At 64.8% G+C, this 113,686-nt stretch carries 103 protein-coding genes, 2 tRNA genes and 2 pseudogenes (1 of these 107 only partly in view); 66 read left to right on the top strand and 41 right to left on the bottom strand.

Features of this window, described 5'->3' with window-relative positions; genetic code table 11:
- Window positions 1-88: 88 nt before the first annotated feature.
- The gene (locus tag MOE34_RS17485) at window positions 89-1,273 is read left to right on the top strand and encodes an MFS transporter (protein WP_242218775.1); all 1,185 of its coding nucleotides are present in this window, start codon (window positions 89-91) and stop codon (window positions 1,271-1,273) included.
- Window positions 1,274-1,351: 78 nt separating this feature from the next.
- Here MOE34_RS17485 and cueR read toward each other — a convergent pair whose 3' ends face one another.
- Window positions 1,352-1,801 (bottom strand): Cu(I)-responsive transcriptional regulator, encoded by a 450-nt coding sequence (gene cueR, locus MOE34_RS17480; RefSeq protein ID WP_003500188.1) that lies wholly within the window; start codon window positions 1,799-1,801, stop codon window positions 1,352-1,354.
- Between the two features lie 61 nt (window positions 1,802-1,862).
- The gene (locus tag MOE34_RS17475; protein ID WP_024899654.1) at window positions 1,863-4,370 is read right to left on the bottom strand and encodes a heavy metal translocating P-type ATPase; all 2,508 of its coding nucleotides are present in this window, start codon (window positions 4,368-4,370) and stop codon (window positions 1,863-1,865) included.
- Window positions 4,371-4,530: 160 nt separating this feature from the next.
- Between MOE34_RS17475 and MOE34_RS17470 the strand changes: the two genes are divergently transcribed.
- From MOE34_RS17470 to MOE34_RS17455, 4 genes are all read left to right on the top strand, one after another.
- Window positions 4,531-4,725 (top strand): heavy-metal-associated domain-containing protein, encoded by a 195-nt coding sequence (locus MOE34_RS17470; RefSeq protein ID WP_003500190.1) that lies wholly within the window; start codon window positions 4,531-4,533, stop codon window positions 4,723-4,725.
- A 14-nt stretch (window positions 4,726-4,739) separates the two neighbouring features.
- Complete coding sequence (gene copM, locus MOE34_RS17465) at window positions 4,740-5,135, top strand: CopM family metallochaperone (protein WP_003500191.1); 396 nt, start codon at window positions 4,740-4,742, stop codon at window positions 5,133-5,135.
- 122 nt (window positions 5,136-5,257) lie between these two features.
- A complete protein-coding gene (locus MOE34_RS17460) occupies window positions 5,258-5,653 on the top strand; it encodes a hypothetical protein (protein WP_242218773.1) in 396 nt (131 codons plus the stop codon).
- Between the two features lie 52 nt (window positions 5,654-5,705).
- The gene (locus MOE34_RS17455; RefSeq protein WP_003500192.1) at window positions 5,706-7,157 is read left to right on the top strand and encodes a multicopper oxidase family protein; all 1,452 of its coding nucleotides are present in this window, start codon (window positions 5,706-5,708) and stop codon (window positions 7,155-7,157) included.
- Between the two features lie 322 nt (window positions 7,158-7,479).
- Here the strand turns inward: MOE34_RS17455 and MOE34_RS17450 are convergent, their stop codons facing one another.
- Both MOE34_RS17450 and MOE34_RS17445 read right to left on the bottom strand, forming a co-directional pair.
- The gene (locus MOE34_RS17450; protein WP_003500193.1) at window positions 7,480-8,496 is read right to left on the bottom strand and encodes a 2Fe-2S iron-sulfur cluster-binding protein; all 1,017 of its coding nucleotides are present in this window, start codon (window positions 8,494-8,496) and stop codon (window positions 7,480-7,482) included.
- A gap of 10 nt (window positions 8,497-8,506) precedes the next feature.
- Window positions 8,507-8,773: a glutaredoxin family protein gene (locus MOE34_RS17445; RefSeq protein WP_003500194.1), complete on the bottom strand. Its 267-nt coding sequence runs from the start codon at window positions 8,771-8,773 to the stop codon at window positions 8,507-8,509.
- Window positions 8,774-9,095: 322 nt separating this feature from the next.
- On the opposite strand from MOE34_RS17445, the gene MOE34_RS17440 reads away from it, so the two are divergent.
- The 7 genes from MOE34_RS17440 to MOE34_RS25520 all read left to right on the top strand — a co-directional run bounded on the left by MOE34_RS17440 (window position 9,096) and on the right by MOE34_RS25520 (window position 19,206).
- Window positions 9,096-9,485 carry an ArsR/SmtB family transcription factor gene (locus MOE34_RS17440; RefSeq protein WP_428839562.1) on the top strand — a complete coding sequence of 130 codons (390 nt, stop codon included), beginning with the start codon at window positions 9,096-9,098 and terminating at the stop codon, window positions 9,483-9,485.
- A 132-nt stretch (window positions 9,486-9,617) separates the two neighbouring features.
- Entirely contained in the window at window positions 9,618-12,362 is a 2,745-nt protein-coding gene (locus tag MOE34_RS17435) for a heavy metal translocating P-type ATPase (protein ID WP_080600488.1), read from the top strand.
- 300 nt (window positions 12,363-12,662) lie between these two features.
- Window positions 12,663-13,922: an efflux RND transporter periplasmic adaptor subunit gene (locus MOE34_RS17430; protein ID WP_003500202.1), complete on the top strand. Its 1,260-nt coding sequence runs from the start codon at window positions 12,663-12,665 to the stop codon at window positions 13,920-13,922.
- The gene (locus MOE34_RS17425; protein ID WP_242218772.1) at window positions 13,919-17,089 is read left to right on the top strand and encodes an efflux RND transporter permease subunit; all 3,171 of its coding nucleotides are present in this window, start codon (window positions 13,919-13,921) and stop codon (window positions 17,087-17,089) included. The genes MOE34_RS17430 and MOE34_RS17425 overlap by 4 nt, the downstream gene beginning before the upstream one ends.
- 136 nt (window positions 17,090-17,225) lie before the next feature.
- Window positions 17,226-17,675 (top strand): MerR family transcriptional regulator, encoded by a 450-nt coding sequence (locus tag MOE34_RS17420; protein ID WP_003500212.1) that lies wholly within the window; start codon window positions 17,226-17,228, stop codon window positions 17,673-17,675.
- A 92-nt stretch (window positions 17,676-17,767) separates the two neighbouring features.
- Complete coding sequence (locus tag MOE34_RS17415) at window positions 17,768-18,961, top strand: FAD-dependent oxidoreductase (protein ID WP_080692126.1); 1,194 nt, start codon at window positions 17,768-17,770, stop codon at window positions 18,959-18,961.
- An 89-nt stretch (window positions 18,962-19,050) separates the two neighbouring features.
- Window positions 19,051-19,206, top strand: a complete 156-nt coding sequence (locus tag MOE34_RS25520) for a 2-dehydro-3-deoxyphosphooctonate aldolase (protein WP_080600489.1) — start codon at window positions 19,051-19,053, stop codon at window positions 19,204-19,206.
- A gap of 48 nt (window positions 19,207-19,254) precedes the next feature.
- Here the strand turns inward: MOE34_RS25520 and MOE34_RS17410 are convergent.
- Window positions 19,255-19,341 (bottom strand) — tRNA-Leu (locus MOE34_RS17410).
- A gap of 359 nt (window positions 19,342-19,700) precedes the next feature.
- On the opposite strand from MOE34_RS17410, the gene MOE34_RS17405 reads away from it, so the two are divergent.
- Window positions 19,701-20,213 (top strand): disulfide bond formation protein B, encoded by a 513-nt coding sequence (locus tag MOE34_RS17405; protein ID WP_242218770.1) that lies wholly within the window; start codon window positions 19,701-19,703, stop codon window positions 20,211-20,213.
- A 64-nt stretch (window positions 20,214-20,277) separates the two neighbouring features.
- Here MOE34_RS17405 and MOE34_RS17400 read toward each other — a convergent pair whose 3' ends face one another.
- Window positions 20,278-20,835, bottom strand: a complete 558-nt coding sequence (locus tag MOE34_RS17400) for an HNH endonuclease (RefSeq protein ID WP_242218769.1) — start codon at window positions 20,833-20,835, stop codon at window positions 20,278-20,280.
- A gap of 104 nt (window positions 20,836-20,939) precedes the next feature.
- Entirely contained in the window at window positions 20,940-21,590 is a 651-nt protein-coding gene (locus MOE34_RS17395; RefSeq protein WP_242224123.1) for a DNA-3-methyladenine glycosylase family protein, read from the bottom strand.
- Window positions 21,591-21,675: 85 nt separating this feature from the next.
- Here MOE34_RS17395 and gluQRS point away from each other — a divergent pair, with 85 nt between their 5' ends.
- Window positions 21,676-22,599: a tRNA glutamyl-Q(34) synthetase GluQRS gene (gene gluQRS, locus MOE34_RS17390; RefSeq protein ID WP_431522393.1), complete on the top strand. Its 924-nt coding sequence runs from the start codon at window positions 21,676-21,678 to the stop codon at window positions 22,597-22,599.
- On the opposite strand, the gene MOE34_RS17385 is transcribed toward gluQRS, so the two are convergent.
- Entirely contained in the window at window positions 22,546-23,487 is a 942-nt protein-coding gene (locus MOE34_RS17385; protein WP_242224121.1) for a YihY/virulence factor BrkB family protein, read from the bottom strand. The genes gluQRS and MOE34_RS17385 overlap by 54 nt on opposite strands.
- A gap of 113 nt (window positions 23,488-23,600) precedes the next feature.
- On the opposite strand from MOE34_RS17385, the gene MOE34_RS17380 reads away from it, so the two are divergent.
- From MOE34_RS17380 to MOE34_RS17330, 11 genes and pseudogenes are all read left to right on the top strand, one after another.
- Window positions 23,601-24,434 (top strand): SDR family oxidoreductase, encoded by an 834-nt coding sequence (locus tag MOE34_RS17380; RefSeq protein WP_242224119.1) that lies wholly within the window; start codon window positions 23,601-23,603, stop codon window positions 24,432-24,434.
- Between the two features lie 100 nt (window positions 24,435-24,534).
- Window positions 24,535-24,735, top strand: a complete 201-nt coding sequence (locus MOE34_RS17375; protein WP_242218766.1) for a twin transmembrane helix small protein — start codon at window positions 24,535-24,537, stop codon at window positions 24,733-24,735.
- A complete protein-coding gene (locus tag MOE34_RS17370; protein ID WP_242218765.1) occupies window positions 24,735-25,313 on the top strand; it encodes a cob(I)yrinic acid a,c-diamide adenosyltransferase in 579 nt (192 codons plus the stop codon). The genes MOE34_RS17375 and MOE34_RS17370 overlap by 1 nt, the downstream gene beginning before the upstream one ends.
- Window positions 25,314-25,346: 33 nt before the next feature.
- Entirely contained in the window at window positions 25,347-26,132 is a 786-nt protein-coding gene (locus MOE34_RS17365) for a rhomboid family intramembrane serine protease (protein ID WP_242218763.1), read from the top strand.
- Between the two features lie 183 nt (window positions 26,133-26,315).
- A complete protein-coding gene (locus tag MOE34_RS17360) occupies window positions 26,316-27,065 on the top strand; it encodes an electron transfer flavoprotein subunit beta/FixA family protein (protein WP_242218761.1) in 750 nt (249 codons plus the stop codon).
- 22 nt (window positions 27,066-27,087) lie between these two features.
- Window positions 27,088-28,017: an electron transfer flavoprotein subunit alpha/FixB family protein gene (locus MOE34_RS17355; RefSeq protein ID WP_242218759.1), complete on the top strand. Its 930-nt coding sequence runs from the start codon at window positions 27,088-27,090 to the stop codon at window positions 28,015-28,017.
- A 146-nt stretch (window positions 28,018-28,163) separates the two neighbouring features.
- Window positions 28,164-29,036 (top strand): 3-hydroxybutyryl-CoA dehydrogenase, encoded by an 873-nt coding sequence (locus tag MOE34_RS17350; protein ID WP_242218758.1) that lies wholly within the window; start codon window positions 28,164-28,166, stop codon window positions 29,034-29,036.
- Window positions 29,037-29,174: 138 nt separating this feature from the next.
- Window positions 29,175-30,158: pseudogene (gene cysP, locus MOE34_RS17345) on the top strand (thiosulfate ABC transporter substrate-binding protein CysP).
- Window positions 30,159-30,225: 67 nt separating this feature from the next.
- Window positions 30,226-31,047 carry a sulfate ABC transporter permease subunit CysT gene (gene cysT, locus MOE34_RS17340; RefSeq protein ID WP_242224118.1) on the top strand — a complete coding sequence of 274 codons (822 nt, stop codon included), beginning with the start codon at window positions 30,226-30,228 and terminating at the stop codon, window positions 31,045-31,047.
- A gap of 2 nt (window positions 31,048-31,049) precedes the next feature.
- On the top strand, window positions 31,050-31,946 hold the full coding sequence (gene cysW, locus MOE34_RS17335; RefSeq protein ID WP_242218757.1) for a sulfate ABC transporter permease subunit CysW: 897 nt from the start codon (window positions 31,050-31,052) through the stop codon (window positions 31,944-31,946).
- Window positions 31,943-32,965: a sulfate/molybdate ABC transporter ATP-binding protein gene (locus MOE34_RS17330; protein ID WP_242218756.1), complete on the top strand. Its 1,023-nt coding sequence runs from the start codon at window positions 31,943-31,945 to the stop codon at window positions 32,963-32,965. Before cysW ends, MOE34_RS17330 begins: the two co-directional genes overlap by 4 nt.
- 4 nt (window positions 32,966-32,969) lie before the next feature.
- Here the strand turns inward: MOE34_RS17330 and tlpA are convergent, their stop codons facing one another.
- Window positions 32,970-33,644, bottom strand: coding sequence for a thiol:disulfide interchange protein TlpA (gene tlpA / locus MOE34_RS17325; RefSeq protein ID WP_242218755.1), 675 nt, complete (start codon window positions 33,642-33,644; stop codon window positions 32,970-32,972).
- Between the two features lie 35 nt (window positions 33,645-33,679).
- Here tlpA and argH point away from each other — a divergent pair, with 35 nt between their 5' ends.
- The 4 genes from argH to MOE34_RS17305 all read left to right on the top strand — a co-directional run bounded on the left by argH (window position 33,680) and on the right by MOE34_RS17305 (window position 39,353).
- Window positions 33,680-35,083 (top strand): argininosuccinate lyase, encoded by a 1,404-nt coding sequence (gene argH, locus MOE34_RS17320; protein ID WP_242218753.1) that lies wholly within the window; start codon window positions 33,680-33,682, stop codon window positions 35,081-35,083.
- Between the two features lie 106 nt (window positions 35,084-35,189).
- Window positions 35,190-35,372, top strand: a complete 183-nt coding sequence (lptM, locus tag MOE34_RS17315; protein ID WP_160787418.1) for an LPS translocon maturation chaperone LptM — start codon at window positions 35,190-35,192, stop codon at window positions 35,370-35,372.
- 13 nt (window positions 35,373-35,385) lie between these two features.
- Complete coding sequence (lysA, locus tag MOE34_RS17310) at window positions 35,386-36,654, top strand: diaminopimelate decarboxylase (RefSeq protein ID WP_242218751.1); 1,269 nt, start codon at window positions 35,386-35,388, stop codon at window positions 36,652-36,654.
- A gap of 107 nt (window positions 36,655-36,761) precedes the next feature.
- Window positions 36,762-39,353: a TIGR02302 family protein gene (locus MOE34_RS17305; RefSeq protein WP_242218750.1), complete on the top strand. Its 2,592-nt coding sequence runs from the start codon at window positions 36,762-36,764 to the stop codon at window positions 39,351-39,353.
- A gap of 43 nt (window positions 39,354-39,396) precedes the next feature.
- Here MOE34_RS17305 and MOE34_RS17300 read toward each other — a convergent pair whose 3' ends face one another.
- The 3 genes from MOE34_RS17300 to MOE34_RS17290 form a co-directional block, all read right to left on the bottom strand.
- Complete coding sequence (locus MOE34_RS17300) at window positions 39,397-39,756, bottom strand: response regulator (protein WP_160787415.1); 360 nt, start codon at window positions 39,754-39,756, stop codon at window positions 39,397-39,399.
- Window positions 39,757-39,844: 88 nt separating this feature from the next.
- Window positions 39,845-40,390 (bottom strand): hypoxanthine phosphoribosyltransferase, encoded by a 546-nt coding sequence (gene hpt, locus MOE34_RS17295; protein ID WP_242218748.1) that lies wholly within the window; start codon window positions 40,388-40,390, stop codon window positions 39,845-39,847.
- A 46-nt stretch (window positions 40,391-40,436) separates the two neighbouring features.
- Window positions 40,437-41,114, bottom strand: coding sequence for a hypothetical protein (locus MOE34_RS17290; RefSeq protein ID WP_242218746.1), 678 nt, complete (start codon window positions 41,112-41,114; stop codon window positions 40,437-40,439).
- 238 nt (window positions 41,115-41,352) lie between these two features.
- Here MOE34_RS17290 and ftsE point away from each other — a divergent pair, with 238 nt between their 5' ends.
- The 4 genes from ftsE to MOE34_RS17270 all read left to right on the top strand — a co-directional run bounded on the left by ftsE (window position 41,353) and on the right by MOE34_RS17270 (window position 44,651).
- Window positions 41,353-42,012 (top strand): cell division ATP-binding protein FtsE, encoded by a 660-nt coding sequence (ftsE, locus tag MOE34_RS17285; RefSeq protein WP_160787412.1) that lies wholly within the window; start codon window positions 41,353-41,355, stop codon window positions 42,010-42,012.
- Window positions 42,005-43,012, top strand: coding sequence for a cell division protein FtsX (locus MOE34_RS17280; RefSeq protein ID WP_242218743.1), 1,008 nt, complete (start codon window positions 42,005-42,007; stop codon window positions 43,010-43,012). The genes ftsE and MOE34_RS17280 overlap by 8 nt, the downstream gene beginning before the upstream one ends.
- A 70-nt stretch (window positions 43,013-43,082) precedes the next feature.
- The gene (locus MOE34_RS17275) at window positions 43,083-43,787 is read left to right on the top strand and encodes a YdcF family protein (RefSeq protein WP_242218740.1); all 705 of its coding nucleotides are present in this window, start codon (window positions 43,083-43,085) and stop codon (window positions 43,785-43,787) included.
- Window positions 43,788-43,862: 75 nt separating this feature from the next.
- Window positions 43,863-44,651: a lysophospholipid acyltransferase family protein gene (locus MOE34_RS17270; protein WP_242218738.1), complete on the top strand. Its 789-nt coding sequence runs from the start codon at window positions 43,863-43,865 to the stop codon at window positions 44,649-44,651.
- On the opposite strand, the gene MOE34_RS17265 is transcribed toward MOE34_RS17270, so the two are convergent.
- Complete coding sequence (locus tag MOE34_RS17265; RefSeq protein WP_242218736.1) at window positions 44,652-45,203, bottom strand: gamma-glutamylcyclotransferase; 552 nt, start codon at window positions 45,201-45,203, stop codon at window positions 44,652-44,654.
- Between the two features lie 84 nt (window positions 45,204-45,287).
- Here MOE34_RS17265 and MOE34_RS17260 point away from each other — a divergent pair, with 84 nt between their 5' ends.
- On the top strand, window positions 45,288-46,295 hold the full coding sequence (locus tag MOE34_RS17260) for a DUF2125 domain-containing protein (RefSeq protein ID WP_242218734.1): 1,008 nt from the start codon (window positions 45,288-45,290) through the stop codon (window positions 46,293-46,295).
- On the opposite strand, the gene MOE34_RS17255 is transcribed toward MOE34_RS17260, so the two are convergent.
- Both MOE34_RS17255 and MOE34_RS17250 read right to left on the bottom strand, forming a co-directional pair.
- The gene (locus MOE34_RS17255) at window positions 46,296-47,225 is read right to left on the bottom strand and encodes a prephenate/arogenate dehydrogenase family protein (protein WP_242218732.1); all 930 of its coding nucleotides are present in this window, start codon (window positions 47,223-47,225) and stop codon (window positions 46,296-46,298) included.
- Window positions 47,226-47,284: 59 nt separating this feature from the next.
- Window positions 47,285-48,034 (bottom strand): class I SAM-dependent methyltransferase, encoded by a 750-nt coding sequence (locus tag MOE34_RS17250; RefSeq protein WP_160787405.1) that lies wholly within the window; start codon window positions 48,032-48,034, stop codon window positions 47,285-47,287.
- A 91-nt stretch (window positions 48,035-48,125) separates the two neighbouring features.
- Here MOE34_RS17250 and gloB point away from each other — a divergent pair, with 91 nt between their 5' ends.
- Window positions 48,126-48,890, top strand: a complete 765-nt coding sequence (gene gloB, locus MOE34_RS17245) for a hydroxyacylglutathione hydrolase (protein ID WP_242218730.1) — start codon at window positions 48,126-48,128, stop codon at window positions 48,888-48,890.
- Window positions 48,891-48,893: 3 nt separating this feature from the next.
- Here gloB and yddG read toward each other — a convergent pair whose 3' ends face one another.
- Both yddG and MOE34_RS17235 read right to left on the bottom strand, forming a co-directional pair.
- Window positions 48,894-49,775 carry an aromatic amino acid exporter YddG gene (gene yddG, locus MOE34_RS17240; RefSeq protein ID WP_160787403.1) on the bottom strand — a complete coding sequence of 294 codons (882 nt, stop codon included), beginning with the start codon at window positions 49,773-49,775 and terminating at the stop codon, window positions 48,894-48,896.
- Window positions 49,776-49,811: 36 nt separating this feature from the next.
- A complete protein-coding gene (locus MOE34_RS17235) occupies window positions 49,812-50,555 on the bottom strand; it encodes a DUF3108 domain-containing protein (protein WP_242224115.1) in 744 nt (247 codons plus the stop codon).
- A 291-nt stretch (window positions 50,556-50,846) separates the two neighbouring features.
- Between MOE34_RS17235 and rpmB the strand changes: the two genes are divergently transcribed.
- Both rpmB and MOE34_RS17225 read left to right on the top strand, forming a co-directional pair.
- Complete coding sequence (rpmB, locus tag MOE34_RS17230) at window positions 50,847-51,137, top strand: 50S ribosomal protein L28 (protein WP_064331573.1); 291 nt, start codon at window positions 50,847-50,849, stop codon at window positions 51,135-51,137.
- Between the two features lie 110 nt (window positions 51,138-51,247).
- Window positions 51,248-51,886 carry a VUT family protein gene (locus MOE34_RS17225; protein WP_242218728.1) on the top strand — a complete coding sequence of 213 codons (639 nt, stop codon included), beginning with the start codon at window positions 51,248-51,250 and terminating at the stop codon, window positions 51,884-51,886.
- 38 nt (window positions 51,887-51,924) lie between these two features.
- Here the strand turns inward: MOE34_RS17225 and MOE34_RS17220 are convergent, their stop codons facing one another.
- Genes MOE34_RS17220 through MOE34_RS17205 form a run of 4 tightly spaced genes read right to left on the bottom strand, consistent with a single transcriptional unit; the run spans window position 51,925 to window position 56,550 of the window.
- Window positions 51,925-52,953: an esterase-like activity of phytase family protein gene (locus MOE34_RS17220; protein WP_242218726.1), complete on the bottom strand. Its 1,029-nt coding sequence runs from the start codon at window positions 52,951-52,953 to the stop codon at window positions 51,925-51,927.
- Complete coding sequence (cobT, locus tag MOE34_RS17215; RefSeq protein ID WP_242218724.1) at window positions 52,943-54,844, bottom strand: cobaltochelatase subunit CobT; 1,902 nt, start codon at window positions 54,842-54,844, stop codon at window positions 52,943-52,945. Before cobT ends, MOE34_RS17220 begins: the two co-directional genes overlap by 11 nt.
- Window positions 54,845-54,860: 16 nt before the next feature.
- A complete protein-coding gene (gene cobS / locus MOE34_RS17210; RefSeq protein ID WP_160787399.1) occupies window positions 54,861-55,859 on the bottom strand; it encodes a cobaltochelatase subunit CobS in 999 nt (332 codons plus the stop codon).
- Between the two features lie 58 nt (window positions 55,860-55,917).
- Window positions 55,918-56,550, bottom strand: coding sequence for a J domain-containing protein (locus MOE34_RS17205; RefSeq protein ID WP_160787398.1), 633 nt, complete (start codon window positions 56,548-56,550; stop codon window positions 55,918-55,920).
- Between the two features lie 125 nt (window positions 56,551-56,675).
- On the opposite strand from MOE34_RS17205, the gene MOE34_RS17200 reads away from it, so the two are divergent.
- A complete protein-coding gene (locus tag MOE34_RS17200; protein WP_242218722.1) occupies window positions 56,676-56,957 on the top strand; it encodes a BolA family protein in 282 nt (93 codons plus the stop codon).
- Here the strand turns inward: MOE34_RS17200 and MOE34_RS17195 are convergent, their stop codons facing one another.
- Genes MOE34_RS17195 through MOE34_RS17185 form a run of 3 tightly spaced genes read right to left on the bottom strand, consistent with a single transcriptional unit; the run spans window position 56,958 to window position 59,568 of the window.
- Window positions 56,958-57,851: a transporter associated domain-containing protein gene (locus MOE34_RS17195; RefSeq protein ID WP_242218720.1), complete on the bottom strand. Its 894-nt coding sequence runs from the start codon at window positions 57,849-57,851 to the stop codon at window positions 56,958-56,960.
- Window positions 57,848-58,975 (bottom strand): 3-dehydroquinate synthase, encoded by a 1,128-nt coding sequence (gene aroB, locus MOE34_RS17190; protein WP_242218718.1) that lies wholly within the window; start codon window positions 58,973-58,975, stop codon window positions 57,848-57,850. The genes MOE34_RS17195 and aroB overlap by 4 nt, the downstream gene beginning before the upstream one ends.
- Before the next feature lie 2 nt (window positions 58,976-58,977).
- Window positions 58,978-59,568: a shikimate kinase gene (locus tag MOE34_RS17185; RefSeq protein WP_160787394.1), complete on the bottom strand. Its 591-nt coding sequence runs from the start codon at window positions 59,566-59,568 to the stop codon at window positions 58,978-58,980.
- 130 nt (window positions 59,569-59,698) lie between these two features.
- Here MOE34_RS17185 and MOE34_RS17180 point away from each other — a divergent pair, with 130 nt between their 5' ends.
- The 5 genes from MOE34_RS17180 (at window position 59,699) to MOE34_RS17160 (ending at window position 63,776) form a co-directional block, all read left to right on the top strand.
- Window positions 59,699-59,848: a hypothetical protein gene (locus MOE34_RS17180; RefSeq protein WP_242218717.1), complete on the top strand. Its 150-nt coding sequence runs from the start codon at window positions 59,699-59,701 to the stop codon at window positions 59,846-59,848.
- Window positions 59,845-60,792 carry a site-specific tyrosine recombinase XerD gene (xerD, locus tag MOE34_RS17175; RefSeq protein ID WP_242218715.1) on the top strand — a complete coding sequence of 316 codons (948 nt, stop codon included), beginning with the start codon at window positions 59,845-59,847 and terminating at the stop codon, window positions 60,790-60,792. Before MOE34_RS17180 ends, xerD begins: the two co-directional genes overlap by 4 nt.
- Window positions 60,793-60,868: 76 nt before the next feature.
- Window positions 60,869-61,822, top strand: a complete 954-nt coding sequence (locus MOE34_RS17170) for an acetyl-CoA carboxylase carboxyltransferase subunit alpha (RefSeq protein ID WP_160787392.1) — start codon at window positions 60,869-60,871, stop codon at window positions 61,820-61,822.
- 206 nt (window positions 61,823-62,028) lie between these two features.
- Complete coding sequence (locus MOE34_RS17165; RefSeq protein WP_242218713.1) at window positions 62,029-63,531, top strand: L,D-transpeptidase family protein; 1,503 nt, start codon at window positions 62,029-62,031, stop codon at window positions 63,529-63,531.
- Entirely contained in the window at window positions 63,528-63,776 is a 249-nt protein-coding gene (locus MOE34_RS17160; RefSeq protein ID WP_242218711.1) for a sulfurtransferase TusA family protein, read from the top strand. The genes MOE34_RS17165 and MOE34_RS17160 overlap by 4 nt, the downstream gene beginning before the upstream one ends.
- Here MOE34_RS17160 and MOE34_RS17155 read toward each other — a convergent pair whose 3' ends face one another.
- Together MOE34_RS17155 and MOE34_RS17150 are read right to left on the bottom strand one after the other, a co-directional pair.
- Window positions 63,777-64,922, bottom strand: coding sequence for a CobW family GTP-binding protein (locus MOE34_RS17155; RefSeq protein ID WP_242218710.1), 1,146 nt, complete (start codon window positions 64,920-64,922; stop codon window positions 63,777-63,779).
- Between the two features lie 11 nt (window positions 64,923-64,933).
- Entirely contained in the window at window positions 64,934-66,040 is a 1,107-nt protein-coding gene (locus MOE34_RS17150) for a D-alanyl-D-alanine carboxypeptidase family protein (RefSeq protein ID WP_347342765.1), read from the bottom strand.
- Between the two features lie 132 nt (window positions 66,041-66,172).
- Here MOE34_RS17150 and MOE34_RS17145 point away from each other — a divergent pair, with 132 nt between their 5' ends.
- A complete protein-coding gene (locus MOE34_RS17145; RefSeq protein WP_242218708.1) occupies window positions 66,173-67,333 on the top strand; it encodes a M20 aminoacylase family protein in 1,161 nt (386 codons plus the stop codon).
- 64 nt (window positions 67,334-67,397) lie between these two features.
- Here the strand turns inward: MOE34_RS17145 and MOE34_RS17140 are convergent, their stop codons facing one another.
- Window positions 67,398-67,661: a hypothetical protein gene (locus MOE34_RS17140; RefSeq protein ID WP_160787387.1), complete on the bottom strand. Its 264-nt coding sequence runs from the start codon at window positions 67,659-67,661 to the stop codon at window positions 67,398-67,400.
- Between the two features lie 160 nt (window positions 67,662-67,821).
- Here MOE34_RS17140 and MOE34_RS17135 point away from each other — a divergent pair.
- Window positions 67,822-67,898, top strand: a tRNA-Arg gene (locus tag MOE34_RS17135).
- Between the two features lie 380 nt (window positions 67,899-68,278).
- Here the strand turns inward: MOE34_RS17135 and MOE34_RS17130 are convergent.
- On the bottom strand, window positions 68,279-68,662 hold the full coding sequence (locus MOE34_RS17130) for a CAP-Gly domain protein (protein ID WP_242218706.1): 384 nt from the start codon (window positions 68,660-68,662) through the stop codon (window positions 68,279-68,281).
- Between the two features lie 35 nt (window positions 68,663-68,697).
- Window positions 68,698-69,414 carry an META domain-containing protein gene (locus tag MOE34_RS17125; RefSeq protein ID WP_242218704.1) on the bottom strand — a complete coding sequence of 239 codons (717 nt, stop codon included), beginning with the start codon at window positions 69,412-69,414 and terminating at the stop codon, window positions 68,698-68,700.
- 190 nt (window positions 69,415-69,604) lie between these two features.
- Between MOE34_RS17125 and dxr the strand changes: the two genes are divergently transcribed.
- Window positions 69,605-70,780 carry a 1-deoxy-D-xylulose-5-phosphate reductoisomerase gene (gene dxr, locus MOE34_RS17120; protein WP_242224111.1) on the top strand — a complete coding sequence of 392 codons (1,176 nt, stop codon included), beginning with the start codon at window positions 69,605-69,607 and terminating at the stop codon, window positions 70,778-70,780.
- Window positions 70,781-70,798: 18 nt separating this feature from the next.
- On the opposite strand, the gene hemA is transcribed toward dxr, so the two are convergent.
- From hemA to MOE34_RS17100, 4 genes are all read right to left on the bottom strand, one after another.
- Window positions 70,799-72,013, bottom strand: a complete 1,215-nt coding sequence (hemA, locus tag MOE34_RS17115) for a 5-aminolevulinate synthase (protein WP_242218702.1) — start codon at window positions 72,011-72,013, stop codon at window positions 70,799-70,801.
- 242 nt (window positions 72,014-72,255) lie between these two features.
- Window positions 72,256-73,053 (bottom strand): FAD binding domain-containing protein, encoded by a 798-nt coding sequence (locus MOE34_RS17110; RefSeq protein WP_242218700.1) that lies wholly within the window; start codon window positions 73,051-73,053, stop codon window positions 72,256-72,258.
- A gap of 12 nt (window positions 73,054-73,065) precedes the next feature.
- Entirely contained in the window at window positions 73,066-75,414 is a 2,349-nt protein-coding gene (locus MOE34_RS17105) for a xanthine dehydrogenase family protein molybdopterin-binding subunit (RefSeq protein ID WP_242218699.1), read from the bottom strand.
- A gap of 102 nt (window positions 75,415-75,516) precedes the next feature.
- Window positions 75,517-76,008: a (2Fe-2S)-binding protein gene (locus MOE34_RS17100; RefSeq protein WP_242218697.1), complete on the bottom strand. Its 492-nt coding sequence runs from the start codon at window positions 76,006-76,008 to the stop codon at window positions 75,517-75,519.
- 454 nt (window positions 76,009-76,462) lie between these two features.
- Between MOE34_RS17100 and MOE34_RS17095 the strand changes: the two genes are divergently transcribed.
- From MOE34_RS17095 to MOE34_RS17075, 5 genes and pseudogenes are all read left to right on the top strand, one after another.
- The gene (locus MOE34_RS17095) at window positions 76,463-76,729 is read left to right on the top strand and encodes a YMGG-like glycine zipper-containing protein (RefSeq protein WP_160787378.1); all 267 of its coding nucleotides are present in this window, start codon (window positions 76,463-76,465) and stop codon (window positions 76,727-76,729) included.
- 265 nt (window positions 76,730-76,994) lie between these two features.
- Complete coding sequence (locus MOE34_RS17090; RefSeq protein ID WP_242218695.1) at window positions 76,995-78,914, top strand: autotransporter assembly complex protein TamA; 1,920 nt, start codon at window positions 76,995-76,997, stop codon at window positions 78,912-78,914.
- 3,188 nt (window positions 78,915-82,102) lie between these two features.
- A pseudogene (locus tag MOE34_RS25605) lies at window positions 82,103-83,188 on the top strand (translocation/assembly module TamB domain-containing protein); the annotation flags it as partial.
- A 106-nt stretch (window positions 83,189-83,294) separates the two neighbouring features.
- A complete protein-coding gene (locus tag MOE34_RS17080) occupies window positions 83,295-83,771 on the top strand; it encodes a chemotaxis protein CheW (RefSeq protein WP_160787375.1) in 477 nt (158 codons plus the stop codon).
- 387 nt (window positions 83,772-84,158) lie between these two features.
- On the top strand, window positions 84,159-85,931 hold the full coding sequence (locus tag MOE34_RS17075) for a methyl-accepting chemotaxis protein (protein ID WP_242218693.1): 1,773 nt from the start codon (window positions 84,159-84,161) through the stop codon (window positions 85,929-85,931).
- 69 nt (window positions 85,932-86,000) lie between these two features.
- On the opposite strand, the gene MOE34_RS17070 is transcribed toward MOE34_RS17075, so the two are convergent.
- From MOE34_RS17070 to MOE34_RS17045, 6 genes are all read right to left on the bottom strand, one after another.
- A complete protein-coding gene (locus MOE34_RS17070; protein ID WP_242218692.1) occupies window positions 86,001-86,249 on the bottom strand; it encodes a formate dehydrogenase subunit delta in 249 nt (82 codons plus the stop codon).
- Window positions 86,250-86,258: 9 nt separating this feature from the next.
- On the bottom strand, window positions 86,259-87,092 hold the full coding sequence (gene fdhD / locus MOE34_RS17065; protein WP_242218691.1) for a formate dehydrogenase accessory sulfurtransferase FdhD: 834 nt from the start codon (window positions 87,090-87,092) through the stop codon (window positions 86,259-86,261).
- Between the two features lie 9 nt (window positions 87,093-87,101).
- Window positions 87,102-89,981 (bottom strand): formate dehydrogenase subunit alpha, encoded by a 2,880-nt coding sequence (gene fdhF / locus MOE34_RS17060; RefSeq protein WP_242218690.1) that lies wholly within the window; start codon window positions 89,979-89,981, stop codon window positions 87,102-87,104.
- A 4-nt stretch (window positions 89,982-89,985) separates the two neighbouring features.
- Entirely contained in the window at window positions 89,986-91,542 is a 1,557-nt protein-coding gene (locus MOE34_RS17055) for a formate dehydrogenase beta subunit (protein WP_242218688.1), read from the bottom strand.
- Window positions 91,539-92,018 carry a formate dehydrogenase subunit gamma gene (locus MOE34_RS17050; protein ID WP_242218686.1) on the bottom strand — a complete coding sequence of 160 codons (480 nt, stop codon included), beginning with the start codon at window positions 92,016-92,018 and terminating at the stop codon, window positions 91,539-91,541. Before MOE34_RS17050 ends, MOE34_RS17055 begins: the two co-directional genes overlap by 4 nt.
- 182 nt (window positions 92,019-92,200) lie before the next feature.
- Window positions 92,201-93,094, bottom strand: coding sequence for a LysR family transcriptional regulator (locus tag MOE34_RS17045; protein WP_242218684.1), 894 nt, complete (start codon window positions 93,092-93,094; stop codon window positions 92,201-92,203).
- 95 nt (window positions 93,095-93,189) lie between these two features.
- Here MOE34_RS17045 and MOE34_RS17040 point away from each other — a divergent pair, with 95 nt between their 5' ends.
- Entirely contained in the window at window positions 93,190-94,185 is a 996-nt protein-coding gene (locus MOE34_RS17040; protein WP_242218682.1) for an MDR family oxidoreductase, read from the top strand.
- Window positions 94,186-94,198: 13 nt separating this feature from the next.
- On the opposite strand, the gene MOE34_RS17035 is transcribed toward MOE34_RS17040, so the two are convergent.
- Complete coding sequence (locus tag MOE34_RS17035; protein ID WP_242218679.1) at window positions 94,199-94,969, bottom strand: SDR family NAD(P)-dependent oxidoreductase; 771 nt, start codon at window positions 94,967-94,969, stop codon at window positions 94,199-94,201.
- Between the two features lie 135 nt (window positions 94,970-95,104).
- On the opposite strand from MOE34_RS17035, the gene MOE34_RS17030 reads away from it, so the two are divergent.
- The 14 genes from MOE34_RS17030 to clpB all read left to right on the top strand — a co-directional run bounded on the left by MOE34_RS17030 (window position 95,105) and on the right by clpB (window position 113,339).
- Window positions 95,105-95,869, top strand: a complete 765-nt coding sequence (locus MOE34_RS17030; RefSeq protein ID WP_242218675.1) for a DeoR/GlpR family DNA-binding transcription regulator — start codon at window positions 95,105-95,107, stop codon at window positions 95,867-95,869.
- A 120-nt stretch (window positions 95,870-95,989) separates the two neighbouring features.
- On the top strand, window positions 95,990-97,507 hold the full coding sequence (gene glpD / locus MOE34_RS17025) for a glycerol-3-phosphate dehydrogenase (protein ID WP_242218673.1): 1,518 nt from the start codon (window positions 95,990-95,992) through the stop codon (window positions 97,505-97,507).
- A gap of 42 nt (window positions 97,508-97,549) precedes the next feature.
- The gene (locus MOE34_RS17020; RefSeq protein WP_242218671.1) at window positions 97,550-98,632 is read left to right on the top strand and encodes an ABC transporter ATP-binding protein; all 1,083 of its coding nucleotides are present in this window, start codon (window positions 97,550-97,552) and stop codon (window positions 98,630-98,632) included.
- Window positions 98,633-98,642: 10 nt separating this feature from the next.
- Window positions 98,643-99,713, top strand: coding sequence for an ABC transporter ATP-binding protein (locus MOE34_RS17015; RefSeq protein ID WP_242218669.1), 1,071 nt, complete (start codon window positions 98,643-98,645; stop codon window positions 99,711-99,713).
- Between the two features lie 2 nt (window positions 99,714-99,715).
- Window positions 99,716-100,582 carry a carbohydrate ABC transporter permease gene (locus MOE34_RS17010; protein ID WP_242218667.1) on the top strand — a complete coding sequence of 289 codons (867 nt, stop codon included), beginning with the start codon at window positions 99,716-99,718 and terminating at the stop codon, window positions 100,580-100,582.
- Window positions 100,583-100,593: 11 nt separating this feature from the next.
- Complete coding sequence (locus MOE34_RS17005; RefSeq protein WP_242218665.1) at window positions 100,594-101,466, top strand: carbohydrate ABC transporter permease; 873 nt, start codon at window positions 100,594-100,596, stop codon at window positions 101,464-101,466.
- The gene (locus MOE34_RS17000) at window positions 101,466-101,885 is read left to right on the top strand and encodes a DUF2160 domain-containing protein (RefSeq protein ID WP_242218663.1); all 420 of its coding nucleotides are present in this window, start codon (window positions 101,466-101,468) and stop codon (window positions 101,883-101,885) included. Before MOE34_RS17005 ends, MOE34_RS17000 begins: the two co-directional genes overlap by 1 nt.
- 77 nt (window positions 101,886-101,962) lie before the next feature.
- Window positions 101,963-103,684 (top strand): ABC transporter substrate-binding protein, encoded by a 1,722-nt coding sequence (locus tag MOE34_RS16995; RefSeq protein ID WP_242218661.1) that lies wholly within the window; start codon window positions 101,963-101,965, stop codon window positions 103,682-103,684.
- A gap of 219 nt (window positions 103,685-103,903) precedes the next feature.
- Window positions 103,904-105,178 (top strand): aspartate kinase, encoded by a 1,275-nt coding sequence (locus tag MOE34_RS16990; RefSeq protein ID WP_242218659.1) that lies wholly within the window; start codon window positions 103,904-103,906, stop codon window positions 105,176-105,178.
- 85 nt (window positions 105,179-105,263) lie between these two features.
- A complete protein-coding gene (gene ptsP / locus MOE34_RS16985; RefSeq protein ID WP_242218657.1) occupies window positions 105,264-107,531 on the top strand; it encodes a phosphoenolpyruvate--protein phosphotransferase in 2,268 nt (755 codons plus the stop codon).
- A gap of 21 nt (window positions 107,532-107,552) precedes the next feature.
- A complete protein-coding gene (prfA, locus tag MOE34_RS16980) occupies window positions 107,553-108,635 on the top strand; it encodes a peptide chain release factor 1 (protein WP_242218655.1) in 1,083 nt (360 codons plus the stop codon).
- The gene (prmC, locus tag MOE34_RS16975) at window positions 108,632-109,501 is read left to right on the top strand and encodes a peptide chain release factor N(5)-glutamine methyltransferase (RefSeq protein WP_242218653.1); all 870 of its coding nucleotides are present in this window, start codon (window positions 108,632-108,634) and stop codon (window positions 109,499-109,501) included. Before prfA ends, prmC begins: the two co-directional genes overlap by 4 nt.
- A 331-nt stretch (window positions 109,502-109,832) precedes the next feature.
- The gene (locus MOE34_RS16970) at window positions 109,833-110,477 is read left to right on the top strand and encodes a DUF4167 domain-containing protein (RefSeq protein ID WP_242218651.1); all 645 of its coding nucleotides are present in this window, start codon (window positions 109,833-109,835) and stop codon (window positions 110,475-110,477) included.
- A gap of 255 nt (window positions 110,478-110,732) precedes the next feature.
- The gene (gene clpB, locus MOE34_RS16965; protein WP_242224107.1) at window positions 110,733-113,339 is read left to right on the top strand and encodes an ATP-dependent chaperone ClpB; all 2,607 of its coding nucleotides are present in this window, start codon (window positions 110,733-110,735) and stop codon (window positions 113,337-113,339) included.
- Window positions 113,340-113,408: 69 nt separating this feature from the next.
- On the opposite strand, the gene MOE34_RS16960 is transcribed toward clpB, so the two are convergent.
- On the bottom strand, window positions 113,409-113,686 hold the final stretch of the coding sequence (locus tag MOE34_RS16960; protein WP_242218650.1) for a M23 family metallopeptidase. 1,675 nt of this gene lie beyond the right edge of the window; 278 of the gene's 1,953 nt are visible here — the last part of the coding sequence; its start codon lies off the right edge, out of view; it ends in the stop codon at window positions 113,409-113,411.

The following is a 113,686-nucleotide window of genomic DNA, read 5'->3' as shown; positions in this document are numbered from 1 at the left end:
TATACGTTTCAGGAAAGGTTTCGTTCCCGCAAAACCCAAAAGTTTTGCCGGCATGTCAACGTCGAAGCAAATAATTGTGGGAGTTCCCATGGACGATACTGCAACTGTCCGGCGCAACATCACCGTGCTGACCGCCGCTCAGGCGCTCGGCGGATCGAGCGCGCCAATCGTCATGTCGCTCGGCGGCCTGGTCGGCCAGCAGCTCGCCGACAACCCCGCATGGGTGACGCTGCCGGTCAGCCTGTTCGGCGTCGGCCTGGCGATCGGCACGCTGCCCGCCGCGTTCGTCATGCGCGCTTGGGGACGCCGGAGCGGTTACTTGTTCGGCGCCTTCTTCGGCCTCGCGGCGGGTCTCATCGCAGCACTTGGTATCTTTGTGGCATCGTTTCTGCTGTTCTGCGTTGGCTGCTTTACCGCCGGTCTCTACGGCTCCTACGTTCAAAGCTATCGCTTCGCCGCCGCCGACGCTGCCGAAGGCGCGTTGAAGGCACGCGCAATCTCCTGGGTGATGGTCGGCGGACTGATCGCGGCTGTCATCGGTCCCCAGCTCGTCATCTGGACACGCGATTCCTTCCCCGGCACGCCCTATGTCGGCAGCTTTCTCAGCCAGGCGGCGCTTCCGCTGTTGTCCATCCCGATTCTGTTGATGCTACGCACGCCGCAATCTGGTTCGCAATCCGAGTCCGAAAGCTCCGGCCGTTCCCTGATTCAGATCCTGATGATGCCCCGCTACATGCTCGCCGTCGCAGCCGGCGTCGTCTCCTACGGCCTCATGGCTTTCGTCATGACGGCGGCTCCGATCGCGATGGTCAACACCGGCCATTCGGTCAACAGTGCAGCACTCGGAATCCAGTGGCATCTACTGGCGATGTTCGCGCCAAGTTTCGTCACCGGCCGTCTCATGACACGCTTCGGCAAGGAGCGGGTCACCGCTGCGGGGATGCTGCTCATCGCCGTCTCGGCCGTGGTCGCACTGGCCGGGCTTGAGCTGATCAATTTCTGGGGATCTCTCGCCATCATGGGGCTCGGCTGGAATTTCAGCTTCATCGGCGCGACGGCTATGGTCACGGACTGCCATACGCCGGGCGAGCGCGCCAAGGCGCAGGGCGCGAACGACTTCATGGTCTTCGGCACGACCGCCGCCGTATCGTTTCTGGCTGGCAGCGTCCTGCACAACTCGGGCTGGGCGGCGATCAACTGGCTGTTGTTTCCGCCGGTCGCCTTGATCCTCGTGCCGCTGCTCTGGCAGGCGGCGCGCAAACCCCAAGCCTGAAACGACAAGTCCCCGCCATATCTGGCAGGGACGAAAACATCAGGCCGCTTCGGTTAGGCGAACGGGCCGAGTGTTACTCTACTGCACGGAACGAGTAATCGCACCGCTGCGCGGCTGGACCGTGAGGTCCTCATCGTCCTGATCGGTTTCCAGACGCTGGAGGATCGGGCAATGCGGGCGATGGTCGCCCGTGCAGGCTTTCACCAGCATCGTGAGCGTGTGCGCCATGTCCTGCAAGTCCGCGATCTTCTTCTCCAGCGCGTCGATGTGGCCCTGCGCCAGACGCTTGACCTCCGCGCTCTGCCGCGACTCGTCGCGCCAGAGGCCGAGGAGATCGCCGATCTCGGCCACCGAGAAGCCGAGATCACGCGCGCGCCGGATGAAGCGCAGCATGTGAACGTCCGTGTCCGAATAGTCGCGATAGCCGGAAGACGTCCGATCGGCGGCCGGAATGAGGCCGGTATGTTCGTAGTAGCGGATCATCTTGGCCGAGACGCCGGACGCTTTCGAAGCTTGTCCGATATTCATGCGTTTTCTCCCGTAAGGTACGACAGCCGACCCCGAATATAGGGTCGGCTGCTTCGGTTCATTAGGTTGGGACCTTGAAGGTCTTGAGCCGCAACGCATTGCCGAGCACGAAGACGCTCGACAGGGCCATGGCGCCGGCGGCGAAGACCGGCGACAGCAGGATGCCGTAGGCCGGATAGAGCGCGCCGGCGGCGACCGGGATCAGGGCCGTGTTGTAGGCGAAGGCCCAGAACAGGTTCTGCCGGATGTTTCCAATCGTCGCCTTCGACAGTGCGATGGCGTTCGGCACCCCGGTCAGGCTGCCCGACATCAGCACCACGTCCGCCGCCTCGATGGCGATATCCGTGCCGGTGCCGATGGCGAGGCCCACATCCGCCTCGGCGAGCGCCGGAGCGTCGTTGATGCCGTCGCCGACGAAGGCGACCTTACCGTGCTCGGCCTTGAGGCGACGGATCGCCTCGACCTTGCCGTCCGGCAGCACTTCCGCCACCACCTCGTCGATGCCGAGACGCGCGGCGATGGCCTTGGCCGTCCGCCGGTTGTCGCCGGTGATCATCGCGACTTTCAGCCCGAGATCGTGCAGCGCCTTGATCGCGGCCGGCGTCGTCGCCTTGATCGGGTCGGCCACGGCAATGATCGTCGCGAGCCTGCCCTCGATCGCGGCATAGAGCGGCGACTTGCCCTCGTTGCCGAGCCGTTCGGCCACGACGGCGAAGCCCGCCACGTCATGGCCAAGCTCGACCATGTAGCGGTCCGCGCCGATCTCGATACGCTTGCCGTCGACCACGGCCTTCACGCCGAAGCCGGTTACCGATTCGAAACCAGACACGGCGGGAAGCGCGATGCCTTCCGCCTCGGCCGCTTCCACGATGGCGCGGGCGATCGGGTGTTCTGACTTGGCTTCGACGGCCGCGATTAGACCCAGCACGGTCGCACGGTCAAAGCCGGCGGCCAGTTCGAGGTCGGTCAGGGCGGGCTTGCCCTCGGTCAGCGTGCCGGTCTTGTCGACGGCCACGACCCTGGCGTCCTTCAGCAGTTGCAGCGCTTCACCCTTGCGGAAGAGTACGCCCAGCTCCGCGCCCCGGCCGGTGCCGACCATGATCGAGGTCGGCGTAGCCAGACCCATGGCGCAGGGGCAGGCGATGATCAGCACGGCGACCGCATTGACCAGCGCGAAGGTGAGCGCCGGCGACGGCCCGAAATAGAGCCATGCCGCGAAGGTCAGAGCCGCGACGGCGAAGACAGCCGGCACGAAATACATCGTCACCTTGTCGACCAGCGCTTGGATCGGCAGCTTCGAGCCTTGTGCTTCCTCAACCATGCGGATGATCTGCGACAGCACGGTGTTGCCGCCGACCGCCGTGGCGCGGATCGCGAAGGCGCCCTTCTGGTTCACGGTGCCGGCGACGACCTCGCTACGATTCGTCTTGGAAACCGGGATCGGTTCGCCGGTGATCATGGATTCATCGACATAGCTTTCGCCCTCGATGACCTCGCCATCGACCGGGATACGGTCGCCGGGACGGACCTCCACGATGTCACCCGACAGCACGGAGTCGATCGGAAGATCGACCGTCTTGCCGTCACGGCGGACGCGCGCCGTCTTGGCCTGAAGGCCGACCAGACGCTTGATCGCTTCCGAGGTACGCCCCTTGGCGCGGGCTTCGAGCAGCCGGCCGAGCAGGATCAGCGTGACGATGACCGCGGCGGCTTCATAATAGACGTTGATCGTCCCTGCGGGCAGGAAGCCCGGCGCGAAGGTCGCGACCAGCGAATAGCCGTAAGCCGCGAGCGAGCCGACTGCCACCAGCGAGTTCATGTCCGGCGCCAGACGCCAGAGGGCGGGAAGCCCCTTGTCATAGAAGCGGATGCCCGGCACGAACAGCACCAGCGTCGTCAGCACGAACTGGAGATACCAACTGTTCGTCATGCCGATGGTGGATTCGATCACGCCATGCACGCCCGGAATGAGGTGCGAGCCCATTTCCAAAAGGAAGACCGGAGCGGTCAGCACCGCCGCGATGGTGAAGTCGCGGGTCAGCTCGCGGCGTTCGGCTTCCTTCTTCTCTGCGCGGTCATTCGTCTCGGCCTGGCTCGATCCGGTTGCCGCCGAGATGACCTTGGCGTCGTAGCCCGCATTCTCGATGGCCGCAATCACGGCTGCCGTGTCTGCGGTTCCCTGGATCGTGGCCTTCTCGGTCGCGAGGTTGACGACGGCGCTGGTGACGCCCGGCACGGCCTTCAGGGCCTTCTCGACACGACCCACGCAGGAGGCGCAGGTCATGCCCTCGATCGCGACTTCAAGCGAGGCGGCCGCTTGTGCGGCAGGGCTCTCCGAAACCTCATAGCCGACATCCTCGATGGCCTTGACGAGCGTAGCGCGATCGACGGGAGCATTCGTCGTGATGCTTGCCTTTTCGGTCGCCAGGTTGACGACCGCATCGGCAACGCCGGGGACGGCCTTGAGGGCTCGTTCGACACGACCGACGCAGGAGGCGCAGGTCATGCCTTCTATTGACAGGGAAATTGCCGCGTTCCTGGTGTCCGCAGCTCGAACGGGGGCATTCATAGCCGCCTCCTTTTCTCGTTCCGAAATTCACGTTCGGACGGAAAATGAGGCTTCCAACCATGGGAAGGTCAATAGCGCATTTTCTTTTTTTGGCCCTTGACCTTACCACGGTTGGAAGCACCACCTTGGGCGACATGAGATCAAAACAAGGAGAAGTCTCATGGACCTCAAAATTGAAAACATGACCTGCGGCGGTTGCGCCAAGTCCGTCACCAAGGCGATCCAGTCGGTGGACTCCGCAGCCAAGATCGAGACGAATCCCGCCGCGCGCGCCGTCAAGGTCGAGACGACCGCCACGCCGTCCGCGATCTTGCAGGTTCTGGAAGAAGCCGGCTATCCGGCGACCTCAAACTGAACGGGAGCGAGACCATGAACAAGCTCACTCCGATCTTCATCGCAGGGGCCATCGCTATCGCCGGCGGCCTGGCATTCGCTCAAACCCAAATGAAAACGGACAACAACACGATGCAAGGTCACGACATGTCAGGCATGCAGACGCCAGGATCGGACACGCCGTCGACGAAGGCATACGAGACCGCCATGGATGCCATGATGAAGGACATGATGGTGCCCTATACCGGCGACGCCGACGTGGACTTTATGCGCGGTATGATCCCGCACCATCAGGGCGCGATCGACATGGCGAAGGTCGTGCTCCAGTACGGCAAGGACCCCGAGGTCCGCAAACTCGCCGAAGAGGTGGTCAAGGCCCAGGAGGGCGAGATCGCCATGATGAAGAAGTGGCTCGCCGACCGAGGCAAGTAACCAGTGTCGCCTGGAACCGCCGTGGTGTGTCACCAAAAAAGACGCTCGGCGGCGGACGCGGCGAGCGGGTGGGAGCGGACCACCCTGGATGAACGCAAGCCGAGGGTGCGGATGATGTTGTCTTGCACGGCGTTTTGACGGCGATGCAACGGCTGTTCATCGCTCTGCTCATGCTCCTTTCCTTCGCCAGCGTGGCGTTGACCGTTCCGGCGCTCGGTGCTCGCATGGCCAGTAACTCCCACGTAATGATTTCGGAACACGGATCGCAGCATCCGGCCGCGGATACCGCTGCCGTGCCGTGCCAGGAACATCGAATCTGCAACGGAAACAATGCCTTCTGTTATGCCCTATGCTCAGGCATGACGCACTGGCTTGCGCCTAAGTCGCCGACAAATGCCACCGCTCCTACCGCAGCGATCTGGAGCATTACCGAGATGCCGGACCTCGCCGGCATCGGCCCCGCACGCAACGAACGCCCTCCCAACGACGGTCTTGCTGAACGCAAGTGGCCTGCCTAGTCGCACGCCGATCTGAATTCAGAGGGAGCATAGTCCTCCCAGGAGACCGAAAATGAAGCTTATCTCACGCCGCAGCTTTCTCGCCGCAGGCGCTGCCACGCTATCCGCAGCAGCTCTACCGCGCTTCGCCAACGCCCAAAGCGCGATGGCCCTCAGCGCTGCAACGCGCGTGCTGGACGTCGACGGGCGCGCCGCCACAGTCTTCGGCCTTGAAGGGTCGAGCGGGCAAGGATTGGTTCTCGACCCCGGACAACGCTTTCGCGTCGACCTGGCCAATCGTCTCGATGTGCCGACCCTGATCCATTGGCACGGCCAGATCCCGCCCAACGAGCAGGACGGCGTTCCGGACGTGCCGCGCCCGATGCTGCAACCCGGAGAAACGCGCTCCTATGACTATGAGCCGCTTCCCGGCACCTACTGGATGCACGCGCATATCCCGCTTCAAGAAATGAACCTTCTCGCCGCGGCCTTGATCGTGCGCAGCGCCGAAGACGTGAAGGCCGACCGCCAGGAGGTCGTGATGTTCCTTCATGATTTCTCGTTCAAGACGCCCGAAGAGGTCATGCAGGAGATCACCGGCGGACATGGTGGCGGCCATGATATGAGCGCGATGGGAGGCCAATCCGATCCCGGCGCGTCGATGGACCATTCCGGCATGAAGATGGATATGTCCTCGATGCAGGGCATGGCCGTGGACCTGAACGACTACGATTGGGACGCCTACCTCACCAACGACCGCACCTTGTCCGATCCGCAGATCGTCAGGGTCGAGAAGGGCGGACGGATAAAGCTTCGGGTGATCAACGGCGCTTCGGCCACCGTCTTCTGGATCGATACCGGCGAGCTTTCGGCGCGCCTCGTAGCTGTCGACGGCCATGCCGTGCAACCGCTTGAGGGCAAACGGTTCGGCGTCGCCATGGGCCAGCGTCTCGATCTTGAGCTGGAGCTTGCCGGAGATGGAGCCTGGCCTGTGCTGGCGTTGCGCGAGGGCGCAAAGGAGCGCACCGGGCTGATCCTCGCAACGCCGGGCGCGACTATTCAGAAGGTTCCCGCACTCGGCGACGCGGATACGCCTGCATTCGACATCGAGCTTTCGCAAGAGCAGAGGCTGCGGGCGACGGACAATCTGCCGCCGCGTGCCGCGCAACGCACCCAGATGGTCATGCTAGGCGGCTCAATGCAGCCCTACCTCTGGACCATCGACGGCAAGGTCTGGGGAGAGCACAAGCCGATTGTCGCAACGACTGGCGAGCGCGTCGAGATCATGTTCCACAATATGTCGATGATGGGCCATCCGATGCACCTGCACGGCCACGTTTTTCAGGTCGTGGAGATCAACGGCAAGCGGTTCGAAGGCGCGCGGCGCGACACCGTCTATGTTCCTCCGATGGGCATGGTGACGGTGGCGCTCGATGCTGGCGAGGCGGCGCGCTGGATGCTGCATTGCCACCACATGCCGCACCTTCAAACTGGCATGATGACCGAGTTCAGCGTATCAGCGTGATAGGGCGCCTGCGCCGCGAGGGATCGCGGCGCAGGCTTGCTCGATAGCGCTCCCGACTATCTTCACAGCTTCGTGCGCGTGGGGGGGCGCGCACGTCGACTGCTCTCGGGAAACGCGATCAAGCAGCTCTCGCAGTTGGGCCTCGTCCACTCCGTCCGCCGACATCACAGCGCGGACAATCGGATCGGAAAGAAGCTCTGCAACGGTCGGCTTCGGGCGGCGCCCGGTATGGCTGCTCATAACTCTCGGTCTCCTTTGCCCGCTCTGGCGAGCTGCTCTCCCCCATTTCGCCCGCGACTTGCCCTCTTGCTGGCTGGCGTCCTCACGCATCCTGATCGTCAGGCGTGAAGAACACGTCAGCGTGCATGTCCTCCCTGCGCAGTCCCCGTCCGAAGGCGACCTCCATCGCTGCATCGACCATCGGCGGCGGCCCGGCGACGTAGGCTTTCCAGCCGTCGAGATCCTCCAGATCCTCGGCCACCGCCTGGGTCACGAAACCGCGCCGGTGCTGCGCTGACTCTGCCTCCGAGAGCACGGCCGAGAAGGCAAGAGTGGAGTGACGCTCGGCCATGGCCTGGAAATGCTCCACGAGATAGAGATCTCGCTCGCCGCGTGCGCCGAAGTAAACATGGATCGGCTGCTTCATGCCGTGCGCAAGAGCGGTTTCGACGATCGATTTGATCGGCGCCAGGCCGGAGCCCCCGGCGATGCAAAGAATCGGGCCGGAATGATGCTGGCGCAGGTAGGAAGAGCCCAGCGGAAATTCGAGCGCCACCCTGTCGCCAGTCTTCAGCCCAAAATGCACATGCTCCGAGGTGACGCCGCCCGGAACGCGACGAATGTGGAATTCAAGGCTGTCGTCGCCGTGACGATTGGCCATCGAATAACTGCGCGCCGGCGCTCCATCGAAGCCGACCTGCGCATACTGCCCGGCGGTAAACAGCAACGGGCTACCATCCGCGGGTGCAATCCGCACCAGCTTGATATCGTGCGTGAGATCGTCGAGGCCGGTGACAATCGCGTCCAGGCGTCGCGGCGTCTCCACGGAATCGTCGTCATCGCTGCCCAGCCAAGCGACGGCCGCATCCGTTTGCGGCATAGCGCGGCATGCGAGGATCAGGCCATCGGCCTTCTCTTCCTCGGTGAGCGCGAAGCGCGAGTGCTGGAGCAATTCCACCTCGCCCTCGATCAGGCGGGACTTGCAGGAGCCGCAGCGGCCGGAACGGCAACCGTGAGGATAGGGAATGCCGACGGCGAGCGCGGCGTCGAGGATGGTTTGGTCCTCTTGGACCTCAAGGCTGGTCCGCGCTTGCCGGATATCAACGAACTTGCTCGTCATCTGCGTCTCCTCACAGGCTCCCGGCGAGACCGAGCGCCTTGACGAGGCCCGGCTTCTGGCTCGGGAAGGTCCCGTAGAAGACTTCCGATCCGATGATGGTGATCGGAGCGACCCGGACGCCGGTCCGGGCCTTTGCCTCCTCGGCGATCTTCGGGTCGGTGAGGTCGCGTTCCTCGTAGGCGAGGCCCTGTTGGTCGAGCCAGCGTTTGAGCGCGTGGCAGTCCGGACAGGTCGGTGTGGTGTAGATGAGAATCTGGGGTTTGCTGCTCTCCGTCATCGGTCTTGCCTTTCTCTGAATTCGACACGGTTGCCCCGCCGCCAGGCCGCCCAACCGCAGGCGGATTTGGCAGGATTGTCGTCAGCGTGCGGCTTCCAGCGCTTGTAAGGTCAAGACTGTTCGTGCGCGGAAAAGGAAAATTCGAGATATGACGCAGGGGCAGAGAAGGACTGCGCCAACTGTCCCGCCGATCGACAGCGACCGTGTTTCGCATTGTGATTGCGCGCCCATCCGGTAAACTGGGCGAGACCAATCAAACACGGACAGCTCTTGGCGATCAAATGCCGGCAGGTTCCGTCCCGAACTCAGGTAAAGCACGCAGATGACTGCTCTCAAGAAGACAAACGCCACGAAGCCAGACGATCGTGCGACCCCCGAGCATATGGAGGTTGAAGGTCACCTCCTGCTCCCTTCACTCTCGCAGAACGAGATCACGATCCTCGCGGAAACGTTTCGCCTGCTCGGCGATCCCTCACGGTTGAAGATCCTGCTGAGCTGTGTACCGGCGCCCATTTCGGTGGGCGATATCGCCGAGCGGCTCGACCTGTCCGTGACCCTCGTCAGCCACCATCTACGCCTGCTGCGCGGCGCGCGTCTCGTCAAGGGCGATCGCCAAGGCAAGCAGATCTTCTACGCGATCGCCGACCAGCACGTCAGCCATGTTCTTCAGGATATGGCGACGCATATTTCAGAGGATCATGCGGACGACTGATCCGCCTGGAGAAGAGCATAATTTTACCACTAACACTTGAATAGCTGTTCAAGTGTGTTATTGACTCCTTCCGAAGCCGCGCAGGGCGTGTGAGCACGCGCGCCCGCTACGGCGGCCGGAAAGGAGATCGGAATGACAACTGGACTTTCAACGCCGGACGCTGGTGAACGGCTCGGCTTTCGTGTCGACGGCATGGATTGCGCAAGCTGCGTCGGCAAGATCGAGACGGCCTTGGGCCGTCTGGGGGGTATCTCCGACGTTGCCGTCAACTTCGCGACCGAGACATTGCTGCTCTCACGCGATGCCACGAGCAAAACGACGTCGAAGGATATCGCCAAGAAGATTCGCTCGCTTGGGTTCGACGTGACCGAGCTGCCGTCTTCTGCGATTCCCGCCGCGCCTGAGCAGCGCTCCGACGCCCATGCTGGTCATGATCACAACGGCTGCGCCGGCGATCACGATCACGGTCACGCAAGCCACGACGATCACAGCGGCTGCGGCGGCCACGATCACAAGCACGACCATGGTCATGACGGTCACGGTCACGATCACGCTCACCATGACCACGACCACGCTCATCACGATCATGATCACGGCCACGGTGGTTGCTCTGGACATGATCACGCGGGCCTTGCGCCAACTCCCCGCGCCGCACCGGCCTCTCCGCCCAATGTCTCCATGCGCGTCGAGGGGATGGATTGCGCAAGCTGCGTCGGCAAGATCGAGGTCGCCTTGGCACGGATGCCAGACGTCTCCGACGTGCGCGTGAACTTCACGACCGAAACGCTTGAACTGACGCTCGCTGCCGGCGCGATCACCAAGGTCGCCGACATCGAAAAGACGATCAAGAGCCTCGGCTTCGGTGTGTCTAACACACGCGAGCTTTCGGCTTCGTCGGATGCGGCCATCGACGTCGCGCCAGCGCCAGCGATGCCCAATCAGCGCTGGTGGCAGACCCGCAAGGGGAAGCATGTCATTGGGCTCGGTCTGCTGATGGGCTCGGCGTACGCCATTGCCCAATTCTTCCCCCTTTATGCGGAATGGATCTTTGCCGCCGCCGTCGTCGCGGGCGTCATTCCTTTCGCTCGCAAGGCATTCGCGCTCGCGACCTCTGGATCTCCGTTCTCTATCGAGACGTTGATGGTCGTCGCCTCGATAGGCGCCCTCGTGATCGGCGAGGCTGAAGAGGCGGCTGCGGTCGTATTCCTGTTCGCGGTCGGGGAATTGCTCGAAAGCGTCGCGGCCGGGAGGGCGCGCGCCGGCATAAAGGCCCTTGCATCGCTCGTGCCGAAGACGGCCGTCCTGCTCGATCCGAATGGCGGGCAGCGCAGCGTCCCGGCCACGTCCTTGCGTGTCAGCGATCTAGTTCTGGTGCGGCCCGGCGACCGCGTGCCGGCGGACGGGCAAATCATACAGGGCGCTTCCAGCCTAGACGAGTCGCCTATCACCGGCGAATCCGTGCCGCGCTCGAAGGCCAAGGGAGACAGCATTTTCGCCGGCTCCATCAATGTCGATGGCGTTCTTCAGGTCCGCGTTGAAAAGACGGCTTCCGACAACACGATCTCGCGCATCATCCAGCTCGTCGAGCAGGCGCAGTCCGCCAAGGCCCCGACCGCGCGCTTCATTGAGAATTTTAGCTGCTACTATACCCCGGCGGTGATGCTGATCGCCGCGCTGATCGTCGTCGTCCCGCCGCTCGCGATGGGCGGTGATTGGGACACATGGATCTACCGCGGCCTCGCGCTGCTGCTGATCGCATGTCCCTGTGCGCTTGTCCTCTCGACGCCTGCTGCGATTGCCTCGGGCCTCGCCGTCGGCACGCGCCGCGGCCTCCTGATCAAGGGCGGTAATGCGCTCGAAACCATTGGCAAGGTGAGCGCCATCGCCTTCGATAAGACGGGTACGCTCACCGAGGGCAAGCCGCGCGTCACCGAAGTCTTCGCCTTTGGCAAGAACGAGGAGAGCGACGTTCTCGCTTTGGCAGCGGCGGTCGAAACAGGTTCGAGCCATCCGCTTGCGAAGGCGATCATCGGCCGTGCCGAAACCGATGGCATCGCCGTTCCCCTTGCACAGGATGCATCGGCGACGGCGGGTAAGGCCGTACATGCGACCGTTGCCGGACGTCGCCTCGCCGTCAGCTCCCCGACCCATGCCGCACAGATGGTGACGCTCGGGGTGCTTGAGCGCAGCGCCATCGAGAAGCTCGAAGATCGCGGCAATACCGTTGCCGTCCTTTTCGACGAGCAGGCGAAGGAAGTCCTCGGCCTCATCGCCCTGCGCGACGAACCGCGCCGTGACGCGCGGGAGGGTGTCGCCCAGCTCAAAGCTATGGGGGTCCGCTCCGTCATGCTAACCGGCGACAACCGGCGCACCGCCCAGGCCATTGCCAAGGGTCTCGGTATCGAGTGGAGCGCCGAGCTGCTTCCGCAGGACAAGCTCGATCTCGTCAACGAGATGAAGCGGAAGTCCAAGGTGGCCATGGTCGGCGACGGCATCAACGATGCTCCGGCACTGGCGACGGCCGACGTCGGGATCGCCATGGGCGGCGGAACCGATGTGGCGATCGAGACTGCGGACGCCGCCCTGCTCAAGAGCCGTGTCACGGACGTCGCCCATCTCGTCGCGCTGTCCCGCGCCACCATGGCGAACATCCACCAGAACGTCGTCTTCGCTCTCGCGTTGAAGGGCCTGTTCCTCGTTACCAGCGTCCTCGGCATCACCGGCCTCTGGATCGCGGTCCTTGCCGATACGGGCGCAACGGCGATCGTCACGCTGAATGCGTTGCGGCTCTTGCGCTTCAAGGGTGCGAAGTCTGCCGATGACGGTCGCGATGAGGGCATGCGTTCTCACCCTCTCGTCCCGGCCGAAAGCCACTAGTCGCTCGCACTCAAGGAGCCGCCAACCGGATCGGTCTGGCGGCTTCACACAACTGGAGCCCGTCGAGGTAACGCTGATCCATAGCGCTCATTCGGGGACGGACTCCGCTTCTTCCAAGACGTCGGCGAAGCGAGACATGCGGTTGGCCACGACATGGCTAGGCGGCAGCGTCAAGGGTCTGTTCGGAAACATCCTGCAAGGCCCTTGACCTTTCCATCGTTGGAAACCGCACCTTCGCAGAAAATGAACGTCGCCGCATCCGGCTGGCCGGGGGCGCGCGCCTTTTGAAGGTGAACGAGAATGAGTAATAAAGCCGCCGCCCTGTTTTTAGCCGGCGCCGTCATCGCCGGTGGCACGCTTGCCATCGTCTATCGCGACGAGATCGGACCCTACGCCAAAAGCGTTCTGGCGCTTGCTTCCTCGACCGCTGCGTCGGAGGCTGTCGCGCAGCCGGCACAGATGCCTGTTCCGCAGGTGCCGGTTGCCGAGGTCATCACGCGCAAGGTCGCGCCATCCGTTGAGTTTACCGGCCATCTGGAAGCGACCAAGGCTATCGAGCTGCGTCCGCGCGTCGGCGGCGCGATCGTCGCCGCCAGCGTTCCCGAAGGCGGTCTCGTGCGGCCCGGCGAGCTTCTCTTCCAGATCGATCCGCGACCGTTCGAGGTGGTCCTGAACGCGGCCAAAGCGCAGTTGCAGCAGGCAAACGTCCTGCTCGATCAGGCCGAGATCGACTTCGGGCGCACCGAGGCGCTCGCTTCGAACGGCAACGCGCCGCGCAAGGCTTTCGATGACGCGCTGGCCATGCGGCGTCAACGCCAGGCGCAAGTCGACATCGCCAAGGTTGCCGTCTCGGCCGCCGAACTCGATCTCTCCTTTGCCCGCGTCACCGCGCCGATTGCTGGGCGCATCGACCGGGTCCTCGTCACGGAAGGCAATCTCGTCACCGGCGGCAATGCAGGCGCTGCGACGCTCCTCACCACGATTGTCGCGACCGATCCGCTCTACGTCTATTTCGACATCGACGAAGCCACCTATCTCGGCTTCGTAGCCAATGCCCGCGCACCCGAGACGGGAACGGTTGCCGGCAAGCTCCCGGTGCATCTGGGCTTGATGACCGATACGGGTTTTCCGCATGCCGGCGAACTCGACTTCCTCGGCAACCGCGTGGACCGGAGCACCGGGACGATCCGCGCAAGAGCCATTGTCAAGAACCCGGACGGCAGGCTGACGCCCGGCCTGTTCGCGCGGGTCAAGCTCGTCACGGCCGAACCAGCCCAGACCGTGCTCATCGACGATCAGGCGATCGGTATCGACCAGGGGCGGCGCTACGTTCTCGCTCTCGGCGCCGACAACAAGGCGGAATACCGCCCGGTCGAAATCGGACCCATGATCGATGGCCTGCGCGTCGTCGCGGCGGGTCTCAAGCCGGCCGACAAGATCATCGTAAAAGGACTCGTCCGCCCAGGCATGCAGGTAGTTCCGCAGATGATCTCCATGGCGCCCGGCGACACCGCTACAGATGACCGGGCTGCGGCAGACTCGCAGGAGGCGCGTCAATGAATATCCCGCGCTTTTTCGTCGACCGCCCGATCTTCGCGGTCGTTCTGTCCGTCCTGATGCTGATCGCTGGCGGCCTCACGCTCCTGAAGCTCCCGCTCAGCGAATATCCCCAGGTCACGCCGCCGACGGTGCAGGTCACCGCCAGCTATCCCGGCGCAAATCCCGCCGTGATCGCCGAAACCGTCGCCGCCCCTCTGGAGCAGGCGATCAACGGCGTCGAGAATATGCTCTACATGAGTTCACAGGCGGCGACCGACGGACGCATGACCCTGACCATTGCGTTCAAGCAGGGCACCGATCCCGACATGGCGCAGATTCAGGTGCAGAACCGCGTTTCGCGCGCATTGCCCAGGCTTCCGCAGGAAGTGCAGCGCATCGGGGTCGTGACGCAGAAGACGTCCCCAGACATCCTGATGGTCGTCCATCTCGTCTCGCCCGACAATCGCTACGATCCCCTCTACCTGTCGAACTTCGCCACCTTGCAGGTACGCGACCAGCTTGCGCGCCTGTCAGGTGTGGGTGACGTACTCGTCTGGGGGGCTGGCGAGTATTCCATGCGCGTGTGGCTCGATCCGGCCAAGGTGGCCGCGAGGGGGCTGACCGCCAGCGACGTCGTTGGGGCGATTCAGGAACAGAACGTTCAGGTGGCCGCCGGCTCGGTCGGCCAGCAGCCCGAAGCCTCGGCCGCGTTTCAGGTGACGGTCAACACGCTCGGAAGGCTGTCCAGTGAGCAGCAGTTCGGCGAGATCGTCGTAAAGACAGGCACCGACGGTCAGGTCACCCGCTTGCGCGACGTTGCCCGCATCGAGCTTGGCGCAGACTCCTATGCCCTTCGTAGCCTCCTCAACGGCAAGCCGGCGCTCGCGATGCAGATCATCCAAAGCCCCGGCGCGAATGCGCTCGACGTATCGAGCGCCGTCCGCACCACCATGGCCGAACTTCAGAAGGGCTTTCCGGAAGGCATCGAATATCGGATCGCCTACGATCCAACGGTGTTCGTCAAGGCGTCTCTCGAAGCTGTGGTCATGACGCTGCTCGAAGCCGTCGTGCTGGTCGTTATCGTCGTGGTTCTGTTCCTCCAGACGTGGCGGGCGTCGATTATTCCCCTTGTCGCCGTTCCCGTCTCCTTGGTCGGCACATTTGCGCTGATGTATATGTTCGGTTTCTCGCTGAACACGTTGTCCCTCTTCGGCCTCGTTCTCTCGATCGGCATCGTGGTCGACGACGCGATCGTCGTGGTCGAGAACGTCGAGCGCCACATCGCGCTTGGGGAAACGCCGAAAGAGGCGGCGCGCAAGGCCATGGACGAGGTGACGGGGCCGATCGTAGCCATCACCTCTGTCCTGTCGGCCGTGTTCATTCCATCGGCGTTCCTCTCGGGCTTGCAGGGCGAATTCTACCGCCAGTTTGCGCTGACGATTGCGATCTCGACCATCCTGTCGGCGATCAACTCCCTCACGCTCTCTCCCGCGCTTGCTGGCGTGCTCCTGAAACCCCACCACGGCGACGTGAAGCGCGATCTCCTGACCCGCGTGATCGACTTCCTGTTCGGCTGGTTCTTCCGGCTGTTCAATCGCTTCTTCGACGGCGCTTCGACCGCCTACGTCTGGTCGGTGCGCCGTGCCGCGAGGCTCAGTGTTCTCGTCCTGCTCGTCTATGCCGGCCTGGTCGGCATGACGTGGGTCGGCTTCCAGACGGTGCCGGGCGGCTTCGTGCCGGCCCAGGACAAATACTATCTCGTCGGCATCGCCCAGCTCCCGACTGGCGCTTCGCTCGACCGCACCGAGGCCGTCGTCAAGAAAATGTCGGAGATCGCGCTGGCCGAGCCGGGCGTGGAGAGTGTCGTCGCGTTTCCAGGGCTCTCGGTCAACGGCATGGTCAACATCCCCAATGCGGCCGTCATGTTCACGATGCTCAAGCCGTTCGACGAACGAAAGGACCCGTCTCTTTCGGCCTTTGCCATCGCCGGCAAGCTCATGGGCAAGTTCAGCCAGATTCCCGATGGCTTCGCCGGCATCTTCCCGCCGCCGCCCGTTCCGGGACTTGGTTCGACCGGCGGCTTCAAGATCCAGATCGAGGATCGAGCGGGCCTCGGCTTCGAGGCGCTCGCGCAGGCTCAAGGCGCGGTCATGGGCAGAGCGATGCAGACGCCCGAGCTGGCCGGCATGCTGGCAAGTTTCCAGGTGAACGCGCCGCAGGTGCAGGTCGATATCGACAGGGTGAAAGCGAAGTCGCAAGGCGTGCCGCTCAATACCATCTTCGAGACGTTGCAGGTCAACCTCGGCTCGCTCTACGCGAACGACTTCAATCGCTTCGGCCGCACCTACCGCGTGATGGTGCAGGCGGACGCGCCGTTCCGCATGCAGCCCGAGGACATCGGCCGCCTGAAGGTCCGCAACGCGACCGGCAACATGATTCCGCTTTCGGCTCTGCTGACCATCAAGCACAGCTCAGGCCCCGATCGTGTCATGCACTATAACGGCTTCCCCTCTGCGGACATCAGCGGCAGTCCCGCGCCCGGATACTCGTTCGGGCAGGCCACCGCCGCCATGGAGCGCATCGCATCCGAAACCTTGCCAGCGGGCATGGCCTTCGAATGGACCGATCTCGCCTATCAGGAGAAGCAGGCCGGCGACACAGCGATGTATGTCTTCCCGCTGTCCGTCTTGCTCGCGTTCCTGATCCTCGCGGCGCAGTACAACAGTTGGTCGCTTCCCTTCGCGGTGCTGCTGATCGCTCCAATGGCGCTCCTCTCGGCGATCGCCGGGGTGTGGTTCACCGGCGGCGACAACAACATCTTCACGCAGATCGGCTTTGTCGTTCTGGTCGGACTTGCCGCGAAGAACGCAATCCTAATCGTCGAGTTCGCCCGAGCGAAGGAGGATGAAGGCGTCGATCCGTTGGCCGCCGTTCTCGAAGCGGCCCGCCTGCGCCTTCGGCCGATCCTGATGACGTCGCTCGCCTTCATTGCCGGCGTGATTCCGCTCGTCATCGCCACCGGAGCGGGCGCCGAAATGCGGCACGCCATGGGCATCGCCGTCTTTGCCGGCATGCTCGGCGTGACGCTATTCGGCCTGCTTCTGACGCCGATCTTCTATGTGGTCGTGCGGCGGCTCGCGATCAGGCGGAGCGCGTCGCCCCAACAGGCGACCGAAGTCCATACCTGAGCAGGCCGACACACAATTCCACGCCGGGGCGGCCCATGGCTGCTGCCGCACCCCGGCGCGGTCGGGCCGTCAGGGCCTCAGCGATCGAACACGCAGCAAATCATAAACACGCGGCTATCCGGAAGGGACTTCAAACATGGATATCGGCATCGGCGAACTCTCTCAGCTCACCGGCGTCAAAATTCCGACGATCCGCTACTACGAGCAGATTGGGTTGCTGCGCGAGCGCTTGCGGAGCAAGGGAAACCAGCGACGCTATGACCACGGCGCGGTCCATCGCCTTCTCTTCATCCGCCGCGCCCGCGATCTCGGCTTCAGCATCGAGGCGATCAAGGACCTGTTTCGACTTGCCGACGTCTCGTTCTCAAGTCCGGCCGAAGCGCTCCGCATCGCAAAGGAGCAACTCGCTGCGGTCGAGGAAAAAATCGCTCAACTGGAAACACTCGAAAAGATGATCCAGCTCGTTGCCGAAAGCGAGAATGACGGGGATCTGATCCCGCTCGATATTTTGCCCTTGAAAGACACCAGCCGCGATGGCGATGCTGAGGTGAAAACTTCAAGCAAAGGCCGCGAATCGATTCACTAGCCTCATCCCAAGGACCGACGACGTTGAGATACTATTCCCATGTGAAAAGGAGCCAGAGCTGCGTCGTGGTCGGTGCGGGACCGGCGGGCCTGATGCTCGGGCTCTTGCTGGCCCGCTCGGGCGTCGATGTTACGGTCATCGAAAAACATCAAGACTTTCTGCGCGATTTTCGCGGGGACACCATCCATCCATCGACCCTCGAAGCGATTCATGAGCTTGGCTTGCTCGATGAGCTTCTTTCTCTCCCCCATCAGAGAGCCTACCATCTCCACGCTGAGATCGCCGGCCGCAAGGCCACGATCGCCGATTTCTCCAGACTACCGACGCGCGCTAAGTTCATCGCCTTCATGCCGCAATGGGACTTCCTGAATTTTCTTGCGCGAAAGGCAGGCGAGTTTCCGCGCTTTCGGTTGATCATGTCCACTGAGGCAACTTCGCTCCGTTGGGACAATTGCCGGGTTGTCGGCCTGAATGCTCGCCAGGGCGAACGTGAACTCGCCATGGAAGCCGCTCTCGTCATCGGGGCGGACGGACGCAATTCGATCATCCGCAAGGCGGCTGGACTTGAGGTTCAGAGCTTCGGTATCGCTACCGACATTCTCTGGATGAAGATCTCCAAAAAAGCAGGCGATCCGCAGCAGGCAATGGGCCACGCCGGTCCGAGCCAAGGGCTGGTCTTGATCGATCGTGGCGTTTACTGGCAATGCGGTTATGTAATCACGAAGGGAACCGTTGATTCGCTGAAAGAGCAAGGGCTTGAGGCGCTTCGCGCCAGGATTGCCGACGTAGCACCATTGTCGGCGGATCGATTTGAAGAAATCCGTTCCTGGGATGACATCCATCTGCTCAGTGTTCGCATCGACCGTCTCAAGTCGTGGTGGAAACCCGGCGTGCTTTGCATTGGGGACGCGGCCCATGCCATGTCGCCCATTGGCGGGGTCGGTGTGAATCTCGCGATCCAGGACGCGATCGCCACCGCCAACACGCTGGCGGAGGCTCTTCGCGAGGGGCGGCTGCAAACGCGCATGCTCGAAGCCGTACAGCGCCGTCGCAACTTCCCGACCAAGGCAACCCAGAAACTGCAATTGATGATGCGCAGCCGGAAGCGTGCCGGTGAAGCGGGCAACACGCAAATTCGAAGACCTCCGCTTTTCATGCGCCTGATTGCCCAGTCACACCTACTGCCGCGGCTGACCGGCCGCCTCATTGGGATCGGCTTCCGACCGGAACATGTGCGCACGCGGCTCGTCGATTGGACGTGTTCATTGAGAGCCCCGGCTAGGTAGATGCTACGCGATGAAGCGCCGGGAAGCCATTGAGGGCGATACCCCGAAGTCTTTTACACGCGCCACCGGCTTCACTCGTCCGTTCGGCAATGGCCTTGTCGCTGGCTGGACTATTCCTTGAAGCCCATCCCGATCCTGACCACGCATTGTGCGACGGTCCAAGCCCCTTGTGTCTCGCTGCACTCCCCGCGTCCCTTTCGCAGGAGAAGGCCGTCGATGATCTGGTGAAGTCCTTCGACAGGTAGTGCGAACTTCGCGTTATCAAGAAGCGCCTTTTGCAGTGAATGAGACAATGGTGCGGGCGGTCGGACTCGAACCGACATATCCGTAAGGACGGCGGATTTTGAATCCGCTGCGTCTACCAATTCCGCCACGCCCGCACTTTGCCGCCGATCTTACTCTAGGTCTCGGCTCCTAGCCGACCCCTAGCGCCATTTCGACGGAAACCTCTCACTTCACTTCCATACCGCCAGTCCGTTGAAAACACGACGCTTTCACTTCACCGTGATTTTCTGTGGATTGGTAGACAAATCCCTTTTTGAGTCGAGCGCGTCTACCAGTTCCGCCAATGGGGCACGGTCTGGAGTCATCGCGTTTACACGATGCGTCTGCAGGCGGCAACCGGCAAATCGGGGGGAGTGGGCGATCACTTATCCGTGCGGTGCATTTACAATGACGGGCCACCTGATAGAAATCGGCGCCATTTCGTCGGCCTGTTCGCCGGCATCACTGGACGAGCATGATGACCGTATTTCCCGACCTCTCCCGCAAGGCATCCGCCGGCCTCCTTTCGCTCGGCATGGCCGCGACCGTGGGGGGCGCGCTCGCCTTTGAGCATATCGGCGGCTATATTCCCTGTGCGCTCTGCCTGTTGCAGCGCGATCCCTATTATTACGGTATCCCGGTCGCGGTTGCGGCGCTTGTTTCCGCGCTCTTCGGCGGGCCGGTCTGGCTGACGCGGCTGCTGCTTGCCGTCGCCGGCATCATGATGATCGTCGGTGCGGGCATGGGTGTCTATCATGCGGGCGTCGAATGGGGCTTCTGGGAAGGCCCGGCGACGTGTGCGACCTCGGCGCAGGGCGTGACGCAGAATGCGGGCGACCTGCTTTCCGATCTCAACTCGAAGCATGGACCTTCCTGCCAGGAGGCGTCCTTCCGGCTGCTCGGCCTCTCCTTCGCCGGATGGAACGTGATCGCAAGCCTCATCCTCGCCGCCATCGCCTTTTCGGGCGCGCGGTCCGCGAAGGCTTGATCGCCACAGCCCGTAGGGCGCAGGCCGTCTGCGCGGAACCGCTGACGGTTTCGCGCGGCGGGCGTCAGGGCTGCAGTTCGACGTCCCAGTAGAGATAGTCCATCCAGCTTTCGTGCAGATAGTTGGGTGGAAACAGTCGCCCGTTGTTGTGCAGATCCTGAACCGTCGGCTGATAGGGCTTCTGATGCGGGTGCATGCCCGCCTGCTTCGGCAGCTTGCTGCCTTTTCTCAAGTTACACGGGGAGCACGCGGCGACCACATTCCCCCAGGTCGTCTCGCCGCCATGGGCGCGCGGGATGACATGGTCGAAGGTCAGGTCGTCCGGCGACCCGCAATACTGGCATTCGAACTTGTCGCGCAGGAACACGTTGAACCGGGTGAAGGCCGGATGGCGCGAGGGCTGCACGTAGGTTTTCAGGCACACGACGCTCGGCAGGCGCATCGTGAAGCTGGGGGAAGACACCGAATGCTCGTATTCGGCGATGATGTTCACGCGGTCAAGAAACACGGCCTTGATCGCGTCCTGCCAGGACCAGAGCGACAAGGGATAATAACTCAGCGGCCTGTAGTCAGCATTCAGTACAAGGGCTGGCAGGGCCTGTGGTGAAACTGAAATCGTCAAGGGCTTCTCCTGATCGATTCGGCATCTGCCCCTTTATATTAGGCCCGTTGTGACAGCCTTGTGAAGCGGAAAGGAAAAGCGAAAACAACGAATTTCGTAGCGCCTCACCCTTCGAGCACGGGGGCTGCCTCGCGGCGCATCTCGCGGGCGTAATAGGCCCAGAACAGCCGGGCCGAAACGCCGCGCCAGGGAGACCAGCTTGCCGCGATCCTGTCGAGTTCCTGCACGCTCGGCCGCACGGCAAGGCCGAGCGCGTGGGCGACGGCATTCTGCAGGGCGATGTCGCCGGAGGGGAAGATATCCGGATGGCCGGCGCAGAAGAGCAGGTAGACATCCGCCGTCCAGCGGCCGATGCCCTTGATGGCGGTCAGGCTGCGGGTGGCGGCCTGTGCCTCCATGCGGCAGACGGCGTCGAGGTCGAGTTCGCCCCGGTCGACGGCCTCTGCCGCGCGGCGCAGCGTCCCGGCCTTGGCGCGCGACAGGCCGATGGCGCGGCAGGCCTCGTCGGAAAGACCGAGGATATGATGGGGCGTGATGTCGCCGGCCGTTTCCTCAAGCCGGCGCCAGATGGCGTCGGCGCTGGCGCGCGAGACCATCTGGGCGACGACGATGCCGGCAAGGCCGCGATAGCCGGGCATTAGGCGGCGCAGCGGCACGGGGCCGGCCTTGTCGATGACGTTGAAGAGGCGCGCGTCGAGCAGCGCGAGGTCCACGAGACCCGCGGCCACATCGGCATCCGTCCTGATCATGTGCAGTTGCATGGGGGCCGGCGGTCCTTGCGCCCTGGCGTGCCGCGCGGCGGCGGACACGGCATCGATATGTGGCGCAGCGCGGCGCTTCATGCCAGAAGACCGCATGCAAAGTCCTTTGTCAAAGAATCGCGTCTTTCGTTTCGCGCCCAGCCCGAACGGGCTGCTGCATCTCGGCCATGCGCTTTCGGCGATCCTGAACCGGGACATGGCCGCAGCCTGCGGCGGCCGGTTCCTGCTGCGCATCGAGGATATCGACCCCGCCCGCTCGCGACCGGAATTCGAGGCGGCGATCTATCGCGATCTCGCCTGGCTGGGGCTGGACTGGGAGACGCCGGTGCGCCGGCAGTCGGAGCACCTCGCCTTCTACGGCGCGGCGCTGGAGCGGCTGAAGGCGATGGGCGTGCTCTATCCGGGTTTCCTCAGCCGCGGCGAAGTGAAGGTGCGGGTGGAGGCGCACGAGGCGGCGGGCGGCGTGTGGCCGCGCGATCCGGACGGCGCGCCGCTCTATCCGACCGGGGAGCGGACGCTCGACCGGGGGGAGGCGCTGGCCGCGATCGCAGCGGGCCGCCAGCATGCCTGGCGGCTCGACATGGACAAGGCCCGGGCGCTTGCGCCGGGCGCGCTCGACTGGTCGGAGGCGGGCGAGGGGCCGCGGGGCGAGACGGGGACTGTCGCGGCGGAGCCGGAGCGTTGGGGCGATGTCATCCTGTCGCGGCCGGATGCGCCGGCGAGCTACCATCTCGCCGTTGTGCTGGACGATGCGGCGCAGGGCGTTACCGATGTGGTGCGGGGGCAGGATCTTTTCCATGCGACGGCGGTGCACCGCCTGCTGCAGAGTCTGCTCGGGCTGCCCGCGCCGGCCTACAGGCATCACGGGCTGGTGCCGGGGCCGGACGGGCGCAAGCTCTCGAAGAGCAACGAGGATACGGGGATCGCTGCCTATCGGGAGCGCGGCGCTTCACCGGCGGACATTCGCGCGCTGCTCGCGGGCTATGGCTTCATCCTCCATTGACGGCTCCTCGGTCACGGGCTTTCGCACGCCGCGCATCCGGTCGAGGATCAGGCGTCTGACCCGGTATTTCATCAGGGCGGCGTTGATCTCTGCGCCGAGGATGAAGATCACGCCGATGATGTAGAGGAAGACCAGCGCGATCATGATCGAGGCAAGGCCCGCATAGGTCGAGACGTAGTTGGCGAAGGTAGCGAGGTAGGAGGCGAAGACATAGGCGCCCAAACCCCAGGCGACCAGCGTCAGGAGGATGCCCGGCAGCACATCGGCGATCCTGCGGCGGCCGGCGGGCAGCCACAGATGAGCGATGAGCAGGCCGATGAACAGCACCAGGATGGTGCCGAAAAGCCCCCAGCTTTCCACCCAGGAATAGACATAGGCGAGGAAGGGCTGCCAGCGACCGGTCGCCCGCACCGCAAGCGGGGCGGCGACGAGCACGATGCTGATGACGGCGAGCGCGAGCACGCCGGCGATGACGAAGCCGAGGCTGGCGAGGCGCGTGACGTACCAGTAGCGCGTTTCCGACACCCGGTAGGCGCGGTTGAGCGAGACGCGCAGCGCCTCCACGCCGTTGGAGGCGAAGTAGGCGGCGGCGAGCACGGAGACCGTCAGGAGCCCGCCGCGCGGGGTTGTCAGCACGGCGACGACCTCGCTGGAAATCGGCGCGGCGATCGATTCCGGCCAGGTATCGAAGATGAGGTGCACGGCGGTGTCGGCGAACTGGTCGGCGCCGAGGAAGGAGCCGAGCGCGGTGCCGAAGATCAGGAAGGGAAAGATCGCGAGCAGCGTCGACAGCGCGACATGGCTCGCCATCGCCCAGCCGTCGTCCTCGGAGAAATGCCAGATCGCGTCGAAGACGACCTTGTAGGCAAGGCGTATGGCGGTCGGTATCGGCAAATCGGTCCCTTGTGCGGCCGGTGCGGGCCGTCTCTCATTGTTTCGCGCCGGTGAATATGGGAAACGGAAGCGGATTTGTACAGGAAACCGCGATGTCGTCCCCAAACATGACCACCCCGCCGAGCATTATCGTCACCGGCTGCTCGTCCGGCATCGGCGCGCATTGCGCCCGCGCGCTGAAGGCGGAAGGCTGGCGGGTGTTCGCGACGGTGCGGCGCGAGGAGGATCGGGTTTCGCTCGAGGCCGACGGTATCGAGGCGCTGCTGATGGACTATACCGAGCCGGAAACCATTGCCGCGCTCGTCGATACGGTGCTGGCGCGCACCGGCGGGCGGCTCGACGCGCTGTTCAACAACGGCGCCTATGGCCAGGCCGGCGCGGTGGAGGACCTGCCGGCCGAGGCGCTGCGGCTTCAGCTCGAAACGAATGTCATCGGCTGGCACGACCTGACGCGGCGGGCGATCCCCGTCATGCGCCGGCAGGGCCATGGCCGCATCGTGCAGTGCTCATCGATCCTCGGCATCGTGCCCTATCGGTGGCGTGGGGCCTACAACGCCTCGAAATTCGCGCTGGAGGGCCTGTCGCTGACGTTGCGCATGGAGCTTGCGGGGTCGGGTATCCATGTCAGCCTCATCGAGCCGGGGCCGATCGCCTCGCGCTTCACTGCCAATGCGCTCACCCATATCGAGAAGCACATCGACCTCGAAAACTCGGTGCATGCAGAGGAGTATCGGCGGCAGCTCCAGCGGCTGCGCGGCGAGGCGAAGCCGGCGCGCGGCAAGCTGGGGCCGGAGGCGGTGCATGCGGCGCTGCGCCATGCGCTGACGGCCAGACGCCCGCGGCCGCACTACATCGTGACCTCGCCGGCCCGCAAGGGCGCGCTCCTGAAGAAGCTGCTGCCGGCGGCGCTCTTCTACCGCATCATCGGGCGGCTTGGCTGACGCGGCGCGGCGTCGCAGGTTTCATCGCCGAAAAGGCGTGCACTTTGCGCGGAAAACCCTATTTGAATAGGGCTGACAGAAATCAAAACGGATCGCGGCCATGTCTTCCTTCCTCACCTTCATGACCATGCTCGTCATGGCGCTCGTCGCCGTCGTGCTGGTGCGCGGCCTCGTCAACATGGCGAAGGGCGGCAGCGGCAACACGTCCAACAAGCTGATGCAGCTTCGCGTGCTGTTGCAGGCCATCGCCATCCTGCTGATCATGCTGACGCTCTGGGTGACGGGCGGGGGACGCGGCTGATGGTCAAGCTCAACAAGATCTATACCCGCACCGGCGACAACGGCACGACGGGTCTCGTCGCCGGCCCGCGCCGCAAGAAGCACGACCTGCGTGTCGAATCTTACGGCGAGGTGGACGAGGCGAATTCCTGCGTCGGGCTTGCGCGCCAGCATCTCGCCGCGCACCCGTCGCTCGACGGCATGCTGCTGCGCATCCAGAACGATCTGTTCGATCTCGGCGCCGATCTAGCCGCGCCCGAGACCGGCGAGAAACTCGCCTACGAGCCGCTGCGCATCGTCCAGGCGCAGGTCGACCGGCTGGAGCGGGAGATCGACCAGCTCAATGCCGACCTGGAGCCGCTGCGCTCCTTCGTGCTGCCGGGCGGCACGCCGGCCGCGGCGGCCCTGCATCTGGCGCGCACCGTCGCGCGGCGGGCCGAGCGGCGCATTGTCGCCCTGCAGGACAGCGAGGGCGAAATGGTGTCGGCGGCGGCGGTCGCCTATATCAACCGGCTCTCCGATTTCCTCTTCGTCGCGGCGCGCTGGGTGAACGACAAGGGGCGCACGGACATATTGTGGGTTCCGGGGCAGAACAGGTAAGTTCGCGCCGGGCACGCACGGGGAAGGAGACCCATGTTCATACCGCTGCATGACGCGAACTCCCTGAAGCATATCAAGGTGCAATATGTCACGATCGGGCTGATCCTGATCGATTTCGCCGTCTGGCTGGTGACCGGCCTTACCGCGACGCAGACCTTCTCCGATGCCGTGGTGGTCGGCCTCGGCTATATTCCGGCGGTGGTCTTCGGCTATGCCGCCCTGGAGCCGGCCCTCGTGCTGGTGCCGGAGGATGCGACCTACGTCACCTACGCCTTCCTGCACGGCGATTTCCTGCATCTTGCCTCGAACATGCTGTTTCTCTGGGTGTTCGGCGACAATGTGGAGGATGCGCTGGGGCATGTCCGCTTCCTCCTGTTCTATCTCCTGTGCGCGGCGGCCGGCGCGCTGGTGCATGGCCTCGTGCAGCCGGATTCCGAGGCGCCGCTGATCGGCGCATCGGGCGCCGTCGCCGGCGTGGTCGCGGCCTATTTCCTGCTGCATTCCAAGGTGCGCGTCTGGGTTCTGGTGTTCTTCCGCATTCCCCTGCCGATGCCCGCGGTCATCCCGCTCGCCTTCTGGATACTCCAGCAGTTCTACATGCTCGTCGTGGACGGCGAGGGCGCGGTGTCCTGGGGCGCGCATGTCGGCGGCATCGTCGCGGGGGCGATCCTCGTGGTGCTGCTGCGCCGGCGCGGGGTGCCGCTGTTCGACCGGACCATCGTGACGCCGAAGGCCGTGCGGCATGTCGAGGCGGCGCCGGCGCCGGTGGAGGAGGCGGCCGCACGCCCCTCGGTTCCGCCCACGCATTGGGGCCGTTGACCCGTGTCGCAAAGAGTAAATTGACGTGAACGTAAAGGTAATTTATAAACCCTCCGTTTTCACGGGGGAGGGCCTGTGACGCATTGTAATTGGGAAAAAAACGCGTATCGATGTCGCCAACCGACAATCAGGCAGTCCCTGAAAGGCGCATTTTCCCTCGCGGGCATTTGAAGGAAGGAAGCCATGAAGATCTTGGTCCCAGTCAAGCGGGTCGTTGACTACAACGTGAAGATCCGTGTGAAGGCGGACGGCTCGGGTGTCGAGCTTGCCAATGTTAAGATGTCGATGAATCCGTTCGACGAGATTTCGGTCGAAGAGGCGCTGCGTCTGAAGGAAGCCGGCAAGGCCGAGGAAGTGGTCGTGGTCTCCATCGGCCCGGCCAAGGCCGAGGAAACGCTGCGCACCGCGCTCGCCATGGGCGCCGACCGCGCCGTTCTGGTCGAGACGGAAGACGCCGTCGAGCCGCTCGCCGTCGCCAAGATCCTCAAGGGTGTGGCGGAAGCCGAACAGCCCGGCCTGATCATCGTCGGCAAGCAGGCGATCGACGACGATTCGAACCAGACCGGTCAGATGCTTTCCGCGTTGCTCGGCTGGGCACAGGCGACCTTCGCCTCCAAGGTCGAGATCGGCAACGGTTCGGCGCAGGTCACCCGCGAAGTCGACGGCGGCCTCCAGACCATCGAGGTGAAGCTGCCGGCTGTCGTCACCACCGACCTTCGCCTCAACGAGCCGCGTTACGCCTCGCTGCCGAACATCATGAAGGCGAAGAAGAAGCCGCTCGACAAGAAGTCGCCGGCCGATTTCGGCGTTGACACCGCCCCGCGCCTGAAGGTGCTGAAGACCGAGGAACCGTCGGGCCGCAAGGCCGGCGTCAAGGTCAAGTCGGTCGCCGAGCTGGTCGAAAAGCTCAAGACCGAAGCCGGCGTGCTGTAAGCAGGAAAGGGAGAACATCATCATGGCCATTCTTCTTCTGGCAGATCACGACAACGCGCACCTTTCCGACCAGACCGCCAAGGCACTGACGGCAGCCGCCAGGATCGGCTCCGACGTGCATGTGCTCGTCGCCGGCAGCAATGCCAAGGCTGCCGCCGAACAGGCGGCGAAGCTCTCGGGCGTGACGAAGGTCCTGCTCGCCGACGATGCAAACCTTGCCAACAACCTCGCAGAACCGCTGGCCGCGCTCATCGTGTCGCTTGCCGGCAACTATGACGCCATCGTCTCGGCCGCCACCTCGGTCGGCAAGAACGTGCTGCCGCGCGTTGCCGCGCTGCTTGATGTCGCGCAGGTGTCGGAAATCGTCGAGGTCGTCTCGGCCGACACGTTCAAGCGTCCGATCTATGCGGGCAATGCCATCCAGACGGTTCAGTCCACCGATGCGAAGAAGGTGATCACCGTCCGCACGGCGTCCTTCGCCGCAGCAGGCGAGGGCGGAAGCGCACAGGTCGAAACGATCTCCGCTGCTGCGAACCCGGGCCTGTCGACCCACGTCAAGGATGCGCTGTCCTCGTCGGACCGTCCGGAACTGACGTCGGCCAAGATCATCATCTCGGGCGGCCGTGCGCTCGGCTCGTCGGAGAAGTTCCAGGAAGTCATCCTTCCGGTTGCCGACAAGCTCGGTGCTGCCGTCGGTGCCTCCCGCGCTGCGGTCGATGCGGGCTATGCGCCGAACGACTGGCAGGTCGGCCAGACGGGCAAGGTGGTCGCGCCGCAGCTCTACATCGCCTGCGGCATTTCGGGTGCGATCCAGCATCTTGCCGGCATGAAGGACTCGAAGGTGATCGTGGCCATCAACAAGGACGAGGAAGCGCCGATCTTTCAGGTCGCGGACTACGGCCTCGTCGGCGATCTCTTCGAAATCCTCCCGGAGCTTCAGAAGGCTCTCTGATCCGGCTTTCCGGCCGGGCTTTGCGACGATGATTTCACTGGAAATATGCGTCGCGTCCCTTTATCAATTCACCGGGCCGGCTTGACCGGCCCGGTGTTTTTTTGCCCGCGCGAGGGCGTGGACCGAATAACGAGGCGACAAGCGCTATGATCAAGAATGTCGGTATTGTGGGTGCGGGCCAGATGGGGTGCGGGATCGCGCAGGTCGCGGCCATGGCCGGCTACAAGGTCCATATCTATGACCTGTCGGCCGAGCGTGCCGAAACCGGCCTCGCCACGATCAACGGCAACCTCGCCCGCCAGGTCTCTTCCGGCAAGATGTCCGACGAGGACCGCAAGAAGGCGCTCGCGCTGATCAAGGGCTCGTCCGACATCAACGACCTTTCCGACGCCGACCTCGTCATCGAGGCCGCGACGGAGGACGAGACCGTCAAGCGCAAGATCTACGGCCAGGTCTGCTCCGTGCTGAAGCCGGAGGCGATCCTCGCCACCAACACCTCCTCGCTGTCGATCACCCGCCTTGCCTCCGCCACCGACCGGCCGGAGCGCTTCATGGGCATCCACTTCATGAACCCGGTTCCGGTGATGAAGCTGGTGGAGCTGGTGCGCGGCATCGCGACCGAGGAAGTGACCTTCGCCGCCGCCAAGGCCTTCGTCACCAGCCTCGACAAGACGATCACGGTCGCGGAGGATTTCCCGGCCTTCATCGTCAACCGCATCCTGCTGCCGATGATCAACGAGGCGATCTATACGCTTTATGAAGGCGTCGGCTCGGTGGAAGCCATCGACACGGCCATGAAGCTCGGCGCGAATCATCCGATGGGGCCGTTGCAGCTTGCCGATTTCATCGGCCTCGACACCTGCCTTTCGATCATGCAGGTGCTGCATGACGGGCTGGCAGATTCCAAGTACCGCCCCTGCCCGCTGCTGGTGAAATATGTCGAGGCCGGCTGGCTCGGCCGCAAGTCCGGCCGCGGCTTCTACGACTATCGCGGCGAGGTTCCGGTTCCGACCCGCTGACGGGCGGAGAATCCGCGAACGTTCCCTTTCGGGGAAAAATGTTCCGCCTGTCATCGAAGCTATGACAGGCCATGCCTCGGATGGCCACTGGCCTGCCGCTATTGTCTGGCCCAATTCTTCTGCATTGGGGTTCTCCAGATGAAACGTTTGCTGCTCCTCGGCGTCGCCCTTCTCGGCCTTGCCGCTCCGCTTTCCGCCAACGCCGCCGACAAGCTGCTGAACGCTTCCTATGACGTGGCGCGCGAACTTTTCGCCGCCGAGAACGAAGCCTTCGTGAAGGCCCATCCGGGCGTCACCGTCGACCAGTCCCATGGCGGCACCTCCAAGCAGGCGCGGGCCATCGTCGAAGGCCTCGAGGCCGATGTCGTGACCTTCAACCAGGTGACGGATATCGACTTCCTCGTGAAGAACGGCTTCGTGGCGGAAGACTGGCAGAAGAAGTTCCCGAACAACGCCTCGCCCTTCTATTCCTTCCCGTCCTTCCTCGTGCGCGCCGGCAATCCGAAGAACATCAAGGACTGGTCCGACCTTGCCCGCGACGACGTGAAGGTGATCTTCCCGAACCCCAAGACCTCCGGCAATGCGCGCTACACCTATCTCGCCGCCACGGCCTAAGCCAAGGAAGCCTTCAACAACGACCCGGTGAAGGTCGAGGAATTCGTCACCAAGATCTTCGACAACGTGCCGGTCTTCGATACGGGCGGCCGCGCGGCGACGACGACCTTTGTCGAGCGCGAGATCGGTGATGTCATCATCACCTTCGAGGCCGAGACCAAGTCGATCGCCAAGCAGTATGGCGAGGACAAGTTCCAGAGCGTCGTGCCCTCCGTCTCGCTGCTCGCCGAATTCCCGGTCGCCGTCGTCGACAAGGTGGCGGACGCCAAGGGCAGCCGTGATCTGGCAAAATCCTACCTCGATTTCCTCTATGCGCCGGAAGGCCAGAAGATCGCCGCCGAATTCGGCCACCGCGTCCTCGACGAGAAGGTCGCCGCCGAGTTCAAGGACCAGTTCCCGGATATCCGCCTCGTGAATGTCGACGATGTCTTCGGCGGCTGGAAGCAGGTCACCGCGGAACATTTCGCCGAAGGCGGCAAGCTCGACAAGATCTATGGCAGCCGTTGATACGTCCCGCGATATCGCCGCCGCGGCCGGCAAGAGGGCCGCGGTGGAGCAGAAGGCGGCGCGGGCCGTGAGGCGGCGCGTGCTGCCGGGCCTGCCGCTCGCGCTCGGCATAACCCTCGTCTATGTCGCCGTCATCGTGGTGCTGCCGCTGGCGGCGCTCATCTTCAAGGCGGCGAGCCTGGGGCCGGCCGATTACTGGCGCATCGTCTCATCCGACCGCGCCTTCGCCAGCTACCGGGTGACGGTGCTCTGCGCGCTGGCGGCCACCGTCTTCAATCTTCTCTTCGGCATGGCGCTCGCTTGGGTGCTGGTGCGCTACCGCTTCCCCGGCCGCCGGCTGGTCGATGCGCTGGTGGACCTGCCCTTCGCGCTGCCGACCGCCGTCGCGGGCATCGCGCTCACCACGCTGTTCGCCACGAACGGCTGGTTCGGCGGCCCGCTTTCCCATCTCGGCATCAAGGTCGCCTATACGCCGCTCGGCATCATCGTCGCCATGAGCTTCACCAGCCTGCCCTTCATCGTGCGAACGGTGCAGCCGGTGCTGGAGGAACTCGATCCCGCTCTCGAGGAGGCAGGGCAGACGCTCGGCGCCAGCGATCTCTCGATCTTCACCGGCGTCATCCTGCCGCTCCTGACGCCCGCGATCCTCGCCGGCGTATCGCTCTCCTTCGCGCGCAGCCTCGGTGAGTTCGGCGCGATCATCTTCATTGCCGGCAACCAGCCGTTCTCGACGGAGATCACGGCGCTGCTCGCCTTCATCCGGCTGGAGGAATACGATTATCCCGCCTCGGCGGCGATCGCCTCCGTCATGCTGCTGACGGCCTTCGTCATGCTGGCGATCACCAATCTCATGCAGGCCCGCGCCCTGCGCTACACGGCGAGGGGCTGACCATGGCGCATCATGGAAAAGGCAAGCCGCCGCGCGTCGGCGACAATCCGCTCTTCCGCCGCTCGCTGCTCGCCATCGTGCTGCTGCTCGTCGGGCTGATGATCGTCGCGCCGCTTGCCATCATCGCCGTCGAGGCCTTTTCGCGCGGCATCGCCTATTTCGGAGCGTCCATCGCCGATCCCGATACGCGCCACGCCATCCTGCTGACGGTGATCACGGCGCTCATCGCCGTGCCGATCAACACCGCCTTCGGCGTTGCGGCGGCCTGGGCGATCACCAAACACGATTTTCCGGGCAAGCGGCTGCTCACCGTCATCATCGAGTTGCCCTTCTCCGTCTCGCCCATCGTCGCGGGCGTTTCCTATCTCTTCGTCTTCGGCCTGCAGGGGCTGTTCGGACCCGCCCTCGAGGCGGCCGGGATCAAGATTCTCTTCGCCCTGCCGGGCATCGTGCTCGCCAGCATGTTCGTGACCGCGCCCTTCGTCGCGCGTGAACTGATCCCGCTGATGCAGGCGCAGGGCCGCGACCTGGAAGAGGCGGCGACCTCGCTCGGGGCGAGCGGCTGGCGCACCTTCTTCTCGGTCACGCTGCCGAACATCAAATGGGCGCTGCTCTACGGCGTCGTGCTGTGCAATTCGCGCGTGATGGGCGAGTTCGGCGCGGTTTCGGTCGTTTCCGGCAATATTCGCGGCCAGACGAATACGCTGCCGCTCCATATCGAGCTGCTCTATCACGATTACAACGCGGCCGGCTCCTTTGCCGCCGCATCCATTCTCGCGGGTCTCGCCATCGTCACGCTCGTCGCCAAAGTGGCGCTGGAGCGGCGGGGCGCGGGGCGCGTGCAGCGCCCGACCGCCCTTGCGGGGGCCGACAGCATCACTTCGGAGGTCAAGCCGTGAAGATCCGTCTTACCAATGTGGTCAAGGAGTTCGAGACCTTCCGCGCCGTGCACGGCGTCTCGCTCGATATCGAGAGCGGGGAACTGGTCGCGCTGCTCGGCCCGTCCGGCTCCGGAAAGACGACGATCCTGCGCATGGTCGCCGGCCTCGAATATGCCGATGCCGGTGCGATCTATTTCGGCGAGGAGAACGCGACCGACATTCCCGTGCGCGAGCGCGGCGTCGGCTTCGTCTTCCAGCACTACGCGCTCTTCCCGCATATGACGGTGGGCGAGAACATCGCCTTCGGCATGAAGGTCTCCCGGATCAAGCGCACCCCGCAGGCGATTGCCGAGCGGGTCGAGGAACTGCTCGACCTCGTGCAGCTCGGCGGCCTCAAGGATCGCTTCCCCGGCCAGATTTCCGGCGGTCAGCGCCAGCGTGTGGCGCTCGCCCGGGCGCTTGCCGTCGATCCGCGCGTGCTGCTGCTCGACGAGCCGTTCGGCGCGCTCGACGCCAATGTGCGGCGCGACCTGCGCCGCTGGTTGCGCAAGATTCACGACGAGCTCGGCATTACCACGCTTTTCGTCACGCATGACCAGGAAGAGGCGCTGGACCTTGCCGACCGCGTCGTCATCCTCAATAAGGGCCGGATCGTGCAGGAGGGTACGCCCGAAGCCGTGTGCCGCAACCCGGCCGATGCCTTCGTGATGAACTTTCTGGGCGACGCCAACCGGCTCGATGCGGATATCCGCGGCGGCAGGGCCTATGTCGACGACGTCGCCTTCGAGGCCGATGGCGTCGCCGATGGCGGCGGGCAGATCCTCTTCCGCCCGGCGGATGTCACCTGGCGTGAGGACGGGCAGGGCATCGCGGCGAAGATCGTGCGCGTCATCGACCGGCCGGATTCGCGCCGCGTGCTGGCGCTGACCGGCAGCGGCCAGCCGGTGGAGTTCGACACCGCGCCGGAATTCCCGCATACCAAGGGTGAGGCGGGTTTCATCGATATCCGCCGGCCGCGTGTCTACGCGGCGGCATGATTCCTCAGATCTTCGGCGCCGCCAGCGCGGCGTTGATCAGCGCCTTGGCGTCCTCGCTGTCCCAGGCGGCGGGGCCGTTCATGGCGGAGATCAGGCAACCCTTCTCGTCCATCAGCAGCGTGACGGGCAGGCCGAAGGCGAGGCCCTCCTTCTTCAACGTGTTGAAGACGCCCATCGAGGCGTCGCGGTAGAAGGCGAGGTCGTGTACGCCGGTCTCGTCGAGGAAGGCCTTCGGCTTCTCGTCGTCGCCGGTGTCGATGTTGATCGCAACCACCTCGAACCTGTCGCTGCCGAGGGTCTTCTGGAGCGCGTTGAGCGCAGGCATCTCCTCGCGGCAGGGCACGCACCAGGTCGCCCAGAGATTGACCAGCAGCGTCTTGCCCGAGAAGTCGGCGATGGTCCGCGCCTTGCCGTCCGGCCCGTTGAAGGCAAGGTCGGGGAGGGGGCGGTGTTCGTCGACGGTGCGCATGGCGGCGACCTCACCCTTGGAGAAGGGCGTGATCGCGGCGGCCCTTTCGGCGGCAAGCGCGCAGGCGGCGGGATCGGCGGAGGCGACGGCGCCATTGCCAGACAGGCTTTCCTTCACGTATATCGCAGCACCACCGGCGAGAAGTCCGGCAAGCCCGGCGATGGCGATGAGCTTTCCTGCGGGCAGGCCGAGTTTCTTCTTCACTGACATTTCATTCTCCAGGACTCTTTTCCAGGCAGGCACCCATGGCAGACGGCACTTCCGAGACGAAATCCTCGAACCAGATGTGGGGCGGCCGCTTCGCCTCGGGACCGGATGCGATCATGGAGGAGATAAATGCCTCCATCGGCTTCGACAAGAAGCTTTACGCCCAGGACATCCGCGGCTCAAAGGCGCATGCGGAAATGCTTGCCCATCAGGGCATCATTTCCGCCGACGATAAGGAAAAGATCGTTCACGGTCTCGACACGATCCTGTCAGAGATCGAAGCCGGCACGTTCGAGTTTTCCCGCAAGCTGGAAGACATTCACATGAATGTCGAGGCGCGGCTGGCGACGTTGATCGGCCCCGCCGCCGGACGCCTGCACACCGCCCGCTCGCGCAACGACCAGGTGGCGCTCGACTTCCGCCTCTGGGTCAAGGAAGAGCTCGAGAAGACCGAGAAGATGCTGACGGCGTTGATATCCGCCTTCCTCGACCGCGCGGAAGAGCATGCCGAGACCGTCATGCCCGGCTTCACCCACCTCCAGACGGCCCAGCCGGTGACCTTCGGCCACCATTGCATGGCCTATGTGGAAATGTTCGGCCGCGACCGCCAGCGCGTGCGCCACGCCATCGAACATCTCGACGAAAGCCCGATCGGTGCGGCCGCGCTCGCTGGCACCGGCTACAACATCGACCGGCACATGACGGCGAAGGCCCTCGGCTTCCGCGAGCCGACCCGCAACTCCATCGACACGGTCTCGGACCGTGACTTCGCGCTGGAGTTCCTCTCCATCGCCGCCATCGCCTCCGTTCACCTCTCGCGCCTTGCGGAAGAGATCGTCATCTGGTCGACGCCGCAGTTCGGTTTCATCCGCCTGTCGGATGCGTTTTCGACCGGCTCGTCCATCATGCCGCAGAAGAAGAATCCCGATGCCGCCGAACTGGTGCGGGCCAAGACCGGCCGCATCAACGGCTCGCTGATCGCGCTGCTGACGGTCATGAAGGGCCTGCCGCTCGCCTATTCCAAGGACATGCAGGAAGACAAGGAACAGGTCTTCGACGCGGCCGAGAGCCTGGAGTTGGCCATCGCCGCGATGACCGGCATGGTGCGCGACATGACGATCCGCGTGGATCGGATGAAGGCGGCGGCGGGTTCGGGCTATTCCACTGCGACGGACCTTGCCGACTGGCTGGTGCGCGAGGCAGGCCTGCCGTTCCGCGACGCCCACCATGTCACCGGCCGCGCCGTGGCGCTTGCCGAAAGCAAGGGCTGCGACCTTGCGGAACTGTCGCTGGAAGAGCTGCAGGCGATCCATGCCGCGATCACCGCCGATATCTTTAACGTGCTGACGGTGGAAGCCTCCGTCGCCAGCCGCAGGAGCTATGGCGGCACCGCGCCGTCGGAGGTCCGCCGGCAGATCGCCTGGTGGCGTCAGCGGAACTGACCGCGACGCTTTCAGGCCCCACCATAGAGATTAAGGGTGCACAAGGGCGGGCGAATTCGCTAAGGATGGTGCCACCCCCGACACCGGCATTTCCAGGGAACGCTTCATGACACGCATCGATACCGGCAGGCTGGCTCTCGTGCTCTGCCTTTCCGCAGCGGTTCTGACTGCCTGCGGACGCAAGGGCGATCTTGAGCGACCGGGCCCCCAGCCGGTCTACAAGACCATCAACGGCAAGAAGGTCGAGCAGATCGAAGAAAAGCGCTTCATCCTCGACCCGCTTCTCTAACGGACGGTAACCCGTGAACCATTTCGAGCATCGCGACGGCATTCTTCATGCGGAGGACGTGCCGGTTCCGGAAATCGCCAAGGCGGTCGGCACGCCCTTCTATGTCTATTCGACGGCCACGCTGGAACGCCACTACAAGGTGTTCTCCAAGGCCTTCGAGGGCGTCGATGCGCTGGTCTGCTACGCCATGAAGGCGAATTCCAACCAAGCGGTGCTGAAGACGCTCGCCCGGCTCGGCGCGGGCATCGACGTGGTCTCCGAAGGGGAGCTGCGCCGGGCGCTGGCCGCCGGCGTTCCCGCCTCGCGCATCATGTTCTCCGGCGTCGGCAAGACGCCGCGGGAGATGGACCTTGCGCTGGAAGCCGGCATCTACTGCTTCAACGTGGAATCCGAGCCGGAACTCGAGGTTCTGAACGCCCGGGCGGTGAAGGCCGGCAAGGTCGCCCACGTCTCCTTCCGCATCAATCCCGACGTCGACGCCCGCACCCATGCGAAGATCTCGACGGGCAAGAAGGAAAACAAGTTCGGCATTTCCTGGGAGCGCGCACGCGCCGTCTATGCCCGCGCCGCGAGCCTGCCGGGCATCCAGGTCACCGGTATCGACATGCATATCGGCAGCCAGATCACCGAGCTGCAGCCCTTCGACGATGCCTTCCGGCTCTTGCGCGAACTCGTCGAGACGCTGCGCGCCGACGGCCACACCATCGATCACGTCGATGTCGGCGGGGGCCTCGGCATTCCCTACAAGACGGACAATACACCGCCGCCGCTGCCGGACGCCTATGCCGAGATCGTCAAGAACCAGCTCAAGGGCCTGAACTGCAAGATCGTCACCGAGCCGGGCCGGCTGATCGTCGGCAATGCCGGCATCCTCGTCACCGAAGTCCTCTATGTGAAGGACGGCGGCGAGAAGACCTTCGTCATCGTCGATGCCGCGATGAACGATCTCATCCGCCCGACGCTCTATGAGGCCTGGCACGAAATCCAGCCGGTCGTCATCTCGGCGGCCAACGCCCCGCGCATCCGCGCCGACGTCGTCGGTCCGGTCTGCGAGACCGGCGATTACCTTGCGCAGGATCGCGAGATGGCGCAGCCCAGGCCCGGCGACCTCATCGCCGTCGGCTCCGCCGGAGCCTATGGCGCGGTGCAGGCCGGCACCTACAACAGCCGCCTCCTTGTGCCCGAAGTGCTCGTCAACGGCGATGCTTTCCACGTCATCCGCCCGCGGCTGTCCTACGACGACCTGATCAGTCTCGACTCCCTTCCCGACTGGCTGGCCTGAGGGAAACCACTTGTGGGCGCGCATTCACGTTTTTGCGCGCGCCCTCGTCTTCGCCACAAAGAATGGTATTCTCTGGCGGTAACGACCAGCGCGGAGAATCGTGAACGATGGTGAGTGAAGGGCAAGGCAGGACGGGGGCGACCGGCAATCCGCTGACGCGCCGGCTTGCGGGAAAGCGCCTCGCCGCCCGCGCCATCCTCTATGCGGAAGCGCTCATCCCGCTTCTGCTGCCGGTCCTGCTGCTTGCCGCCGGCTTTCTGGCGCTCGTCTGGTTCGGCTATTTCCGCCATGCGCCCTTCTGGCTGCATGTGGCGACGCTTCTTGCCGCCGCGCTCGGCCTCATTGCCCTTCTCCTGCGCCTGCGCGGTATCGCGCGGCCCTCCATTGACGACGCCGACCGTATGCTGGAGGCGCGCAACGCGCTCGCCCATCAGGCGATCCGCGTGCAGGATGACCGGCCGGCGGGGGCTGACGCCTTTGCCGAGGCGCTGTGGCGCGAACATCAGGCCCGCATGGCGCGGATGATCGGCGCCCTGCGCACCGGCACGCCCGAGCCGGATATCGCCCGGCACGACCGCCATGGCCTGCGCGCCGTGCCGGTGCTTCTGGCGGTCATCGCCTTTGCCTTTTCCTATTCCAACCATGGCGGCCTGCTTGCCGATGTCGTCTCCTTCCGCGCGCCCGCAGAGGCAGCGCCCGATGTGCGCATCGACGCCTGGGTGACCCCTCCGGCGCATACGTCGAAAGCCCCCGTTTTCCTGACCGGCAACGGGCAGGGTCAGCCGGCGGAGGTTGCCCGGGAGGAAATCCGCGTTCCCCAGTTCAGCGAACTGACGGTGCGCGTGACCGGCGGCAGCGGCGACGAGCAGGTGAGCTATCAGGTGGCGGGCGAGGATACTGTGACCGCCATCCGCCCCGGCGCGGAAAAGCCGAAGGACGGCAAGGCCGGCGCGAAGGTGGCGGCCGACGGCGTTCGGACCATGCAATACAAGATCCTGAAGGACGGCACGCTGACGGTCGACGGCCGGACATGGGCCTTCTCCGTCATTCCTGAACGCGTTCCGGAAATCGCCTTCGACGGCGTTCCGAAGGCGACGGTGACCGGGGCGCTGGAAATCGGCTTCATCGCGAAGGACGATTACGGGCTGCAGGAGGCGCATGCGGAAATCGTGCCGGTCGATCAGCCAAAGGATGCCCGGCCGCTCTATCCGTTGCCCGAATACCGGCTCGACTTGCCGCGCCGCGCCGCGCGCGAGGCCAAGGGCACGACGAGCCGCAACCTTTCCGAACACCCGCTTTCCGGCAAGCGCGTGAAGATCACGCTGGTCGCCAGGGATGCCGCCGGGCAGGAAGGGCGCAGCCAGCCGGTGGAGATGGTGTTACCGGCGAAGACGTTCTTCGAACCGCTCGCCGCTGCCGTCGCCGAGGAGCGGCAGGTCTTCGCGCTCGACGCCAACCAGCTTCCCCAGGCCATCGTGCTCAACGAGGCGCTGACGATCCGGCCGGAAGAGACGATCCCCAACCTGACGCATTACCTGCTGCTGCAATCGGCCAATGCCCGCATGCGGCTCGCCCGCACGGACGACGAGATGCGCGAGACGGCGGATTATCTCTGGGAGATTGCGCTCGGCATCGAGGACGGCAATCTCTCGCTCGCCGACCGGCGGTTGCGCGAGGCGCAGAAGGCACTTTCCGAGGCGCTCGTGCGCAATGCCTCCGACGAGGAGGTGGCCAAGCTCATGAAGGAGCTGCGCGAGGCGATGCAGGCCTATATGGAAGAGCTTGCCCGACAGGCCGCCAAGAACGGCCAGCAGCAGAGCGCCCAGCAACAGGGCCGTGTTCTGCGCCAGCAGGATTTGCAGCGCATGATGGACCAGATCGAGAATCTGGCGCGCTCGGGTGCGCGAGATCAGGCGCAGCAGATGCTTTCCGACTTGCAGCGCATGATGAACAACCTGCAGGCCGGCCGGCCGCAGCAGGGGCAGGGCCAGCAGAACGACGCCATGCGCGAGCAGATGGACAAGCTCGGAGCGCTCGTGCAGCAGCAGCAGCAGTTGATGGAGCAGACGTTCCAGCTCGATCAGGCGCTACGCGACCGTCAGGAGAGCGGCGATCCCATGCCGGGCGAGGACGGTGAACAGGCCGAGCGGCAGCCGGGCGACAATGGCGGCGACCGGCAGCCGACGGACCAGATGACGGCCGAGCAGCTCCGCGACGCGCTGAAGAAGCTTCAGGCCCAGCAGGATGCGCTCGGCAAGCAGCTCGGCGAGCTGAACGGGGCGCTGAAGGGCATGGGGCTCGATCCCGGCGAAGGCTTCGGCAAGGCGGGGCGCGAGATGAAGGGCGCTTCGCAGGCGCTGGGCGAAGGTGAGGGCGAATCGGCCGTCGGCAGCCAGGGACGCGCGCTGGAAGCGCTGCGTCAGGGCGCGCAGAGCATGATGAACCAGATGCAGGCCATGGGTCAGGGGCCGGGGCAGGGCATGCCGCAGGCCGGCCGCGAGGGGCGCGATCCGCTCGGCCGCGAGACCCGGGCCGGCAGGAACCAGGGACCCGATACCGGCGGGCCGGAGGCCATTCCGGAAGAGTTCGACATCCAGCGGGCGCGCGACATTCTGGAGGAGATTCGCCGCAAGCTCGGCGCGGGCGCCACGCCCGGCCTCGAACGGGAATATCTCGAGCGGCTGCTCGGGATTCGATAGGGTCGCTTACAGCGAAAATGCGCGTCGGGGATGCCCCGGCGTATCAGGCGGCCAGCGCCTGCGCCACGGCGCGGCGGATATCCGGCAGGCTGAAGGGCTTGCTGACGACGTCGACGATCTTGGAGGCAAGGTCGTCGGCGCGCTCGCGCTGCTCGGCATAGCCCGTCATCAGCAGGATCTTCAGCGCCGGATGGGCGGCGGCGGCCTTGTGGGCAAGCTCGATGCCGTCCATCACGGGCATGCGGATATCGGAGAGCAGGAGATCGAACCCGCCTTCCGTCAGGGCGTCCAGCCCGGCCGCGCCATCGGGGGCCTCGACGGTTTCATGGCCGTCCAGCCGCAAGGCGCGCGCGACGAAGATACGCAGCGAATCCTCGTCTTCGGTGATCAGGATCTTCGCCATGGCTTCCCCTTCCGGTTCGTCTGGCCCTGAAAAGACCAGACTTTCCTTGTCGATCGGTAAACGGCCGATAGGGGATTTTGGAACCCGGTTACTCCGCGTCACCCGTCACGACGCCGACGAAGGGCAATTCGCGGAAGGCATAGGCGACGTCCATGCCATAGCCGACGACGAAATGGTCGGGGCATTCGAAGCCGACATAATCGGCCTCCAGATCGGTCTTGCGCTTCTCGCGCTTGTCGAGCAGCACGGCGATGGTGACGTTGCGCGCACCGCGCTCGTACATCAGTTCCTTGGCATAGCTGAGCGTGCGGCCGGATTCGAGGATGTCGTCGATGAGGAGGATATCGCGGCCGTGGACGTCGCTGTCGATATCCTTGATGACCTTCACGCCCTGCGAGACCGTGCCGGTGCCGTAGCTCGAAAGGGTGATGAATTCGACTTCCGGCGCAAGGCCGGCGGCGTGCAGCGCGCGGGTCAGGTCGGCGGCGAAGATGAAGGAGCCCTTGAGGACGGCGATGACGAGGAGATCGTTCGTCGGGCCGGCGGCGATCTGGCTTGCAAGCTCTTCGTTGCGCTTGGCGATCTGCCCGGCATCGTAAAGCGTTTCGATCTTCTTTCCGCGGACAATCTGCATCGCGAGGCGGCTCCTTGGATGGCGCTAAAGCAGCCGATTAGCACAGTCAGTCCGTCGGTGCACCCTCGCCGGCAAAGGAAACCGAGACTTTCGGCACTTTTCCGCCGCTGTGCGGAATGCGCAGCGAGAAATGCTCGCTGCCGCCGGGCGGGATTGTCGCGGCATCGAGCGCCATCTGGCGCTGAAGCGTCCTGCCCGCGCCCTCGACCCGGATTTCGAGCGGTGGAAGAAGCTGCTCCCCGCCGCTGACATTGTCGATGCGGCCGTAGACGGACAGCACCTTCATGCCGTTCCGATCATCGATCGTGGTGCTGATATCCGCGACCTCAAGGGGAGCGTCCGGCTCCGCCGCCGGAAGCGCGGCCTTCAGCGCCGAAAGCCCGCCCATATAGGCGAAAACGAAGAGGAAGGCGGCGGTGACGAGGCCGGCGAAGGCGCGGCGCGGCAGAAGCTGCAGGCCCGCCTCGAAAAGGCGGGCGCAGACGGCGAGCAGCCGGAACAGCACATGCTCGGAAAGCGGACGCGCCTGCTGTGCGGTGCGGGTCGGGCGGCGGTTGTCGTTGGAGGTGCGGGCGGCGCCGCCGCGAATCACCACGAAATCGGCATCGACCACTTCGAGGCGGGCCGGATGGGCGCGGGCGTGCTTTTGCGCGGGGGCCTTCGGCTCCGGCGGGAGCAGATCGACCCGGCCCTTTGCCTGCTGTCTCGCTCTGAAGGCGTTCATCGCCACCTCCTTTTCGCCCGCTCTCGCAAATCAGGGGCGAAAAGTCGGGCATTGAATGAAATCCTTACGAAACGTAAACCATACTGGTTAATGCTTCGGAAACCTGACCGTGAAAGAGCCGCTTTCCTGTGCGAGCGATGTCGCAGGGGTGCTTTTTTACGCGGTTCCGTGCGCAAAACCGTTTCGCACTTTTGCCGGAACTGCTCTAGGGTAACGACGTCCAGAACCGGGTTGGCCATTGATTCACTTCGAGAATGTCGGATTGCGCTACGGGATGGGGCCGGAGATTCTCCGCGACCTCACCTTCGATATTCCGCGCCGTTCCTTCCAGTTCCTCACGGGGCCGTCCGGCGCCGGCAAGACGACGCTGCTGCGCCTCCTGTTCCTGTCGCTTCAGCCGACGCGCGGCATCATCCGCACCTTCGATCGGGAAATCTCGACCATCCCGCGCGACGAGCTGCCCATGCTGCGCCGGCGCATCGGCATCGTCTTCCAGGATTTCCGCCTGCTCGATCACCTGACGACCTATGAGAACGTCGCCCTGCCGCTCCGCGTGCGCGGCAAGGAGGAATCGAGCTACCGCGCCGATGTGCTGGAGCTTTTGAAATGGGTCGGTCTCGGCGAGCGGATCAACGTGCTGCCGCCGGTGCTGTCCGGCGGGGAGAAGCAGCGCGCGGCGATTGCGCGCGCCCTCATCGACCGGCCGGAAATGCTGCTGGCGGACGAGCCGACCGGCAACGTCGATCCGCCGATGGCGCGGCGGCTGCTCAGCCTCTTCCTCGAACTCAACCGGCTCGGCACCGCCGTGGTGATCGCCACGCACGACCTGTCGCTGATGGACCAGGTGGAGGCGCGGCGCATGATCCTCTCGCAGGGGCGGCTCGACATCTATGACTGACGCGCCCCGCGAGACCGCAGAACCCCAAGGCGCGGCCCGCCGGCCGGAAATGCGCGTGCGGCCCACCGCGCCTATCGTGCCGCAGGCCAATGTCTCCGGCAACGCGCTGATGCTCGTCATTGCCATCATGGCCTTCCTCGCCTGCCTCACCTTCGGCGCGGTCAGCATGGTGCGGGCGACGGCGGCAAGCTGGCAGAGCCAGATTTCCCGCGAGATCACCATCCAGATCAAGCCGGACGACAATCTCGACATGGAACAGGCGCTGAAGAATGCGCGCGATCTCGCGCTCACCTTCGCCGGCACCCGTGACGGCACGATCGTCGACAAGGCCGCGACGGCGCGCCTGCTGGAACCCTGGCTCGGCGAGGGGCTGGATATCGACGAGCTGCCGGTGCCGCGTCTCGTCATCGTCACCATCGACGAGCAGAGTCCGCCGGATTTCGTCGGCATGCGCGCGGCGCTCGCCGAGAAGATCCCGACGGCCTTCCTCGATGACCATCGCACCTGGGTCGACCGGCTCGTCGCCATGGCGCGCACCACGGCGCTCATCGGCACCGGCGTTCTGGTGCTGGTCTTCTCGGCCATGGTGCTGACGGTCATTTTTGCGACGCGGGGCGCGCTTTCGGGCAACCGGCATATCGTCGAGGTGCTGCATTTCGTCGGGGCGGAGGCAAGTTTCGTCGCCTCCGAGTTCCAGAAGCACTTCCTCAAGATCAGCCTCAAGGGTTCCGTCGCCGGAGGACTTCTGGCGACATTGTTCTTCGCTGTCGCCGGATTCTGGCAGGGCCGCTCCATCGCGACGCCACAGAGCGATCAGGCGACGGCCCTTTTCGGCACCTTCTCCATGGGGCTGACGGGTTATCTCGGCATTGCCGCGACCATTCTGGTCATCGCGGTCCTGACGACGCTGACGGCCCGCTTCACGGTGATGCGCACGATCCACGAGATCGACCTCATCCGCTCCGATCCGTCGCGCACCGACCAACTGCCGGACTCGTGATGCGGGGCGGGCGGATCATCGCCGCGAAACGGACTATCCGTTGCCGCAATCGGGTTCTATGGACAGAATCATGAGCGCGCTGGAACGGGAAAAGCCGAAGCTGCCCGAGGGCGCCCGGCAGGAGGGGATAAGGCGGGGCCGCAAAGGTCCCGTGCGCATTCTTGTGCGCGTGGTGCTGGCGCTGATCCTGCTGGCCGGCGCTGCGGGCACCGCTGGGTTCCTGCATTTTGCGGAGACCGTTGCCGCGCTGGAGACGCCGCGCGCACCGAAGGCCGATGCGATCGTCGTGCTCACCGGCGGCTACCAGCGCATTGATCGCGCCATCGACCTCCTGAAGAACGGCGCGGGCGAGCGGCTGCTGATCTCCGGCGCCAACCCGGCGACCAGCGGCAATCTCCTGCGCAAGCTCACGCAAAGCTCCTCGGCGCTCTTCGAATGCTGCGTCGACATGGGCTATGAGGCGGTCGATACGATCGGCAACGCGAATGAAGCGGCGCGCTGGATCAGCGACCACCAGTACCGCCGGGTTCTCGTCGTCACCAACAATTATCACATGCCGCGCAGCCTGCTGGAACTGAAGGTCAGCGATCCGCAGACGGAGTTCATCGCCTATCCTGTCGTCAATTCCGACCTGAAGAACGGCAACTGGCTGCGCGAACCGGGTGTCATGAAGGCGATGCTGTCGGAATATCTCAAATATTGCCTGGCGCGGCTGCGTGCCTTCGCCGGCGCGCGGAGCTGGTCGGGGCTGCGTGGCGACATGACCGGAAGCTGAGAACGCGGCGACGGGAGTTTCCCCGCCTCCGATTATCGTGTAGGGCGAAAGACCGTTCCGCTTACAGGCTGCCCGATGATCGCTCTCCGCTCCGTGCTCTTCAATGCTCTCTTCTACCTGAACCTCATCGGGCAGATGATCGTGCTCACGCCGGTCTATTTCCTGCTGCCGCGCAAGAAGGCCTATGTCATCGCCAAGAACTGGGCGCGCAGCAACCATTGGCTCTTCGAGAAGATCGTCGGCACGACCTTCGAGATCGAGGGGCTGGAGAACATTCCCAAGGGCGGCTACATCTTTGCGCCGAAGCACCAGTCCTTCTGGGACGCCTACGCGCTGCTGCCCTGGCTCGACGATCCGCTCTATATCCTCAAGCGCGAGCTGACCTGGATTCCGCTCTTCGGCTGGTACATCAAGAAGCAGCGCATGATCCCGGTCAACCGCAATGCGCGCGGCAAGGTCATGGCCGCCGTGATGGAGCGCACGAAGGCGGAGATGGATACGGGCCGCCAGCTCATCATCTACCCGGAAGGCACGCGCCGGCCACCGGGCGCGCCACCGGAATACAAATACGGCATCGCGCGCCTCTACCGCGATCTGCAGGTTCCGGTCGTGCCGGTCGTCATGCATCCGGGCCTGTTCTGGCCGCGCCGCAAGTTCATCCGCCAGCCGGGCCATTTCAAGGTGATCATCCTGCCGGCGATCCAGCCGGGCATGGATCCCGACGCCTTCCTCGCCCATCTCGTCGAGGTCATGGAAACGGCGAGCGACCGCCTGCTCGTGGAGACGGTGGAGGCCAATCCGCATCTCGTCCTGCCGCCGACCGCCGTGCAGCGGCTGGCGGAATTGAGGGCGCGCGGAGCCTGATCAGGTTGAGGCGCGGGCGTGGAGGCTTTCCGCCGTCCGGCCGACATCCTCCAGCCAATGGTCGCGGATGCCCATTTCGCGCAGATGCGCCAGCGTGTTGCGCACGTAATCCATATTGTGACCGGACTTGCCGATGGCGGTGCTGATCGTGCCGGCTGCCTCCTCTATCGAGAGCGCGCCGGCGAACTGGTGATGGGCGCGGTCGCAGATATAGGCGAGCGTCGTCACGCGGCGGCCGTCGCCGAGCGTTGCCGGCAGGGTGCGCTCCTTGTAAACATGGGTCACAAGCTCGCGTTCGCGCAGATAATCGACCACCGCCTCCTGCTTCTCCAAAGCGACACGGAACGCGACGCCGCGGCAGGAGCCGCCGCGGTCGAGGCCGAGCACAAGGCCGGGCCTTTCCTCCGTGCCCCGGTGCACCCAGGAGCGCACGCAGAGCGACCGGCGGAAGCCGAAGAGGTGGGCCGCCTGCCGCTCCTCGAATTCGAAGCCCGGATTCCACATCAGCGATCCGTAGCCAAAGACCCAGAATTCGTTCATATCCACCGTCACTGGAAACATCTCTCTAAAAGCCGCCGCAATTGCCGGCTTTGACCCGTTTGGGGCAAATCACGCCTGCCACCATTGGAGAACACTATGGCATCGTCAAGCCGCGCCGACGCATCCGGGGTTACGCGCAAGCTGATCCTGCTTGCCATTGCCATCGTTGTCGCCGGTGTGCTCTATACGGGTGGATGGTTCTATGCCGCAAGCTGGCTGAGGGAGCGGGTGACGCAGGAGCTTGCCGCTTCCGAACAGGGCATGCATTCGGCCTCGTGCAGCAATCTTTCTGTTCGCGGTTTTCCGTTCCGCATCGGTGTCTTCTGCGATGCGCTCGGCGTCGATGACCACGAGTCCGGCTTGTCGGCCAGCTTCGGTGCGCTGCGTTCGGCCGCGCAGGTCTATCGCCCCGGCCATGCCGTCATGGAACTGGACGGACCGGCGCAGGTGCGCGTGACGCCGGATCGCGTGCTCGATGTGGATTGGGACCTTCTGCATGCCAGCGTCGTCGCCTGGACGGACGGGCTGGACCGCGCCTCCGTCGCCTATGACGGGCTGAAAGGCAGGTTCAACGCGCCGTCCGAGGGTATCTCCGTCGGCTTTTCCGCCGCGCATGGTGAAAAGCATGTCCGCCGGTCCGGCGAGGCGCTGGACGTTGCGGCCTCGCTCGATGCGCTTGCGCTCGATCTTGGCGGCAAGGCGCTGCCGGCGCTGAATGTCGCGGCCGACGTGACGATTGCGGATGCGGCAGGGTGGATTTCCACCGAAGGGCCGCCGCCCGGCCTGCCGCGTGGAACCAGCGCGGAGCTGCGCAGCCTCTCGCTCGATCTTGGCGGCGGAAACCGGATGAAGCTGTCCGGCCCCGTCAGCGTCGATGAGGAAGGTCTCGTGTCCGGCTCGCTTACGCTTGCCGTCGAGGGCGTGACGGTCTGGCGCGACCGCATTTCCGAGCAGTTTCCGGAGGCTGCCGTGACCGTGCGCCGCGTGGCCGGCATCGTCAGGGGACTTTCGGGCGGGCAGGACCGCGCAACCGTGCAGGTGAACATCCGGCGCGGCACCGTCATCCTGGGGCTGTTCCCGGTGGGCCGAATTCCGCCCCTGTGATCAGCCCTTCTTGTCGAGGACCGGGCGGCCGAAGTTCGGTGCCGCAGTATCCTGGCCGGCGTCGATGATCGAGCGGCGGATGGCGCGGGTGCGGGTGAAGAGATCGAAAAGCTTGTCGCCGTCGCCCCAGCGGATCGCGCGCTGGAGATAGGCGAGGTCTTCGGAAAAGCGCGCCAGCATCTCGAGGATCGCGTCCTTGTTGTGAAGGCAGACGTCGCGCCACATGGTCGGGTCGGAGGCGGCAAGGCGCGTGAAGTCGCGGAAACCAGAGGCCGAATATTTGATGACTTCCGATTCCGTCACCGTTTCCAGGTCGTCCGCCGTGCCGACGATGTTGTAGGCGATGATGTGCGGCAGGTGCGAGACGATGGCGAGCACCTTGTCGTGGTGCTCCGTATCCATCTCGTCCACCTTGGAGCCGAGGGCTTCCCAGAAGGCGGCGAGCTTGCGCTTGGCGTCCTTGTCGGTGCCGTGCACCGGCGTCAGGATGCACCAGCGGCCCTGGAAGAGTTCGGCAAAGCCGGCGTCCGGGCCGGAATGTTCGGTGCCCGCCAGCGGGTGGCCGGGGATGAAATGCACGTTCTTCGGCATGTGCGGCAGCATCTGCGCCACGACCGAGGCCTTGGTGGAGCCGACATCGGTGACGATGGCGCCCGCCTTCAGATGCGGGGCGATTTCCTCGGCGACCTTGCCGGAGGCGCCGACGGGCACCGAGACGATGACGAGGTCCGCCCCTTCCACCGCCTTGCCGGCGTCGTGGACGTAGTCGGTGCCGAGCTCCAGTTCGCGGGCGCGGTCGAGCGTTTCCTGGCTGCGGCTGGAAATGGTGACGGTTTTCGCCAGCCCCTTTTCCTTGACGGCGCGGGCGATGGAGGAGCCGATCAGGCCGATGCCGATCAGTGCGATCTTGTCGAAATGTCCGTCCGTCATGCCATTGCCCTCTTGCTGCCGTTCCGCTCTAGCGGGCGGCCCGGTTTTTGTCGAGGGGATCAGCGCGGCGGGCGTTCGCGCGTTGTCGGCACGCCCTGTGGCGCGAGCACCGGCACGAAGACGCGGCGCGAGGCGCGGGCGGCGACCGGCAGGCCCTGATAGAGCCGCTTCTGCGCCTCCACGACGATGACGCCGGAGAACATCGGCCAGAGCATGCGCCCCAGCCGCTCGAAGACGCCGCGCAGCTTCAGGACGCTGCGCAGCTTGGAGGGCGGGAAGAACAGCGCCTCTGCGCTGGCGCCGGGCGTAAAATTCGTCGCGCGCAGCAGCGCCGTGAGCTGGCCGCGCGAATAGGGCCGGCCGGAACCGAAGGGCGTATGCTCCATGCGCGCCCAGACGCCGCGCCGGTTCGGCACGACGATGACGAGGCGGCCGCCGGGGGCGAGAACGCGCCAAAGCTCCTTCATCGTCTCGCGCGGGTTTTCGGCGAATTCCAGCGAGTGGACCATCAGGATACGGTCGACGGAGGCATCCGGCAGCGGCAGTTCCTCGTCGAAGACGAGGGCCGTCGAGGACAGCTCGTTCGGCGGCCAGTTCACCGCGCCCTGACCGGCCGGCATGAAGGCGAAGGTGCGCTCGGTGTCGGCGCGGAAACGGTCGAGATAGGGCACGGCATAGCCGAGGCCGACCAGCCGCTCGTCGGGCAGGCGCGCCCAGAGCGAGGCGAGCGCCATGGCGATCGAATGATCGGCGAGGCGGCCGAGCGGCGAGTGGTAGAATTCGCGGAGGTCGACGATATCTGCATGCATGGACAGGATGTTAGCGATGGTCCGGTGGACTTCAAGGGCGATTGGCTTACATTTCCCCGCGACAGTCCGTCCGATGCATGAGGAATGTGCCATGGCCCCGCTGGAAATCGAACTCTTCGCCTGCCGCAGCGACAATTTCGGCGTGCTGCTGCACGATCCCGAAACGGGTGCGACCGCAAGCATCGATGCGCCGGAGGAAAAGCCGATCCTCGATGCGCTCGCCCGCCGTGGCTGGACGCTGAGCCACATCTTCACGACGCACCACCACGGCGACCACGTGGACGCCAATCTCGCGCTGAAAAAGCGTTTTGGCGCGACGATCATCGGTCCGGCGCGCGAGAGCATTCCCGGCATCGACCGCAAGGTGGACGGCGGCGACAGCTTCGATTTTGCCGGCCGACGGGTCGAGGTGATCGCGACGCCGGGCCATACGCGCGGCCATATCTGCTTCCACCTGCCGGAGGAAAAGCTGCTCTTTGCCGCCGATACGCTTTTCGCGCTCGGCTGCGGCCGTCTGTTCGAGGGCACGCCGGCGGATATGTGGGCTTCGCTTTCCAAGCTTGCCGCGCTGCCGGACGACACGATCGTCTATTTCGGGCACGAATACACGCTCTCGAATGCGCGCTTTGCCGTGACCGTCGATCCGCAGAACGCGGCGCTTGCGAAACGTGCCGATGACATCGAGGCGCAGCGGGCGAAGGGCGGTTTTACCGCGCCGACGACCATCGGGCTGGAAAAGGCGACCAATCCCTTTCTGCGCGCGGCGGACCCGGCAATCCGCCGTCATCTCGGCATAGAAAGGGCGGGCGACGCCGAGGTGTTTGCGGAAATCCGCGGGCGGAAGGACCGGTTCTGAGCGTCAGGCCGCAGCGGCCGCGCGTCTGCGGAAGATCATGTCCTTGGCGGCCAGAACCGCGCCGCCCGTCACCAGCAGGCAGGCCAGCGCAATGCTCCAGGACGGCTCGGCGAAGCCCGAGAGAATGAGAACCAGCGTCGAAAGCAGCGGCGCGGCGTAGCTGGCCGCGCCGAGGATTTGGATGTCGCCGTTCTTCACGCCGTAATCCCATACATAGAAGGCCGCGCCGACCGGCAGCAGGCCGAGGCCGGCGACGGCGAGCCATTCGAAGCCCGTCTGCGGCCAGACGGTGGTTTCGAGGCCCAGATGGCAGAGCAGCGAGAGGATCGCGGTGGCAAGGCAGAAGCCCGTCACCACATCCGTCGAGACCGCCTCGAAGCTGCGGGTCGCAAGCGAATAGCCGGCCCAGGTGAAGGCGCAGAGGAAGGCCGCGCCGTAGCCGACGAGATAGGCGCTGTCGAAGGTAACGCCGTTGCGCCCGACGATGAGCGCGGTGCCGCCGAGGCCGAGCAGCGTGCCGACCACATGGTTCCAGCGCAGCGTCTCGCCCGGCAGCAGCGCGGAGCCGGTGACGATGAGGAGCGGCCAGAGATAGGCGATCAGGCTCGCCTCGACGGCCGGTGCGTTGCGCAGCGCCGTGAAGTACAGGAAGTGATAGCCGAAGAGGCCGAGGATGCCGGTGATCCAGACCTTCGCCGGCTGTTTCAAGAGGCGCAGGCGCTCCGGCCGAGCGATCAGCACGGCGATGCCGGGCAGGCTGCCGATCAGGAAGCAGATGGCGGAGAGCTGGAAGGGCGGCATCTTGCCGGAGGCGGCGGTGAAGAGCGCCAGCAGCGCCCACATGAGGATCGCCGTAAAGCCGATAAGGGTCGCACGCATCTTCAAGGCCGATTACTCCGGTCTGCCGACCGGCAAGCCGCATCATCCCCCGAAGCGCGTGGCCGAGACGGTGACGGGGCCGAGCTTGGTCGGAATCCTCACATAGACCGGAGCATATACATTCGCCGCGTCCGCCTTGGCAAACCAGATTTCCATGGACTTCAGGTTGCGCAGGTACTCCACGTCCTCGCGGCCCTTCTTGTAGCCGGAGCGCGGCACGAAGCGGATGCCGCAGACGACGACCTCGCCCTCGAAGCCCTTGGTGGAATAGGGCTTGGTGCCCTTCGACGTCAGCTTCAGGTCCATGCGGGACTCGCCGTCGAAGATCGGCAGCGTCTTCGGGCAGATGCGACTGCCGGCGGGGATGATGAGACCGGAAATGGGGTCGAGCACGGCGCGCATGTCGGCGCTGGAGACCGGAACCCAGTTGTCCGGCTTCTTGCGCGCCGGCACCATGCTGGCATGCACGACATTGCCGTTGCGGAAGGTCACGTCGATGGCGCGGCCGCGCTTGCCGCTGCGATAGGTCACCGAATAGGAGGTGGCGCGCAGCTTGTCGCGGTTGACGATGCCGGAAACGGCGGTGGTGCCCTGCGTGCGGGCGAAGATATCGGCAAGGCCGGCGGAATGCAGGCTGCCGGAAATGGAGTAGCGGTTGCCGTTGAATTCCGAACGGAAGCTGGCGGTCGCCACCGGCAGGCCGGACAGGCGGATGCTGTAGTCGGTGCGATGCTGGACCTCGGCGGCGGCAAGCGGGCTTGCGCCGCCCGCAAGGGTGAGCGACATGGCCGCGCCAGCAATCCAACCCCGCCCGTTCATCTTCACGACTCCCATAGAGACGCTCCGCCTAGCCTGCCATTGCGGCGATTCTACGCCGTGGAAAATTCGTCATTCGTCTGCTATTGCCTGCAAATCATGACGTTTGGCAACTGAATTCCCGCTGAACGGCAGGTTTGGCTTGACGTCTGCGGCGAGTGTGACTATAGAACCGCGACTTTCCAAAAAGGCCAGACGGACTGCGGCCGGTTTCGGTGCCGGAAACGTATTGTCCTGTAACGAAGAAAAAATAGGTGTACCATGTCCCGTAGTTGCGAATTGACCGGCAAGGGCGTCCAGTCGGGCAACAATGTGAGCCACGCAAACAACAAGACGAAGCGCAAGTTCCTGCCGAACCTGTGCAATGTCACGCTGATTTCCGACGCCCTCGGCCAGCGTTTCCGTCTTCGCGTTTCCGCTGCTGCCCTGCGCTCGGTCGAGCACCGCGGTGGCCTCGACGCCTTCCTCCTGAAGGCCGAAGAAAACGAACTGTCGATGCGCGCTCGTCTGCTGCGCCGCCAGATCGCCAAGAAGACCGCTGCTGCTGCTTGATTTCAGGCAACAAGCCGGACGTTTTCATTGAGGCTTGCCCGTCTCCGGGCAGGCATCAATGCTATGTCTAAATCGTTACTCCAACTGGTGGCATCACCCAGGATAAAAAAATGCTCGCGAACCGCGTTACCCTTCTCTATGTCCTCCTGATGACGGCTGTCGTCGTCGCCTCCAACGTGTTGGTGCAGTATCCGCTTTCGGGTACGCTCTTCGGCATCAATCTCGGCGACCTCCTGACCTACGGCGCCTTCACCTATCCCGTCGCCTTCCTCATTACCGACCTCACCAATCGCCAGTTCGGCCCGCGCATCGCGCGCCGCGTCGTGGCCGTCGGTTTCCTCGTGGCGGTGCTGTTCTCGATCGGCGCTTCCACGCCGCGCATCGCGATTGCCTCCGGTTCGGCCTTCCTTGCCGGCCAGTTGCTCGACATCTCCGTCTTCAACACGCTGCGCCGGCAGACCTGGTGGCGCGCGCCGCTGATCGCCTCGCTGATCGGCTCGGTGCTCGACACGATGATCTTCTTCTCCTTCGCCTTCGCGCCGTTCCTGTCCGTCTTCGGCCCGAACGACCCCTTCGCCATCGAATGGGCGCCGGTGCTCGGTGTCTTCACGACGGAAGCGCCGCGCTGGATTTCCTGGGCGATGGGCGATTTTTCGGTGAAGGTTCTCGTCGGCCTCGTCATGCTGCTGCCCTATGGCGCGCTGATGAGTAGGCTGAAGCCCATGCCGGGCGTCGAGAAGACGGCCTGACGAAAGAAAGGAAAGCCGCCCCGACAGGAGCGGCTTTTTCATTTCAGGCGGAATTCCAGCATCAGGTTTCGCTGGAGGATAGAGTGGTTGTCGTCGGAAACGACGATGATGCGGATATCGTCCTCTGCCATCGCCACCACGTCCATCCCCTCCATATTGTCGATCTGCTGGCTGAGATCGGCGTCGATCAGCACCTCGCCGTCGACGACCGCGCCGGGACGGATCGTGTCGCCGGCAATGCGGCGGATACGCATGCCCATGCCACTCGCCAGGCTGAAGCGGCGTTCGAGCAGCAGGAGATCGCCGTTCGGCAGAAAGGCGCCGTCGGTGATGTCCCAGGGATCGTCCCGCTTGACGGCGAAGAGGCCCTTGCGCGGACCTTCCAGCACGGCGGCGAAGATGTTGCCCTCGGCGTCGAGGCTGCGTTCCGTGACGGCGACCGGCGTTGCCCCGAGGGGACCCGTCGCCGGCGACATGGCCAATGTCTCTATGCCGCGGTTGATGCGCATCTCGTGCGGATCGAAGGGAAAGCGCAGGCGTCGCTTCGGTTTGGCCTCCATGAAGCCGGGATCGGGATAGGCGTCGATGCGGTGCATCACCTCGAAGCTCGTGAGCAGTTCGCCCTTACGGATGGCAAGGCCCTCCGCGTCCATTCTGAACTTGCGGTTCCCGTCCCGTCCGTTCTTGTCGAACATGGAGCGGATCTCGACGCCGGCAAGGCCGCTCAGCCGGCCCTCCGCGTCGCGCTCGACGCGGCCCGTCAGCCAGTGCCCGGTATCGAGCACGGCGACGAAATGCTGCCCGTCTTCGCGCAAGCGGATGGCGGAGATGGAGCCGAGCAGGGGGTTGCCGGAGGAATAGGCGATGCCGCCGAGGAATTCCAGTTTGCCGAAGACGCGCTGGTCGGAGCCTGTCACGAACTGGGAGAAGGCGCGGCTGGTGACGGGAACGTCTTCCGCTGCGGCGGGGCGGCCGAGCGGCAGGAACAGCAGGGCGGAAAGGACGATGGCGGCGAGGCCGCGCAGCGAGCTGGCGGCCTGCCGCGTGGCCGCTCTATCAGCCCGCACGACGCCGGCCGGCCGGGCGACGGGCGGTGCTCTCGTCGGCGAAGAGCGAGGCGAGCTGTTCGGTCATGGCGCCGGCCAGTTCGTCTGCATCGACGATGGTGACGGCGCGGCGATAGTAGCGCGTCACGTCATGGCCGATGCCGATGGCGAGAAGCTCGACCGGCGAGCGCGTCTCGATCTGTTCGATGACGGCGCGCAGGTGCCGTTCCAGATAGTTGCCGGGGTTCACCGAGAGCGTCGAATCGTCGACCGGCGCGCCGTCCGAGATCATCATCAGGATGCGACGCTGCTCGGGGCGGGCCAGCAGACGGTCATGCGCCCAGATCAGCGCCTCGCCGTCGATGTTTTCCTTCAGCAGGCCCTCGCGCATCATCAGGCCGAGATTGCGCCGTGCGCGCCGCCACGGGGCGTCGGCGCCCTTGTAGACGATGTGGCGCAGGTCGTTGAGGCGGCCGGGCGATTGCGGCTTGCCGCCGGCGAGCCACTTTTCGCGCGACTGGCCGCCCTTCCAGGCCTTGGTGGTGAAGCCGAGGATTTCCACCTTCACGCCGCAGCGCTCCAGCGTGCGGGCAAGGATATCGGCGCAGGTGGCGGCCACCGTGATCGGCCGGCCGCGCATGGAGCCGGAATTGTCGATCAGCAGCGTTACCACGGTATCGCGGAAGGTCGTGTCCTTCTCGCGCTTGAAGGAGAGCGGCTGCATCGGATCGATGATGATGCGCTGCAGGCGGGCGCTGTCGAGATAGCCCTCTTCGAGGTCGAATTCCCAGGCGCGGTTCTGCTGCGCCATCAGGCGGCGCTGCAGGCGGTTGGCAAGGCGGCCGACCGCGCCCTGGAGATGGGCGAGCTGCTTGTCGAGGAAGGCGCGCAGGCGGTCGAGTTCCGCTTCGTCGCACAGTTCCTCGGCGGTGATCGTCTCGTCGAATTCCTGCGTGAAGACGCCGTAATCGACCTTCTCGTTGAAATCCGTGAAGGGCTGGTTCGGGCGGCGGACTTCGCCGGGCTTTTCCGTGTCGTCGCCGTCGTCCTCGACGAGATCGTCGTCGGAGATTTCCGCGCCGTCCATCTCGCCGTCGTCCATCTGTTCGTCGGACGTCTCGTTCTCGTCGGCGGGCGCGCTATCGTCGCCGGCGTCTTCCTGGCTGTTGTTGTCTTCCTGCTCGTCGCTGCGCGGCTGGTTCTCGTCCTCGGGCGTTTCCGAATCGTCCGGCTCGGTCTCGTCCTCGCCGTACTGTTCGGCGACGTTCATCGAGGCCAGCATGTTGCGCACGACGCGGGAGAAGGCCTGCTGGTCGTTGATGGAGGCCGAAAGGCCTTCCATGTCCTTGCCGGCCTTGTCCTCGATGAAGCTGCGCCAGAGATCGAGCACCTGTCCTGCCGAGGCCGGCGGGGCCTGCCCGGTCAGTTTTTCGCGCACGATGAGCGCGACGGCTTCTTCCAGCGGGGCATCGGCCTGACGGGTGATCGCGGCGAAATTGGCCTTGGCGTATTTCTCCGTCAGCATGACGTTGAGGTTCTGCGCCATGCCGTGCATGCGGTTGGAGCCGATCGCCTCGACGCGCGCCTGTTCGACGGCGTCGAAGATCGCGCGGGCATCGGCACCCTGCGGCGACATGGTCGCGTGGATGCGGGCGTCGTGGCAGGCCTTGCGCAGCGCCATCGAGTCGCCGAGGCCGCGCGTGAGCGCGACTTCGGCCGGCGAGGGACGCTTGGATAGTTCCGGCAGGCGGATGCGCTCGCCGGTCATGCCGGGGCGCTCGTTGGCGAAGGAAACCTCCACCTCCGCATCGCCCGAAACGGCGCGCACGCAGCCCGTCACCGCGCGGCGGAACGGTTCCATATCCACCACGCCGCCGGGTCTCGGCTTCGAATTGTCTCCGCGAGCTGCCATGCGCTTCACCTTGCCGTCAGGCAGTCGCTTCCAGGACGATGTTGGCGGCGCTTTCCTTCAGCTCGATGCCGAAGGCGCGCTGGTAAAGCTCGGCCACCAGCGTGCGTTCCAGTTCGTCGCACTTGTTGAGGAAGGTGACGCGGAAGGCGAAGGCGATATCGCCGAAGATTTCCGCGTTTTCCGCCCAGGTGATGACCGTGCGCGGGCTCATCACGGTCGACAGGTCGCCGTTGATGAAGGCGGCGCGGGTGAGGTCGGCGACGCGCACCATGCGCGAGATCGTCTCGCGGCCGTCCTTGCCGGCGGCGAGGCGCTTCACCTTGGCGGCGACGATGCTCACCTCGTTGTCGTGCGGCAGGTAGTTCAGCGTGGTGACGATCGACCAGCGGTCCATCTGCGCCTGGTTGATCTGCTGCGTGCCGTGGTAGAGGCCGGTCGTATCGCCGAGGCCGACGGTGTTGGCCGTCGCGAACAGGCGGAAGGCGGGGTGCGGGCGGATGACGCGGCTCTGGTCGAGCAGGGTCAGGCGGCCGGAGGATTCCAGCACGCGCTGGATGACGAACATCACGTCCGGGCGGCCGGCGTCGTATTCGTCGAAGACGAGCGCGACATTGTGCTGGTAGGCCCAGGGCAGGATGCCGTCCTTGAATTCGGTGACCTGCAGGCCGTCCTTGACGACGATGGCGTCCTTGCCGACGAGGTCGATACGGCTGACATGGCTGTCGAGGTTGACGCGAACGCACGGCCAGTTGAGGCGGGCGGCGACCTGCTCGATATGGGTCGACTTGCCGGTGCCGTGATAGCCGGAGACCATGACGCGGCGGTTATGGGCAAAGCCTGCGAGGATGGCGAGGGTCGTTTCGCGGTCGAACAGGTAGTCCGGGTCGAGGTCCGGAACGTAGGCGTCCGCCTTGGAATAGGCCGGGACCCGAAGGTCCGTATCAATGCCGAAAACCTCCCGTACGGAAACAGTGGTGTCCGGGAGGTTGGAAATATCGAGATCCATCTTGCTCATCACGTCTCCGCGGGCGGCGGGGTCGCCTCCACCCAAATGTCTTGTTGCCGGCACTGCTCTAGCAGAAGCCGGCCTGCTTTAACAATTGATATGCTTGGATGACCGCGCGAAAACGCTCTTCCGAGCCTCTATCTCCGCCATTTGCATCCGGGTGATGCTTTTTGACAAGCGTTTTATAGGCGGACTTGATGTCCTCGGTCGTCGCATTGGCCGAAAGGCCGAGCGTATCGAAGGCCTTGGCCTCCAGTGTCTTCAGCTTTCGCGCACGGGGCTCCATCTGGGGCCGGCGGCCCTTGCCCTCGTTGAAGAAGCCGAAGGGGTCACGGATGCGCTGGTTCGCCCCGGCCGTGCCGGAGCGTGCGGTGCCCTGCGCCGGGCCGTTCTTGGCGGCCTTGTTGACGCCGATGGTCCAGGTGGGGCGATGACCGGTGATCGCCTCCTTCTGGTAGCGCGCGATCTCGCCGTCGGACAGGCCCGAGAAGTAGTTGTAGCCCTTGTTGTATTCCTTGACGTGCTCGAAGCAGAACATGAAATATTGCCCTTCGGCATTGCGGCCGACGGGGGCGCGATGCACGGCATTCTCCTCGCAGCCGTCCCACTGACAGGTCGGCGCGGAACGTTCGGGACGCTCCACGCGCCGCTTCGTGCGGATGCGGTCGAAGTATTTGGAATCGAGTTTCATGGCGCACATTATGGGGTCCCGGAGGGCCTGCAACAAGAATTGACAAAGCGGATTGTTGCTGGCTTTGTGGGACTATTTTTCTGCGTCGCGGCCCCGCATTTCCGGCCGCCGAAGGTTTTGTCCAAGGTTCTCCAATGTCCATGAAATCCAGCATGACCGGCAAGCTCGAAGCTGCCTTTTCGCCCGAACGCCTCGACGTCATCAACGAGAGCCACCTGCATGCCGGCCACCAGCCGGGTTTCGACGGCGAAGGCGAGACGCATATGCGCATCCGCATCGTCTCCGCGGCATTCGCCGGCATGAGCCGCGTGGCGCGCCACCGGGCGATCAACGAGGTGGTGAAGGCGGAGCTGGACGCAGGACTGCACGCGCTTGCCGTCGAGGCGGCGGCGCCCGGCGAGCCGACGCGCTGGTAGTTATCTTTTCGGCTGTTCCGGTTCCGCCGGGCGGATACGCAGTCTCGTGATGCGGTTCTTCACCCGCTTCATGACGATGAAGCGCTTGCCGTGGAAGGTGAAGGCCTGCCGCTCTTCCGGGATGGATTTCGACTCGTGGATGACGAGACCCGCGATGGTCGTCGCCTCCTCGTCCGGCAGGTTCCAGGTGAAGGCGCGGTTGAGGTCGCGGATCGTCACGCTGCCATCGACGACGAGCGAACCGTCCGCCTCCTGCCGCACGCCTTGCATGTCGACAGCGGTCTCGTCGGAGATGTCGCCGACGATCTCCTTCAAAATGTCCTGGAGCGTCACGACGCCCTGCACCTCGCCATATTCGTCCACGACGGTGGCGAAATGCTCCTGCCGGCGCAGGAAGGCGGCAAGCTGTTCCTTCAGCGTCGTCGTGTCCGGCACGAACCACGGTTTCTCCGCGACCTTGGTAATGTCGAGGTTCTTCGGCTCCATGCCGGGTTCGATGAGCGCGCGCAGCAGATCTTTGGCGTGCACGACGCCGACAATGTTATCGACCGTGCCGGCCCAGAGCGGCATGCGCGTATAGGGACTTTCCAGTACGGCCTTGACGATCTCTTCCGGCGGATCGCCGGCGTTGAGCGCGCGCATGGCGGTGCGGTGGATCATGATGTCGGAGACTTCCAGCGCCTCGAGGTCGAGGCCGTTGCCGGCCTTGTCCCGGTCGGGTTTTGCGTTGGCGCTATCTCGGGCGGGTTGGCCGGGGCGGCGCTCGACCTCCGTCTCGCCCGCCTTCTGCCGCGCGCGCCAAACATAGGCGAGGGCGGCGATGATCAGGCCGAGGGCGAGAACGATCCACAGCCAGAGATGGGGCGCGAACGCGGCGGGCGCATCGCCGGTCATTTCGGGAGCTTTTCCTTGAGGAAGGCGACGACTTCGGATTGCGGCACGTCATCGGCGACAAAGGACTGGCCGATGCCGCGCGTCAGGATGAAGGTGAGCTTGCCGGCCTTGACCTTCTTGTCCTGCGCGATGGCGTCCATCAGCGTTTCGGCCGGCGGCAGGCCGCCCGGGATCTCGCCCATCGCAGTCGGCAGGCCGACCTCGCGCAGATGCGCCTCGACGCGCCTGCCGTCGTCGGGGCTGCACAGGTTCATCCGGGCGGAGAACTGGTGGGCAAGCACCATGCCGATGGAGACGCCCTCGCCGTGGACGAGGCGGGCGCTGTCGTACTGCGTTGCCGCTTCCAGCGCATGGCCGAAGGTGTGGCCGAGGTTCAGGAGGGCGCGCTGGCCGTTCTCGCGCTCGTCGGCGGCGACGACATCGGCTTTCGCCTGGCAGCTCGTGGCGATGGCCGTAATGCGAGCTTCCCCGCCGGCAAAGACGTCGCGCCAGTTCTTCTCCAGCCAGGCGAAGAAATCGGGCTTGTCGATCAGGCCGTATTTGGCGACTTCCGCATAGCCGGCGCGGAATTCGCGCGGCGAGAGCGTATCGAGCACGTCGGTGTCGGCGAGCACGAGATCGGGCTGGTGGAAGACGCCGATGAGATTCTTGCCGTGCGGCGAGTTGATGCCGGTCTTGCCGCCGACGGAGGAGTCGACCTGCGCCAGAAGCGAGGTCGGCACCTGGATGAAGCGCGAGCCGCGGCGCACGATGCCGGCGGCAAAACCCGTGAGGTCGCCGATGACGCCGCCGCCGAGCGCCACGACGGCATCGTTGCGCTCGATGCGGGCGGCGAGCACGCTGTCGCAGACGCTGATCAGGTGCTCGAAGCTCTTGGTCTTCTCGCCGGCCGGCAGCACGAGCGAGACGGCGTCGATACCCTCCGCCTTGAGGGCGGCCATGAAGCCGTCGAGATAGAGCGGGGCGACATGCGCATCCGTGATGACGGCGATCTTGCGGCCCTTGAGGCGGCTGGCGATCTTGCGGCCGGCCGAGGCGATGAGGCCGGGGCCGATCAGGATGTCGTAGGAGCGGTCGCCGAGGTCGACCCGCACGGTGCGGCGGGCGAAGGCATTGGCAGTCATGGTCATCTCGTCTGGTTTCTCGGGCCGGCGGCGGTGATCGCGGCGAGCACCTCCTCCACCATGGTTTCCTTCTTCACGTCGCGCGACATCACGGTCAGATCGGCTTCCGCATAGATCGGGTAACGGGCGTTCATGAGGTTTTCGAGCGTCTGGCGCGGGTTTTCCGTCTTCAGCAGCGGTCGCGTGTCGCGCTTGTTGACACGTTCCCAGAGCACATCGAGATCGGCATTGAGCCAGACGGTCAGCCCGCCGCGCTTGATGTGCCTGCGGGTGTTCTCGTTGATATAGGCGCCGCCGCCCGTCGAGACGACGCGCGGGCCGGAACGCAGCAGGCGCTTGATGACGCGGGTTTCCAGTGCGCGGAATTCTGCCTCGCCATAGGCGGCGAAAAGATCGGTGATCGACATGCGCGAGACGCGCTCGATCTCATGGTCGGAATCGACGAAGGGAACGCCGAGCGCCTGCGCCGTCATGCGGCCGATCGCCGATTTGCCGGCGCCCATCAGGCCGATCAGCACGAGGTTGCGCTTGCCGAGCGCTGCGCGGGCCTGCTCGGCGAGCGTGGGAGGGGCCTGGTCGATCAGCTCGGTCATTGCGTTTTCCGGGGTTTGTCTCCTTTCCGTATCGACAAAAGCGCCGGAAGCGTCAAGCCTGCCGAAGGCGCCATCCCTTGCGCTCGGCCTGTGGCGAGGCGATATAGAGGGTGTCATCCCGGAGAATGCCATGCCCAGCCTGTTCCGATTCCTGTTCGTCTGCGCCATGATCGCCGGGACGATCTATGGCACGATGGTGGCGCTCGTCACCTTCGTGGAACCGATGGAGCGGGAGGTGACGATCCGCATTCCCTCCGAGCGGGTGAACCCGCAGCCATGAGGGATCCATCCGCGCTACAGGTCGAGTCCTTTCTCGAAATGATGAGCGCCGAGCGCGGCGCGGCGACCAACACGCTGCAATCCTACGAGCGGGATCTAGAGGATGCGCGCTCCTTTCTCAACGAGCGCGGCGTGCGTCTTTCCGAGGCGGTGCCGGACGACCTGCGCGCCTATCTCGGCCATCTTGCGAAACAAGGTTTTGCCGCCTCCTCGCAGGCCCGGCGGCTTTCGGCGCTCCGGCAATTCTTCAAGTTCCTTTATGGCGAGGGACTGCGCGGCGACGATCCGACCGGCATTCTCGATGCCCCGAAGAAAGGGCGTTCGCTGCCGAAGACGCTGAGCGTCGACGACGTCACGCGGCTGATCGCCCGGGCGGAGACCGAGGCGATGGAGCCGGGCGGCAATCTTCTTCTCAAGCGGCGCCTGCATGTGCTGGTCGAACTCCTCTATGCGACGGGCCTGCGCGTCAGCGAGCTGGTGTCGCTGCCGGCAAGCGTGCTGGCGCAGACCGGACGGTTCCTCGTGGTGAAGGGCAAGGGCAACAAGGAGCGCATGGTGCCGCTGTCGCGCGCTGCCGTTTCGGCGCTGGAGACCTACGGCGAGGCGCTGGCGGCGGACATCGGCGACGATCCTGCGGCCGGCGATTTCCTGTTCCCGGCGCAAAGCAAGGAGGGCTATCTGCCGCGTCAGGTCTTTGCCCGCGACCTCAAGGCGCTGGCCGGGCGGGCGGGTATAAGGGCCTCGACGCTCTCGCCGCATGTCCTTCGCCACGCTTTCGCCAGCCACCTGCTCCAGAACGGGGCGGACCTGCGCGCGGTGCAGGAACTGCTTGGCCATTCGGACATTTCCACGACACAAATCTATACGCATGTGCTGGAAGAACGGCTTCACCAGCTCGTTCAAACCCATCACCCCCTTGCCAAACAGGCAAAAAAACCGGATTAGGACCCCTCCGCTTGCGACCGGCCTCTTGGCCGACGACAGTCAGCGCGGTTTGAGCAAACGATCGGAAACGCATCTCATGCACAACTACCTCGATTTCGAAAAGCCCATCTCGGATCTCGAAGGCAAGATCCACGAGCTTCGCAAGCTCGCCGAAGAAGATGAGAGCATCGACACGACGGACGAGGTCGGCCGGCTTGAAATCCGCGCCCGCGAGGCGATGGCGGACATCTATTCCAAGCTGTCGCCCTGGCAGAAGACGCAGGTCGCGCGCCATGCGCAGCGTCCGCATTTCGTCGATTACGCCGCCCAGCTCTTCGAAGAGTTCACGCCGCTCGCCGGCGACCGCAAGTTTGCCGAGGACGAGGCCATCCAGGCCGGCCTCGGCCGCTTCCGCGGCGAAGCCGTCGCCATTATCGGCCAGGAGAAGGGCAACGACACCAAGTCGCGCCTCAAGCACAATTTCGGCAGCGCCCGCCCGGAAGGATATCGCAAGGCGATCCGCGTCATGGAGATGGCGGATCGTTTCGGCCTGCCGATCATCACGCTGATCGATACGGCCGGCGCCTATCCGGGCATCGGCGCGGAAGAGCGCGGCCAGGCGGAAGCCATCGCCCGCTCCACGGAAATGTGCCTCAATGTCCGCGTGCCGATCGTCTCGGTGGTTCTGGGCGAAGGCGGTTCGGGCGGCGCGATCGCGATCGCCACGGGCGACCGCGTCTACATGCTGGAACATGCGATCTATTCCGTGATCTCGCCGGAAGGCGCGGCCTCGATCCTCTGGCGCGATTCCACCCGCGCCAAGGAAGCGGCGAGCAACATGAAGATAACGGCGGAGGACCTGAAGGCCCTCGGCGTCATCGATGGCATCATTCCCGAGCCGGTCGGCGGCGCGCATCGCGATCCGGCCGCCGTCATCGGCCGCACGGGCGACGTCATCGCCTCCGCACTCAAGGACCTTTCGGCAAAGCCGGGCGACCAGCTTCGCAAGGACCGTCGCCAGCGCTACCTCAATATCGGCCGCCAGCTCTGAGCCTGCGGCGATTGGCGGCGGCGCCTGCGCGCCGCCGTTGCCAAATCTCGGCCACAATCCTTGTGTCTGAAGCGTGAGCGGAGTTCCGGCAGCCTCGCGAAAGAATTCCCGGTTAAGAATTTATGAAGTATAAGCCGGTTACGACTGCCCGTCCCGCCTGCCGGCGCGGCGGAGCGCGATCTGACGATTGTTGACGGACCCTGGGAATGCGCCTGAAACTTCTTGCCGCTCTATCGCTTCTTGCCGTGGCCGCCGCAGGCTGCACGAACGAGACGCTCGACACGTTCGACAAGGTCGATGTCGATATCACCAAGGTATCGAGCAAGACCGGCTATCAGCTTTCGCCGGCCGTGCTGAGCAAGCTCTCCAGGATGAACATCGACCGGTCGTCGCCGATCATGCTGCGCATCCTGAAGGAAGAAGGCCGGCTGGAAGTGTGGAAGGCCGACCGCGCGAACCGCTTCCAGCTCGTGCGCAACTACAAGATCTGCGCCTGGTCCGGCAAGCTCGGCCCGAAGACGAAGGAAGGCGACCGCCAGGCGCCGGAGGGCTTCTACCCGCTCTCGCGCGGGCAGATGAACCCGAATTCGAGCTATTATCTCGCGATCAACACCGGCTTCCCGAATACCTACGACCGCGCCAACAAGGCGAGCGGCACCAATCTGATGATCCACGGTGCCTGTTCCTCGTCGGGCTGCTATTCGATGACCGACGAGCAGATGGTGGAGATCTTCGCCTTCGCGCGCGACGCCTTCGACGGCGGCCAGAAGGCGGTCCAGTTGCAGGCGTTTCCTTTCCGCATGACCGCGGAGAACATGGCGCGCCACCGCGACAATCCGAACATCGAATTCTGGAAGATGCTGAAGGTCGGCTGGGATCATTTCGAGATCACCAAGCGCCCGCCGGAGGTGAATGTCTGCGAGGGCAAGTATGTCTTCAACCAGCAGGCCGACAAGCCGTTCTCGCCGGCCGGCGCCTGCCCCGCGATGACGACGCCGTCGTCGCTGGACGTCGCGCTTTCGAGCTATAACAAGACCTATGCCACGGCCTATTCCAAGGCGATGAGCAAGTATCAGGGCACCGTCTGGGTGGAGCCGTCTGAAGCCCAGCGCAAGGCCCTCGTCGCCGACCAGCGCAAGGGCCGGGAACTGGCCTATGCGCCGACGGGCAACTCCCTTGATGCCGGCAAGCTGCTGACGGAACGCGAAATCGAGGCGCAGAAGCAGAAGGCCGAAGAAGCCGAGAAGCGGAAGATCGAGGCCGAGGAACGCGCCAGGCAGGCGGTCGAGCAGGCCAAGATCGATGCCGAGCAGGCGAAGGTCAAGGAAGCCGAAAACCTTGCGGCCGACGTCGCCGCAGAGAAGGTGGAAAAGCAGGCGCGGGGTGCGGGCGCTCTGCCGGTGCCGGAGGAAAATCCCGGCATGCAGACCGTCGAGGTGCCCGAAAAGAAGCCCTTCTGGAAGCTGTGGACGGCCAAGGAAGAAGCGCCGGCCAAGGCCGCACCTGTCGAAACCGTGACGCAGCAGGCGGAAGAGGCGAAGCAGGATGCCGGGACGCAGCCGCGTAAGGAAGCGCGGAACCCGGCGGCCGGGACGGTGGAGAAGCCGGCGGAAAACGCCGTCGTGACGCCTGTGCCGGAAGAAAATCCGACTGTCGCGGTCGTCGAGCAGACGCCGAAGAAGCCCTTCTGGAAGTTCTGGCAGAAATGACCTCGGCCCGCGCGCAAGACGAGGCCGAAGTCTACGATCTGCGTGGGCTGAAATGCCCGCTGCCGGTGATGAAGACGCGCAAGCGCCTTTCGACGATGCCGGCCGGCTCGGGCCTCTGGGTCGAGACCACCGATCCGTTGGCGGTGATCGACATTCCCCACTTTTGCCATGAGGACGGCCATGTGCTGGAAGCGAGCGAGCGCGTCGAGGCCGGCCACCGCTTTCTGATCCGCAAGACGGCCTGATTACAGCTTGAAACCCGGTATGGCGAGCGGGTTGTCCGCGAGCGCCGCCCTGTCCGGGCGGTCAATCCGCGGTGTTCCGGTGAAGGCATCGAAGAGATCGCGCACGAAGGCTTCCGGCAGGTCCTTCGTGATCAGCACCAGGCGCGTGCGGCGCTCGGCGGCTTCCGGCCATGCGGCAAGCCGTTCCGGCGGATGGAAGACGCTCTGCACGCCATGCAGCACCAGAGGGCGATCCGGGTTGTTCGACATCAGGACGATGCCCTTCATGCGCAGAAGCTTCTCCCCATGCGCCGAGCGCAGCAGGTCGATGAACATGTCGAGCGCCATGGGATCGATCGGGCTATCGTGCACGATGCTGAAGGAGCGGATCGTGGCATCGTGGCGTGTCACGTCATGGGCGTGCCGGTGGTCGTGGTGATGCTCATGATCGTGGCTATGACTGTGGCCGTGATCGTGGTGATGATGGCCGTGCGCCTCGTCGTGCAGCCAGCGGCGGACATCCGGTATCTTGCTGCCGGGATCATAGAGACCGTTGGCAAGCAGGTCCGGGCCGGCGAGGCCGGGCATGTCGACGTCGGAGATGGTGGCGCGCGGGTTGAGCGCTGCGATTTCGCGCCGTACGGCGTCCAGCGTCGTGGCATCGGCAAGGGAGGCCTTGCTGATCAGCACACGGTCGGCGACGGCAACCTGCTTGACGGCTTCGGGATGATTGGCGAGCGTCGAGAGGCCGTTGACGGTGTCGACCACGGTGATCACGCCGTCGAGGCTGAAGGAATGGGCAAGGATCGGATTGCCCATGACTGCCTGGAGCACCGGTGCCGGGTCGGCAAGACCGGTCGTTTCGATCACCACACGCTTCAGCGGCTGGATCTTGCCGGTCTGCATGCGGTCCATGAGGTCGGCGAGCGTATCGACCAGCTCGCCGCGGATCGTGCAGCAGAGGCACCCGTCGGCAAGCTCGATGATGCCGTCGCCGGATTGCTCGACCAGCAGGTGATCGATGCCCACCTCGCCGAACTCGTTGATGATGACGGCCGTGTCGGTCAGCGCCGGGTCCTTCAGAAGCCGGTTGAGCAGGGTCGTCTTGCCCGCGCCGAGAAAGCCGGTCAGCACGGAAACCGGCACGCGCCGCTCAGCGAGGGTCATGGCTCTTCCTGTCAGAATGTCGGACGCGGGATCGGGATCGGCACATTGGCGGCATCGCCCGTGTCGTTGGCCGCGACCTTGTCGTTGCCCGCCGCCACCGCATCGCCGCCCATGAGGCCGGCATAGACAAGCCGCAGCGGACGGTTGAGTTCGTGGATATAGGGCGAGTTCAGCTTCTGCCGGCCGGCCTCGTCGCGGCCCTCGCTGCGCACCTTGGCCGCATGTTTGGAGCAGATCTCCTGCGAGACGTCGGCGACGATGTCGCGTGTCTCGCCATAGGGGCGGAGCTTGCCGAGCGTCGGCACATTGCCCACGCGCGTCGTCAGGCCCTTTTCCAGCATGCCGGCGGAAATATCGGCGCGCGCGCCGAGGCTCTCGGAGCCGAGCACCACCGAGACGACGCTGCGCCCGTCGCGGGTGGCGGAGGAGACCTGGTTGAAGCCCGAGGCGCAGATGAAGCCGGTCTTCATGCCGTCGGCGCCGTCGAAGCGGCCGATCAGCATGTTGTAGTTCGGATACTGCTTCTTGCCGGTGGTGAAGCCTTCCAGCGCGAAATAGGACGAATATTGCGGGAATTCGCGCTTGAGCGTCACGGCGAGCACGGCAAGGTCGCGGGCCGTCGTATACTGGCCCTTGCCGGGCAGGCCGTTCGGATTGATGAAGTGGGACGAGCTCATGCCGATGCGCCGCGCCTCGGCGTTCATGCGGGCGACGAAGGCCTCTTCCGAGCCGGAGACCGATTCGGCGATGGCGACGGATACGTCATTGGCCGATTTGACGAGGATGATCTTCAGCGCGCTGTCGAGCGTCATCTTCTGGCCGGGCTTGAAATACATCTTGCTCGGCGGCTCGGAGGCGGCGTGCTTGCTCATCACGACCGGGCTGTCCAGCGTCAGCTCGCCGGCCTTGATGGCACTGAAGACGGTATAGGCGGTCATCAGCTTGGTGAGCGAGGCCGGATACCAGCGCTGGAAGGCATCCTCATGCTCGATGACCTTTAGCGTGTTGACGTCCACCAGCATGCGGGGGGCGGCTGTCGCCGTGGTTGCCAGGAAGGAAGCTGCGAGGAGGGCAGAGCCCAAAAGCGTTGCGCTCCGGCGCGCCGTTCGTCCGTTCATCTGCAAGGGGCCTGTCCTCGAAATCGGGAGTTGTCTCGAACCGTCGCCCTATTTAACCTATATGGCACCGTGATGGCAAAGCCATCGAGTGGAAATGGCCAAATTTACGGGCCGAAAGACAGGACGTGTTGCATGCCCATTCTGAACCGCGCCGCAGAGTTGCAGGACGAAATCGCCGAATGGCGCAGGCAGATCCACCGGCAGCCCGAGCTTCTCTTCGCCGTCGAGAAGACGGCGGCTTTCGTTGCGGAGAAGCTGCGCGAATTCGGCGTGGACGAGATCATGACCGGCATCGGCCGCACCGGCGTCGTCGGCCTCATCCGGGGCAAGGGCGAGGGGCGCACCATCGGGCTTCGCGCCGACATGGATGCACTGCCCATCGAGGAGACGAGCGGCAAGGCCTGGGCCTCCACCGTCAAGGGCAAGATGCATGCCTGCGGCCACGACGGCCATACGGCCATGCTGCTCGGCGCGGCGAAATACCTTGCCGAGACGCGCAATTTCAGCGGCAATGTCGCGGTCATCTTCCAGCCGGCCGAAGAGGGCGGCGGCGGCGGCAACGAGATGGTCAAGGACGGCATGATGGAGCGCTTCGGCATCGCCGAGGTCTACGGCATGCACAACCTGCCGGGCATGCCGGTCGGTTCCTTCGGTACGCGTGCCGGCCCCATCATGGCGGCGACGGACGAGTTCAACATCTTGGTCACAGGCCGCGGCGGCCATGCGGCGCTGCCGCACAAGACGGTCGATCCCATCGTCATCGGCGCGCAGGTGGTGTCGGCGCTGCAGACCATCGTGTCGCGCATCGCCGATCCTATCGCCTCGCTCGTCGTTTCCGTCACCAAGTTCAATGCGGGCTTCGCCCACAATGTCATCCCCGAGCAGGCGCAGCTCGCGGGGACGGTGCGCACGCTCAATCCCGATATGCGGGAGGAGGCGGAGGCGCGCATCAGGCAGATCTGCGCCGGTCTGGCGGCAGCCCACGGAGCGGAGATCACGGTTGCCTATCACCGCAACTATCCCGTCACCGTGAACCATGCCGAGGAGACCGGCCACGCCGTCTCGGTGGCCCGTGAGATCGCCGGCGCGGCGGCGGTCGAGCCTTCGCTTGCGCCGATGATGGGCGGCGAGGATTTTTCCTACATGCTGGAAGCGCGCCCCGGCGCCTTCATCTTCATCGGCAACGGCGACACGGCGGGCCTGCATCACCCCGCCTACGACTTCAACGACGACGTCATTCCGCATGGCGTGACCTACTGGGTGAAGCTCGCCGAAAGCCGTCTCGCCGCCTGACAAAAAGGCCCGGCTGCAAATACGCACAGCCGGGCAAGTCGGGGAGGCTCGGGGAAGAGGGAGATCAGCGGCAGATGCGGACCTTCTTGATCACGACATTGCCCCACTTGTCGTAGCGCTTCTTCTTCTTCCAGAAGCAATCGTAGCCGTAGTCGTCGTCATCACCGTAGAAAGTGACCTGGGAGCCGTGGCCCCAGCCATGGCCGTGCCCGTGGCCCCAGCCGTTGCCGAAGCCGAAACCGATGGAAATGTCGCCTGCCTTGGAGGGGGCGGCGAAGGACAGCGCTGCGACAGTTGCGACGACGGCGGAAAGGATGATCTTGCGCATGAGACGTTCTCCTCTGGGTTCGTGTGGATGAAGCCATCTCCATCCCATGAACCGAATGTCTCACGTTCCCGCCCGGCGGGCTGTTCCCTACGGAACGCGCAGACGGAAGCCCGAAAATCGCTTGGCTTCACGCCCCGGCTTTTGTATGGGTGCAGTCAGTGGTCCCGTAGCTCAGCAGGATAGAGCACCAGATTCCTAATCTGGGGGTCGCGCGTTCGAATCGCGCCGGGATCACCACTATCGGTTCCATGTTACCTGCTCCCTTCTTTTCCGCGGCGTTGCCGTGTTGCTCCGGCGTGCGCAGGGCCCCCTGAATATTCCCTTTTTCGTTTTTTGGGAGTAAATACTGCAATTCAAGGTGGAATTTCTGGGCGGTGCGATGAAGAGCCAGAACAATGAGAAGGCCTAGCTGACGGCCAATTATCTGAACGGCATCGCTATAGCGGTCGCATTGGCCGGGGCTTTCACGCCGACCCTCTCGGGGATCCGAGATAATCCAGGCCCGATCAACTGGACAACCGCTGGTATTGTCGCGGTCTGCATGGTGGTCTCGCTGTTTTTCCACCTCATGGCGCGCAGGACCTTGAACGCGCTGCTGGACTAGGCTGGCCGCCTTCCTAGACGTCTTCCTTTTCGCGCTCCGGTGTGACGACGCGCGGCTTGGGGCGGACGGAGGGGACGATGGAGGGCTTGTTGACCACCTTTTTCGGCGTCGGGGCCTTGAGGCCGAGCATGCTGCGGATGCGATCGGAAACGAGGGGACGGAAGCGGCTGGCCCGGAAGGGCATATCGACGGCGCCGTAGCCTTCCGGGCCGTCGTCCTTACCGCGATAGAGTTCCATCAGCTTGATGCCGTAGAAATCGCCATCGACATAGTGGCGGTAATGGCCGGCCCAGCGGACCGTGTAGACCTGCCCCTTGCGGATGCCCTGGTCGATGGAGACGTTCTTGAAACGGTCGTTGATGCAGACGACCTTCTGGCCGACGTGGAACGTAGGCATGTCGGTTTCCCCCCTCTTTCGTCCGGCCCCGGCTGTCAGCCGGTCTTGCGGCAGTTGACGCCCGGGGCGTTCTCGCCCTTCGTCAGGTCGTAGAGCGTTGCCTCGTCGCCCTTGGTCCACCATTCATGGCGGCCGCCCGCATATTTCGCGCCCGAGGCCGAGATGACGTTGGCGGCGATGACCGTCTCCTCGCCGATCCGCAGCACGGCAAGCGCATTGGCGCCGACATTGATATATTCGACGCTGATGCGCTGCTCGCCGTCGCATTGGTAGGTCCGCGTCTCGCGCGCCACGCTCTGCTCCGGCCCGGGCAGGCGAATGACGACGTCCGTGTTGTTCTTGAGAGCGGCGAGGCGGATCGCGGGTGCGCCTTCCTTGCCTGTCAGGTGCAGGATGCCGTTTTCCAGCTTCCAGGAGGTGACGGTGCCGAGGGCGTCGAAGAACTTCTGTTCCTGGTCCATGATGGCGGGCGCGCACATCTTGCGCGTCGCTGCCGCCGGGGCGAAGGCGATATTGCCGTTCTGTACCTTCAGCTTGCCGCGATAAGTGTTGCAGCCGCCATTGCCGCCATAGGAGCCGTCCGGCTTGATCTCCAGCGTCGTCTGCAGGTCGTCGATGACGCCGTTGCCGCCGATGTCCTCGGCAAGCCACGTGCCGCCGAGACCACCCGGGACCGGCTCGTCGGCATAGGCCGGAGCTGCCGCCAGGAAAGCGAGGCAGGCGAGGGTCCATACTCTCAGGCGTCGATGCACAGATTTCTCCAATCGCGTCGGGGCGGAAGACCGCTTTGCGGGGACGTTATGGCCGTCCGGGCGAAAAGGTCAAGCCAAGGGTTCCAGAAGAGGTACCCAGCCTCCGCTTTACAGCATTTCGACGACTTGTTGCAGGCGTCTTTCGCCTGTAGAGCCTATGGCTGACAAGAAGAAAACTGCGGACATCACCATGGCTCCCGACGCGCGGCAGAAGCGCCGCATCACCATCCTCGGCTCTACAGGTTCCATCGGCACCAGCACGCTCGACGTGGTGCGCCAGCTCGGCGGACGCGAGCGCTACGAGGTGCTGGCGCTGACCGGCAACGGCAATGTGGAACTCCTCGCCGCGCAGGCAAAGGCGTGTGGCGCGCGCATGGCGGTGACGGCTAGCGAAAGCCACTACGGGGCGCTGAAGGAGGCGCTTTCGGGTAGCGGCATCGAGGCGGCGGCCGGGCGCGCCGCGCTGCTGGAGGCGGCTTCCGGCGAGGCGGATTGGGTGATGGCGGCGATCGTCGGCACCGCGGGCCTTGCCCCGACGCTGGCGGCGGCGAGGAGGGGGGCGGATATCGCGCTCGCCAACAAGGAATGCCTGGTCTCGGCCGGCGACCTCTTCGTCGAGGCTGTGGCGAAGGGTGGCGGCCGACTCATTCCGGTCGACAGCGAGCACAGCGCGATCTTCCAGGCGCTGGAGGACGACCAGCGCCATGCCGTCGAGCGTATCGTGCTGACGGCCTCGGGCGGTCCCTTCCGCACCTGGAGCCGCGAGCAGATGGCCGGCGTCACGGCGGAGATCGCGCGCGCCCACCCCAACTGGTCGATGGGCCTGAAGATCTCCATCGGCAGTGCCTCCATGTTCAACAAGGCGCTGGAGATGATCGAGGCGAAGCATCTCTTCGACGCCAGGCCGGACCAGATCGAGGTCGTGGTGCACCCGCAGTCGATCATCCATTCCATGGTCGGCTATGTCGACGGCTCGGTGCTGGCGCAACTCGGCGCGCCGGACATGCGCACGGCCATCGGCTATGCGCTGACCTATCCCGAGCGCTCGCCGCTCAATGTCGACCGGCTGGATTTCGCCAAGCTCGCGCGGCTCGATTTCGAGGCGCCGGACGAGGTGCGGTTCCCGGCGCTCCGGCTTGCCCGCATGGCGCTGACACGCGGCGGCCTGCAGGGTGCGGTGATGAATGCAGCCGAAGAGGTGGCCTTCCATGCCTTCGTCGCAGGGCGTATCGGTTTCCTGTCGATGGCCGACGTTGCGGAGGCCGTTATGGACAGGCTCAGCCACCTGCCGCCGGCCTCATCCATGGACGATGTCTTCGCCGCAGACGAAGAAGCCCGGCAGGTGGCTGCCGGGCTTGTCGGGTAACCGGGCCGTCTTACCGTATCAGGCCACGGCGCGGGCCAGCGCACAGCGCGACCAGAGCGCATGCAGCGCGCCGACCAGATGGTCGATATCGGCATCCGTGTGCAGCGGCGTCGGCGTGATGCGCAGGCGCTCGGTCTTCTTGGGCACGGTCGGGTAGTTGATGGGCTGGACGTAGATGCCGAAATTGTCGAGCAGCAGGTCCGATATCCATTTGCACTTGGAGGCGTCGCCCACCATCACCGGCACGATATGGCTCGGGTTCGGCATGTGCGGGATGCCGTTGCGGTCGAGCGCCGCGCGAAGCTTGCGCACGCGCTCCTGATGGGCGAGGCGTTCGGCCTGGCTTTCCTTCAGGTGGCGGATCGAAGCGAGCGCACCGGCGGCGAGCGTCGGCGGCAGCGCCGTCGTGAAGATGAAGCCGGAGGCGAAGGAGCGGACGAAGTCGCAGAGCGCCACCGAGCCGGTGATATAGCCGCCCATGACGCCGAAGGCCTTGCCGAGCGTGCCTTCAATGACGGTCAGGCGGTGCATCAGGCCTTCACGCTCGGCGATGCCGCCGCCGCGCGGGCCGTACATGCCGACGGCGTGGACTTCATCGAGATAGGTCATCGCGCCGTACTTGTCGGCGAGGTCGCAGATGTCCTTGATGGGGGCGATATCGCCGTCCATCGAATAGACCGATTCGAAGGCGATCAGCTTCGGCGCCTTCGGGTCGGCGGCGGAAAGCTTGGCTTCGAGATCCTTCAGGTCATTGTGCTTGAAGATCACGCGCTCGCATTTCGAGTGGCGGATGCCTTCGATCATCGAGGCGTGGTTGCCGGCATCGGAGAAACAGATGATGCTGGGGATCTTCGAACAGAGCGTGCCGAGCGCAGCCCAGTTGGACACATAGCCCGAAGTGAAGAGCAGGGCCGATTCCTTGCCGTGCAGATCGGCAAGCTCGCGCTCGAGCAGGACATGGTAGTGGTTGGTGCCGGAGATATTGCGGGTGCCGCCGGCACCGGCGCCACACTGGTCGATGGCGAGCTTCATCGCCTCGACGACCTTCGGATGCTGGCCCATGCCGAGATAGTCGTTGGAACACCAGACCGTGACGTCCATCGGACCTTCCGCCGTATGGCGCGTCGCCTTCGGGAAGCTGCCCTTCTGCCGCTCGATGTCGGCGAAGACGCGGTAGCGGCCTTCCTGATGCAGGCTGTCCAGCTCGTTCTTGAAGAAAGTCTCGAAATCCATCCAGAGTCTCCAGTCCGGCAAAAATCCGGGCATCATCGTCATTGGCTGTCGTTCAATCGGCTACACCCGGCCCGCCCTCGCCGCAATGCGAGGCGCTGCGGCAAATCGCGCCACCTTTGAACCATTCCAATCTATACTAGGCCCGCAAAGGCCATCTCATGTTGATGCATGTCAAGTCTGCATGAAAAAAGGGCGGCCTCAACCGCCCTTTTGGCCGAACAGTTTCAAGTTTTGCGACGGTATCAGGCGGCGGTGACCGCGCGCTTGGCCATCACTTTCACGAGGTTTGCCCGGTACTCCGCGCTGCCGTGGATGTCCGAAAGCAGGTCGGCGGCATCCACCGTGACGGTGGCGGCCGCGTTGGCGGACCAGTCGGCGGCGAGCGCCTTTTCCAGCCCGGCATGGCGGAACACGCCGTTGGAGCCCGCGCCCGTCACCGCCACCCGCACACCGCCATCCGCCCCCTTCGCCACGAAGACACCGGCCATGGCGTAGCGCGAGGCCGGGTTGGGGAACTTGGAATAGGCGGCCTTCGCCGGCGCGTCGAAGGTGACCGCGACGACGATCTCGCCATCCTCCAGCGCCGTCTCGAAGAGGCCGGTGAAGAAGGCGTCGGCGGGGATTTCCCGCGTGCTGGTGACGATTGTCGCGCCCAGCGCCAGCATGGCGGAGGGGTAGTCCGCCGCCGGGTCGTTGTTGGCAATGGAACCGCCGATGGTGCCCATATGGCGAACATGCGGATCGCCGATATGGGAGGCGAGGTGGCAGATCGCCGGGCAAACGGCCTTCAGCTCGGCCGAGGTCGCGACCTCGTAATGCGTCGTGCCCGCGCCGATGCGCACCCGGTTGCCGCTGACCGATATGCCTTTCAGTTCGGCGATGTGGCGCAGGTCCACGAGGTCGGAGGGCGCGGCGAGCCGCTGCTTCATGGTCGGGATCAGCGTCATGCCGCCGGAGACGTACTTTGCCTCGTCGGAGGACGATTGCAGCTTGACCGCGTCGGCGACGGAGGAAGCGCGATGGTAGTTGGTTGCGTACATGGCTTCCTCCCGTCAGTTGCTTGCCGCCAGCGCCGCCCAGACCTTCTGGGGCGTCGCGGGCATGGTGAGGTCGTTGTTGCCGATGGCGTCGGTGATGGCGTTCATCAGCGCGGGCGGCGAGCCGATGGCGCCCGCCTCGCCGCAGCCCTTGATGCCGAGCGGATTGTTCGGGCAGGGCGTGACCTGGTGCGAGACCTGGAAGGAGGGCAGGTCGTCGGCGCGCGGCATGGTGTAGTCCATGTAGCTTGCCGTCAGGAGCTGGCCGGTCTCCGGGTCGTAGTGGACGCCCTCCAGCAGCGCCTGGCCAATGCCCTGCGCGATGCCGCCATGCACCTGTCCCTCGACGATCATCGGGTTGATGATGTTGCCGAAGTCGTCGGCGGCGACGAACTGGACGATTTTCGTCTTGCCCGTTTCCGGGTCGATCTCGACCTCGCAGATGTAGCAGCCGGCCGGGAAGGTGAAGTTGGCCGGATCGTAGAAGGCGCCTTCCTTGAGGCCCGGTTCCATGCCGGAGGGCAGGTTGTGGGCCGTGTAGGCGGCGAGCGCCATCTGGAACCAGGGCACCGACTTGTCGGTGCCGGCGACCTTCAGCGCGCCATTCTCGACAACGATGTCGCTCTCGTCGGCTTCCATCAGATGCGCGGCGATCTTCTTGGCTTTCGCCTCCACCTTGTCGAGCGCCTTGACGACGGCGGACATGCCGACCGCGCCGGAGCGGGAACCGTAGGTGCCCATGCCCATCTGCACCTTGTCCGTGTCGCCGTGCACGATGGAGACGCTGTCGATCGGCACGCCGAAGCGGTCGGCGACGAGCTGGGCGAAGGTCGTCTCATGGCCCTGGCCGTGGCTATGCGAGCCGGTCAGCACCTCGATGGTGCCGACGGCATTGACGCGTACCTCGGCCGATTCCCAGAGGCCGACGCCCGCGCCGAGCGAGCCGACGGCTGCCGACGGCGCGATGCCGCAGGCCTCGATATAACAGCTCATGCCGATGCCGCGCTTCATGCCACGGCTGGCGGCCTCGGCCTTGCGGGCGGGGAAGCCGTTCCAGTCGGCTGCGGCCATGGCGGCTTCCAGCGAGGCCTCGTAGTCGCCCGCGTCATAGTTCATGATGACGGGCGTCTGGTGCGGGAAGGAGCGGATGAAGTTGATGCGGCGAAGCTCGGCCGGCGAGACGCCGAGTTCGCGCGCCGCCGTCTCCATCGTGCGCTCCAGCAGGTATGTCGCCTCCGGCCGGCCGGCGCCGCGATAGGCATCGACGGCGACCGTGTTGGTGTAGACGGCGCGTACATTGGCGTGGATGGCCGGGAAATTGTACTGGCCGGAAAGCAGGGTCGCATAGAGATAGGTCGGCACGGCCGAGGAGAAGAGCGACATGTAGGCGCCGAAATTGGCGATGGTGTCGACCTTCAGCGCCGTGACGCGGTTGTTCGCGTCGAAGGCCATCTTGACCGTCGAGACATGGTCGCGGCCATGGGCGTCGGTGAGGAAGGCTTCGGTACGGTCACTGGTCCATTTCACCGGAACGCCGGACCGCTTGGACGCCCAGAGACAGACGATTTCTTCCGGGTAGATATAGATTTTCGAGCCGAAGCCGCCGCCGACATCGGGGGCGATGACGCGCAGCTTGTTTTCCGGCGCGACATTGTAGAAGGCGCTCATGACGAGGCGCGCGACATGCGGGTTCTGACTTGTCGTATAGCAGGTGTAATGGTCCTCGGCCGAATCATAGATGCCGAGCGCGGCGCGCGGCTCCATCGGGTTGGGCGCGAGGCGATTGTTGACGATCTTCATCTCCGTGACATGGGCGGCAGCGGCAATCGCGGCGTCCGTCGCGGTGCTGTCGCCGATCTCCCAGTCATAGATGAGGTTGCCGGGGGCTTCCGGGTGGAGCTGCGGCTGGCCGGCCTCCAGCGCCCTGACGGCATCGGTGACGGCGGGAAGGACGTCGTAATCGACGACAACAGCTTCGGCCGCATCGCGCGCCTCGCCCACGCTGTCGGCCACGACAATCGCCACGGCATCGCCGACATAGCGCACCGTCTCGTGCGCCAATGGCCGCCAGGCGCCCATCTTCATGGGGGTGCCGTCCTTGGAATGGATCATCCAGCCGCAGATCAGATTGCCGATGCCGTCGTCCAGCATCTGCTTGCCGTTGAGCACGGCGATGACGCCCGGCATGTCCTCCGCCGCGGACGTATCGATGCTCTTGATCCTTGCATGCGCATGCGGGGAGCGCACGAATGCGGCATAGCGCATGCCGGGCACGGACATGTCGTCCGTATAGCGCCCCTTGCCGGTGAGAAACCGCTTGTCTTCCTTTCGCGCGACGCGCGCGCCGATGCCTTCGACACCCATCTTCATCTCCTCCCGAGATATCGTTCGCGTGATATGCTGAAGGCGGCCGGCCCTACGGCGCAGAGAATATGCAAGCCGTTGGCCGGGACCGCCGTCCGCGCGCTATTCCGCAGCCTGCCGGCCCGCCGCGCCCATTTCTTCGGCGGCGGCGAGGATGGCTTTCACGATGTTGTGGTAGCCGGTGCATCGACAGATATTGCCTTCGAGGTTCTCGCGAACCGTCTGCTCGTCGAGCTTGGCGCCGTAGCGGCCGATCATGTCGACCGCCGTCATCACCATGCCGGGCGTGCAGAAGCCGCATTGCAGGCCGTGATTGGCCTTGAAGGCGGCCTGCACGGGATGCAGCTCGCCATTGGCCGCAAGGCCCTCGATGGTGAGGATTTCAGAGCCGGCGGCCTGGGCCGCGAGGATGGAACAGCTTTTCACGGCCTTGCCGTCCATGTGCACCACGCAAGCCCCGCACTGGGACGTATCGCAGCCGACATGGGTTCCGGTGAGACTGAGCTGGTCGCGCAGGAAATGCACAAGCAGCGTGCGGTCCTCGCACTCCTTGCTCACCTTCCTGCCGTTGACGGTCATTGCCACTTTCGCCATTCGTTCCTCCCTGGCGGTTGCGTCCGCTCGGGCCGATCGATCCGACGTCTATGCAGCGGGCGTCCTCACGACGCGGGCGGGGATCGAAACGACACCAGCATTCTCATTTCGCGTGCATTGCCTTGCGGCAACGGGATCACGGCGGCTCTCCTCCTCCGGCGCGATCTCAACAGTCATATCATTTGACTTTTTGGCGCGCCGATCAACCGGTACTTTCAGACAAGCGCGAAATTTCTCGTGACCGGAGCGAAAGCGCGATTCAAACGAACCGCAAACGATATTCGCGCGCCGCGTAAAAAAAAGCATCGATGCCATGGACTTCCCGATTGCGGGGTATATTTTCTCGCTTGGACAGACCAAACCGTCGCAGGCGGCCCCGGTATGTTGGCTGAGTAGAAGGGGACAGGGCGGACCCGGAAAACGTGGCCGTCGCTCAACTTTGGAGAACATCTTCATGAAGAAAGTCATCGCACTCGTTCTGGTCGGTCTTGCCGTCGCAAGCTGCACGCCGACGGAGAGGGGCGCTGGTATCGGTGCTGCTTCCGGCGCGATCATCGGCGGCGCCATCACCGGCGACGTACGCGGCGCGGCTGTCGGCGCGGCCATCGGCGGCGTTTCCGGCGCTGTCATCGGCAGCGTCGCCCAGCAGCCCGGCCAGTGCTACTTCCGCGACCGTCACGGCAACCGTTACATCGACGATTGCCCGCGCGGCTACCGCTAAGCCTGCCTTTACGGCAAAGCGAAGCCCCGGAGGACCTCCGGGGCTTTTCGCGTTCAGCCGCAGGCATAAAATATGCCGGAGCGCTTCAAATCCCGCGCACCTGCGTGTAAAACCGCCGTTAACATTACGGAAAACCTAACGCGTTAGGGTCTTTTCCAGCCTGGAAGCTCCGAATGAATCGGGGGCGCCTGAAATTCGTGTCGGAAGCTGCCGGTCTACCGTTTGCGCCGCACCTCATAGGGAGAAAGGCGACGGATAGCTGCGGATGCGGAATGAAGTGAACCGGCCGGAAAAGAGTTTTGCGTTCCTGAGGGCTGGCACCGCGCTCGCGGTTGCCGTGGCGCTGGCGTGCGGCCCGATTTCCGTGCGGCCGGCCTCCGCCTTCAAGCTTTTCGGCATGAAGTTCTTCGAGAAGGAAGACGAAGCCGCCACCGTCATCGATCCCGTCAACTACACGCTGACGCTCGATCCGGGCGCGGACGCCGATCTCACGAAGGCGATCGAGAACGCCTCGCGCCTCAAGCAGGACGACGGCACGCCCGTTTCCGGTGATCTTGGCCTCGTCATCAAGGCGCGCGACGACCGCGACCGCATCCTTGCCGCGCTTTACGAGAACGCCCGCTACGGCGCCGTGGTGAATGTCACCGTCAACGGACAGGACCTCGATTCCCTGCCGCCGAACCCGGAATTCAACCGGAACGGCCCGATACCGGTCACGATCAGCGTCCAGCCTGGACCGGCCTTCACCTTCGGCGAGGTCGCGTTCTCCGGTGATGCGGAAGGCCGTAATCCCGCGGATTTCGGGCTGGTCCCGGGCGCGCGCGCCGATTCCACCGCCATCCTGAGAGCCGGCGAAAGGGTCGTGGTCGATCTTCGGGCGGAAGGCCGTCCGTTCGCCAAGCTGACCGAGCGCAAGGCGATCGCCGATCACAAGACGCAGACGGTCGATGTCATCATTGCCGCCGAGGGAGGCCCGGTCGCGCCAATCGGTACGGTGGGTGTTTCCGGCACCAAGACGGTTGATCCGGATTTCGTGCAGCGTTTCTCGCGCATCAACGCCGGCCAGCCCTATTCGCCGGAGGCGCTGAGCCGCGCGGCGGAGCGGCTGCGCGCGCTCGGCGTCTTCTCCAGCGTGACGATCCGCGATGCCGGCAAGCTGGCCGCGGACGGTTCGCTGCCGATGACCATCGAGGTTTCCGAGGGCAAGCACCGCTATTTCGGCGCCGGCGCGCAGTATTCGAACACGGACGGTTTCGGCCTGCAGGGATACTGGGGGCATCGCAACCTCTTCGGCCAGGCCGAGTCGCTGCGTATCGAGGGCGCGGTCAATCGGATCGGCGAGGCGGATATCGGTGACCTCGACTATTCAACCGCCATCCTCTTCTCCAAGCCCGGCGCCTTCGGGCCGACCTCGACCTTCAACGCCAGCCTCAAGGCTTCCGTCGTCGACCCGGACGCCTACAAGGCGTTCACGACCACGGCGGCGGCGGGCGTCAGCGTCGAACTCTCCGACCGGGACACGGTGAGCGCCGGCGGCGAACTGATGTGGAGCGATGTCGAGGACGTCTTCGGCAAGAACAAGTACCTGACGGCGGCCATCCCGATCGAGTTCGTGCGCGACATGCGCGACGACAGGCTGAACCCGACCAAGGGTTATCGCTTCATGATCAACGCGAAGCCGACCTACGAGACCTATCGCGGCACCTTCTTCTCCAGCTTCGAAGGCGCGATCACCGGCTACCAGTCGCTCGGCGCGGACGATCGCTTCGTGCTCGCCGGCAAGCTCGCGGGCGGAACGATCATCGGCGGCAACGAGCTTTCCGACATTCCGGCGACGCGCCGCTTCTTCCTCGGCGGCGGCGGCACGGTGCGCGGCTACGGCTATCAGGAAATCTCGCCGCGCAACGGCGAGGACAAGCTGCTCGGCGGACGATCCTACATGGCCGCTTCCGCCGAGGTGCGTATCGGCATAACCGAGACGATCGGCATCGTGCCATTCATCGACGTGGGCACGGTATCGACCGACGAGGTGCCCGACTTCAAGGATATCCGGGCGGGCGCGGGCGTCGGCCTGCGCTATGCGACGCCCTTCGGCCCGCTCCGGCTGGATGTCGCCGTTCCCCTGGACAAATATCCCGGCGGCACCTCCTTCGGGGTCTATGCCGGCATCGGCCAGTCCTTCTGACTGCGGCCGCAATTTTCAGCTAGACTCTTGATCGGCCGCGCGATTGGGATTCTAGACGTTCGGAGCGATTCCACGCTCCCCGCCCGCGAAATGGATGAAGCATGAACAGGCTGTCCCGAATTCTCCGCGCAACGCTCCGCTACCTCGGCTACGGCCTTGCCGTCCTGCTGGTCCTTGTCGTTGCGCTGCTCGGCTTCGTCGGTTTCACCGATGCGGGCGCGCGCATGGCGGTCTCCCAGGCGGAAAAGATCGCGGCGGCAAGCGGGCAGGTTCTTTCGATCAGCGAGCCGTCCGGGCTGCTGTCGGGCAGGCTGCGCGCCGCCGCCATCACGCTCGGCGACGAGAAGGGCACCTATGCGGAGGTCCGGGACCTCGCCATCGACTGGTCGCCGCTCCGGCTTCTCTTCCTCAGCTTCGAGGCCGAGCGGGTTTCCGCCTCGTCGATTTCCCTGCTGCGCCTGCCGAAATCCAAGGCGGAGGCGGAAAAATCCGACAAGCCGTTCACGCTGCCGGTGGAGGTGCATGTCGGTTCGCTGGCGATCCCCGAGCTCTTTATTTCCGAGGCGGTGGCCGGGCGCGACCAGCGCCTTGTCGTCTCGGGCCGGGGCGACGCCACGGCCGAAAGCGTGGCCGTCAAGCTCTCGGCCTCCGAGAAGGCGCGGCCGGACGCGCGGATCGTGGCGGATATCGCGTTCAATCCGGCGGCGAACGAGTTGCGTCTCGAGGCGGATATCGCCGAGCCGAAGGGCGGCATCCTCGCCGGTCTGCTCAACCTGCCGGGTGAGCCGGCCGTCGCAATCCGCCTGACGGGCGACGGGCCGCTGTCGCAATGGAAGGGGCGTCTTTCCGCCGCGCTCGACGGCACGGAGATGCTGCGCGTCGACGGCCGCCATGATCTTGCGGCGAATGGCGTGCACACCCTTGCGCTCAACGGCGGCGGCACGTTCGACGCCCTGATGCCGCCGCAGCTCCGTCCGCTCTTCGCCGGGGAAACGGGTATCGACGTGGTCGCCGCCTTCGATGGCACGGACATGCTGCGCATCGAGAAGGGAACGGTCGCGACGGGCGCGATGACGCTCGCCGCCTCCGGCACCGTCAGCGCCACGGGCCAGAATGACCTGAACGTGAAGCTGGCGGGGAAGGACGGCCCGATCGATTTCCGCTGGCCGCTTGCCGGGGGCGATGCGCGTATCCTGATCGAAGGTGCTGACGTCTCGCTGACCGGCGCGGCGAGCGCTGCGGCGCTTGAAGCCCATGCCACGGTGGCCTCGGCCGCGCTGCCGGCCGGCCGGGTCGACACTATCCGCCTTTCGGCCAGCAGCGATGCCTTCGATGTTGCAAGCCGCTCCGGCCGCATCGATGTGACGCTCGAAACCGGCGAGACCGCTTTCACCAGCCCGGATATCGACCGGGCGGTCCAGGGGCCGGCCAAGCTTACCGCTGCCCTTACCGTTTCCCCCGGAGAGATTGCCTTCGATCCCGCGACGCTCGAAAGCGCCAGCATCGGCGGCACGCTGTCGGGTCGCTACGGCCTGGAAAGCCGTGAGGCCGATGTCAGCTTCCGCCTGTTCGCGCTGCCGGCGGTGTTGCCGCCGGCGCTCTCCGGCAAGTTCGACACGACGATCGCGATGGAGGGGCGGGTGCAGCTTGCCGGCGACGGCGTACTGGAGGTCTCGGGGCTTCAGGTGAAGTCCGGCACGCTGGAGACCGCCGGCACGGTCTCGCTCGGCGGCGGCAGCCTGAAGGCGGCGCTCAGCGGCAAGGTCCTGAATCTCGGCAAGCTGCTGGCCGATGCGGCGGGCGAGGCGGCCTTCGAGCTTTCGGCGACCGGTCCGGTGGACGGGCTGGACGTCTCGGCCAAGGTTACGTCGAGCGGTGCGACGCTTTCCGGGCGTACCCTCAGCGATCTTGTGGTGACGCTTTCCGGGAAGGCCGTTCCGGGCAGTCCTTCCGGTGAGTTGACGGCGACGGGTGCGCTCGACGGGCAGCCCATCAACATTCGTTCCAGCGTCACCTCCGAGGGCGGCCGCATCTCGGTGCCGGTGCTGGAGGCGGAGATTGGGCCGAACACGCTGAAAGGCTCGCTGGCGCTGGCGCAGAACTTCATGCCCGACGGAACCATCCGTTTCGATTTCCCCGATCTCGGCCTGCTCGCGGCCATGGCCGGCCAGCAGGCGTCCGGCGATCTTTCCGGTCAGGTGGAAATCGCAACGGCCGGCGGCCGGACCTCCGCGACGGTGCAGGCGTCCGGCTCGGCCATTCGCCGCGATGCGGTGAGCATCACCCGGCCGGCGGTGGACCTTTCGATCACCGATCTGGCGACGGCGGCGATCACCGGCACTGTACGCGCCGAGCGTGTCGCCTCCGGCGAGAACCGCGTGGAGGCGCTGAAGCTCGATTTCTCGCGGGAAGGGCAGGCAACCAATTTCGACCTGACAGGCCGGCTCGACGGCGCGCCGCTGGTAACGCGAGGCCAGGTCCTGCAACGTGACGGCGGGCTGGATATCGCCCTGCAGACCGTCGAGGCTGCACCGCGGCGCATCGCCCTGCGGCTTGCAAGGCCGACGACCATCGGTGTCGCCAACGGCATCGTTGCCCTGGACGGGCTGACCATTCAGGCCGGCAGCGGCTCCGTCGCGATTTCCGGCAAGGCCGGTGAGACGCTGGACCTGTCGGTGCGCCTCAATGCGCTGCCGGCGGCGCTTGCCAACAGCTTCGCGGCGGGGCTGGATGCCGGTGGCACGATCGGCGGCACGGTGACGGTGCGAGGCAAGGCTGCCGCGCCCGTGGTCGACTATGCGCTCGACTGGAGCGGCGCGCAGACGAGCCATACGCGCGGCGCGGGGGTCGGCGCGCTGGCCATCAACGCGACGGGCGCCTTCGTCAACAACCAGCTCCGGCTCGACACGACGCTGTCCGGCGCCGGCGGCCTCTCCTTCCGGGGCGGCGGCACGGTCGGCATCGGCGGAGCGACGCCGCTCGGGCTGCGGTTCAACGGCCGGGTGCCTTTCGGCCTCCTGCAGAGCCAGCTTTCCGCCCAGGGCTTCGTGCTGACCGGCAACGCCGATGTCGATCTTTCCATCGGCGGCACGGCCGCCGCGCCGGCGATCACGGGCAGCATCACGGCCGGCGGGGCGCGTCTCGTCGATGTCCGCCGCAACCTCGCGGTCGAGAACCTCACCATCCGCGTCACCATGGACGGGCGGAACGCGGTGATCGAGACCCTCACCGGCCGGGTTGCGAGCGGCGGGCAGATCTCGGCGAACGGCCGTATCGGCATCACGCCGGGGAGCGGCTTCCCGGTCGATGTGACCGCCAGGCTCGCGGATGTCACCTATGTCGACGGCACGCTCGTGGTGGCGAACGTTTCCGGCGACCTTACGCTGCGCGGCCCGGTGGCGGGGCTGGCGCTGGGCGGCAAGATGACCATCAACCGCGCCAACATCACCATCCCGCAGAAGCTGCCGGCATCGCTTTCGGAGATCAATATCAAGCATCGCAACGCGCCGGCCGAGGTCAAGCGGATGATGGCCAATGTCCGGCGCGAGCAGGGCAGCGGCGGCGGCACCGCGCGCGGCATCGCGCTCGACCTGACGATCTCGGCGCCGGGCCAGCTTTTCGTGCGCGGGCGCGGGATCAACGTGGAACTGGGCGGCGACCTCAGGGTCACCGGCACGTCCGTGACGCCCGTGGTATCCGGTGGCTTCGAGCTGGAGCGCGGCCGCATGGAAATCCTCACGCGCCGCCTCGACTTCACCAGCGCGCATATCGGCTTTGCGGGCGATCTCGTGCCGACGGTCAATCTCGTCGCGGGGACCTCGGCGGGCACGACGGACATCACCGTCACGGTCGCCGGCCTTGCCAATAATCCGACGGTGACCTTCGCATCCTCGCCCTCGCTGCCGCAGGACGAGATTCTCGCGCAGCTCATCTTCAACCGGTCGATGTCGAACCTTTCCGCCGTGCAGATCGCCCAGCTCGCTTCTGCGGCGAGCCAGCTTGCGGGTGGCAGCTCGACGAGCCTGCTCGACAGCCTGCGCAGCAAGCTCGGCGTCGACGACCTCGACATCACCACGGATGCGCAGGGCCGTGCGGCGGTCTCCGCCGGAAAATACCTGAACGAGCGCACCTATCTGGAACTGAAGCAGGACCCGGAGACGAACGGCGCGAAGGCGGCGATCAATCTCGATATCGGCCGGGGTCTCAAGCTGCGCGGCGAGGCGGGCAGCGGCGGCAGCGCGGGTGCGGGCATTTTCTACGAGAAGGAGTATTGAGGCGGTCTCTTGCGCTTCCCGTGTCGCAAACGGTTCGGCGTTGGAAAGATTTTAACCAGCGCGTGCATAGGATCGCTCCAGACGCAGACCAACTGGGAAGACCCCGATGACCTCCATCAAGACGGCCGGCTTTGCCGGCGATACGCTCGAAATCATCGCATTTCGCCTGCACGAGCAGGAATTCTGCGTGAAGACGACCACGATCCGCGAAATCCGCGGCTGGGCGCCGTCCACGCCGATCCCGCATTCGCCGCCGGACGTCATCGGCGTGATGAACCTGCGCGGCACAGTCATCCCGATCATCGACCTTGCCCACAAGCTCGGCATGAAGAGCACGGAAGCCAACGAGCGGAGCGCCATCGTGGTGGCGGAGGTGCACAGCATGGTCGTCGGCCTCGTCGTCGACCGGGTCTCCGATATCCTTACCATCCGCAGCGAGCAGATCCAGCCGGTGCCGGAAGTGACGACCTCTTTCGACAAGGTCTATGCCGAAGGCATCATCGCCCACGAGAACGGCATGATCTGCTTCCTCAATCTCGCGCGCATGTTCAAGGAGCGCGACATGGAAGACATGGCGGCCTGATCGCCACCGACACAATCCGGGACTGTAGGACCGCCGTGCGCAAGCACGGCGGTTTTTGTTTTCCAGTGCGTCATGAACTGCAATCTTTGGGTGAATTCGGTTGCGCCGATTTTGTTTCTGCTTTCCGTGACGCCAATCAGGCTCACATGTAAGGTATTGTTATAGAACAAATCCAAAATGTCGCCCTTTGACTTTCATCAATTCTTAAGCCTGTTCTTTGATCTTTAATCGTGTTCGTGTGTCTTAATTAGTCATACTGAAAGCACGCGGAGATTGAGATTTCAGGCTGGGCGTTGGTCCGTGACGGGTCGCGCTCCGGCGCCCACACCGACCAACGCCGCGCGGGGCATTCGATCAGGCCCGTGGCGGCGCACAGGGGATCAGGTCATGCTTTCATTTGCGAAGTCCATGGATGCAGGCCATATCATCGACGCGCTGTCGCGCTCGCAAGCCGTCATCCAGTTCGATCTCACGGGGACGATCCTTACCGCCAACGAGAACTTCTGCCATGCGCTCGGCTACGACCTGAAGGAGATCGTCGGCAAGCACCATCGCATCTTCTGCGATGCCGCTTATGTGGCGAGCGAGGAATATCGCCAGCTCTGGGCGCGACTCGGGCGGGGGGAATACGATTCCTCCAGCTACAAGCGCCTGCGCAAGGACGGCGGCGAGATCTGGATCCAGGCCTCCTACAACCCTGTCTTCCGCGGCGGCAAGCCCTACAAGGTCGTTAAGTTCGCCACCGACATCACGGCCGTGAAGGTGCAGGCGACCGAGGATGCCGCCAAGCTCGATGCGATTTCCCGCTCGCAGGCGGTGATCGAATTCACGCCGACGGGCGAAATCCTCCATGCCAACGAGAATTTCTGTGCGGCGCTGGGCTACGATCTCTCCGAAATCCGCGGCAAGCACCATCGCATCTTCTGCGATCCGGCCTATGTCCAGACGCCGGCCTATGCCGAGTTCTGGCGCTCGCTCGCGGAGGGGCGGTTCATCTCCAACGAATTCGTGCGCTACGGCAAGGGCGGCCGGGAAATCTGGATCCAGGCGGCCTATAACCCGATCCGCGACGTCAACGGCCGAGTTTACAAGGTGGTGAAGTTCGCCACCGACGTGACCGAGCGCATGTCGGCGATCAACGCGCTGGGCGGCGCGCTGAAGGCGCTGGCGGAGGGCGACCTCACGCAGCATCTTTCCAGCGCCTTCGTGCCCTCGATGGAAGTGGTGCGCAAGGACTTCAACGAGGCGGTCGCCGGCCTGCACGAGGCGATGTGTACGGTGGAGACCAATGCCAATGCGATCGCCTCGGGCGCGCAGGAAATCCGCTCGGCGGCGGACGACCTTGCCAAGCGCACCGAGCAGCAGGCGGCTTCCGTCGAGGAGACGGCGGCGGCGCTCGACGAGATCACCACGACGGTCGGCGATTCGAGCCGGCGCGCCGACGAGGCCGGCACGCTGGTGAGCAAGACCCGGGCCGGGGCGGAAAAATCCGGCGAGGTGGTCAAGAAGGCGATCGATGCCATGGGGCAGATCGAGCAGTCCTCCCGGGAAATTTCCAACATCATCGGCGTCATCGACGACATTGCCTTCCAGACCAATCTGCTTGCGCTGAATGCCGGCGTGGAGGCTGCGCGCGCCGGCGAGGCGGGCAAGGGCTTCGCCGTCGTCGCGCAGGAGGTGCGGGAACTGGCGCAGCGTTCGGCGAGCGCCGCCAAGGATATCAAGGCGCTGATCACCACATCCGGCGAGCAGGTGAAGAGCGGTGTGGCGCTGGTCGACGAGACCGGGCAGGCGCTACAGGAAATCCTCGCACAGGTGCAGGACGTGCATGCCAATGTCGTGGCCATCGTCGAGGCCTCGCGCGAGCAATCGACAGGGCTTCGCGAGATCAACCAGTCGGTCAACGCGATGGACCAGGCGACGCAGCAGAATGCGGCGATGGTGGAGGAAAGCACGGCGGCAAGCCACGCTATGGCGCGGGAGGCCGATGCGCTGCATGCCCTGATCCGCCGGTTCAAGCTTGCCGGAAATGCGCAGGCCGCCCGGCACGCGGCTACCTCCGCCCCGGCCAATGTCGCCCAGCTTCATGCGGTGGCCCGCAACATGCGCACCTCGCGCGGCTCCGTTGTGTCGGCTGCGGAGGCGTGGGAGGAATTCTGAGCCGGCTTTCTCTTTTTGTTTTTCCGTATTATCCGACGCCGAAGCGATCTCGCTTCGGCTGAAAATGCGCTAGCGGGCTGCGGCCGGCACGTCCGCCGGCGGCGGGCGATGGATCAAAGGCACGGCCGCCAGGACGAGCGTGTCCAGCCCCTCGCCGCCGTGATTGTCGACGATGTCGAAGAGCTGGCGGCGCATGCGCGGCTCCCAGAACTTGTTGATATGGGTCGCCACGCCGTCCGGACCTTCGCTCGCCGGCTGCGAATGGAAGAAAGTGGCGATCTGGTTCGCCATCCTGACGAGCTTGTTGCCTTCGGACATTCCTGTCTCCTAACCGTTGCCGGCCCGTCTTGCGGGGCCGGAGACGATGCGTTCCGCACCGGTGAAAATCTCGAACTCATCGCCGCGCACCAGCGCGATCAGCGTCATGCCGGCTTCTTCCGCCGTGCGGATGGCAAGCGCCGTCGGTGCCGAAATGGCGATGATGAAGGGGCTGCCGACGATGGCCGTCTTCTGCACCATCTCGACGGAAACGCGGCTCGTCACCACCACCGCGCCCGCTGCGCCCGCATGGCCTGCGCGCCGCGCCGCGCCGGCGAGCTTGTCGAGCGCATTGTGCCGGCCGACATCCTCACGCACGGCGACGAGGCCCGTCCCTGGTACATAGAAGCCCGCGCCATGCACGGCGCGCGTCGCCATATGCAGCGGCTGCTGGCCGTTCAGCAGGCGCACGGCTTCGACCACGTCCTCTTCGTTTAATGTAAGCGGTGACGAACGCACGGAAGGCGTTACCCGAACGGCCTGCTCGATGGATTCGATGCCGCAAAGGCCGCAGCCGACGGGACCGGCCATGTGGCGGCGGCGGGCGGTCAGCGCGTCGTTCTGCGCGTCGCCAAGGCGGATCTGCAGGTCGATGCCCTTGTCTTCCCGCAGGATCTCGACGGTCTCGATTTCGGCGGGGTCGGCGATGATGCCTTCCGTCAGGCTGAAGCCGTAGGCGAAATCCTCGAGGTCGGCGGGCGTCGCCATCATCACGGCATGGGTCGAGCCGGCATAGGAGAAGGCGACCGGAGTTTCCTCCGGCACGAAGCGTTCGCCCTCCGCCAGCCGCCCGTTGCGGCGGGCGGTCTCGGGAACCTTGATCGAGGATACGAAATCCGCCACGCGAGGCTCCTACTCCGCCGCCTCCAGCTTGCCGGCGATGCGGCGCGACCGCTTCGACAGCTCGTCATATTCCACCTGCCAGTCGGACGGGCCGTTGGAAGGAGAAATCTGCACGGCGGTTACCTTGTATTCCGGGCAGTTCGTCGCCCAGTCGGAGAAGTCCGTGGTGATGACGTTTGCCTGCGTCATCGGGTGGTGGAAGGTCGTGTAGACCACGCCCGTGGCAACGCGATCGGTGACGAGGGCGCGCAGCGTCGTCTCGCCGGCGCGGCTCGTCAGGCGCACCCAGTCGCCGTCGCGGATGCCGCGATTGTCGGCATCGTGCGGGTGGATTTCCAGGCGGTCCTCCTCGTGCCAGACGACATTGTCGGTACGGCGGGTCTGGGCGCCGACATTGTACTGGCTGAGGATGCGGCCGGTGGTGAGCAGCAGCGGGAAGCGAGGGCCGGTCTTCTCGTCGGTCGCGACATATTCCGTGCGGATGAACTTGCCCTTGCCGCGCACGAAACCGTCCGTGTGCATGATCGGCGAGCCGAGCGGGTGCTTCTCGTTGCAGGGCCACTGAACCGAGCCGATCTTGTCGAGATAATCGTAGGAGACGAGGGCGAAGCTCGGCGTCGTCGCGGCGATCTCGTCCATGATCTCGGACGGGTGGGTATAGTTCCAGGCAAGGCCCATCGCCTTGGCGAGGTTCTGCGTGACCTCCCAGTCGGCATAGCCGTTCTTCGGCGTCATGACCCGGCGCACGCGGTTGATGCGGCGCTCGGCATTGGTGAAGGTGCCGTCCTTCTCAAGGAAGGTCGAGCCGGGCAGGAAGACATGGGCGTAGTTCGCCGTCTCGTTCAAGAAGAGGTCCTGAACGACGACGCATTCCATGGCGGCAAGGCCGGCGGAGACGTGCTTCGTATCCGGGTCGGACTGGAGGATGTCCTCGCCCTGGATGTAGAGGCCCATGAACGTGCCTTCCACGGCGGCGTCCAGCATGTTGTTGATGCGCAGACCCGGCTCGTTGTTGAGCTTCACGCCCCACATCTTCTCGAAGACGTCGCGGGTGGCGTCGTCCGAGATATGGCGATAGCCCGGCAGCTCGTGCGGGAAGGAACCCATATCGCAGGAGCCCTGCACGTTGTTCTGGCCGCGCAGCGGGTTCACGCCGACGCCCTCGCGGCCGATATTGCCGGTCGCCATGGCGAGGTTGGCGATGGCCATGACGGTGGTCGAGCCCTGGCTGTGCTCGGTGACGCCGAGGCCGTAATAGATCGAGCCGTTGCCGCCGGTGGCGAAGAGGCGGGCCGCGCCGCGCAGCGCCGCGGCCGGCACACCGGTCAGCGCCTCGGTCTCTTCCGGGCTGTGGCGCGGTTCGGCGACGAAGGCGGCCCAGTCCTCAAATTCCGACCAGTCGCAGCGCTCGCGGATGAATTTCTCGTCGAAGAGGCCCTCCGTCACGATGACATGGGCGAGCGCGGTGACGACGGCGACGTTGGTGCCGGGTCTCAGCGGCAGGTGATAGGACGCCTTGATGTGCGGCGAGGAGACGAGGTCGATACGGCGCGGATCGATGACGATGAGCTTGGCGCCCTGGCGCAGGCGCTTCTTGAGGCGCGAGCCGAAGACCGGGTGGGCGTCGGTCGGGTTGGCGCCGATGATGACCACGACATCGGTGAACTCGACGCTGTCGAAATTCTGCGTGCCGGCGGAAGTGCCGAAGGCCTGGCCGAGGCCGTAGCCGGTCGGCGAATGGCACACGCGCGCGCAGGTATCGACATTGTTGTTGCCGAAGCCGGCGCGGATGAGCTTCTGGACGAGATAGGTCTCCTCGTTCGTGCAGCGCGAGGAGGTGATGCCGCCGACGGAATCGCGGCCGTACTGGTACTGGATGCGGCGGAATTCGGACGCCACATGGGCATAGGCTTCTTCCCAGGTCACTTCCCGCCACGGATCGGAGATCTTCTCGCGGATCATGGGATTGAGGATGCGTTCACGGTGGGTCGAGTAGCCATAGGCGAAGCGACCCTTGACGCAGGAATGGCCGCGGTTGGCCTCCCCGTCCTTCCACGGCACCATGCGCACCAGTTCCTCGCCGCGCATTTCCGCCTTGAAGGAGCAGCCGACGCCGCAATAGGCGCAGGTGGTGACGACGGAATGTTCCGGCTGGCCGATCTCGATGACAGACTTTTCCGTCAGCGTCGCGGTCGGGCAGGCCTGCACGCAGGCGCCGCAGGAGACGCATTCGGATGAGAGGAAGTCTTCGTGCATGCCGGGCGAGACACGGCTGTCGAAGCCGCGGCCCTCGATGGTCAGGGCGAAGGTGCCCTGCACTTCCTCGCAGGCGCGCACGCAGCGCGAGCAGACGATGCACTTGGACGGATCGTAGGTGAAATAGGGGTTCGATTCGTCCTTCGGCATCCAGCGGGCGTTGGCCTCGCCGTTGTTGCGCGCCTTGACGTGGTTGTCGCCCTCATAGCCGTAGCGCACGTCGCGCAGGCCCACGGCGCCGGCCATGTCCTGCAATTCGCAGTCGCCGTTCGCCGCGCAGGTCAGGCAGTCGAGCGGGTGGTCGGAGATGTAGAGTTCCATCACGCCCTTGCGAATCTGCTTGAGGCGGCTCGTCTGGGTATGGACGACGAGGCCGGGCGCGACGGGCGTGGTGCAGGAGGCGGGCGTGCCGTTGCGGCCCTCGATCTCCACGAGACAGAGGCGGCAGGAGCCGAAGGCGTCGACCATGTCGGTGGCGCAGAGCTTCGGCACCTGGATGCCGGCCTCCATCGAGGCGCGCATGATGGAGGTGCCTTCGGGAACGGAGATTTCGTTGCCGTCGATGGTGAGCGTTACCATTTTTTCCGAGCGGGAGGCGGGGGTGCCGAAGTCGATTTCAGGAACGAGGGGCATGGGATCACTCCGCAGCTTCGGCGACGGGCGCCGGCGAAAAGTCTTCGGGAAAATGGGTCATGGCGCTCATGACCGGGTAGGGCGTGAAGCCGCCCAGTGCGCAGAGCGAGCCGAACTTCATCGTGTTGCAGAGGTCGGTCAGAAGCTCGCGGTTCTTCTCCGGCTCGATGCCGCGCGCGATGTTGTCGGCGGTTTCGACGCCGCGCGTCGAGCCGATGCGGCAGGGCGTGCACTTGCCGCAGCTTTCGACGGCACAGAATTCCATGGCGAAGCGCGCCTGTTTCAGCATGTCGACCGTATCGTCGAAGACGGTGATGCCGGCATGGCCGATGAGGCCGTCCCTGGCCGCGAAGGCCTCGTAGTCGAAGGGCGTGTCGAACAGCGCGCGCGGGAAGTAAGCCCCGAGCGGGCCGCCGACCTGCACGGCGCGGACCGGGCGGCCGGAAGCGGTGCCGCCGCCGATCTCGTCGACGATCTCGCCGAGCGTCAGGCCGAAGGCGGTCTCGTAGAGGCCGCCGTGCTTCACGTTGCCGGCGATCTGGATCGGGATCGTGCCGCGCGAGCGGCCCATGCCGAAGTCGCGGTAATAGTCCGCGCCCTTGTCCATGATGATCGGCACGGAGGCGAGCGAAATCACGTTGTTGACGACCGTCGGGCGGCCGAGGAAGCCTTGCAGGGCCGGCAGCGGGGGCTTGGCGCGCACCACGCCGCGCTTGCCTTCGAGGCTGTTGAGCAGGGCCGTTTCCTCGCCGCAGACATAGGCGCCCGCGCCGGTGCGGATCTCCATGTCGAAGGCCTTGCCGGAACCGAGCACGGACGGGCCGAGCACGCCGGCGGCGCGCGCGACCGCGACGGCCTCGCTCATGACGGCGATGGCATGCGGATATTCCGAGCGGGTGTAGACGTAGCCCTTGGTCGCGCCCGTCGCGAGACCCGCAATCGCCATGCCCTCGATCAGCACGAAGGGATCACCCTCCATGATCATGCGGTCGGCGAAGGTGCCGCTGTCGCCCTCGTCGGCATTGCAGACGATGTATTTCTGCGGGCCGGGCGCGTCGAGCACCGTCTTCCACTTGATGCCCGTCGGGAAGCCCGCGCCGCCGCGACCGCGAAGCCCGCTGTCGGTGACCTGCTTGACAACATCCGCCGGGGCCATGGCGGTGGCCGTCTGAAGGCCCTTCAGGCCACCATGGGCCTTGTAATCGTCCAGCGAGACCGGATCGATGACGCCGCAGCGGGCGAAGGTGAGGCGGGTCTGGTTCTTGAGGAAGGGGATGTCTTCCGTCCTGCCGAGACAGAGCGGATGATTGCCGCCCGTCACAAGGCCGGCGTCGATGAGGCTGGCAATATCGGTGGGCTTCACCGGGCCGTAGGCGATGCGGCCTTCGGCGGTCTCGACCTCGACCAGCGGCTCCAGCCAGTGCATGCCGCGCGAGCCGTTGCGCACGATGGCCGCGTCGAGCCCACGGGCCTCGACTTCGCGGGCAAGCGCCTTGGCGACACGGTCTGCGCCCAGCGCGAGGGCGGCGGCATCGCGGGGGATGTAGATGCGTGCGGTCATCGGCGTGCCTCCGCGATGAGTTCCTGCGCAAGCCCGGCGTCGATCCGTCCGTGCACCTCGCCGTCGAGCATGGCGGCGGGTGCGCAGGAACAGAGGCCGAGACAGTAGACGGGTTCGAGCGTCACCGCGCCGTCCGTGGTCGTCTGATGGAAATCGATGCCGAGCAGCGCCTTGATGCGCTCGGCGACCGCGTCCCCGCCCATCGACTGGCAGGCCTCGGCGCGACAGAGTTTCAATACATGCCGGCCGGTGGGGTGGTCGCGATAGTCGTGATAGAAGGTGACGACGCCGTGCACCTCGGCGCGCGAAAGATTCAGTTCGCGCGCGATGACCGGAAGGCTCTCCTGCGGCACATAGCCGAACTCGGCCTGGATTTCGTGCAGGATGGGAAGAAGCGGCCCTTCAAGCCCCTTCAGTTCGCCGACGATGGCCAGCGTTCTCGTTTCGACATCGCTGCCGGCGACGTGCACGTTCATGGGTCAACCTCCCGACCGACGCATATGAACCGCAGGAAGATCGAGAGGTCCGGCGCGCCGATGCGATTGAAATTCCTCGGCGAAGATCGAGCCTTTTCGATTTCCGCCACCATTCTAGCAGCTTCTCAGGTGGGAGACGACGGGTCAATAAAGCTGTCTCGTCAGGCAATAGGAAATTTCTATCAATCCATCCCAGCCTCGGCCAGGATGCGGGCTTCATGCAGCAGGGCGGAGACGAGCGGCGTGAAGGGTTCGCGATGGGTGGCGACGAGGCCGACCGTATGCTCGGGGTTCGGCTCGACGAGGGAAACTATACTCAATTCCTCATGAAAACCGAAGGATCGCGCGACATTGCGCGGCATGATGCTGCTCCAGCGCCCCGTGCGCACATGGGAGAGAAGCACGATCATCGAGTTGGATTCGAGGGAGGGCTGTATGGTGATGCCGGCATCGGTGAAATGGCGGTTGATGATGCGGCGGTTCTGCATATCGGCGGTCAATAGGCAAAGCCTAATGCTGCCGGCCTCCTGCCAGGTCACGCTTTCGCGATCCGAGAAGGGGCCGCCCTTGGCGGTGATGAGGCAATAGTGCTCGTGCAGCAGCGGCACGCTCGTCACGCGCCCCAGAGGTTCGTTCTCCAGATAGGTGAGGCCGGCGTCGATCTCGAGGTTTTCCAGAAGGCCGAGGATCTTGATCGAGGTGGTGGAGACGATGGAGAAGGTGACATCCGGGTGCTTTTCCTGAAAGGGTGCGGTAATGCGCGGCACCATGGCGAGCGTCGTCGGGATGGCGGCGAGGCGGATATGGCCGGACAGGCCCTTGCGCGCGGCGCGCATCTCCTCGCGCATGGTGCGGGTGTCGCCGACGATGCGCCGCGCCCATTCCAGCACGCGCTGGCCCTCCGGCGTCAGGCCCTGGAAGCGCGAGCCGCGCACGACCAGCATCACGCCGAGCTGGTCTTCGAGCTGGCGGATCGCCGCCGACAGTGTCGGCTGCGAGATGCCGAGTTCCTCCGCTGCCCGGGCGAAGTGCCTTTCGCGGGCAAGGGCAATGAAATATTCCAGCTTGTCGATCATGCGGGCGCCTCCATGCTCTTGATACAAAAGAACAGTGGCGGCACCAATGCCCCGCGCCCTATATCTGTCGCATCAGGGATCACGAGGAGGACGCCATGACGTTTCAGGCATTGCTGGTCGAAAAGGGAGCGGACGGCGCGGTTTCGGCTGCGATCCGGGAGCTGGAGGATTCGCGTCTGCCCGACGGGGACGTTACCGTCGCGGTCGAATATTCGACGCTCAACTACAAGGACGGGCTGTGCATCAACGGCAAGGGCGGGCTGGTGCGCAGCTTCCCGCATGTGCCGGGTGTTGATTTTTCCGGCACGGTCGAGGCGTCCGAAGATCCGCGCTACCGGCCCGGCGACCGCGTGGTGCTGACCGGCTGGCGCGTCGGCGAGATCTGGTGGGGCGGCTTTGCGACGCGCGCGAAGGTGAAGGCCGACTGGCTGGTGCCGCTGCCGGAGACGATCTCGACCCGGCAAGCCATGGCGATCGGCACGGCGGGCCTGACCTCGATGCTCTCCGTCATCGCACTGGAAAAGGCGGGGCTTTCTCCGCTGAAGGGCGAGGCGCTGGTGACGGGGGCGGCCGGCGGCGTCGGTTCGGTTGCCGTCGCGCTGCTGGCGCGGCTCGGCTACTCCGTCGCGGCGGTGACGGGGCGGCCGGAGACGGCGGATTATCTGAAGGGCCTCGGCGCGGAGACGATCATCGACCGTGCGGAGCTTGCGGAGGCGAACAGTCGGCCGCTCGAATCCGAGCGCTGGGCCGGTGCCGTCGATGCGGTGGGCGGCGACATGCTGGCGCGCGTGCTCAAGCAGATGAAATACGATGGCGCGGTCGCCTCGGTGGGGCTTGCGGCGGGGGCGGTGGTGCCGTCCTTCACGGTCATCCCGTTCCTGCTGCGCGGGGTCAGCCTGCTCGGCATCGATTCCGTCATGCGGCCCTATGACCAACGCGTCGACGCCTGGAACCGTATCGCCTCGGACCTGCCGATGGACAAGCTGGAGGCGATGGTGGTCGAGCATCGGCTTTCCGACCTGCCGGAACTGGCGAACCTCATTCTCGACGGCAAGGTCAAGGGACGCGTCGTCGTCGACGTCAACGCTTGAAGCGGATGGGCGGTCAGCAGATGAGCTGGCCGCCGTTCACCTCCAGCACCTGGCCGGTGATGTAGCCGGAGAGAACGTGGGAGGCGAGGAAGAGGTAGGCGGGAGCGCAGTCCTCCGCGGTGCCGAGGCGCTGCAGCGGAATGGTCTTGCGCGTCGCCTCCAGCTTCTCGGCGGTCGAGTAGCGCGAATGGAAATCGGTGGTGATGGTACCCGGCGAGACGCAGTTGACGCGGATGCCGTCCGGCGCGAGTTCGCGGGCGAGGCCCTTGGAATAGGTGGAGACGAAGGCCTTGGTGGCCGAATAGATCGCCGAGCCGGGGCTGCCGCCGGTCAGCGCCGAGATCGAGACGGTGTTGACGATGGCGGCATGCGGTGCACGGCGCAGCGCGCGCAACAGTCCGCGCGTCACCTCGACGACCGAGGTCTGGTTGAGGCGCACGATGGTCTCGTATTCCTCGTCGGTGAGGTCGGCCGCCGGGAAGCGGCCGATCATGGTGCCGGCATTGTTGATCAGCACATCGACATGCGGGAAGAGGCTGTCCACCCGCTGCAGCAGCGCGCCGATGCCGCCTTCCTCGAGGAAGTCCGAGTAGACGACATGCGCGCGGGCATCCGCGACGGCATTTTCGAGGAAATCGGGCAGCGGGCCAGCCGCCGACCGGCCGCCGTGCAGCAGCACATGCGCGCCGCAATCGAGGAACTGCCGGGCGATCTCCAGCCCGATGCCGCGCCCCGCGCCGGTCACAACGACATTGGCGCCCTTGAACAAGGCTGGATGAAACATGGTTTGTCCTCCCGGTGTCCTGCCGTGGCCCAGTATCACAAAAAGCGGGGCACTCTCCAAGAAGGCAGGATGGATGAATTGATGTGCTTTCGTTTTTGCATATGATGAAAGAAAACGAAAGCAGAGGAGGAGTACATGTTTCTGACGGGCCGACAGGCGGAGATCGTGGATCTCGCAAAAGCCGAGGGCCGCGTGCTCGTGGAGGACCTCGCCGCGCGCTTCTCCGTGACGCCGCAGACCATCCGCAAGGACCTCAACGATCTCTGCGACAACAAGGTGTTGACGCGCATCCATGGCGGAGCGCTGTTCCCGAGCGGCAACGAGAATGTGAAATACGAGGCGCGCCGCTCCATCGCCGCGCCGGAAAAGCAGGCGATCGGCCGCGCGGCGGCGGCCATGATCCCCGACAATTCCTCGCTTTTCATCAATATCGGCACAACGACCGAGGCCGTCGGTGAGGCGCTGCTTGACCATAGGGAGCTTATGGTCATCACCAATAACATCAATGTCGCCAATCGCTTGCGCATCTATCCCTCCATCGAGGTGGTGATTGCCGGCGGCGTGGTGCGCGGTGCGGATGGCGGCATCGTCGGGGAAGCGGCGGTCGATTTCATCCGGCAATTCAAGGTGGACTACGCCGTGATCGGCGTTTCGGCCATCGACGAGGACGGCGCGCTGCTCGACTTCGATTATCGCGAGGTGAAGGTGGCGCAGGCGATCATCGCCAATGCGCGGCACGTCATCCTGGTTTCGGATTCGACGAAATTCGAAAGGACCGCGCCGGTCAGGATCGGCCACCTTTCGCAGGTCCATACCTTCATCACGGATAGCTGTCCTTTCGAGGGCATTCGCGCCATTTGCCAGGAACATGACGTGCGCCTCGTGGAGACGGCGTCATAGGGCTGATACAGGGAGATGCTATTTCTTCTTGCATTCGTTTGACATTCGAAATGTTTTCGTTTTAACTCCGTCTGCTTTCGCAAAGGCACGAAATTGTGCAATGCGAAATGGGAGGGGAAATTGGACGGCAACGGGACCCGCGATATCTTCGTCATCGGTGGCGGCATCAACGGCTGCGGCATCGCGCGCGACGCCGCCGGTCGCGGCTATTCCGTGATGCTGGCCGAGATGAAGGATTTCGCGTCCGGTACGTCCTCCGCCTCCACCAAGCTCATCCATGGCGGCCTGCGCTATCTGGAGCATTACGAATTCCGCCTCGTGCGCGAGGCGCTGATGGAGCGCGAAGTGCTCTGGGCCATGGCGCCGCATGTCATCTGGCCGATGCGCTTCGTGCTGCCGTTCCAGAAGGGCGGCCTGCGCCCGGCCTGGCTCATCCGCCTCGGTCTCTTTCTTTACGACTATATCGGCGGCCGCAAGCTGCTGCCGGCGACCGCGACGCTCGATCTTGCGAAGGACCCGGCCGGCGGGCCGCTGAAGAAGCTCTTCCGCAAGGCTTTCGAATATTCCGACGGCTGGGTGGACGATGCCCGCCTCGTCGTGCTCAACGCCCGCGATGCGGCCGACCGCGGTGCGGATATCCGCACCGCCACCAAGGTTGTCGCCGCGCGCCGCGAGAACGGCCACTGGAACGTCGAGACGGAGAACGTCGAGACCGGCGCGCGCGAGACGGTGCGCGCCCGTATGCTGGTCAACGCCGCCGGCCCCTGGGTGGACAAGGTCCTTTCCGCCGCCTTCGGCCGCAACGACGTGCACAATGTCCGCCTCGTGCAGGGCAGCCATATCGTCGTGAAGAGGAAATTTTCCGATCCGCGCGCCTACTTCTTCCAGAACCCGGACGGGCGTATCATGTTCGCCATTCCTTACCAGGAAGAGTTCACGCTGATCGGCACGACCGACCGGGACTATCAGGGCGATCCCCGCGACGTGCGTATCAGCGAGGCGGAGATCGATTATCTCTGCGCCTCGGCCAGCGAATATTTCGCCGAGCCGGTGAAGCGGGACGATATCGTCTGGACCTATTCCGGCGTGCGTCCGCTCTTCGATGACGGCGCCAGCAAGGCGCAGGAAGCGACGCGCGATTACGTGCTGAAGGTCGAGGGCGGCGACGGCCAGGCCCCGCTGCTCAACATTTTCGGCGGCAAGCTCACCACCTACCGGCGTCTGGCGGAATCGGCGCTGGAGAAGATCGGCGAATCCATCGGCGCGAAGGGCGACCGCTGGACCGCGAATTCCCGCCTGCCGGGCGGCGACTTCAAGGTGGACGGGTTCGATGCGGAGGTGAAGGCGCTTTCCGCGCGCTTTGCCTTCCTTGTGCCTGCCCATGCGCGCCGGCTCGTGCGGCTCTACGGCACGCGGGCGACGGCCATGCTGGAGGGCGCGACGTCGTCCGACGATCTCGGCCGGCATTTCGGCAGCGATCTCTACGAGCGCGAAGTGCGCTGGCTGATGAAGGAAGAATGGGCCCGGCACGCCGAAGACGTGCTGTGGCGGCGGACCAAACGAGGATTGCACCTGACGGGCGCGGAAGCGGCCGCGCTGGAAGACTACATGGCGGCCGCAAGGGCGGCGCCCCACTAGCACACCCTGATCCGGTGGCTGGGAGGAACGACGGAGATAGGAATGCTTGAACTTAGAAACATCGAGAAGGTGGCGGGGGCGGAAACGCATATCCACCCGACCAGTCTCGTGCTTGAGCGCGGCTCGCTCAACGTGCTGCTCGGCCCGACGCTTTCGGGCAAGACCTCGCTGATGCGGCTGATGGCGGGCCTCGACAAGCCGACATCCGGTTCCGTCTGGTTCGACGGCAAGGACGTGACGGGCGTGCGCGTACAGGATCGCGGCGTTGCCATGGTCTATCAGCAGTTCATCAACTATCCGGCCCTGACGGTCTACGAGAATATCGCCTCGCCGATGCGCATCAAGGGCGCGGACAGCGCGACCATCGACCGCGAAGTGCGCAAGGCGGCCGATCTCCTGAAGCTGACGCCCTATCTCGACCGCACGCCGCTCAATCTTTCCGGCGGCCAGCAGCAGCGCACGGCGCTCGCCCGCGCCATCGTCAAGAATGCCAGCCTCGTGCTGCTCGACGAACCGCTCGCCAATCTCGACTACAAGCTGCGCGAGGAGTTGCGCCTCGAACTGCCGAAGATCTTCGCCGCCTCCGGCGCGATCTTCGTCTATGCGACGACCGAGCCGTCCGAGGCCCTGCTGCTCGGTGGCAACACGGCAGCGCTCTCGCAGGGCCGCATCACGCAGTTCGGCCGCACCATCGACGTCTATCGCCGCCCGATCGATCTTCTGACCGCGCGCACCTTCGCCGATCCGCCGTTGAACACGGTCGAGGTCGTGCGGAGAGGCGGGCAGTTCGAGATCGGCGGCAAGCCGGTGCTGCCGGTGCCGGCGCATCTTGCCGGCGTGCCGGACGGCCCGTGCACCATCGCCTTCCATCCGCATCATCTGTCGCTGACGAGCCAGACGCCGGCCTCGGCCAGTCTTCAGGCGCGCACCGCGATCTCGGAGATCGCGGGCTCGGAAAGCTTCATCCATATCGAATTCGAGGGCAGCCGCTGGGTCATGCTCTCGCCCGGTATCCACGACATCGAGCCGGACGCGGTCATCACCGTCCATGTCGACACGCGCCACCTGATGGCCTTCGGCACGGACGGCAAGGCGATCGCGGAACCCGCGGCCGCGGCGGCCTGAGGAGGGGACCATGGCACGCATCAATCTCGATCATATCCGCCACGCCTACGGCGAGAAGCCGAAGTCGGAAGCCGATTATGCGCTGAAGGAAGTCCATCACGAGTGGAACGACGGCGGCGCCTATGCGCTGCTCGGCCCCTCGGGCTGCGGCAAGACCACGCTGCTCAACATCATCTCGGGCCTGCTGCAGCCGTCCGAAGGCCGCATCCTGTTCGACGGGAAGGACGTCACCTACCTGTCGACGCAGGAGCGCAACATCGCGCAGGTCTTCCAGTTCCCGGTCATCTACGACACGATGACGGTCTACGACAATCTCGCCTTCCCGCTGCGCAATCGCGGCGTGGCCGAGCCGGAAGTCGACCGCCGCGTGCGAGAGATCCTGGAAATGATCGACCTTGCCGGCTGGGCGAAGAAGACGGCGCGGGGCTTGACCGCCGACCAGAAGCAGAAGATCTCGCTCGGCCGCGGCCTCGTGCGCAATGACGTCAACGCCATCCTCTTCGACGAGCCGCTGACCGTCATCGACCCGCACATGAAATGGGTGCTGCGCTCGCAGCTCAAGAAGCTGCACCGCCAGTTCGGCTTCACCATGGTCTATGTCACGCACGACCAGACCGAGGCCCTGACCTTCGCCGACAAGGTCGTCGTCATGTATGACGGCCAGATCGTGCAGATCGGCACGCCGGCCGAGCTTTTCGAGAAGCCGCGCCACACCTTCGTCGGCTACTTCATCGGCTCGCCGGGCATGAACGTGCTGCCGGCATCGATAGATGGCAGCAGCATCAAGGTTGGGGAAGAAACGCTCGACCTCGGTTACAGACCGGAAATCGCCGCCGGCGCGAAGACGGAACTCGGTATCCGCCCGGAATTCATCTCGCTGTCGCGCGATGGCATGCCGGTCTCGATCAGCAAGATCGAGGATATCGGCCGCCAGAAGATCGTGCGCGCGGAATTCGCCGGCAAGCCGATTGCCATCGTCGTGCCCGAGGACGGCGAGATTCCCGCCGATCCGCGCGTGACCTTCGATGCCGCCGCCATCAACATCTACGCCGATAGCTGGCGTGTCGGCAGGGAGGGCTGACGATGAACAAGACCTGGAACAACAAGGCCTGGTTCATGGTCCTGCCCGTCCTGCTGCTCGTCGCCTTCTCGGCGGTGATCCCGCTGATGACCGTGGTGAACTATTCGGTGCAGGACACGTTCGGCAACAACCAGTTCTTCTGGAACGGCGTCGGCTGGTTCTCGGACGTCCTTGAATCCGACCGCTTCTGGCAGGCGCTCGGGCGCAACCTGCTCTTCTCGGGCATCATCCTCGCGATCCAGATTCCGCTCGGCATCCTGATCGCGCTCAACATGCCGAAAAAGGGCCTCGGCGTGCCGGTCTGCCTCGTGCTGATGGCGCTGCCCTTGCTCATTCCGTGGAACGTCGTCGGCACGATCTGGCAGGTCTTCGGCCGCGTCGACATCGGCCTGCTCGGCCGCACGCTCGATGCGCTCGGTATCAATTACAACTATGTCAACAATGTCTTCGACGCCTGGGTGACGCTGATCGTCATGGACGTCTGGCACTGGACGAGCCTCGTTGTGCTCCTGTGCTATGCCGGCCTCGTCTCGATCCCGGAGGCCTATTACCAGGCCGCCAAGATCGACGGCGCCTCGCGCTGGGCCGTGTTCCGCTACATCCAGCTGCCGAAGATGAAGCGCGTCCTGCTCATCGCCTTCCTGCTGCGTTTCATGGACAGCTTCATGATCTATACCGAACCCTTCGTCGTCACCGGTGGTGGCCCGGGCAACTCGACCACGTTCCTTTCGATCGACCTCGTCAAGATGGCGATCGGCCAGTTCGACCTTGGCCCGGCCGCGGCCATGTCCATCATCTACTTCCTGATCATCCTGCTGCTGTCGTGGATATTCTACACGGTCATGACCAGCAGCGACGAACAGGCGTGAGGGAGGAGACCATGACCTCACAGGCAACCACCGCAACCACGCTTCCGACGGGCCTCGCCACCAACGCCGCCAAGGCGGCCGGCAAGCGCGACCTCTCCTGGATCGTGCCGACGCTCTACATCATCTTCCTGATGCTGCCGATCTACTGGCTCGTCAACATGAGCTTCAAGACGAACCAGGAGATCACCGGCGTCTTCTCGCTTTGGCCGCAGCAGCCGACGCTTCGCAACTATGCCGTGATCTTCACCGATCCGGCCTGGTATTCGGGCTATATCAACTCGATCATCTACGTGGTGCTGAACACGGCCATCTCGATTTCCGTGGCGCTGCCGGCGGCCTACGCCTTCTCGCGCTACCGCTTCCTTGGCGACAAGCACCTGTTCTTCTGGCTGCTGACCAACCGCATGGCGCCGCCGGCCGTCTTCGCGCTGCCCTTCTTCCAGCTCTATTCGGCCTTCGGCCTGATCGACACGCACATCGCCGTCGCCATCGCGCACTGCCTGTTCAACGTGCCGCTCGCCGTCTGGATCCTCGAGGGCTTCATGTCGGGCGTGCCGAAGGAGATCGACGAGACCGCCTATATCGACGGCTACTCGTTCCCGAAGTTTTTTGCGAAGATCTTCGTGCCGCTGATCGCCTCCGGCATCGGTGTCGCCGCCTTCTTCTGCTTCATGTTCTCATGGGTCGAGCTGCTGATCGCCCGCACGCTGACGACGACGGACGCCAAGCCGATCGCCGCCACGATGACGCGTACGGTCTCGGCTTCCGGCATGGACTGGGGCGTGCTCGCCGCCGCCGGCGTGCTGACCATCATTCCCGGCGCGCTCGTGATCTACTTCGTCCGTAACTACATCGCCAAGGGCTTTGCCCTGGGGAGGGTCTGATGGCTACCGTCGCCAACCGCAACAACCGCTGGCCGGTCGCGCTCGCCGCCGTGCTCGTCATCTATGCCGTCGTCGCCGGGCTGCTCGTCATGGCGCTTCCCGTTAAGGATGGCGCGCGCGATTGGTTCGCCTCGCTCATTCCGGGCGGCTGGATGGCCTGGTCGTTCCCGACGGCCATGTTCTTCCTGACGATCTTCCTTCTGATCGCGCTGATGGCGGTCTGGGAATATGCCCGGCCGGGCGGTTCCCCGCGCGTCGGCATCCTGCGCTTCGAGACGACCCGCGGCGACCGGCTCTTCGTGTCGCTGCTCGGCTCGGCGTTCATTCATCTCGCATGGCTGGGGCTTGTCGGCCCCAACCTGTGGTGGGCTCTTGCCTTATCCGTGGTCTACGCCATCGGCGTCTTCCGCTTCGTGTAAGGCAAAGGAAATGGAGGCCCCGGGGAGACAATAGGGGCCTTCGCACTTGCAATCGCAAACCCCAAGGGAGGACTAAAATGCGAAAGCAACTTCTGACGACGACGGCAGTCATGCTGCTGGCGTTCACCGGTTCCGCATTCGCGGACATGGATGCCGCCAAGAAATTCCTGGATACGGAGATCGGCGACCTGTCCTCGCTGGACCGCGCCAGCCAGGAAAAGGAAATGCAGTGGTTCGTCGATGCGGCCAAGCCGTTCGCCGGCATGGAGATCAAGGTCGTATCGGAAACGATCACCACGCATGAATACGAATCGAAGGTCCTTGCGCCGGCCTTCACCGCGATCACCGGCATCAAGATCACGCACGACCTGATCGGCGAAGGCGACGTCGTCGAAAAGCTCCAGACGCAGATGCAGTCGGGCGAGAACATCTATGACGGCTACATCAACGACTCGGACCTGATCGGCACCCACTGGCGCTACAACCAGGCCCGTCCGCTGAGCGACTTCATGGCCAATGAAGGCAAGGACGTCACCAACCCGAACCTCGACATCGACGACTTCATCGGCAAGTCCTTCACGACCGCGCCGGACGGCAAGCTCTACCAGCTTCCCGACCAGCAGTTCGCGAACCTCTACTGGTTCCGCTACGACTGGTTCAACGACGAGAAGAACAAGGCCGACTTCAAGGCGAAGTATGGCTACGACCTCGGCGTTCCGGTCAACTGGTCCGCTTACGAGGATATCGCCGAGTTCTTCACCGGCCGCGAGATCGACGGCAAGAAGGTCTATGGTCACATGGACTACGGCAAGAAGGACCCGTCGCTCGGCTGGCGCTTCACCGACGCCTGGCTCTCGATGGCCGGCAACGGCGACCGCGGCATCCCGAACGGCCTGCCGGTCGACGAATGGGGCATCAAGGTCGATGAGAAGTCTCGTCCGGTCGGCTCGTGCGTCGCCCGCGGTGGTGACACCAACGGCCCGGCTGCCGTCTACTCGATCCAGAAGTACCTCGACTGGATGAAGGCCTACGCACCGGCAGCCGCCGGCGGCATGACCTTCTCGGAAGCCGGTCCGGTTCCCGCGCAGGGCGAGATCGCGCAGCAGATCTTCACCTACACGGCGTTCACCGCCGACTTCGTGAAGCCCGGCCTGCCGGTCGTCAATGAGGATGGCACGCCGAAGTGGCGCTTCGCTCCCTCGCCGCATGGCGTCTACTGGAAGGACGGCATGAAGCTCGGCTATCAGGACGCCGGTTCCTGGACGCTCATGAAGTCCACCCCGGACGACCGCGCCAAGGCCGCCTGGCTCTATGCGCAGTTCGTGACCTCCAAGACCGTCGATGTGAAGAAGAGCCATGTCGGCCTCACCTTCATCCGTCAGTCCACGCTCGACCACAAGTCCTTCACGGACCGTGCGCCGAAGCTTGGCGGCCTGATCGAGTTCTACCGTTCGCCGGCCCGCCTGCAGTGGTCGCCGACCGGCACGAACATCCCGGACTATCCGAAGCTGGCCCAGCTCTGGTGGCAGGCGATCGGCGATGCCTCTTCCGGCGCCAAGACGTCGCAGGAAGCCATGGACTCGCTGTGCGCCGAGCAGGAGAAGGTGCTGGAGCGCCTGGAACGCGCCGGCGTTCAGGGCGATATCGGCCCGAAGCTTGCCGAGGAGCACGACATCGAGTTCTGGAACAAGGATGCGGTCGCGAAGGGTAACCTCGCTCCGCAGCTCAAGATCGAGAACGAGAAGGAAAAGCCGCAGACCGTCAACTACGACGAACTCGTCAAGAGCTGGCAGAAGTAATCGGCAAGGCCGCAGGCGGATTTCTCGCCCGCGGCCCATCGATATCCGATCCCTCTGGCCCGCGTGCCGAAAGGCGCGCGGGTCTTTTCGTCCGGTGAACCGTACCGATTGGTACACTTTCGGAAAGCCATGCATTGCGCAGCGCGGGGTCTTCCGCTAAGAGACCCCGCGGTTTCTCCCGCGCGCTCGCGCGAATATCGAAAATAGCGGTACACAGACATGGCACGCATCGTGATGAAATTCGGCGGAACGTCCGTCGCTGACCTCGACCGTATCCACAATGTCGCCCGTCATGTGAAACGCGAGGTCGATGCCGGCCACGAGGTCGCCGTCGTCGTCTCGGCCATGTCCGGCAAGACGAACGAACTGGTCGCCTGGGTGCAGAACATGCCGAAGGTGACGGGCGCAAGCTCGCCCTTCTACGATGCGCGCGAATATGACGCCATCGTCGCCTCGGGCGAACTCGTCACCGCCGGCCTGCTTGCCATCGCGCTCCAGTCGATGGGCGTCAACGCCCGCTCCTGGCAGGGCTGGCAGATCCCGATCCGCACCGACAACGCGCATGGCGCGGCCCGCATCCTCGACATCGACGGCGCGGAAATGGTCCGCCGCATGGGCGAGGGCCAGGTCGCCGTCGTCGCCGGCTTCCAGGGTCTCGGCCCGGACAACCGCGTCGCCACGCTCGGCCGCGGCGGCTCGGACACATCCGCCGTCGCCATCGCCGCCGCCGTCAAGGCGGACCGCTGCGACATCTATACCGACGTCGACGGCGTCTACACGACCGACCCGCGCATCGAGCCGAAGGCCCGCCGCCTGAAGAAGATCGCCTTCGAGGAAATGCTCGAAATGGCGTCCCTCGGCGCGAAGGTTCTCCAGGTGCGCTCGGTCGAGCTTGCCATGGTGCACAAGGTACGCACCTTCGTTCGCTCCTCTTTCGAGGATCCCGATGCGCCGGGCATGGGCGATCTTCTGAACCCGCCCGGTACGCTGATTTGTGATGAGGATGAGATCGTGGAACAGGAAGTCGTAACCGGCATCGCCTATGCCAAGGATGAAGCGCAGATCTCGCTCCGCCGCGTCGCCGACCGGCCGGGCGTTTCGGCCGCGATCTTCGGCCCGCTGGCCGAGGCCCATATCAATGTCGACATGATCGTCCAGAACATTTCCGAGGACGGCTCGAAGACCGACATGACCTTCACCATCCCTTCGGGCGACATGGAGAAGGCGATCAAGGTTCTCGACGGCGCCAAGGAGCAGGTCGGCTTCGACGTGATCCAGCACGAGACCGGCCTCGTGAAGGTCTCGGTCATTGGCATCGGCATGCGCAGCCATGCGGGCGTCGCCGCCTCGGCCTTCCGCGCGCTTGCCGAGAAGGGCATCAACATCAAGGCCATCACCACCTCCGAGATCAAGATCTCCATCCTGATCGACGGCCCCTATGCGGAACTCGCCGTTCGGACTTTGCATTCCGTCTACGGTCTCGATAAGAAGTAAGGACCGGCCGAGTCGGCGCCGATCCTGTGATCTCCGGCGCTATCCGCGCCGGTGGGGTAACGTCATTTTCGGGAGACGCCACGCGATGAGAGACCTCTCCGCGGGTCCGCGCGTTCTTCTCAAGCGGCTGCGCGAGTTGATGGCGGAGCCGCTCGAGCCGCAGGAGCGCCTGGACCAGATCGTGCGCCAGATCGCGCAGAACATGGTCGCGGAAGTGTGTTCCGTCTATGTGCTCCGCTCGGACGGCATCCTCGAGCTCTATGCGACCGAAGGCCTCAATCCCGGCGCCGTCCACCTTGCCCAGCTCAAGATGGGGCAGGGCCTCGTCGGCACCATCGCCGCCTCCGCGCGGCCGCTGAACCTTTCCGACGCCCAGTCGCATCCCGCCTTCACCTATCTCCCTGAGACGGGTGAGGAAATCTATCACTCCTTCCTCGGCGTGCCGATCCTGCGCACCGGCCGGGCGCTCGGCGTTCTCGTCGTACAGAACCGGGCGAGCCGCACCTATCGCGAGGATGAGGTCGAGGCGCTCGAGACGACGGCGATGGTGATCGCCGAGATGGTGGCGACGGGCGAGCTGAAGAAGCTCACCAAGCCCGGCCTCGAACTGGATCTTTCCCGCCCCGTCGCTATCGAGGGGTCGAGCTTCGGCGAAGGCATCGGCCTTGGCTATGTCGTGCTGCACGAGCCGCGCATCGTCGTCACGAATCTGCTCAACGAGGATTCCGAGCATGAGCTTGGCCGGCTGGCCGAGGCTTTGGGTTCCTTGCGCATTTCCATCGACGACATGCTGTCGCGCCGTGAGGTGTCGATGGAGGGCGAGCACCGCGAGGTGCTGGAAACCTACCGCATGTTCGCGCACGACCGTGGCTGGGTGAGGAAGCTCGAAGAGGCGATCCGCAACGGCCTGACGGCGGAAGCGGCGGTTGAGCGGGTGCAGAGCGAGACCAAGGCGCGCATGATCCGCCTGACGGATCCGTACCTGCGCGAGCGCATGCACGATTTCGACGATCTGGCGAACCGCCTGCTGCGTCAGCTCACCGGCTATGGCGCGAAGCTTTCGGCCAGCAGTTTCCCGAACGACGCCATCGTCGTCGCGCGCGCCATGGGCGCGGCGGAACTGCTCGATTATCCGCGCGAGAACGTGCGCGGCCTCGTGCTGGAAGAGGGTGCGGTGACGAGCCATGTAGTGATCGTCGCGCGGGCCATGGGCATTCCGGTGGTCGGCCAGGCGGCCGGCGCGGTGGCGCTGGCGGAAAACGGTGATTCCATCATCATCGACGGGGACGACGGGCGGGTGCATCTGCGACCGCTGCCCGATCTGCAGCGCTCCTACGAGGAAAAGGTGCGGTTCCGCGCCCGCCGGCAGGAACAGTACCGGGCGCTCAGGGCGGTCGATCCGGTGACGAAGGACGGCCGCGCGATCAATCTGCAGATGAATGCCGGCCTTCTGGTCGACCTGCCGCATCTCAACGAATCCGGCGCCTCGGGCATCGGCCTTTTCCGCACCGAACTCCAGTTCATGATCGCCTCGACCATGCCGAAGGCGGAGGAACAGGAAGCCTTCTATCGCAACGTGCTGAAGCATGCGGGCGGGCGTCCGGTGACCTTCCGCACGCTCGATATCGGCGGCGACAAGGTGGTGCCCTATTTCCGGGCGGCGGAGGAAGAGAATCCGGCGCTCGGCTGGCGCGCCATCCGCCTGTCGCTCGACCGGCCGGGCCTCCTGCGCACCCAGCTTCGCGCCATGCTGCGTGCTGCGGCCGGCAACGATCTTCGGCTGATGCTGCCGATGGTGACCGAGGTTTCCGAGCTGAAGGAGGTCCGCGATCTTCTCCAGAAGGAAATCCAGCGCCAGTCGAAGCTCGGCGAACAGTTGCCGAAGAAACTGCAGTTCGGCGCCATGCTGGAAGTACCGGCGCTGCTCTGGCAGCTCGACGAGCTGATGGCCGAGGTCGATTTCGTCTCGGTCGGCTCGAACGATCTCTTCCAGTTCGCCATGGCCGTCGACCGCGGCAATGCCCGCGTTTCCGACCGTTTCGACACGCTCGGCCGGCCGTTCCTGCGCATCCTGCGCGATATCGTGCGGGCCGGCGAGCGCAACGACACGTCGGTGACGCTCTGCGGCGAGATGGCGAGCAAGCCGATTTCCGCCATGGCGCTTCTCGGCATCGGTTTCCGCTCCGTCTCCATGTCGCCGGCGGCGATCGGGCCGGTGAAGTCCATGCTGCTCTCGCTCGATGCCGGCAAGCTGGAATCGCTGCTGATGCCGGCGCTCGACGATTTGCGGCCGACGGTTTCCATCCGCCGGATTCTCACTGACTTTGCGGCCGAGAACGGCATCCCGCTTTAAAGACCTGACTGGAGTTGAACGGTGGCGAAGCTTCCCGTTGAAAAGATGCGCGAACTCGAACGCCGTTTCGGCGAGATCGAGGCGCGCATGTCTGCGGGGCCGGATTCGGAGACCTATGTGCGCCTTGCTTCGGAATATTCCGAGCTTCAGCCCGTCGTTGCCAAGGTGCGCGAATACGAGAAGGTCAACGGAGAGATCGGCGATCTTGAAACGCTGCTTGCCGACAAGGCGACCGACCGCGAGATGCGCGACCTTGCGGAAATGGAACTGCCCGATTTGAAGGAGCGCCTCGAAGGCCTCGAGAAGGAGATGCAGATTCTGCTTCTCCCCAAGGATGCCGCCGACGAGAAGAGCGCGATCCTCGAAATCCGTGCCGGCACGGGCGGCTCCGAGGCGGCGCTGTTCGCGGGCGATCTCTTCCGCATGTATGAGCGTTATGCAGCGGCGCATGGCTGGAAGGTGGAGGTCATCTCCTCCAGCGAAGGCGAGGCCGGTGGTTTCAAGGAAATCATCGCGACGATCACCGGTCGCGGCGTCTTCGCCAAGCTGAAGTTCGAATCGGGTGTGCACCGCGTCCAGCGCGTACCGGAAACGGAAGCGAGTGGACGCATCCACACCTCCGCCGCGACGGTGGCCGTGCTGCCGGAAGCCGAGGAAATCGATATCGAGGTCCGGGCCGAGGATATCCGCATCGACACGATGCGCTCCTCCGGCGCGGGCGGCCAGCACGTGAACACGACGGACTCGGCCGTGCGCATCACGCACCTGCCGACCGGTCTTGTCGTCACCAGCTCGGAAAAGTCGCAGCATCAGAACCGCGCCAAGGCCATGCAGATCCTGCGCTCGCGGCTCTACGACATGGAACGCCAGCGCGCCGACAGCGAGCGCTCGGCGGACCGCAAGAGCCAGGTCGGCTCGGGCGACCGTTCGGAACGTATCCGCACCTACAATTTCCCGCAGGGCCGCGTCACCGATCACCGGATCAACCTGACGCTCTACAAGCTCGACCGGATGATGATCGGCGAAATCGACGAAGTGGTCGATGCGCTGGTGGCGGATTATCAGGCCGGCCAGTTGGCGCAGCTCGGCGAACAGGGCCGATGAGCGGCGCGACGCTCGCCGGGGCATTGGCGGCCGCGCGGCGCCGGCTCTCCGAGGCGGGTATCGCGGATGCCGCGCAGGATGCGCGGCTGTTGATCGCCGGTCTTCTGAAGCTCTCGTCAACCGCTTTCGTCATCGATGGCGGACGTCCGCTCGACCCGTCCGAACAAGCGCTGATCGACGATGCGCTGACGCGCCGCGCGGCGCGTGAGCCGGTGCATCGCATCCTTGGCCATCGGGCCTTTTCGCGGCTCGATCTCATGCTCTCGCCCGAGACGCTGGAGCCTCGGCCGGATACCGAAATCCTCGTCGATACGCTCGTGCCTTACGCGCAGCGGATGGTTGCGGGCGGCGGCTGCCGCATCCTCGATCTCGGCACGGGAACCGGGGCGATCTGCCTCGCCTTGCTCGACCTCGTGCCCGGCGCGACAGGCGTGGGCGCCGACTATTCGGCAGGCGCCCTTGAAACGGCTCGGCGCAATGCCGACATCAATGGGGTCGCCGACCGCTTCGAGACGGTCGAGAGCGACTGGTTTGCAGCCGTGGCCGGCGTATTCGACATCATCGTGTCAAATCCGCCCTATATCGTCCGCTCCGTGGTCGGAACGCTGGACGAGGACGTCCGGCTCTACGACCCGATCCTGGCACTGGATGGTGGAGAAGACGGGCTGGATGCCTATCGGGCCATCGCGGCCGGGGCGAGCGATCACCTTCGGGAAAACGGCCTGGTGGCCTACGAGATCGGCTATGACCAGAAGGAGACCGTTACCGCGATCATGCGCAAAAACGGTTTTGCACGCATAGAGGCGGCGCAGGACCTCGGTGGCAACGACCGCGTCCTCGTGTTTTCCAGGGAAGCGTCTGCGTAGGATTTGCTGCATGGCCGCAGCAAATTACGCAACCGCAAAGAAAAGGCTTGGAATTGTGAGGGAAGCGGGATAGTTTGCGGCCACGCACTGGGCAAGAGGTCATGCGAAAGGGATTCGCTCCCGCATGACCCGATCGCGAGGATTGCTCTCTCGAAGAGTTGCTAGGGTTGAAGACTGCCCTGTGCGGGTACCTGTTAATTTGACGTCTTACGGCGACAGGACCACCGACCGGCGTGGTTTGCCCGCAGGTAAGGATGCTTGATCTGGCGTGTCCCGATCAAGCCTGCAGACACATGAATCATCAAGACACGATACGTTAGGTGAGTGACATATGAGGCCAGGACAGCAAAACAAGCGCGGCCGCGGGCGTAATAACAATAACAACAACAATAATAACAACCACAACAACCACCGTAAGGGTGGCAATCCCCTGACGCGGACCTACGACAGCTCGGGTCCGGACGTGAAGATCAGGGGCACGGCCCAGCACATCGCCGAGAAATATTCCGCGCTTGCCCGCGACGCCCAGAGCGCCGGCGACCGGGTCATGGCGGAAAACTATCTGCAGCATGCCGAGCACTACAACCGCATCATTGCCGCCGCCCAGGCGCAGATGCAGGAGCGCTTCCCGCGTGACGACCGTTCCGACAATGGCGAGCGCAGCGATTTCAACGATCGCGACGGCTACGACCGCGATCAGGACGAAATCGATTCGACCGCCCTCGACGAGCCGGCACCTGCTGCCGCTGCCGTCGAGCAGCCCGTTGTCGACGGTTCCGGCCCGCAGCCGGTGATTGAAGGCACGCCGGCCGAAGTGGCGCTCGACGAGGACGCTCCGGCCGCCGGCCGCGCGCCGCGCCGCCGCAATGCCGCCCGCCCGCGCCGTCCGCGTCGCGGCGAAGGCCAGGCCGCCGAGGGTGATGGCGAACAGCCGTCCGGCGGTGACGCCCCGGCGCTGGAAGCCGCTTCCGAATAAGCGGAAATCCTTTTGGGATATCGAAGAACCCGGCCTTGTGCCGGGTTCTTGCGTTTCGGCAAGCCCTCGGAAAAATGTGCTTCCGCGCGCTCCACGCTCCCTTTAATTCCGAAAGTTCCTCCACCATATTCGCTTCAGGCGGTTGGCCGGTCGCATGGCCGGGCACCCGCACGAATGAGGGCTTGCCTTGATGGGAGCCCTATCCTGAATCGTCGACCGGTGCCTGATGGGCCGGCCGAGTTATGGAGGCAGATGATGAATATCGAAAAATACTCCGAGCGCGTTCGCGGCTTCCTGCAATCCGCCCAGACCAAGGCGCTTGCCGATGGCAATCCGCAGTTTGCGCCCGAGCATGTTCTGAAAGTGCTGCTCGATGACGAGCAGGGCATGGCCGCCTCGCTGATCGAGCGGGCGGGCGGCAATGCGCGCGAAGCGCGGATCGCCAACGATGCCGCCCTCGCCAAACTGCCGAAGGTTTCCGGCGGCAATGGGCAGGTCTATCTCGCCCAGCCGCTTGCAAAGGTCTTCTCCACCGCGGAGGAAGCCGCCAAGAAGGCTGGCGACAGTTTCGTCACCGTCGAGCGCCTGCTGCTTGCGCTTGCCATCGAGAAATCCGCCGCGACGTCCGATGTCCTCGCCAAGGCCGGCGTAACGCCGACTTCGCTCAACCAGGTCATCAACGACATCCGCAAGGGCCGCACCGCCGACACGGCGAGCGCGGAGCAGGGCTTCGATTCGCTGAAGAAGTTCGCCCGCGATCTCACCGCCGATGCGCGCGAAGGCCGCCTCGATCCGGTGATCGGCCGCGACGATGAAATCCGCCGCACGATCCAGGTCCTGTCGCGCCGCACCAAGAACAACCCCGTCCTCATCGGTGAACCCGGCGTCGGCAAGACCGCCATCGCCGAGGGCCTTGCGCTGCGCATCGTCAATGGCGACGTGCCGGAAAGCCTGAAGGACAAGAAGCTGATGGCGCTCGACATGGGCGCGCTGATCGCTGGTGCGAAATATCGCGGTGAATTCGAGGAGCGCCTGAAGGCCGTGCTTGCCGAAGTGCAGGCGGAAGACGGCGAGATCATCCTGTTCATCGATGAGATGCACACGCTGGTCGGCGCCGGCAAGGCGGATGGGGCGATGGACGCCTCGAACCTCCTGAAGCCCGCGCTTGCCCGCGGCGAGCTGCACTGCGTCGGCGCGACCACGCTCGACGAGTACCGCAAGCATGTCGAGAAGGATGCGGCCCTTGCCCGCCGGTTCCAGCCTGTCATGGTGGACGAGCCGACCGTCGAGGACACGATCTCGATCCTGCGCGGCCTCAAGGAAAAGTACGAGCAGCACCACAAGGTCCGAATCTCCGACTCGGCCCTCGTTGCCGCCGCGACGCTTTCCAACCGTTACATCACGGATCGCTTCCTGCCGGACAAGGCCATCGACCTGATGGACGAAGCCGCCTCGCGGCTGCGCATGCAGGTCGATTCCAAGCCGGAAGAGCTCGATGAACTCGACCGCCGCATCATCCAGCTCAAGATCGAGCGCGAGGCCCTGAAGAAGGAGACCGATCGTTCGTCGCAGGATCGTCTCGAAAAGCTCGAGATCGACCTTGCCGCGCTGGAAGAGGAAGCCGATGCGCTCACCGCACGCTGGCAGGCTGAGAAGTCAAAGCTCGGCCGCGCCGCCGATCTCAAGCGCCAGCTCGACGAGTTGCGCAACGAGCTGGCCATTGCCCAGCGCAAGGGAGAGTTCCAGCGCGCCGGCGAGCTTGCCTATGGCATCATTCCGAAGCTCGAAAAGGAGCTTGAGGAAGCCGAAGGCCGTGATGCGAGCGACATCGATCCGATGGTGCAGGAGGTCGTGACCCCCGACAACATCGCCCATGTGGTCTCCCGCTGGACGGGCATTCCCGTGGACAAGATGCTGGAAGGCGAGCGCGACAAGCTGCTGCGCATGGAAGACGAACTCGGCAGGTGGGTCGTCGGTCAGGGCGATGCCGTCCAGGCTGTCTCCCGCGCCGTCCGCCGCGCCCGCGCCGGCCTGCAGGATCCGAACCGGCCGATCGGCTCGTTCATCTTCCTTGGGCCCACCGGTGTCGGCAAGACGGAACTGACGAAGGCGCTCGCCCGCTTCCTCTTCGACGACGAGACGGCGATCCAGCGCATGGACATGTCGGAATATATGGAGAAACATTCCGTTGCCCGGCTGATCGGCGCGCCTCCCGGCTATGTCGGCTATGAGGAAGGCGGTGCGCTTACCGAATCCGTCCGCCGCCGGCCCTATCAGGTCGTGCTGTTCGATGAGATCGAGAAGGCGCATCCGGATGTCTTCAACGTGCTGCTGCAGGTCCTCGATGATGGCCGCCTGACCGATGGCCAGGGCCGCACCGTGGACTTCCGCAACACGATGATCATCATGACCTCGAACCTCGGCGCCGAATACCTGACGGCGCTCGGCGAGAACGAGGACAGCGATACGGTTCGCGACCAGGTGATGGATGTCGTCAAGATGGCGTTCCGGCCGGAGTTCCTGAACCGTGTCGACGAGATCATCCTGTTCCATCGCCTGCGGCGGTCGGAAATGGGCGCGATCGTCGATATCCAGCTGGAGCGCCTGCGCAAGCTGCTGGTGGATCGCAAGATCGTCCTCGATCTCGACGAGGAGGCCGTGCACTGGCTGGCCGAGAAGGGCTACGACCCGGTCTATGGTGCGCGTCCCCTGAAGCGGGCGATCCAGAAGCACCTTCAGGACCCGCTGGCGGAGAAGATTCTTGCCGGGGAGATTCCGGACGGATCGACCGTCAAGGTCACGGCCGGTTCCGACCGGCTGCTCTTCGCGCCGCGCAACGCGGCGGTGAACAGGGCGGCCTGATAGGGGATTGCCCTGGAAAAAGAAGCGCGGGTCGAGGCCCGCGCTTTTTGCATTCGGAAGTGCCGGCTGTCAGTGCGTTTCGGCGACCTGTGTCGCGTCGCCGCGTCCGAGCAGGTCGTCGATGCGCTGGCGCTCCACCTCGAACTGCGCGAGGGCCTTGCCCTCCAGCGATTTACCGCCCGGCAGGCGGATTTTCAGTGCGTCCACCTTGTTGCCGTTGACGATCAGCTCGTAGTGAAGGTGCGGGCCGGTTGACAGGCCGGTCGTGCCGACGAAGCCGATCACCTGACCCTGGCGAACCTTCACGCCCGGCTTGATGCCCTTGGCGATGGCGCTCTGGTGATTGT

Origin of the sequence: Shinella zoogloeoides (assembly GCF_022682305.1) — a bacterium.
GTDB lineage: Bacteria > Pseudomonadota > Alphaproteobacteria > Rhizobiales > Rhizobiaceae > Shinella > Shinella zoogloeoides_B.
This window is presented reverse-complemented; position numbering and strand designations above follow the sequence as displayed.

Bases quoted from the DNA above. Each gene is read 5' to 3' on its own strand.
- MOE34_RS17485 (WP_242218775.1), top strand. From the start codon at position 89: ATGGACGATACTGCAACTGTCCGGCGCAACATCACCGTGCTGACCGCC.
- cueR (WP_003500188.1), bottom strand. From the start codon at position 1,801: ATGAATATCGGACAAGCTTCGAAAGCGTCCGGCGTCTCGGCCAAGATG.
- MOE34_RS17475 (WP_024899654.1), bottom strand. From the start codon at position 4,370: ATGAATGCCCCCGTTCGAGCTGCGGACACCAGGAACGCGGCAATTTCC.
- MOE34_RS17470 (WP_003500190.1), top strand. From the start codon at position 4,531: ATGGACCTCAAAATTGAAAACATGACCTGCGGCGGTTGCGCCAAGTCC.
- copM (WP_003500191.1), top strand. From the start codon at position 4,740: ATGAACAAGCTCACTCCGATCTTCATCGCAGGGGCCATCGCTATCGCC.
- MOE34_RS17455 (WP_003500192.1), top strand. From the start codon at position 5,706: ATGAAGCTTATCTCACGCCGCAGCTTTCTCGCCGCAGGCGCTGCCACG.
- MOE34_RS17450 (WP_003500193.1), bottom strand. From the start codon at position 8,496: ATGACGAGCAAGTTCGTTGATATCCGGCAAGCGCGGACCAGCCTTGAG.
- MOE34_RS17445 (WP_003500194.1), bottom strand. From the start codon at position 8,773: ATGACGGAGAGCAGCAAACCCCAGATTCTCATCTACACCACACCGACC.
- MOE34_RS17440 (WP_428839562.1), top strand. From the start codon at position 9,096: ATGACTGCTCTCAAGAAGACAAACGCCACGAAGCCAGACGATCGTGCG.
- MOE34_RS17435 (WP_080600488.1), top strand. From the start codon at position 9,618: ATGACAACTGGACTTTCAACGCCGGACGCTGGTGAACGGCTCGGCTTT.
- MOE34_RS17430 (WP_003500202.1), top strand. From the start codon at position 12,663: ATGAGTAATAAAGCCGCCGCCCTGTTTTTAGCCGGCGCCGTCATCGCC.
- MOE34_RS17425 (WP_242218772.1), top strand. From the start codon at position 13,919: ATGAATATCCCGCGCTTTTTCGTCGACCGCCCGATCTTCGCGGTCGTT.
- MOE34_RS17420 (WP_003500212.1), top strand. From the start codon at position 17,226: ATGGATATCGGCATCGGCGAACTCTCTCAGCTCACCGGCGTCAAAATT.
- MOE34_RS17415 (WP_080692126.1), top strand. From the start codon at position 17,768: ATGCTCGGGCTCTTGCTGGCCCGCTCGGGCGTCGATGTTACGGTCATC.
- MOE34_RS25520 (WP_080600489.1), top strand. From the start codon at position 19,051: ATGGCCTTGTCGCTGGCTGGACTATTCCTTGAAGCCCATCCCGATCCT.
- MOE34_RS17405 (WP_242218770.1), top strand. From the start codon at position 19,701: ATGATGACCGTATTTCCCGACCTCTCCCGCAAGGCATCCGCCGGCCTC.
- gluQRS (WP_431522393.1), top strand. From the start codon at position 21,676: ATGCCAGAAGACCGCATGCAAAGTCCTTTGTCAAAGAATCGCGTCTTT.
- MOE34_RS17380 (WP_242224119.1), top strand. From the start codon at position 23,601: ATGACCACCCCGCCGAGCATTATCGTCACCGGCTGCTCGTCCGGCATC.
- MOE34_RS17375 (WP_242218766.1), top strand. From the start codon at position 24,535: ATGTCTTCCTTCCTCACCTTCATGACCATGCTCGTCATGGCGCTCGTC.
- MOE34_RS17370 (WP_242218765.1), top strand. From the start codon at position 24,735: ATGGTCAAGCTCAACAAGATCTATACCCGCACCGGCGACAACGGCACG.
- MOE34_RS17365 (WP_242218763.1), top strand. From the start codon at position 25,347: ATGTTCATACCGCTGCATGACGCGAACTCCCTGAAGCATATCAAGGTG.
- MOE34_RS17360 (WP_242218761.1), top strand. From the start codon at position 26,316: ATGAAGATCTTGGTCCCAGTCAAGCGGGTCGTTGACTACAACGTGAAG.
- MOE34_RS17355 (WP_242218759.1), top strand. From the start codon at position 27,088: ATGGCCATTCTTCTTCTGGCAGATCACGACAACGCGCACCTTTCCGAC.
- MOE34_RS17350 (WP_242218758.1), top strand. From the start codon at position 28,164: ATGATCAAGAATGTCGGTATTGTGGGTGCGGGCCAGATGGGGTGCGGG.
- cysW (WP_242218757.1), top strand. From the start codon at position 31,050: ATGGCGCATCATGGAAAAGGCAAGCCGCCGCGCGTCGGCGACAATCCG.
- tlpA (WP_242218755.1), bottom strand. From the start codon at position 33,644: ATGTCAGTGAAGAAGAAACTCGGCCTGCCCGCAGGAAAGCTCATCGCC.
- argH (WP_242218753.1), top strand. From the start codon at position 33,680: ATGGCAGACGGCACTTCCGAGACGAAATCCTCGAACCAGATGTGGGGC.
- lptM (WP_160787418.1), top strand. From the start codon at position 35,190: ATGACACGCATCGATACCGGCAGGCTGGCTCTCGTGCTCTGCCTTTCC.
- MOE34_RS17305 (WP_242218750.1), top strand. From the start codon at position 36,762: ATGGTGAGTGAAGGGCAAGGCAGGACGGGGGCGACCGGCAATCCGCTG.
- MOE34_RS17300 (WP_160787415.1), bottom strand. From the start codon at position 39,756: ATGGCGAAGATCCTGATCACCGAAGACGAGGATTCGCTGCGTATCTTC.
- hpt (WP_242218748.1), bottom strand. From the start codon at position 40,390: ATGCAGATTGTCCGCGGAAAGAAGATCGAAACGCTTTACGATGCCGGG.
- MOE34_RS17290 (WP_242218746.1), bottom strand. From the start codon at position 41,114: ATGAACGCCTTCAGAGCGAGACAGCAGGCAAAGGGCCGGGTCGATCTG.
- MOE34_RS17280 (WP_242218743.1), top strand. From the start codon at position 42,005: ATGACTGACGCGCCCCGCGAGACCGCAGAACCCCAAGGCGCGGCCCGC.
- MOE34_RS17275 (WP_242218740.1), top strand. From the start codon at position 43,083: ATGAGCGCGCTGGAACGGGAAAAGCCGAAGCTGCCCGAGGGCGCCCGG.
- MOE34_RS17270 (WP_242218738.1), top strand. From the start codon at position 43,863: ATGATCGCTCTCCGCTCCGTGCTCTTCAATGCTCTCTTCTACCTGAAC.
- MOE34_RS17260 (WP_242218734.1), top strand. From the start codon at position 45,288: ATGGCATCGTCAAGCCGCGCCGACGCATCCGGGGTTACGCGCAAGCTG.
- MOE34_RS17255 (WP_242218732.1), bottom strand. From the start codon at position 47,225: ATGACGGACGGACATTTCGACAAGATCGCACTGATCGGCATCGGCCTG.
- MOE34_RS17250 (WP_160787405.1), bottom strand. From the start codon at position 48,034: ATGCATGCAGATATCGTCGACCTCCGCGAATTCTACCACTCGCCGCTC.
- gloB (WP_242218730.1), top strand. From the start codon at position 48,126: ATGGCCCCGCTGGAAATCGAACTCTTCGCCTGCCGCAGCGACAATTTC.
- MOE34_RS17235 (WP_242224115.1), bottom strand. From the start codon at position 50,555: ATGTCGCTCACCCTTGCGGGCGGCGCAAGCCCGCTTGCCGCCGCCGAG.
- rpmB (WP_064331573.1), top strand. From the start codon at position 50,847: ATGTCCCGTAGTTGCGAATTGACCGGCAAGGGCGTCCAGTCGGGCAAC.
- MOE34_RS17225 (WP_242218728.1), top strand. From the start codon at position 51,248: ATGCTCGCGAACCGCGTTACCCTTCTCTATGTCCTCCTGATGACGGCT.
- cobT (WP_242218724.1), bottom strand. From the start codon at position 54,844: ATGGCAGCTCGCGGAGACAATTCGAAGCCGAGACCCGGCGGCGTGGTG.
- cobS (WP_160787399.1), bottom strand. From the start codon at position 55,859: ATGAGCAAGATGGATCTCGATATTTCCAACCTCCCGGACACCACTGTT.
- MOE34_RS17205 (WP_160787398.1), bottom strand. From the start codon at position 56,550: ATGTGCGCCATGAAACTCGATTCCAAATACTTCGACCGCATCCGCACG.
- MOE34_RS17200 (WP_242218722.1), top strand. From the start codon at position 56,676: ATGTCCATGAAATCCAGCATGACCGGCAAGCTCGAAGCTGCCTTTTCG.
- MOE34_RS17195 (WP_242218720.1), bottom strand. From the start codon at position 57,851: ATGACCGGCGATGCGCCCGCCGCGTTCGCGCCCCATCTCTGGCTGTGG.
- aroB (WP_242218718.1), bottom strand. From the start codon at position 58,975: ATGACTGCCAATGCCTTCGCCCGCCGCACCGTGCGGGTCGACCTCGGC.
- MOE34_RS17185 (WP_160787394.1), bottom strand. From the start codon at position 59,568: ATGACCGAGCTGATCGACCAGGCCCCTCCCACGCTCGCCGAGCAGGCC.
- MOE34_RS17180 (WP_242218717.1), top strand. From the start codon at position 59,699: ATGCCCAGCCTGTTCCGATTCCTGTTCGTCTGCGCCATGATCGCCGGG.
- xerD (WP_242218715.1), top strand. From the start codon at position 59,845: ATGAGGGATCCATCCGCGCTACAGGTCGAGTCCTTTCTCGAAATGATG.
- MOE34_RS17170 (WP_160787392.1), top strand. From the start codon at position 60,869: ATGCACAACTACCTCGATTTCGAAAAGCCCATCTCGGATCTCGAAGGC.
- MOE34_RS17165 (WP_242218713.1), top strand. From the start codon at position 62,029: ATGCGCCTGAAACTTCTTGCCGCTCTATCGCTTCTTGCCGTGGCCGCC.
- MOE34_RS17160 (WP_242218711.1), top strand. From the start codon at position 63,528: ATGACCTCGGCCCGCGCGCAAGACGAGGCCGAAGTCTACGATCTGCGT.
- MOE34_RS17155 (WP_242218710.1), bottom strand. From the start codon at position 64,922: ATGACCCTCGCTGAGCGGCGCGTGCCGGTTTCCGTGCTGACCGGCTTT.
- MOE34_RS17150 (WP_347342765.1), bottom strand. From the start codon at position 66,040: ATGAACGGACGAACGGCGCGCCGGAGCGCAACGCTTTTGGGCTCTGCC.
- MOE34_RS17145 (WP_242218708.1), top strand. From the start codon at position 66,173: ATGCCCATTCTGAACCGCGCCGCAGAGTTGCAGGACGAAATCGCCGAA.
- MOE34_RS17140 (WP_160787387.1), bottom strand. From the start codon at position 67,661: ATGCGCAAGATCATCCTTTCCGCCGTCGTCGCAACTGTCGCAGCGCTG.
- MOE34_RS17130 (WP_242218706.1), bottom strand. From the start codon at position 68,662: ATGCCTACGTTCCACGTCGGCCAGAAGGTCGTCTGCATCAACGACCGT.
- dxr (WP_242224111.1), top strand. From the start codon at position 69,605: ATGGCTCCCGACGCGCGGCAGAAGCGCCGCATCACCATCCTCGGCTCT.
- hemA (WP_242218702.1), bottom strand. From the start codon at position 72,013: ATGGATTTCGAGACTTTCTTCAAGAACGAGCTGGACAGCCTGCATCAG.
- MOE34_RS17110 (WP_242218700.1), bottom strand. From the start codon at position 73,053: ATGTACGCAACCAACTACCATCGCGCTTCCTCCGTCGCCGACGCGGTC.
- MOE34_RS17105 (WP_242218699.1), bottom strand. From the start codon at position 75,414: ATGGGTGTCGAAGGCATCGGCGCGCGCGTCGCGCGAAAGGAAGACAAG.
- MOE34_RS17100 (WP_242218697.1), bottom strand. From the start codon at position 76,008: ATGGCGAAAGTGGCAATGACCGTCAACGGCAGGAAGGTGAGCAAGGAG.
- MOE34_RS17095 (WP_160787378.1), top strand. From the start codon at position 76,463: ATGAAGAAAGTCATCGCACTCGTTCTGGTCGGTCTTGCCGTCGCAAGC.
- MOE34_RS17090 (WP_242218695.1), top strand. From the start codon at position 76,995: ATGCGGAATGAAGTGAACCGGCCGGAAAAGAGTTTTGCGTTCCTGAGG.
- MOE34_RS17080 (WP_160787375.1), top strand. From the start codon at position 83,295: ATGACCTCCATCAAGACGGCCGGCTTTGCCGGCGATACGCTCGAAATC.
- MOE34_RS17075 (WP_242218693.1), top strand. From the start codon at position 84,159: ATGCTTTCATTTGCGAAGTCCATGGATGCAGGCCATATCATCGACGCG.
- MOE34_RS17070 (WP_242218692.1), bottom strand. From the start codon at position 86,249: ATGTCCGAAGGCAACAAGCTCGTCAGGATGGCGAACCAGATCGCCACT.
- fdhF (WP_242218690.1), bottom strand. From the start codon at position 89,981: ATGCCCCTCGTTCCTGAAATCGACTTCGGCACCCCCGCCTCCCGCTCG.
- MOE34_RS17055 (WP_242218688.1), bottom strand. From the start codon at position 91,542: ATGACCGCACGCATCTACATCCCCCGCGATGCCGCCGCCCTCGCGCTG.
- MOE34_RS17050 (WP_242218686.1), bottom strand. From the start codon at position 92,018: ATGAACGTGCACGTCGCCGGCAGCGATGTCGAAACGAGAACGCTGGCC.
- MOE34_RS17045 (WP_242218684.1), bottom strand. From the start codon at position 93,094: ATGATCGACAAGCTGGAATATTTCATTGCCCTTGCCCGCGAAAGGCAC.
- MOE34_RS17040 (WP_242218682.1), top strand. From the start codon at position 93,190: ATGACGTTTCAGGCATTGCTGGTCGAAAAGGGAGCGGACGGCGCGGTT.
- MOE34_RS17035 (WP_242218679.1), bottom strand. From the start codon at position 94,969: ATGTTTCATCCAGCCTTGTTCAAGGGCGCCAATGTCGTTGTGACCGGC.
- MOE34_RS17030 (WP_242218675.1), top strand. From the start codon at position 95,105: ATGTTTCTGACGGGCCGACAGGCGGAGATCGTGGATCTCGCAAAAGCC.
- MOE34_RS17020 (WP_242218671.1), top strand. From the start codon at position 97,550: ATGCTTGAACTTAGAAACATCGAGAAGGTGGCGGGGGCGGAAACGCAT.
- MOE34_RS17015 (WP_242218669.1), top strand. From the start codon at position 98,643: ATGGCACGCATCAATCTCGATCATATCCGCCACGCCTACGGCGAGAAG.
- MOE34_RS17010 (WP_242218667.1), top strand. From the start codon at position 99,716: ATGAACAAGACCTGGAACAACAAGGCCTGGTTCATGGTCCTGCCCGTC.
- MOE34_RS17005 (WP_242218665.1), top strand. From the start codon at position 100,594: ATGACCTCACAGGCAACCACCGCAACCACGCTTCCGACGGGCCTCGCC.
- MOE34_RS17000 (WP_242218663.1), top strand. From the start codon at position 101,466: ATGGCTACCGTCGCCAACCGCAACAACCGCTGGCCGGTCGCGCTCGCC.
- MOE34_RS16995 (WP_242218661.1), top strand. From the start codon at position 101,963: ATGCGAAAGCAACTTCTGACGACGACGGCAGTCATGCTGCTGGCGTTC.
- MOE34_RS16990 (WP_242218659.1), top strand. From the start codon at position 103,904: ATGGCACGCATCGTGATGAAATTCGGCGGAACGTCCGTCGCTGACCTC.
- ptsP (WP_242218657.1), top strand. From the start codon at position 105,264: ATGAGAGACCTCTCCGCGGGTCCGCGCGTTCTTCTCAAGCGGCTGCGC.
- prmC (WP_242218653.1), top strand. From the start codon at position 108,632: ATGAGCGGCGCGACGCTCGCCGGGGCATTGGCGGCCGCGCGGCGCCGG.
- MOE34_RS16970 (WP_242218651.1), top strand. From the start codon at position 109,833: ATGAGGCCAGGACAGCAAAACAAGCGCGGCCGCGGGCGTAATAACAAT.
- clpB (WP_242224107.1), top strand. From the start codon at position 110,733: ATGAATATCGAAAAATACTCCGAGCGCGTTCGCGGCTTCCTGCAATCC.